The organism is Jannaschia maritima (assembly GCF_030973515.1).
In the GTDB taxonomy this organism is placed as follows: Bacteria; Pseudomonadota; Alphaproteobacteria; order Rhodobacterales; family Rhodobacteraceae; genus Jannaschia; species Jannaschia maritima.
This window is the reverse complement of the sequence record NZ_JARGZA010000015.1, coordinates 1-92221: the sequence shown is the minus strand read 5'-3', so window position 1 is coordinate 92221 and position 92221 is coordinate 1. Positions and strand designations below refer to the sequence as shown.

97 protein-coding genes and 1 pseudogene are annotated in these 92221 nt (G+C 69.9%); 67 read left to right on the top strand and 31 right to left on the bottom strand.

Annotated elements, in window-relative coordinates:
- The 3 genes from P0084_RS14450 to P0084_RS14440 form a co-directional block, all read right to left on the bottom strand.
- A partial coding sequence (locus tag P0084_RS14450) for an amino acid kinase family protein (RefSeq protein WP_459554091.1) occupies window positions 1-418 on the bottom strand: 418 nt, incomplete at its 3' end.
- 81 nt (window positions 419-499) lie between these two features.
- Window positions 500-1669: a DegT/DnrJ/EryC1/StrS family aminotransferase gene (locus P0084_RS14445; RefSeq protein WP_308917574.1), complete on the bottom strand. Its 1170-nt coding sequence runs from the start codon at window positions 1667-1669 to the stop codon at window positions 500-502.
- A gap of 53 nt (window positions 1670-1722) precedes the next feature.
- On the bottom strand, window positions 1723-2373 hold the full coding sequence (locus P0084_RS14440) for an HAD-IA family hydrolase (RefSeq protein WP_308917573.1): 651 nt from the start codon (window positions 2371-2373) through the stop codon (window positions 1723-1725).
- A gap of 102 nt (window positions 2374-2475) precedes the next feature.
- Between P0084_RS14440 and glmU the strand changes: the two genes are divergently transcribed.
- The 5 genes from glmU to P0084_RS14415 all read left to right on the top strand — a co-directional run bounded on the left by glmU (window position 2476) and on the right by P0084_RS14415 (window position 9692).
- Entirely contained in the window at window positions 2476-3825 is a 1350-nt protein-coding gene (gene glmU, locus P0084_RS14435; protein WP_308917572.1) for a bifunctional UDP-N-acetylglucosamine diphosphorylase/glucosamine-1-phosphate N-acetyltransferase GlmU, read from the top strand.
- Complete coding sequence (gene glmS / locus P0084_RS14430) at window positions 3825-5642, top strand: glutamine--fructose-6-phosphate transaminase (isomerizing) (RefSeq protein WP_308917571.1); 1818 nt, start codon at window positions 3825-3827, stop codon at window positions 5640-5642. The genes glmU and glmS overlap by 1 nt, the downstream gene beginning before the upstream one ends.
- A 116-nt stretch (window positions 5643-5758) precedes the next feature.
- Window positions 5759-6934 carry a BaiN/RdsA family NAD(P)/FAD-dependent oxidoreductase gene (locus tag P0084_RS14425; protein ID WP_308917570.1) on the top strand — a complete coding sequence of 392 codons (1176 nt, stop codon included), beginning with the start codon at window positions 5759-5761 and terminating at the stop codon, window positions 6932-6934.
- A gap of 176 nt (window positions 6935-7110) precedes the next feature.
- A complete protein-coding gene (locus P0084_RS14420) occupies window positions 7111-7584 on the top strand; it encodes a cache domain-containing protein (RefSeq protein WP_374213664.1) in 474 nt (157 codons plus the stop codon).
- Complete coding sequence (locus P0084_RS14415; RefSeq protein WP_308917568.1) at window positions 7584-9692, top strand: methyl-accepting chemotaxis protein; 2109 nt, start codon at window positions 7584-7586, stop codon at window positions 9690-9692. The genes P0084_RS14420 and P0084_RS14415 overlap by 1 nt, the downstream gene beginning before the upstream one ends.
- Window positions 9693-9951: 259 nt before the next feature.
- Here P0084_RS14415 and P0084_RS14410 read toward each other — a convergent pair whose 3' ends face one another.
- On the bottom strand, window positions 9952-10461 hold the full coding sequence (locus P0084_RS14410) for a hypothetical protein (protein ID WP_308917567.1): 510 nt from the start codon (window positions 10459-10461) through the stop codon (window positions 9952-9954).
- A gap of 222 nt (window positions 10462-10683) precedes the next feature.
- On the opposite strand from P0084_RS14410, the gene P0084_RS14405 reads away from it, so the two are divergent.
- The 13 genes from P0084_RS14405 to P0084_RS14345 all read left to right on the top strand — a co-directional run bounded on the left by P0084_RS14405 (window position 10684) and on the right by P0084_RS14345 (window position 20985).
- Window positions 10684-11847, top strand: coding sequence for an acyl-CoA dehydrogenase family protein (locus P0084_RS14405; RefSeq protein ID WP_308917566.1), 1164 nt, complete (start codon window positions 10684-10686; stop codon window positions 11845-11847).
- Window positions 11848-11910: 63 nt separating this feature from the next.
- The gene (locus P0084_RS14400) at window positions 11911-12204 is read left to right on the top strand and encodes an AbrB/MazE/SpoVT family DNA-binding domain-containing protein (protein ID WP_308917565.1); all 294 of its coding nucleotides are present in this window, start codon (window positions 11911-11913) and stop codon (window positions 12202-12204) included.
- Complete coding sequence (locus tag P0084_RS14395) at window positions 12201-12581, top strand: type II toxin-antitoxin system VapC family toxin (protein ID WP_308917564.1); 381 nt, start codon at window positions 12201-12203, stop codon at window positions 12579-12581. The genes P0084_RS14400 and P0084_RS14395 overlap by 4 nt, the downstream gene beginning before the upstream one ends.
- The gene (locus tag P0084_RS14390; protein WP_308917563.1) at window positions 12582-13034 is read left to right on the top strand and encodes a DUF1622 domain-containing protein; all 453 of its coding nucleotides are present in this window, start codon (window positions 12582-12584) and stop codon (window positions 13032-13034) included. It abuts the gene before it with no gap.
- Between the two features lie 15 nt (window positions 13035-13049).
- Window positions 13050-13754, top strand: coding sequence for a flavodoxin family protein (locus P0084_RS14385; RefSeq protein ID WP_308917562.1), 705 nt, complete (start codon window positions 13050-13052; stop codon window positions 13752-13754).
- Complete coding sequence (locus P0084_RS14380) at window positions 13751-14221, top strand: lysozyme inhibitor LprI family protein (RefSeq protein ID WP_308917561.1); 471 nt, start codon at window positions 13751-13753, stop codon at window positions 14219-14221. The genes P0084_RS14385 and P0084_RS14380 overlap by 4 nt, the downstream gene beginning before the upstream one ends.
- Window positions 14149-15834, top strand: coding sequence for a carboxyl transferase domain-containing protein (locus tag P0084_RS14375; RefSeq protein WP_374213663.1), 1686 nt, complete (start codon window positions 14149-14151; stop codon window positions 15832-15834). The genes P0084_RS14380 and P0084_RS14375 overlap by 73 nt, the downstream gene beginning before the upstream one ends.
- 202 nt (window positions 15835-16036) lie before the next feature.
- The gene (locus tag P0084_RS14370) at window positions 16037-16441 is read left to right on the top strand and encodes a thermonuclease family protein (RefSeq protein ID WP_308917559.1); all 405 of its coding nucleotides are present in this window, start codon (window positions 16037-16039) and stop codon (window positions 16439-16441) included.
- A gap of 54 nt (window positions 16442-16495) precedes the next feature.
- Window positions 16496-16921, top strand: a complete 426-nt coding sequence (locus tag P0084_RS14365) for an ASCH domain-containing protein (protein WP_308917558.1) — start codon at window positions 16496-16498, stop codon at window positions 16919-16921.
- A 2-nt stretch (window positions 16922-16923) separates the two neighbouring features.
- Window positions 16924-18861, top strand: coding sequence for an ATP-binding protein (locus P0084_RS14360; protein WP_308917557.1), 1938 nt, complete (start codon window positions 16924-16926; stop codon window positions 18859-18861).
- Window positions 18858-19715 carry a hydroxymethylglutaryl-CoA lyase gene (locus P0084_RS14355; RefSeq protein ID WP_308917556.1) on the top strand — a complete coding sequence of 286 codons (858 nt, stop codon included), beginning with the start codon at window positions 18858-18860 and terminating at the stop codon, window positions 19713-19715. The genes P0084_RS14360 and P0084_RS14355 overlap by 4 nt, the downstream gene beginning before the upstream one ends.
- Window positions 19712-20221 (top strand): DUF6653 family protein, encoded by a 510-nt coding sequence (locus P0084_RS14350; RefSeq protein ID WP_308917555.1) that lies wholly within the window; start codon window positions 19712-19714, stop codon window positions 20219-20221. The genes P0084_RS14355 and P0084_RS14350 overlap by 4 nt, the downstream gene beginning before the upstream one ends.
- Window positions 20218-20985, top strand: coding sequence for a crotonase/enoyl-CoA hydratase family protein (locus P0084_RS14345; protein WP_308917554.1), 768 nt, complete (start codon window positions 20218-20220; stop codon window positions 20983-20985). Before P0084_RS14350 ends, P0084_RS14345 begins: the two co-directional genes overlap by 4 nt.
- Before the next feature lie 90 nt (window positions 20986-21075).
- On the opposite strand, the gene P0084_RS14340 is transcribed toward P0084_RS14345, so the two are convergent.
- Complete coding sequence (locus P0084_RS14340; RefSeq protein ID WP_308917553.1) at window positions 21076-21723, bottom strand: TetR/AcrR family transcriptional regulator; 648 nt, start codon at window positions 21721-21723, stop codon at window positions 21076-21078.
- A 180-nt stretch (window positions 21724-21903) separates the two neighbouring features.
- On the opposite strand from P0084_RS14340, the gene P0084_RS14335 reads away from it, so the two are divergent.
- From P0084_RS14335 to P0084_RS14265, 15 genes are all read left to right on the top strand, one after another.
- Complete coding sequence (locus tag P0084_RS14335) at window positions 21904-23022, top strand: lytic murein transglycosylase (protein ID WP_308917552.1); 1119 nt, start codon at window positions 21904-21906, stop codon at window positions 23020-23022.
- 6 nt (window positions 23023-23028) lie between these two features.
- Window positions 23029-23385, top strand: a complete 357-nt coding sequence (locus P0084_RS14330) for a DUF1353 domain-containing protein (RefSeq protein ID WP_308917551.1) — start codon at window positions 23029-23031, stop codon at window positions 23383-23385.
- 75 nt (window positions 23386-23460) lie between these two features.
- Window positions 23461-23826: an NADH-quinone oxidoreductase subunit A gene (locus tag P0084_RS14325; protein WP_308917550.1), complete on the top strand. Its 366-nt coding sequence runs from the start codon at window positions 23461-23463 to the stop codon at window positions 23824-23826.
- A 227-nt stretch (window positions 23827-24053) separates the two neighbouring features.
- A complete protein-coding gene (locus P0084_RS14320; RefSeq protein WP_308917549.1) occupies window positions 24054-24587 on the top strand; it encodes a NuoB/complex I 20 kDa subunit family protein in 534 nt (177 codons plus the stop codon).
- A 13-nt stretch (window positions 24588-24600) separates the two neighbouring features.
- The gene (locus P0084_RS14315) at window positions 24601-25236 is read left to right on the top strand and encodes an NADH-quinone oxidoreductase subunit C (RefSeq protein ID WP_308917548.1); all 636 of its coding nucleotides are present in this window, start codon (window positions 24601-24603) and stop codon (window positions 25234-25236) included.
- Entirely contained in the window at window positions 25236-25490 is a 255-nt protein-coding gene (locus P0084_RS14310) for a hypothetical protein (RefSeq protein WP_308917547.1), read from the top strand. Before P0084_RS14315 ends, P0084_RS14310 begins: the two co-directional genes overlap by 1 nt.
- Window position 25491: 1 nt before the next feature.
- Complete coding sequence (locus P0084_RS14305; protein ID WP_308917546.1) at window positions 25492-26724, top strand: NADH-quinone oxidoreductase subunit D; 1233 nt, start codon at window positions 25492-25494, stop codon at window positions 26722-26724.
- A 409-nt stretch (window positions 26725-27133) separates the two neighbouring features.
- The gene (gene nuoE, locus P0084_RS14300; RefSeq protein WP_308917545.1) at window positions 27134-28192 is read left to right on the top strand and encodes an NADH-quinone oxidoreductase subunit NuoE; all 1059 of its coding nucleotides are present in this window, start codon (window positions 27134-27136) and stop codon (window positions 28190-28192) included.
- A gap of 136 nt (window positions 28193-28328) precedes the next feature.
- Window positions 28329-29513 carry a hypothetical protein gene (locus tag P0084_RS14295; RefSeq protein WP_308917544.1) on the top strand — a complete coding sequence of 395 codons (1185 nt, stop codon included), beginning with the start codon at window positions 28329-28331 and terminating at the stop codon, window positions 29511-29513.
- 81 nt (window positions 29514-29594) lie between these two features.
- Window positions 29595-29822, top strand: a complete 228-nt coding sequence (locus P0084_RS14290) for a DUF5337 family protein (protein ID WP_308917543.1) — start codon at window positions 29595-29597, stop codon at window positions 29820-29822.
- Entirely contained in the window at window positions 29822-31120 is a 1299-nt protein-coding gene (nuoF, locus tag P0084_RS14285) for an NADH-quinone oxidoreductase subunit NuoF (protein ID WP_308917542.1), read from the top strand. Before P0084_RS14290 ends, nuoF begins: the two co-directional genes overlap by 1 nt.
- Window positions 31121-31182: 62 nt before the next feature.
- Window positions 31183-31647, top strand: a complete 465-nt coding sequence (locus P0084_RS14280) for a TM2 domain-containing protein (RefSeq protein WP_308917541.1) — start codon at window positions 31183-31185, stop codon at window positions 31645-31647.
- A 146-nt stretch (window positions 31648-31793) separates the two neighbouring features.
- Window positions 31794-32204, top strand: coding sequence for an MAPEG family protein (locus P0084_RS14275; RefSeq protein ID WP_374213666.1), 411 nt, complete (start codon window positions 31794-31796; stop codon window positions 32202-32204).
- A 70-nt stretch (window positions 32205-32274) separates the two neighbouring features.
- Window positions 32275-32658 (top strand): hypothetical protein, encoded by a 384-nt coding sequence (locus P0084_RS14270; protein ID WP_308917540.1) that lies wholly within the window; start codon window positions 32275-32277, stop codon window positions 32656-32658.
- A gap of 102 nt (window positions 32659-32760) precedes the next feature.
- Window positions 32761-33153, top strand: a complete 393-nt coding sequence (locus tag P0084_RS14265; protein WP_308917539.1) for a DUF5333 domain-containing protein — start codon at window positions 32761-32763, stop codon at window positions 33151-33153.
- A gap of 41 nt (window positions 33154-33194) precedes the next feature.
- Here the strand turns inward: P0084_RS14265 and P0084_RS14260 are convergent, their stop codons facing one another.
- Window positions 33195-33914: a hypothetical protein gene (locus P0084_RS14260; protein ID WP_308917538.1), complete on the bottom strand. Its 720-nt coding sequence runs from the start codon at window positions 33912-33914 to the stop codon at window positions 33195-33197.
- Window positions 33915-34137: 223 nt separating this feature from the next.
- On the opposite strand from P0084_RS14260, the gene nuoG reads away from it, so the two are divergent.
- From nuoG to P0084_RS14180, 16 genes are all read left to right on the top strand, one after another.
- Window positions 34138-36162, top strand: a complete 2025-nt coding sequence (gene nuoG / locus P0084_RS14255; protein ID WP_308917537.1) for an NADH-quinone oxidoreductase subunit NuoG — start codon at window positions 34138-34140, stop codon at window positions 36160-36162.
- A 147-nt stretch (window positions 36163-36309) separates the two neighbouring features.
- Window positions 36310-37347 (top strand): NADH-quinone oxidoreductase subunit NuoH, encoded by a 1038-nt coding sequence (gene nuoH / locus P0084_RS14250; protein ID WP_308917536.1) that lies wholly within the window; start codon window positions 36310-36312, stop codon window positions 37345-37347.
- The gene (locus P0084_RS14245) at window positions 37344-37556 is read left to right on the top strand and encodes a hypothetical protein (protein ID WP_308917535.1); all 213 of its coding nucleotides are present in this window, start codon (window positions 37344-37346) and stop codon (window positions 37554-37556) included. The genes nuoH and P0084_RS14245 overlap by 4 nt, the downstream gene beginning before the upstream one ends.
- Entirely contained in the window at window positions 37553-38059 is a 507-nt protein-coding gene (gene nuoI, locus P0084_RS14240; RefSeq protein WP_308917534.1) for an NADH-quinone oxidoreductase subunit NuoI, read from the top strand. The genes P0084_RS14245 and nuoI overlap by 4 nt, the downstream gene beginning before the upstream one ends.
- Window positions 38056-38280 carry a hypothetical protein gene (locus P0084_RS14235; protein WP_308917533.1) on the top strand — a complete coding sequence of 75 codons (225 nt, stop codon included), beginning with the start codon at window positions 38056-38058 and terminating at the stop codon, window positions 38278-38280. Before nuoI ends, P0084_RS14235 begins: the two co-directional genes overlap by 4 nt.
- Window positions 38277-38675, top strand: coding sequence for a carboxymuconolactone decarboxylase family protein (locus P0084_RS14230; RefSeq protein WP_308917532.1), 399 nt, complete (start codon window positions 38277-38279; stop codon window positions 38673-38675). The genes P0084_RS14235 and P0084_RS14230 overlap by 4 nt, the downstream gene beginning before the upstream one ends.
- The gene (locus P0084_RS14225; protein WP_308917531.1) at window positions 38672-39286 is read left to right on the top strand and encodes an NADH-quinone oxidoreductase subunit J; all 615 of its coding nucleotides are present in this window, start codon (window positions 38672-38674) and stop codon (window positions 39284-39286) included. Before P0084_RS14230 ends, P0084_RS14225 begins: the two co-directional genes overlap by 4 nt.
- Window positions 39283-39741, top strand: a complete 459-nt coding sequence (locus tag P0084_RS14220; protein WP_308917530.1) for a hypothetical protein — start codon at window positions 39283-39285, stop codon at window positions 39739-39741. The genes P0084_RS14225 and P0084_RS14220 overlap by 4 nt, the downstream gene beginning before the upstream one ends.
- 72 nt (window positions 39742-39813) lie before the next feature.
- Window positions 39814-40119, top strand: coding sequence for an NADH-quinone oxidoreductase subunit NuoK (gene nuoK, locus P0084_RS14215; protein ID WP_308917529.1), 306 nt, complete (start codon window positions 39814-39816; stop codon window positions 40117-40119).
- A gap of 6 nt (window positions 40120-40125) precedes the next feature.
- Complete coding sequence (nuoL, locus tag P0084_RS14210; protein WP_308917528.1) at window positions 40126-42213, top strand: NADH-quinone oxidoreductase subunit L; 2088 nt, start codon at window positions 40126-40128, stop codon at window positions 42211-42213.
- Between the two features lie 4 nt (window positions 42214-42217).
- A complete protein-coding gene (locus P0084_RS14205; RefSeq protein WP_308917527.1) occupies window positions 42218-43765 on the top strand; it encodes an NADH-quinone oxidoreductase subunit M in 1548 nt (515 codons plus the stop codon).
- A 10-nt stretch (window positions 43766-43775) separates the two neighbouring features.
- Window positions 43776-45212 carry an NADH-quinone oxidoreductase subunit NuoN gene (gene nuoN / locus P0084_RS14200; RefSeq protein ID WP_308917526.1) on the top strand — a complete coding sequence of 479 codons (1437 nt, stop codon included), beginning with the start codon at window positions 43776-43778 and terminating at the stop codon, window positions 45210-45212.
- On the top strand, window positions 45209-45928 hold the full coding sequence (locus P0084_RS14195) for a biotin--[acetyl-CoA-carboxylase] ligase (protein WP_308917525.1): 720 nt from the start codon (window positions 45209-45211) through the stop codon (window positions 45926-45928). Before nuoN ends, P0084_RS14195 begins: the two co-directional genes overlap by 4 nt.
- Window positions 45919-46695, top strand: coding sequence for a type III pantothenate kinase (locus P0084_RS14190; RefSeq protein WP_308917524.1), 777 nt, complete (start codon window positions 45919-45921; stop codon window positions 46693-46695). The genes P0084_RS14195 and P0084_RS14190 overlap by 10 nt, the downstream gene beginning before the upstream one ends.
- Complete coding sequence (locus P0084_RS14185; RefSeq protein WP_308917523.1) at window positions 46692-48365, top strand: ribonuclease J; 1674 nt, start codon at window positions 46692-46694, stop codon at window positions 48363-48365. Before P0084_RS14190 ends, P0084_RS14185 begins: the two co-directional genes overlap by 4 nt.
- Window positions 48366-48371: 6 nt before the next feature.
- Window positions 48372-48728: a hypothetical protein gene (locus tag P0084_RS14180; RefSeq protein WP_308917522.1), complete on the top strand. Its 357-nt coding sequence runs from the start codon at window positions 48372-48374 to the stop codon at window positions 48726-48728.
- Between the two features lie 1030 nt (window positions 48729-49758).
- On the opposite strand, the gene P0084_RS14175 is transcribed toward P0084_RS14180, so the two are convergent.
- The 4 genes from P0084_RS14175 to P0084_RS14160 form a co-directional block, all read right to left on the bottom strand.
- On the bottom strand, window positions 49759-51237 hold the full coding sequence (locus P0084_RS14175) for a DEAD/DEAH box helicase (RefSeq protein ID WP_308917521.1): 1479 nt from the start codon (window positions 51235-51237) through the stop codon (window positions 49759-49761).
- A gap of 121 nt (window positions 51238-51358) precedes the next feature.
- The gene (locus P0084_RS14170) at window positions 51359-51940 is read right to left on the bottom strand and encodes a hypothetical protein (RefSeq protein ID WP_308917520.1); all 582 of its coding nucleotides are present in this window, start codon (window positions 51938-51940) and stop codon (window positions 51359-51361) included.
- Between the two features lie 46 nt (window positions 51941-51986).
- Window positions 51987-52424 carry a hypothetical protein gene (locus P0084_RS14165; protein ID WP_308917519.1) on the bottom strand — a complete coding sequence of 146 codons (438 nt, stop codon included), beginning with the start codon at window positions 52422-52424 and terminating at the stop codon, window positions 51987-51989.
- 117 nt (window positions 52425-52541) lie between these two features.
- Complete coding sequence (locus tag P0084_RS14160) at window positions 52542-54152, bottom strand: peptide chain release factor 3 (RefSeq protein WP_308917518.1); 1611 nt, start codon at window positions 54150-54152, stop codon at window positions 52542-52544.
- A gap of 691 nt (window positions 54153-54843) precedes the next feature.
- On the opposite strand from P0084_RS14160, the gene P0084_RS14155 reads away from it, so the two are divergent.
- The 3 genes from P0084_RS14155 to xrtE all read left to right on the top strand — a co-directional run bounded on the left by P0084_RS14155 (window position 54844) and on the right by xrtE (window position 62388).
- On the top strand, window positions 54844-60378 hold the full coding sequence (locus P0084_RS14155; RefSeq protein WP_308917517.1) for an SdrD B-like domain-containing protein: 5535 nt from the start codon (window positions 54844-54846) through the stop codon (window positions 60376-60378).
- A 115-nt stretch (window positions 60379-60493) separates the two neighbouring features.
- The gene (locus P0084_RS14150; protein WP_308917516.1) at window positions 60494-60670 is read left to right on the top strand and encodes a hypothetical protein; all 177 of its coding nucleotides are present in this window, start codon (window positions 60494-60496) and stop codon (window positions 60668-60670) included.
- Between the two features lie 143 nt (window positions 60671-60813).
- A complete protein-coding gene (gene xrtE / locus P0084_RS14145; RefSeq protein ID WP_308917515.1) occupies window positions 60814-62388 on the top strand; it encodes an exosortase E/protease, VPEID-CTERM system in 1575 nt (524 codons plus the stop codon).
- Window positions 62389-62398: 10 nt separating this feature from the next.
- Here the strand turns inward: xrtE and P0084_RS14140 are convergent, their stop codons facing one another.
- Window positions 62399-63109 (bottom strand): tRNA1(Val) (adenine(37)-N6)-methyltransferase, encoded by a 711-nt coding sequence (locus P0084_RS14140; protein ID WP_308917514.1) that lies wholly within the window; start codon window positions 63107-63109, stop codon window positions 62399-62401.
- Window positions 63106-63321, bottom strand: coding sequence for a putative signal transducing protein (locus tag P0084_RS14135; RefSeq protein ID WP_308917513.1), 216 nt, complete (start codon window positions 63319-63321; stop codon window positions 63106-63108). The genes P0084_RS14140 and P0084_RS14135 overlap by 4 nt, the downstream gene beginning before the upstream one ends.
- Before the next feature lie 39 nt (window positions 63322-63360).
- On the opposite strand from P0084_RS14135, the gene P0084_RS14130 reads away from it, so the two are divergent.
- Complete coding sequence (locus P0084_RS14130; RefSeq protein ID WP_374213665.1) at window positions 63361-64374, top strand: polyprenyl synthetase family protein; 1014 nt, start codon at window positions 63361-63363, stop codon at window positions 64372-64374.
- 329 nt (window positions 64375-64703) lie between these two features.
- Here the strand turns inward: P0084_RS14130 and P0084_RS14125 are convergent, their stop codons facing one another.
- The 3 genes from P0084_RS14125 to P0084_RS14115 form a co-directional block, all read right to left on the bottom strand.
- Window positions 64704-65513: a 4-(cytidine 5'-diphospho)-2-C-methyl-D-erythritol kinase gene (locus tag P0084_RS14125; protein WP_308917512.1), complete on the bottom strand. Its 810-nt coding sequence runs from the start codon at window positions 65511-65513 to the stop codon at window positions 64704-64706.
- Window positions 65497-67194: a tetratricopeptide repeat protein gene (locus P0084_RS14120; RefSeq protein ID WP_308917511.1), complete on the bottom strand. Its 1698-nt coding sequence runs from the start codon at window positions 67192-67194 to the stop codon at window positions 65497-65499. The genes P0084_RS14125 and P0084_RS14120 overlap by 17 nt, the downstream gene beginning before the upstream one ends.
- Before the next feature lie 74 nt (window positions 67195-67268).
- Window positions 67269-68927, bottom strand: a complete 1659-nt coding sequence (locus P0084_RS14115; RefSeq protein WP_308917510.1) for an electron transfer flavoprotein-ubiquinone oxidoreductase — start codon at window positions 68925-68927, stop codon at window positions 67269-67271.
- Between the two features lie 267 nt (window positions 68928-69194).
- Here P0084_RS14115 and P0084_RS14110 point away from each other — a divergent pair, with 267 nt between their 5' ends.
- The 6 genes from P0084_RS14110 (at window position 69195) to P0084_RS14085 (ending at window position 74747) form a co-directional block, all read left to right on the top strand.
- Window positions 69195-70136 carry an ABC transporter permease gene (locus tag P0084_RS14110; RefSeq protein WP_308917509.1) on the top strand — a complete coding sequence of 314 codons (942 nt, stop codon included), beginning with the start codon at window positions 69195-69197 and terminating at the stop codon, window positions 70134-70136.
- Window positions 70133-70948, top strand: coding sequence for an ABC transporter permease (locus P0084_RS14105; RefSeq protein WP_308917508.1), 816 nt, complete (start codon window positions 70133-70135; stop codon window positions 70946-70948). The genes P0084_RS14110 and P0084_RS14105 overlap by 4 nt, the downstream gene beginning before the upstream one ends.
- Window positions 70945-72492: an ABC transporter ATP-binding protein gene (locus P0084_RS14100; RefSeq protein ID WP_308917507.1), complete on the top strand. Its 1548-nt coding sequence runs from the start codon at window positions 70945-70947 to the stop codon at window positions 72490-72492. Before P0084_RS14105 ends, P0084_RS14100 begins: the two co-directional genes overlap by 4 nt.
- Window positions 72489-72986 carry a hypothetical protein gene (locus P0084_RS14095; protein WP_308917506.1) on the top strand — a complete coding sequence of 166 codons (498 nt, stop codon included), beginning with the start codon at window positions 72489-72491 and terminating at the stop codon, window positions 72984-72986. Before P0084_RS14100 ends, P0084_RS14095 begins: the two co-directional genes overlap by 4 nt.
- Window positions 72983-74440: an aldehyde dehydrogenase family protein gene (locus P0084_RS14090; RefSeq protein ID WP_308917505.1), complete on the top strand. Its 1458-nt coding sequence runs from the start codon at window positions 72983-72985 to the stop codon at window positions 74438-74440. The genes P0084_RS14095 and P0084_RS14090 overlap by 4 nt, the downstream gene beginning before the upstream one ends.
- An 82-nt stretch (window positions 74441-74522) precedes the next feature.
- On the top strand, window positions 74523-74747 hold the full coding sequence (locus P0084_RS14085) for a YdcH family protein (RefSeq protein ID WP_374213661.1): 225 nt from the start codon (window positions 74523-74525) through the stop codon (window positions 74745-74747).
- Window positions 74748-74777: 30 nt separating this feature from the next.
- On the opposite strand, the gene gcvA is transcribed toward P0084_RS14085, so the two are convergent.
- Window positions 74778-75731, bottom strand: a complete 954-nt coding sequence (gene gcvA, locus P0084_RS14080) for a transcriptional regulator GcvA (protein ID WP_308917504.1) — start codon at window positions 75729-75731, stop codon at window positions 74778-74780.
- 273 nt (window positions 75732-76004) lie between these two features.
- Between gcvA and P0084_RS14075 the strand changes: the two genes are divergently transcribed.
- Both P0084_RS14075 and P0084_RS14070 read left to right on the top strand, forming a co-directional pair.
- Window positions 76005-76286 (top strand): hypothetical protein, encoded by a 282-nt coding sequence (locus P0084_RS14075; protein WP_308917503.1) that lies wholly within the window; start codon window positions 76005-76007, stop codon window positions 76284-76286.
- A 34-nt stretch (window positions 76287-76320) separates the two neighbouring features.
- Window positions 76321-76620: a hypothetical protein gene (locus P0084_RS14070; protein WP_308917502.1), complete on the top strand. Its 300-nt coding sequence runs from the start codon at window positions 76321-76323 to the stop codon at window positions 76618-76620.
- 2 nt (window positions 76621-76622) lie between these two features.
- On the opposite strand, the gene phbB is transcribed toward P0084_RS14070, so the two are convergent.
- From phbB to P0084_RS14055, 3 genes are all read right to left on the bottom strand, one after another.
- Complete coding sequence (gene phbB, locus P0084_RS14065; RefSeq protein ID WP_308917501.1) at window positions 76623-77345, bottom strand: acetoacetyl-CoA reductase; 723 nt, start codon at window positions 77343-77345, stop codon at window positions 76623-76625.
- Window positions 77346-77368: 23 nt separating this feature from the next.
- Window positions 77369-78211, bottom strand: coding sequence for a patatin-like phospholipase family protein (locus tag P0084_RS14060; protein ID WP_308917500.1), 843 nt, complete (start codon window positions 78209-78211; stop codon window positions 77369-77371).
- A 358-nt stretch (window positions 78212-78569) separates the two neighbouring features.
- Window positions 78570-79745 carry an acetyl-CoA C-acetyltransferase gene (locus tag P0084_RS14055; protein ID WP_308917499.1) on the bottom strand — a complete coding sequence of 392 codons (1176 nt, stop codon included), beginning with the start codon at window positions 79743-79745 and terminating at the stop codon, window positions 78570-78572.
- A gap of 120 nt (window positions 79746-79865) precedes the next feature.
- On the opposite strand from P0084_RS14055, the gene P0084_RS14050 reads away from it, so the two are divergent.
- Window positions 79866-80447: a DNA-3-methyladenine glycosylase I gene (locus P0084_RS14050; RefSeq protein ID WP_308917498.1), complete on the top strand. Its 582-nt coding sequence runs from the start codon at window positions 79866-79868 to the stop codon at window positions 80445-80447.
- A gap of 26 nt (window positions 80448-80473) precedes the next feature.
- On the opposite strand, the gene P0084_RS14045 is transcribed toward P0084_RS14050, so the two are convergent.
- The 3 genes from P0084_RS14045 to P0084_RS14035 all read right to left on the bottom strand — a co-directional run bounded on the left by P0084_RS14045 (window position 80474) and on the right by P0084_RS14035 (window position 83071).
- The gene (locus tag P0084_RS14045) at window positions 80474-80902 is read right to left on the bottom strand and encodes a VOC family protein (RefSeq protein ID WP_308917497.1); all 429 of its coding nucleotides are present in this window, start codon (window positions 80900-80902) and stop codon (window positions 80474-80476) included.
- 80 nt (window positions 80903-80982) lie between these two features.
- Entirely contained in the window at window positions 80983-82473 is a 1491-nt protein-coding gene (locus P0084_RS14040; RefSeq protein ID WP_308917496.1) for a peroxidase family protein, read from the bottom strand.
- A 145-nt stretch (window positions 82474-82618) separates the two neighbouring features.
- Window positions 82619-83071 carry an Lrp/AsnC family transcriptional regulator gene (locus tag P0084_RS14035; RefSeq protein WP_308917495.1) on the bottom strand — a complete coding sequence of 151 codons (453 nt, stop codon included), beginning with the start codon at window positions 83069-83071 and terminating at the stop codon, window positions 82619-82621.
- Window positions 83072-83145: 74 nt separating this feature from the next.
- Between P0084_RS14035 and P0084_RS14030 the strand changes: the two genes are divergently transcribed.
- Entirely contained in the window at window positions 83146-83742 is a 597-nt protein-coding gene (locus P0084_RS14030) for a LysE family translocator (protein WP_308917494.1), read from the top strand.
- A gap of 4 nt (window positions 83743-83746) precedes the next feature.
- Here the strand turns inward: P0084_RS14030 and P0084_RS14025 are convergent, their stop codons facing one another.
- The 5 genes from P0084_RS14025 to P0084_RS14005 form a co-directional block, all read right to left on the bottom strand.
- On the bottom strand, window positions 83747-84115 hold the full coding sequence (locus tag P0084_RS14025) for a hypothetical protein (protein ID WP_308917493.1): 369 nt from the start codon (window positions 84113-84115) through the stop codon (window positions 83747-83749).
- Entirely contained in the window at window positions 84112-84342 is a 231-nt protein-coding gene (locus P0084_RS14020; RefSeq protein WP_308917492.1) for a hypothetical protein, read from the bottom strand. The genes P0084_RS14025 and P0084_RS14020 overlap by 4 nt, the downstream gene beginning before the upstream one ends.
- 63 nt (window positions 84343-84405) lie before the next feature.
- Entirely contained in the window at window positions 84406-85590 is a 1185-nt protein-coding gene (locus tag P0084_RS14015) for a MalY/PatB family protein (protein ID WP_308917491.1), read from the bottom strand.
- A 48-nt stretch (window positions 85591-85638) separates the two neighbouring features.
- Window positions 85639-85830 carry a helix-turn-helix transcriptional regulator gene (locus P0084_RS14010; protein ID WP_308917490.1) on the bottom strand — a complete coding sequence of 64 codons (192 nt, stop codon included), beginning with the start codon at window positions 85828-85830 and terminating at the stop codon, window positions 85639-85641.
- A gap of 5 nt (window positions 85831-85835) precedes the next feature.
- Window positions 85836-86246, bottom strand: a complete 411-nt coding sequence (locus P0084_RS14005; RefSeq protein ID WP_308917489.1) for a hypothetical protein — start codon at window positions 86244-86246, stop codon at window positions 85836-85838.
- Between the two features lie 123 nt (window positions 86247-86369).
- Between P0084_RS14005 and def (P0084_RS14000) the strand changes: the two genes are divergently transcribed.
- Genes def (P0084_RS14000) through fmt form a run of 3 tightly spaced genes read left to right on the top strand, consistent with a single transcriptional unit; the run spans window position 86370 to window position 88293 of the window.
- Window positions 86370-86894, top strand: coding sequence for a peptide deformylase (def, locus tag P0084_RS14000; RefSeq protein WP_308917488.1), 525 nt, complete (start codon window positions 86370-86372; stop codon window positions 86892-86894).
- A 14-nt stretch (window positions 86895-86908) separates the two neighbouring features.
- A complete protein-coding gene (def, locus tag P0084_RS13995) occupies window positions 86909-87394 on the top strand; it encodes a peptide deformylase (RefSeq protein WP_308917487.1) in 486 nt (161 codons plus the stop codon).
- On the top strand, window positions 87385-88293 hold the full coding sequence (fmt, locus tag P0084_RS13990; RefSeq protein ID WP_308917486.1) for a methionyl-tRNA formyltransferase: 909 nt from the start codon (window positions 87385-87387) through the stop codon (window positions 88291-88293). Before def (P0084_RS13995) ends, fmt begins: the two co-directional genes overlap by 10 nt.
- Window positions 88294-88318: 25 nt before the next feature.
- On the opposite strand, the gene P0084_RS13985 is transcribed toward fmt, so the two are convergent.
- The 4 genes from P0084_RS13985 to P0084_RS13970 are packed head-to-tail and all read right to left on the bottom strand — an operon-like array spanning window position 88319 to window position 91717.
- A complete protein-coding gene (locus P0084_RS13985; protein WP_308917485.1) occupies window positions 88319-89431 on the bottom strand; it encodes a hypothetical protein in 1113 nt (370 codons plus the stop codon).
- Complete coding sequence (locus P0084_RS13980; protein WP_308917484.1) at window positions 89428-89826, bottom strand: phage holin family protein; 399 nt, start codon at window positions 89824-89826, stop codon at window positions 89428-89430. Before P0084_RS13980 ends, P0084_RS13985 begins: the two co-directional genes overlap by 4 nt.
- Entirely contained in the window at window positions 89826-90500 is a 675-nt protein-coding gene (locus P0084_RS13975) for a hypothetical protein (protein ID WP_308917483.1), read from the bottom strand. Before P0084_RS13975 ends, P0084_RS13980 begins: the two co-directional genes overlap by 1 nt.
- A gap of 38 nt (window positions 90501-90538) precedes the next feature.
- Entirely contained in the window at window positions 90539-91717 is a 1179-nt protein-coding gene (locus P0084_RS13970; protein WP_308917482.1) for a hypothetical protein, read from the bottom strand.
- Window positions 91718-91887: 170 nt separating this feature from the next.
- Here P0084_RS13970 and P0084_RS13965 point away from each other — a divergent pair.
- Window positions 91888-92221, top strand: a pseudogene (locus tag P0084_RS13965) (hypothetical protein); the annotation flags it as partial.

The following is a 92221-nucleotide window of genomic DNA, read 5'->3' as shown; positions in this document are numbered from 1 at the left end:
TGCCCTGGAAGCCCGCGACCACGGCGACCGTCATGCCGGCGGCGAACCTAGCATCCAGGTTTGCCGTCGGGATCTCCCCGATCCGGGCCGATCCGTGGGCGGAGGACGTCCTCAAGGGCACCTGCCCGCCCTGCCAGGACCGGGCGTCGATCCCGTTCTCCTGCAGGACCAGGGCGAGGAGGCCCGCGGTTACGTTCTCGCCCGAGCTGACGACGGCGTCGTATTCGCGGGCGTCGTGCATGGGGCCCGTCTCGTTCACCCATCCGACCAGCTCGTTGGTCTTGCCGGCCATCGCAGAGACGACGACGATCACCTCGTGGCCGTTCGCGACCTCCCGGCCCACGCGCTTCGCCACCCGCCGGATGCGGTCCATGTTGGCGACCGACGTGCCGCCGAACTTCATGACCAGACGCGACATGCCGGCCCCTTCCCTCGATCGGTCGCGGCCATAGGGGAGGGGGGGCGGAAGGGCAAGGCGCGGCTCGGACGGCGCTCGGCGTCAGGTCAGGTGGCGGCGCGCTTCCTCCGCCACGATGCGCCCGACGACGGCGCAGTCGTCCCGGTCGAAGGTCAACGGGATGCGCATGTCGAGCAGGCGGGCCAGAACCGCGTCCGTCCGGGGAAGATCCTGGGCCGCGACATAGCCCCAATGCCTGTGCGTGCTGGTGAAGCCGGTCGCAGCCGCCCCGCCGAACCACTTCCATTCGACGCCGCGGTCCCCGCAGGCGCCGACGAAGCCCGCGACGTCCCCGTGTGGATCGGCCAGCACCTGGATCGACGACCCGACGAACCGCTCTTTCGGGGGGCGGGGCACGACGGACAGGCCGGGGGCCCGCGCGAAGGCGCCTTCCAGCGCGGCATAGAGCGCGTTCCACCGAGCCACCTGGCCGGACAGGGCCCCGATCTGCGGTCGCAGGATGGCGGCCCGCACCTCGTCCATGCGGCCCGATACGTTGGGCACCGTTGCGGCATGGCGGTCGAAGACGGCCTGCGCGGGCGCGGTGCCATTGCGGGCGTGGAGCATGTAGCTGCCCGACAGGAGGACCATGCGCGCGGCCAGGTCGGGGTCGTCCGTGACGATCAGCCCCCCCTCGCCGGAATTAACGTGCTTGTAGGTCTGCGTGCTGAAGCAGCCCACCGCGCCCCACCGCCCGGACGGCGTGCCGTTCCAGGCCGCGCCCATCGTGTGGGCGCAATCCTCGATCACCGTGACGCCAGCCGCGTCGCAGACGGCCATCAGCCGATCCATGTCGCACAGGTGCCCGCGCATGTGCGACAGCAGCAGCACGCGGGCCCGTCCCGCCTTGGCGGACAGATCGTCCAGGTCGATGGTCAGATCCTCGCCGACCTCGATCAGCACGGGCGTCGCGCCGATGGCTGCGATGGCGCCGGGCACGGGCGCCAGGGTCCAGCCGTTCGTCAGGACGGGATCGTCCGGCCCCACCCCCAGCGCGCGCATCGCGCAACCCAAGGCATAGCCGCCCGACGCGACGGCAATGCAGTGCGCCGCCCCGATCCGGGCGGCGAACTCGACCTCCAGGGCCGCGACCTCCGACGGGTCGGCGCCATAGCGGTGCAGGCGGCCGGACCGCATCACCGCGACGGCGGCGGCGATGGCGTCCTCCGGGATGGGCTCCTGCTGCGTGAAGGATCGGGTGAAGCGTTCCATCGCCCGAATGGTCACCGTCCCCCGCCCGCGCGCAAGGGGATATCGCGGGCGGGTCAGCCGATCAGGCGGGCCACCGTCTCGTCGAACCCCTCGTAGTCCCGCAGCCAGGCATCCCCGCCCAGCGCCGCGACAGGTGCGCCGAAGTCCATCAACACCACGGGGATGCCCATGGCCCGCGCGGTGTCGCGGTCCGTGACCGTGTCGCCGATCAGCACCGTGCGCGCGGGATCGCCGCCGGCGCGGGCGACGGCCTCCCGCAAGGGGGCGGGGTCGGGCTTGCGCACGGGCAACGTGTCGGCACCGACGATGCTGTCGAAGGCGTCCACGGCGTCCAGGGCCGTCATCAGCGCCATGGCCAAGCCTTCGGGTTTGTTGGTGCAAATGCCCACCGCATGACCCGTGTCGCGCAAGCGGTCCACGGCCTCCCGCGCGCCGGGAAAGAAGGTCGTATGCGTGCAGACCGCCAGCCCATATGCGTCGAGGAGGGGTCCGTAGCCGGCGTCCACCTCCCCCTCGTCCACGGCGCCCAGGCGCCCCAGGCCCAGGCGCAGCATGGCCCGTCCGCCGCGGAGCGCGGTGTCGCGGTCCTCCGGCGAGGCGGGGTCGAGCGCCACGTCGCGATCCAGGTGGCGGAAGGCCGCGTTGGCCGCGGCGATCAGGTCGGCGGAGGTGTCGCAGAGCGTCCCGTCCAGATCGAAGATCACGCAAGGTTTCAGGATCGTGCTCCCCCCGGGGGCGCCGACTTGCGGCGCGACCCGGGGCAGGTAGAACGGCGCCGGTCCGAGGGAAACCGGAAAGCGCCGTCCATGCCCATAGCCCTGATCGTCCTGGCCGCCGGCCAGGGCAGCCGGATGAGGTCAGACATGGCCAAGGTTCTGCACCGGGTGGCGCACGCGCCCCTGCTGGCCCACGCGCTCCGCGCGGGCGCGTCGCTGGCGCCCGAGCGCACAATCGTCGTCACCGGCCACGGGGCCGACGCGGTGGAGGAGGCGCTCGCCGACATCGACCGGGACGCCGTCACCATGCGCCAGTCCGAGCAGGCGGGGACGGCACATGCGGTGGCGCAGGCCCGTCCCGCGCTGGAAGGGTTCGAGGGGGACGCGATCGTTCTGTATGGCGACACGCCGTTCATCCGATCCGAAACGCTGGCGGCGATGGTCGCGGCCCGCCGGGAAGGGGCGAACGTGGTGGTCCTGGGTTTCCACGCCGCCGAGCCGGGCCGCTATGGTCGCTTGGTCGCCGATGGCGATCGGTTGGAGCGGATCGTCGAATGGAAGGACGCCACGGAGGCGGAGCGCGCGATCACGCTGTGCAACTCCGGCGTCGTGGCCGCGGATGCGGGAACGCTGTTCGCGCTGATCGACCAGGTGGGACGCGACAACGCGGCGGGGGAATACTATCTGACCGACATCGTGGCGCTGGCTCGCGCGGCCCGTCTGTCGGCCCGTGTCGTGACCTGCCCGGAGGCCGAGACGATGGGCGTGAACACCCGCGCCGACCTGGCCGCCGCGGAGGCCGCGTTCCAGGCCCGCGCCCGGGCGCGGGCCCTGGAGGACGGGGTCACGATGACCGCGCCGGACACCGTGTTCCTGGCCCACGACACGGTGCTGGGCCGGGACGTGACGGTCGAGCCGCACGTCGTGTTCGGCCCCGGCGTCACCGTCGAGACGGGCGCTACGATCAGGGCGTTCAGCCACCTAGAGGGATGCCATGTCGGCGGGGATTGCACGATCGGCCCCTATGCCCGCCTGCGGCCCGGGACGGAGCTGGACCGGGGCGTGAAGGTCGGCAACTTCGTCGAGGTGAAGGCCGCGCGCGTGGCCGAAGGGGCCAAGCTGAACCACCTGTCCTATGTAGGCGACGCGGTGGTGGGCGCGCGGGCGAACGTGGGCGCGGGCACGATCACGTGCAACTACGACGGGGTGTTCAAGCACGTGACCCGCATCGGGGCGGACGCCTTCATCGGGTCGAACACGGCGCTCGTGGCCCCCGTCGTGGTGGGGAACGGGGCCATGACGGGATCGGGCAGCGTGGTCACGCAGGACGTGCCGGACGGCGCGCTGGCGCTGGGCCGGGCGAAGCAGGTCAACAAAGACGGGTTCGCCACGCGGCTGATGGCCAAGCTGCGGACGGCCAAGGCGCGGAGGGCGAACTGATGTGCGGGATCATCGGGATACTCGGGGATCACCAGGCGGCGCCCATCATGGTGGACGCGCTGAAGCGGCTGGAATACCGCGGCTACGACAGCGCGGGCATCGCGACCGTCCAGGACGGCACGCTGGACCGACGCCGCGCGGTGGGCAAGCTGGCCAACCTGGCCGACCTGCTGGTCACCGACCCCCTGGCGGGACGGGCGGGGATCGGCCACACGCGCTGGGCCACCCACGGCGCGCCCACGGTCGCAAACGCCCATCCGCACCGCGCGGGTCGCGTCGCCGTCGTGCACAACGGCATCATCGAGAACTTCGCCGCGCTACGGCGTGAACTTTCCGTCGGTGGCGACGGCGACTGGGAGTCGCAGACGGACACCGAGACGATCGTTCGTCTGTGCGAGCATCACCTGAGTCAAGGAAAATCCCCGCAGGACGCCGCGTTCGCGACCATCGACCGGTTGGAGGGGGCCTATGCCCTGTGCTTCCTGTTCGACGGCGAGGACGATCTGCTGGTCTGCGCGCGTGCCGGCAGCCCCCTGGCGATCGGGCATGGCGAGGGCGAGATGTTCGTCGGATCCGACGCCATCGCGCTGGGGCCCCTGACCGACCGCATGACGTATCTGGAGGAGGGCGACCGCGCCGTCGTGACCCGCGCGGGCGCACGGATCTGGGACGGGAGGGGGCGCCAGACCAGCCGCGACGTACAGCGCATCCCCTTGGATTCGCAGCGGATCGAGAAGGGCGGCCACCGCCATTACATGGCCAAGGAGATCCACGAGCAGCCGCAGACGATATCGGACGTGCTGGACGCGTATCTCGACGGCGACCGGGTCGCGCCGCCCGAGGCGGTGGACTTCGCGGCCCTGTCACGGCTGACCATCGTGGCCTGCGGGACGGCCCATATCGCGGGCACGGTGGCGAAGTACTGGTTCGAGCAGTTGGCCCGCTTGCCCGTCGAATGCGACATCGCCAGCGAGTACCGCTACCGCGATCCGGTGATCGCGGCGGACGGGGCGGTGATGGTCGTGTCCCAGTCGGGCGAAACGGCCGACACCCTGGCCGCGATGCGCCATGCCACGGGAAAGGCTGCCAGAATCCTGTCCGTGGTGAACGTGCCCACGTCGTCCATCGCGCGCGAATGCGATGTGGCGTTTCCCATCCATGCGGGGGTGGAGGTGGGCGTGGCGTCCACGAAGGCGTTCGTGAACCAGTTGACGGTGCTGTTGTGCCTGGCCGTCCTGGCGGCGCGGCAGCGGGGCGCCATCGACGCGGCGCGGGAAGCGGAAATCGTGGGCGATATCCGCCGCTTGCCCGGCCTGGTGTCGCAATCTCTGGCCGTGGAGGAGGCGTGCGCCGACCTGTCCGGGTGGCTGGCGGAGGCGTCGGACATCCTGTTCCTGGGGCGGGGGGCGATGTATCCGCTGGCCCAGGAAGGGGCGCTGAAGCTGAAGGAAATCAGCTACATCCACGCGGAGGCCTATGCGTCGGGCGAGTTGAAGCACGGACCGATCGCGTTGGTCGACAAGACCGTGCCGATCGTCGTCCTGGCCCCCCACGACGCGCTGTTCGAAAAGTCGATCAGCAACATGCAGGAGGTCATGGCGCGCGAGGGCCAAGTCCTTCTGGTGACGGACAAATCCGGCGCGGAGGCCGGGGGGGGCGGGGTCCGGGCGACCCTGACGATGCCCGCCTGCCCGCCCCTGCTGGCGCCGATCCTGTACGCGGTTCCGGCCCAGCTGCTGGCGTACCACACGGCCGTCCACAAGGGCACGGACGTGGATCAACCTCGAAATTTAGCGAAGTCCGTGACGGTCGAATAGGGCGTGCACCCCCCGTACACCCCCCGTACACCCCCCGTGCATACGGATCGGCGCATGGGCACCGCGCGTTGCGCGCCTGTTGACCCGAACGGGCGTTCCATGCGCGGGGGCCGATCGTGACGGCCGTCACCCACGACGTCATCGTCCTGGGCGCGGGCGGCGCGGGGCTGATGGCGGCGTTCATCGCGGGGCAGCGGGGCGCCCGGGTGGTCGTGATCGACCACGCGCCGAAGGCGGGCAAGAAGATCCTGATCTCGGGCGGGGGGCGGTGCAACTTCACCAACACCGGCTGCGAGCCCGCCCGCTTCCTGTCGGAGAACCCGCACTTCGCGAAGTCGGCCCTGTCGCGGTACACGCAATGGGACTTCCTGGCTCTGGTCGAACGGCACGGTATCGCCTGGCACGAGAAGACGTTGGGGCAGCTGTTCTGCGACGGGTCGGCCCGGCAGATCGTGGCGATGCTGCTGGACGAATGCGCCGCCGGCGGGGTGGAGGTCCGGCTGAGCACGCCCATCGGCGAGGTCGGGCACGGCGACGGGGCGTTCCGGGCGGGGGGATGCGTCGCGCCCGCGCTGATCGTGGCGACGGGGGGACCGTCGATCCCCAAGATGGGGGCCACGGGCGTGGCCTATGACGTCGCGCGGCGGTTCGGGCTGGGGGTGGTGCCGCCCCGGCCCGCCCTGGTGCCCCTGACCCTGGGGGCGGAGGACGCGGCGTTCCGCGCGATCCCCGGCACGGCCTGCCCATCGGTCGCCAGCGCGGGCGGCGTGGCCTTCGCGGAGGCCGCTTTGTTCACGCACAAGGGCCTGTCGGGCCCCGCGGTGCTGCAGGCGTCGTCGTACTGGGCGCCGGGGGAGGCGGTCGTGCTGGACCTGCTGCCCGGCCGGGGGGACGCGCTGCTGGATGCCAAGCGGCGCCTGCCCCGCGCGCAGGTCCGCGCCGCCCTGGCGGAGGTGTTGCCCAACCGCCTGGCCGACCTGATGGCCCCGCGCCTGGGCCTGTCCCGCCCCCTGGGCGACACGTCCGACGCCGACCTGCGCCGCGCGACGGACGCGCTGCGGACGGTGACGTTCCATCCGTCGGGGACCGAGGGCTATGCCAAGGCGGAGGTGACGGCGGGCGGCGTGGACACCGCCGCCCTGTCGTCGAAGACGATGGAGGCGCGCGGCGTGCCGGGCCTGTTCTTCGCGGGCGAGGCGGTGGACGTGACCGGCTGGCTGGGCGGGTACAACTTCCAATGGGCCTGGTCGTCGGGGGTCGCGGCGGGGGAGGCGGCGGCGCGGATGGGGTGAGGGGGGGCGATGGTTTGCAGGGGGTTTATGGCCGATCAGGACGACGCATGCGGATCGTTTGGCGGCCCGAGACGGCGCTGCGCTGAAGTGCCGTTGGAAGCGTCCCGTGGGACTCACGAACCGTAAAGGATCTCCCCCTATCGCTGTCCCATGACGATCAGGAAGGAGTTCTCCAGATGCAACGTCGATCCATGCTAATCGGAACGGCCGCCTCGGCGGCCACCCTGTTCGGCGTCATGCCGGCCATGGCCGTGAATGAGCGGGGTACGCGAGACGAGGCCGTGGCGATGGTCGACCGTGCCCTCGCTCAATGTCGGGCGGATGGTCTCGATGCGTTGATCGCGTCCGTCAACGCGCAGGACCCGCGCTACGTCGATCGCGACCTCTATGTCTTCGTCAACACGCAAAAGGGAATATCCGTGGGACACGCGGCCAATCCTGCCGTGGTCGGCAACAGCCTGTGGGAGGCGAAGGACCCCGACGGCCTGCTGCTCGTCCAGAAGATCGTCGCCGACGTCGCGTCCGGGTCGCCGGTCTGGGTGGACTACAAATGGCCCGATCCGATCACCGGCAGAGTGCGCCAGAAGTCGAGCTATTGCGTGCTTATCGACCGGGACCACCATCTCGGCGTGGGCATCTATACCGACTGATGTCTGTCGGTGCCGACGCAAGCCACAGCACCGTCGCACAGGTAGCCCGGCAGGCCAAAGAGCGTATGTTCGCCCCGATGCGCGCGATGTCCCTCGTCGGCAAGGGCTTGGTGATCGTGATCGGCTCGGTGGTCAGCTTAGCTGCCGTGATCGCAACCGCGACTTGGTCGTTGATGTCCGCCGACGAGGGATTGGAGGCGCTCGCGGAGGGCTACGGTGGCCGGATCGAGCGCATCAGCGCGTTCAGCGCCGCCGTGCAGCGGGCGCATATCGAGCTCCTCCGGGTCGTCGCTTGGACCGCCGGCGGGGTCGAGGGATCGGCAATGGATGCTCAGTTCGAGCGCGCGATGGAAGCGCTGGACGAGGTGGAATCCGACATGCAGTCCGGTCTCGGATCGCGCGCCCTTCTCGCGGCCGACCCCGCGCTCGCGGAAGCGGTCGAAACCTATCTTTCGGCGGCGCGCTCCACGGTCGACCTATCGCAGGCCAGTCCGCTCATGGCCGGAATGACGGCAAACCAAGCCGATCAACACTTCGTCGAATTGGCAAGTGTCAAGAACGGCTTCATCGCGAGGGAGCGGATGGCACTGCTCGCACTCGTAGCGAACACACGGGGCACGTCGCGACGCACGATCGTACTGTTTGGCGTCATCGGGGCTTTGGGCGTCGTCGTCACGTTGAGTCTGACGACGTCAACCATGATGTCGATCTCGCGCCCCATCGGCTCGATCACGGGGGCGATGCGACGGCTTGCCCGCGACGACCTGGACGCCGAGATCGAAGGGATCGATCATCGCAACGAGGTCGGCGCGATGGCACGGGCGCTGACCGTGTTCCGCGACGCGATGCGCGACGCCGAGGCATTGCGTCGATCCGAGGAGGAGAGCCACGAAGCGCAAGCCGCCCTGGAATGGGAACGAACGCAGGCGCGGCTTGCCTCGGCCGCGGAGGAAGCCGAGCGCGAGCGGCAGAAGCGCGAGGAAATCGCGCTACGCGCCCGGCACCATTCCGTCCTTATCGATGCGGTGGCAGCGGCCGCGGAACGGGCGCGGCACGGTGACTTCTCCTCTCGGATCGACGCGGCCGTACTCGATGGAGAGGGCCGGACCATCGCGGAAGCGGTCAACGCGCTCCAAGGGACATTCGAAGGCAGCCTATCCGAGACGCGCAATGTCCTGCACGCTCTATCGAACGGCATCCTCACAGCGCGGATGTCCGGCATGTTCGAGGGGGCCTTCGCCGACCTCCAGCGCGACACGGACGGACTGGCCGGCAAGCTTCAGTCCACGCTCGGCGAAGTCCAATCCATCGTCGGAGACATCTCTGCGGAGACGGGGGATATCGTCGGCGCGGCGCAAGCGCTGTCGGAGCGAACGGAGGAAACGGCTCGAAGCATCGAGACCGGCGGGGCGACGGTGGCGCAGCTCAAGGACGCGGCCGATCTGGGGTCCGATACGGCCAGACAAGTCGCTGCGGTCGTTCACTCCGCCGTCGAGCGGACCAAGCAGACGGACGGCATCGTCCACGAGACCATCGACTCGATCCGCCGAATGGAGGCCATGTCACGGAGCGTGGCCGATGCCGTGTCGGTGATCCGCGACATCGCGTTCCAAACCAACCTGCTTTCGCTCAACGCAGGCATAGAGGCAGCGCGCGCGGGCGAGAGCGGACGCGGTTTCGCGGTAGTCGCGGCCGAGGTCCGCTCGCTTGCCGCACGCGTCGCCGAGGCCGCTGGCGAAATCGAGACCCTTATCGAGCGGAGTGGCGCGGAGATGCGCAGCGGCGTAGCGCTGGCCGACAGAACCGGTGACGCGCTCGAACAGATGATGGGCGAGATCGAAAGCATCCTGTCGATCGTCGAGGCGGCTCAGGAAGGTTCCGCGGCGCAGGCCGACGGGATCGCGCGTTTCGCCGAACTCATCGCTTCCCTCGAGACCGCCACTCGTGGAGACGCAACGCAACAGCAGAACGTGTCGGACGCTGCGAACTCGATCGCGGAAGCCCTCGAACGGCTTCAAGCCCGCATCGACGTCTTCCAAACAGGCGATGGATGGGATGGGCGCCAAACCGGAGTTCTTACGGTTCCCTCGTTCATGCGAACCGCGTGACCGGTAACCGCGTCGATGGCTTCGAGGGGGAGGAATATGGCGCAGGCCATCGGAACAGCGCGAACGGACCCGTGATGGACGCGTGTTCCCCGTGTCGCCCGTTTCGCGGGGGTCATCGAGGGATTGCGGGGCGTCCTCCGATTCCGGGTCGAACCCCCACGGGACGGCGCCATCGAACGCGGATGCCCGTTCTCCGTCCCGGATCGGCGGTCGGGCCGCCTACGCGCGGTCTTCGGTTATGCCGCCGGCCCTCCGGCCGTCACACCCATCCGCCCATCAGCGGGAACGGGTCGTCGTCGCCGTCGTCCGCCCGTCCGAAGGCGTGGTCCCGGTCGCCCGGGGACAGGGCCCGATGCAGACCGCCAGGGCAGTACCGGTCGGGCACCGCGTAGCCCAGCGCGTGGGCGCAGATCTCGGAGCAGAACCAGCGGCGTTCGGCGTGCGTGCCGATGCGGATCCAGGGCAGCAGGCCCGCCGCCTCGTAGTCGTAGGGGCATCCCAGTTCGCGCCGCGCGCGGTCCCAGGCGTCGGCCCGCGCCCAGGGCACGGTAACGAAGTCCCACTTGCCGGGGTCGAACGTGATCGGCTTGATGCGCACGCCCCGGTCGCGGGCCGACGCCGACAGGCACAGCGCGGTGTTGCCGTCGCGGGGGGTGCGGTCGGCCTCCACCAGCTCGACGTGGCTGTAGCGCGACCGGGTGGCCAGGCGGATCGCCAGGTCGAGCCAGGTGCCGCGGGCCTTGTAGAAGGCGAGGTGGAGTTCCGGCATGTCGCATCCCCCGTTCGATCGCATCGTCCCCGTCCGTGTCGCGCGGGCCGGGCCGGAGGCCAAGTGGGGGAAACCTTACCTTGGGTGAGGGGCCGGGTGTCCGCCGGCGGGCGCGGTTCCGTCCGGCCCGGTCGTCCCGCCGCGCCACGGGCGGCTGGGAATGCGGCGCGATCGCCTCTAGCCTGCGGATCGATGTTCCCCGATCGCGAAGGGTCCCCCGCCATGTTCACCCGATCCATGCCCCTCGACCTGGACGACGACGCGCTTGCGGTGCGCGATGCGGCCCATCGCTGGGCGCAGGAGCGGGTCGCGCCCCTGGCCGCCGCGATCGACCGGGACGGCGCGTTTCCCCGCGTGTTGTGGACCGAAATGGCCGCGCTGGGCTTCCTGGGGATCACGGTGGAGGGCGATTGGGGCGGATCGGGCCTGGGCTATCTGCATCACGTCCTGGTGGTGGAGGAATTGGCCCGCGCCAGCCCGTCGGTGGCGCTGTCCTATGGCGCGCATTCCAACCTGTGCGTGAACCAGATCCGGTTGAACGGGACGCGCGACCAGAAGGACCGGTTCCTGCCCGCCCTGGTGCGGGGCGTGCATGTCGGCGCCCTGGCCATGTCGGAGGCGGGGGCGGGGTCCGACGTCGTGTCCATGACCCTGCGTGCGACCCGGGCGGACGGGGGGTGGCGGCTGGACGGGGCGAAGTACTGGATCACCAACGGCCCCGATGCCGACGTTCTGGTCGTGTACGCCAAGACGGATCCGGGCGCGGGGGCGAAGGGCATCACCGCCTTCGTGGTCGAGCGCGGGATGGAGGGCTTCGCCGCCGGCCCGCCCCTGGACAAGCTGGGGATGCGGGGGTCGCGGACGGCGGAGCTGACCTTCGACGGCGTGCGCGTCCCGGACGCGAACGTCCTGGGCGCGGTGGACGGGGGCGTGCGCGTGCTGATGTCGGGCCTGGACTACGAACGCGTGGTCCTGGCGGGCATCGGCACGGGCATCATGGCCGCCTGCCTGGACGCGGTGGTGCCCTATGCCGCCGAACGGCGGCAGTTCGGGCAGCGGATCGGGGACTTCCAGCTGATGCAGGGCAAGCTGGCGGACATGTACACGGCCCTGGGCAGCGCGCGGGCCTATGTCCATGCCGCGGCGAAGGCCTGCGACGCGGGGCGGATCACCCGCGCGGACGCGGCAGCCTGCGTCCTCTATGCCTCCGAGCAGGCGATGGCGCAGGCGCATCAGGCCGTGCAGGCGATGGGGGGCGCGGGCTTCCTGGCGGATGCCCCGGTCGCCCGGCTGTTCCGCGACGCCAAGCTGATGGAGATCGGCGCCGGCACGTCGGAGATCCGGCGCATGCTGATCGGGCGGGAGATGCTGGCGGGGATGGGATGAATTGACGGATCCACACGAACCTGACAGACGATCGGCTCGTATGGCGACATGGAGCGCGCTGGGATGAGGTGTGGTTTTCGGCAGGCGGTCTTCGAGTTGGACGGGGCGCGGCGCGGTGCGACCGTCAAGGTCGGTGCCGACGGGCGGATCCTGATCCCGGCTTCGATCCGCAAGGCGGTCGGCCTGAAGGCCGGGGGTATGGCGAACCTGCGGATGGACGGCGACCGGTTGGTGATCGAGGATCCGTCGGCCCCCATCCGACGCATCCGGGCGGCCTTCGCCGCGATCGACGTGGACGGCGGATCGTTGACCGACGATTTCCTGAAGGGGCGTCGGGCGATGTGGGGCGACGATTGACGGTCGTCCTCGACACGTCCGCCGTCATCGCGTTCAGTCGGAACGAACCCGGCGCGGACGAGGTCGATGCCGTGATCGCGGAGGCGGTGATCTCGACCGTGAACATGGCGGAGCTCGTCACGAAGCTGGTCCATTTCGGTTACGACGACGGGGCGGCGAGCCGTTTGCTGGGCGACTATCCGTTCGCCGTCCATCCGTTCGATGCCGACCAGGCGAGGATCGCGGGCCTCTTCCATCGGCATACGCGGCCGCACGGCCTGTCCCTGGGCGACCGGTCCTGCCTGGCGCTGGCGAAGCGTCTGGACGCCACGGTCCTTACCGCGGACCGCGCCTGGGCTAGCTTGGACCTGGGCGTCCGGATCGAGGTGATACGCTGAATGGAACACGACACGCACGACGAGGGTGGCGAGAGCGCCGCGACGGGCTTCCTGGACTATGCCCGGGAGGGCGGCGTCCTTTACGGCGAGTTCCACTGGCTGATCGAGGTGCTGGAATGGATCGCGGCGGCCATCGACATCCTGGGCGTCCTGATCCTGGTGCTGGGCGGCGTGCGCTTCGTGGTGGGCTTCGTGCGGGCGGAGCTGTCCTTCGGAAACAGCCTGAAGCGCGTGCGCGGCATCAACACCGAACGGGTGGAGCTGGGACGCTATATCCTTGCGGGGCTGGAGCTTCTGATCGTGTCGGACATCATCCACACGGCGCTGTCGCTGGCGATGGCGGATCTGGTGTTCCTGGGATTGCTGGTGGTCATCCGCTCGCTGGTGTCGTTCTTCCTGGACCGCGAGCTGGCCGAGGTGAAGGCGGAGTTGCGCGAGGACGTGGACCGCTGACGCGGGGGGATCGCGATGGACCTGCATCAGAAGGCCGCCGCCACGTCCGGCGGGGACGCGCCCGATCATGGCGGCCTGCGGGCGGTCTTCGTCAACGCGTCGCTGAAGCGGGACTGGAACGACAGCCGGACCGCCCTGCTGCTGGGCCGGGTGGCCGCACCGATGGAGCGCGCGGGCGTGGCGGTCGACCGGATCCACATGCGCGACCATTGGATCGCCTATGGCGTCGAGCCCGACATGGCGGCGCACGAGCGGGTGCGCGACGACTGGCCGGGCGTGTGGACCCGGATCCGCGACGCCGACATCCTGATCGTCGGCACGCCGTCGCGGCTGGGCGGGGCGAGCAGCCTGTGCCACCAGCTGATCGAGCGGCTGCACGGCATGTCCGGCCTTTCGAACGACCGCGGACAGCCGGTGTTCCACGGCAAGGTCGGCGGGGTCGTGGTGACGGGCCACGAGGACGGCGCGACGCACGCGGCGGCGACGGTCGGCCATGCGCTGTCGTGCCTTGGCTTCACGATCCCGCCGCGGTTCGGTCCCGGTCGGATCGGGGAGGAGGCGGCCGGGTCGATCGACGGCGACGCGGCCGTCCTGGCCCGGGACGCGATGCACCTGGCCCGGGTGCTGCGGGGCGGGTTCCCCGACCACGGCAACGACCGCCGCGCCGGGCAGGGGGAGGGTCGCGACCCGTCGCCGCCGGATCCGGGGCATCGGCCATGAGGCTGGCGGCCCTGCTGATCGTGGTGGCGACGACGACCGCCACGGCGCAGGACCTGCGATACGATCCGGGCGTGACGCTCGGGTGCCTGGCGGGCACCACCGTGTCGGAACGATGCGTCGGCGCGGCCGCGCGGGCCTGCATGGACGAGACGTCGGGCGGGCGCACGACCGTCGGGATGGGCGGATGCCTAGACGCCGAGCGGCGCTTCTGGGACGACAGGTTGAACGCCGCCTACGGCCCCTTGCGGGCGGCGCACCGGGCGGGGGGCGAGGGACCGCGTGCGGACGCCCTGCGTGACATGCAGCGCGCCTGGATCGCGTATCGGGACGCGGCCTGCACCTATGAGCGGATGGGGTGGCTGGGCGGCACGGGCGGGGACCCCGCGACGGCGGAATGCCTGATGGAGGCGACCGCGCGGCAGGCCCTGGTTCTGGAACGTTGGTTGCGGGCGGAGCGGGCGCGGTGATCCTGTCCACGGCGCTCGACCCCGCGTCCGAGGAGGCGCGCGCGAACCGCGCCGCGCACGAGGTGGCGCTGGCGGAGGTGCGGGCGGCGGCGGACGCTGCGGTGGCAGGCGGCGGCGACGCGGCACGCGGCCGCCACGTCGCGCGTGGCAAGATGCTGCCGCGGGATCGTGTGGCGGGCGTGCTGGACCCCGGATCGTCCTTCCTGGAGGTGGGGCTCTTCGCGGGCCATGGCCTCCATGACGGGGCGTGCCCCTGCGGCGGCGTGATCGCGGGCGTGGGTTGGGTCCACGGGCGGCCGGTGATGGTGGTGTGCAACGACGCGACGGTGAAGGGCGGCACCTATTATCCCATCACGGTCAAGAAGCACCTGCGCGCGCAGGAGATCGCGGCGGAGAACCGACTGCCTTGCGTGTATCTGGTGGACAGCGGCGGGGCGAACCTGCCGCAGCAGGACCAGGTCTTCCCCGACCGCGACCATTTCGGGCGCATCTTCCTCAACCAGGCCCGCATGTCGGCGGACGGGATCGCGCAGATCGCCGTCGTGATGGGCTCGTGTACCGCGGGCGGGGCCTATGTGCCCGCGATGGCGGACGTGTCGATCATCGTCCGGGACCAGGGCACGATCTTCCTGGCGGGTCCGCCGCTCGTGCACGCCGCGACCGGCGAGGAGGTGACGGCCGAGGATCTCGGCGGCGGCGACGTCCACACCCGCATCTCGGGCGTGGCGGACCAACTGGCGGACGACGACGCCCATGCGCTGGCGTTGGCTCGGCAGGCGGTGGCGTCGCTGGGTGGCATCGACCGGCAGTCGAGCGAGTTCCCGGAGGATACGGCGACGTGGGACGAGCCGATCCACGACCCGGAAACCCTGCTCGACGTGGTGCCCCCGTCGCCAGCGACCCCCTACGACGTGCGGGAGGTCATTGCCCGGCTCGTGGACGGCAGCCGGTTCGACGAGTTCAAGCCCCGTTTCGGGGAAACGCTGGTCACGGGCTTCGCGCGGATCTGCGGCATCGCGGTCGGCATCGTCGCGAACGACGGGGTGATCTTCTCGGACGCGGCGCAGAAGGGTGCCCACTTCGTGCAGCTGTGCTCGCAGCGGCGCATCCCCTTGGTCTTCCTGCAGAACGTCACCGGCTTCATGGTGGGCCGCGAGGCGGAGCACGGCGGCATCGCCCGCCACGGCGCCAAGCTGGTCAACGCCGTCGCCTGCACCGCCGTGCCCAAGGTGACGCTGATCATCGGCGGCAGCTTCGGAGCGGGCAACTACGGCATGGCGGGCCGGGCCTATGGCCCGCGCTTCCTGTGGACATGGCCCAATTCCCGCATCGGCGTGATGGGCCCCGCGCAGGCCGCGGACGTCCTGGCGACCGTCAGGCGCCAAGCGATGGATCGTGCCGGAACGCCGTGGTCGGCGGAGGACGAGGCCGCCTTCCGCCGCCCGACGGAGGAGGCGCTGAAGGCGCAGTCCCACCCCCTCTATGCGTCCGCGCGCCTTTGGGACGACGGCATCATCGACCCGCGGCAGTCGCGCCAGGTGCTGGTCCTGTCGCTGCGGATCGCCTTGAACGCGCCGGTCGAGGAGACGCGGTTCGGGGTGTTCCGGATGTAGCCCAACGCCCGCCGCAATCGGATGCTTCCATGAAGGGATGAGACGGCGATTGAAGCAGGGTGGCGACGCGGCCACCCCGGTCTGGAAGATGGGGGACCCCCCCGATCCCCGCGGGCGGCCACCCGTCACGGCGATCGGTCCGAGGCCCGCGCGGCGGCATGGAGCCCGGCGAACCCGGCGCGGATGGCTTCGACGGTTCGTGATGGTTCTGGTCCTGGTGCTGATCGCGCCTTTCGTGGTCATCCCGGTGAACGGCGTGGCGAAGTGGGACGGCGGATGCATCGTCCTGGGCGTGGTGGATGGGGACACGATCCGCATGAACTGCCCCCGGTCGGACATCTCACGCGGCCGGATCCTGGGATACGACGCGCCCGAGGGGTGGGGCGGCTGCTTCGCCGAGCGCTGGGGTTCGGTGAAGGCGATGGCCGTCCTGCATTGGGCCCTGCTGCGCGCGGGTCGGATCGAGGCCACGACCCACGGACTGGATCGGTACGGCCGCGTCCTCGTCCGGGTGTCGCTCGACGGGGCCGACCTGTCCGACCGGATGACCGATGCCGGGGTGGCGCGCCCGTATGGCGGGGGGCGGCGGCAGGGGTGGTGCGGCTGACGAGGGGCGGCATCCGCGCTTGTCGCCGGGCCGCGCGGTGATAGGCTTCGTTCCGTGTCCGACGTCCCCCCGCACCCCGCGCTCGCCCCCGTCCTCGCCCGTCATCCCGGCGCGACCCCGTTCCGCTTCGGCGACGGGCCGACGCTGTGCGATGCGCTGACCGACCTTGTGCTGTCCGGCGTCAAGACGGCCACCTGCGGGGCGCTGCGCGACTATCCCCCCGGCGATCCGGACCGGCCCGTCGTGGGTCGGCGCGACGTGGCGTGCCGCTGGGACGGGACCCCTGCCGCTGTGATCGAGACGATCGCGGTGACGGAACTGCCGTTCGATGCCGTCCCGGAGGCCTTCGCCCTGGCCGAGGGGGAGGGGACCTTCGACGAGTGGCGGGCCGGGCATGTCGCCTTCTTCACCCGCAACGGTGGGTGGTCGCCCGACATGATCCTGCTGTGCGAACGCTTCCGCCTGGTCGAGCGGATCTGACGATGTTCCGTACCGTCCTGATCGCCAATCGGGGCGAGATCGCGTGTCGGGTCATCCGCACCTGCCGCCGCATGGGGATCGCCACGGTGGCCGTGTATTCCGACGCGGACGCGGACGCCCCCCACGTGGCCCTGGCCGACAGGGCGGTCCGCCTGGGGGGGGCTGCGCCTGCCGACAGCTATCTGCGCGGGGACGCCATCGTGGACGCGATGCGGGCCACTGGCGCGCAGGCGGTGCATCCGGGATACGGCTTCCTGTCGGAGAACGCGGAGTTCGCCGACGCCGTGGCGGCGGCGGGGCTGGTTTTCGTGGGCCCGTCGGCACGGGCGATGCGGATCATGGGCCGCAAGGACGCCGCCAAGGCCGCGATGCGCGAGGCCGGCGTGCCCGTCGTGCCGGGCCACGAAGGCGCGGACCAGTCGGACGCGGCCCTCGCGGATGCGGCGGCGGCGGTCGGCTATCCGGTGCTGATCAAGGCCGTGGCGGGTGGTGGCGGCAAGGGGATGCGCGCGGTGCACGCGCCGGGCGACTTCGCCGACGCGCTGGGCGCGGCGCGGGCGGAGGCGCGGGGCGCGTTCGGCGACGACCGCGTCCTGATCGAGCGGTTAATCGACCGCCCCCGCCACGTGGAGGTGCAGGTCTTCGGCGACGGCACGCGCGCGGTCCACCTGTTCGAGCGGGACTGCTCGCTCCAGCGCCGCCACCAGAAGGTGCTGGAGGAGGCGCCCGCCCCCGGCATGAGCCCCGCCCTGCGCGATGCCATGGGCGCGGCGGCCGTCCGCGCCGCGGAGGCCATCGGTTACGGCGGCGCGGGCACGGTCGAGTTCGTGGCCGACGCCACGGACGGCTTGCGGGCGGATCGGTTCTTCTTTCTGGAGATGAACACCCGCCTGCAGGTGGAGCATCCGGTGACGGAGGCCGTGACCGGCATCGACCTGGTCGAGTGGCAGCTGCGCGTGGCGGCGGGCGAACCCCTGTGGGTGGAGCAGGACGACCTGTCGCTGGACGGCCACGCGGTCGAGGTTCGACTTTACGCGGAGGATCCGGCGAACGGCTTCCTGCCCGCGACGGGGCAGCTGACCCATCTGTCGTTCCCCCCGACCGTGCGGGTGGATGCGGGCGTGGCGGCGGGGGACCCGATCGGCCCAGACTACGATCCGATGATCGCCAAGGTGATCGCCCATGCGCCGACGCGCGCCGCCGCGCTGGCCAAGGTGGACCACGCGCTGTCGAACGCCCGCGTGGCGGGGACGGCGACCAACCTGTCCTTCCTGCGCCGCCTGGTCCGCGACCCGGACGTCGTCGCGGGCGACGTCGATACCGGCCTGATCGCGCGCAAAGGGGCCGCCCTGACCGATCGCCCCGTGCCGTGCACGCGGTCGCGGTCGCTGGCCGCGCTGGCCGCGCTGGGCCTGGCCGACGGGGACGGGGGGCCCTGGCAGGGCTTCGCCCTGTGGGCGCCGTTGGCCTGGGTCCAGCCCCTCGTCTGGCAGGGGGAGGGGTTCGAGGTCCGGGTCGCCGTGCTGGGGCCGGGTCGGTTCCGCGCCACGCTGGGCGACGCCGTGCACGAGATCGTCCGTGATGGGGCGCGATGGCGCATCGACGGGGACTCCGTCGCCGCGGACGCCGTCCGGGACGGGGACGCGGTCCACGTGTTCTGGGGCAACGTGTACGGCTTCGCCGTGGCGGACCCCCTGGCGCCGGCGGAGGCGGAGGCACCGGGCGCGGACGTGGTGACGGCGCCCATGCCCGGTCTGCTGCGCGAGGTGCGGGTGGCGGTCGGTGACGCGGTGGCGGCGGGCGACCGCCTGGCGGTCCTGGAGGCGATGAAGATGGAGCACGCCCTGCGCGCGCCCCGCGACGGCACGGTGGCGGAGGTCCTGGCCGCTGCGGGGACGCCCGTGGCGGCGGGGGCGGCGCTGATCCGGCTGGCCGGATGAGCGGGCGCGTCGAGATCGTGGAGGTCGGCCCCCGCGACGGCCTGCAGGCGGAGCGGCGGATCGTCCCCACGGCCGAGAAGGTCGGGCTGGTCGACGCGCTGTCGGGCTGCGGCTTCGCGCGGGTGGAGGTCACGTCCTTCGTGTCCGCGGCCTGGGTGCCGCAACTGGCGGACGGGGCGGCGGTGATGGGCGCGATCCGCCGCAGGCCGGGCGTGCGCTATGCCGCGCTGGTGCCCAACGCGCGCGGCTATGCAGCCGCGCGGGCGGCGGGGGTGGACGAGGTCGCGATCTTCGCCAGCGTGTCGGACGGGTTCAGCCGGGCGAACCTGAACGCGCCGGTGGCGGACGTGATGGATCGTCTGCAACCGGTTGCAAGCCGGGCGGCGGCCGATGGCGTGCCGGTACGGGGATACCTGTCCTGCGTGGTCGAATGTCCCTTCGACGGCGCGGTCGCCCCGGAGGCGGTGGCCCGCCTGGCGGAACGGTTCGTCGCGATGGGATGTCACGAGGTCAGCCTGGGCGACACGATCGGCCGCGCCACCCCGGAGGGGGTCGATGCGATGCTGGCGGCCGTCTGCGGGGCGGTGGCGCCGGACCGGCTGGCGGGGCACTTCCACGACACCGCGGGGGGCGCTCTGGCGAACGTCGACGTGGCGCTGGACCACGGGCTGCGGGTCTTCGACGCCGCGGTCGGGGGGCTGGGCGGCTGTCCGTATGCGCCCGGGGCCGCGGGCAACGTCGCCACGGAGGCGGTGCTGGCCCATCTGCGCGACGCGGGGTTCGAGACGGGGCTGGACGCCGATGCCGTGGCGGCGTGTGCTGCGATGGCGCGACGGATGCGGGGGAACGGATGATGGACGTCTGGCGGGGCGCGGAGCGGTTGATGGGGATGGACGACGCGGCCTGGGCACGCCATGCGAGCCCGGCCTCCGTGTGGTCGCGGTTCACGGTCCTGCCCTTGCTGGCCCTGGCCGTGTACAGCCGGGTCTGGTTCGGGGCATGGGCCCTGGTGCCGATCGGGTTGGCGCTGGCGTGGACCTGGGCGAACCCGCGCCTGTTCGCGGCGCCTCCGCGCCTGGATGCCTGGCCCACGCGGGCGGTGCTGGGGGAACGGGTGTTCCTGGTGCATCGCGACCGCATTTCGGCCCATCACCGTCGGGCCGCCGTCCTGCTGACATGGGCCAGCCTGCCGGGCGCCGCGGTGCTGGGCTGGGGCCTGTGGGCGCTTTGGCCCGCCTGGACCGCGTTCGGCGTGGTCCTGACCGTGCTGCCGAAGGCGTGGTTCTGCAACCGCATGGCATGGCTTCACGACGACTGGATCGCGGCGGGCGGCGCGGTGCCCGGTCGGGGGGCGGCATGACCGTCCGGGTGGAGCGCGACGGCCGCGGCGTGGCGACCGTGTGGCTGGACCGGCCCGACATGCGCAACGCCCTGACGGCGGCGATGATGGATGACCTGTCCGCCTTCGCCGCCGACCCGCAGGCCCGGGTGGCCGTCCTGCGCGGGTCGGGGCCGATGTTCTGCGCGGGCGGCGACCTGCGCTGGATGCTGGACCAGATGGACGCGGATCCCGCCACCCGCACGCGGGAGGCGTGGCGGTTGGCCGACATGCTGCGCGCGCTGAACGAGATGCCGGTCCCGTTGATCGGCGCGGTGCAGGGCGGCGCGTTCGGCGGGGGCGTGGGCCTGGCTTGCCTGTGCGACGTGGTGGTGGCCACCGAAGACGCCCGCTTCGGCCTGACGGAAACGCGGCTGGGTCTGATCCCCGCGACCATCGCCCCCTATGTCGTGGCGCGGATGGGGGAGGGCGCGGCGCGCCGCGTGCTGATGTCGTCCCGCCGTTTCGACGCCGGGGAGGCCCGGACGCTCGGCCTGGTCGCGCGGGTGGTGCCGGCGGCCGAGCTGGACGCGGCGGTCGAGGCCGAGATCGCGCCCTATCTCGACTGCGCGCCGGGGGCGGTCGCGGCCGCGAAGGCGCTGGTCCGCCGGTCGGGGCCGCGCATCGACCGCGCGACCGTCGAGGCGGGCGTCGCGGCGCTGACGGAGCGCTGGGCGGATCCGGAGGCGCGGGAAGGGATCTCCGCCTTCCTGGAGAAACGTCGCCCGGACTGGTCGCCGGAATGAGCGGACCGCGCCGGCGCGGTCCGTTCCCCCGGCCGAGGAAACGGACCCGATCCGTCCCGGCGCCGCGCCACGCCCGCATGGCGGCGGGGGTCACGCCCGGGCCGGACGCGCGTCGTGGGCCTGCGGCTGGAGTTCCCATATTCCGCCTGCCGCCGGGGCGTCGGCCGTCGCCAAATGGGACGCGATGATGCGATCCAGCGCGTCGCGCGCGACCTCGCGGTGGCGTTCGGACAGCCCCAGCGTGCGGACGAGCTTCCAGTGCCCGTACATCGTCGCCACGAACACATAGGCGATCTCGTCGCACCGGTCGGCGCCGAGGGACGGATGCTCCCGCGCGACGGCGTCCGAGACGAAGCGGCCGAGCGCCACGCTCTGACGGCGCAGGGCCTCCCGCACGGGGGCGGATTCGGCGGCCCGCGACATCAGCGCGTCGTACACCCGTTCGTCGGCGGGCTTCGGCACCGCGCCCACGAGGTCGAAGTGGAAGTCGAGGATCAGGTCCAGACGGCTGCGGTCGCCCGTCGGCAGGGCGAGGCACGAACGGATGGCGTCCTTGTACTCGGCCTCCAGCCGGGCGCAGACGGCCAGCATCAGCGTGTCGTGGTCCTTGAAGTGATAGCGCACCAACTGCCGCGACGTGCCCGCCATCTGGGCGATGCGGTCGAACGACATGTTGGGAAGCCCGTGGCGCAGCAGGGCGGCGAACGCCCCTTCGACGATCTGATCACGTGTAGACAACTCTTTACCCATAACAAAAACGGCCCTTTAACAAACACTTGGGCCCCCGGCGATACAAACTAACGGCAAACTTTCGCCGCGCAAGAGACGAGTTCGAGTAGAAAGAGGAACGAATTGTTTTCAATTCGAACGGGAACGGTCCATCAACCGATTCGAATGGGACGGGAAAGGGTTGCCGCGATGTTGGACCGGCGTGGATTCTGCGTGTCGTTGCTGGTGCTTGGCGGTTGCGCCGCCACCCCGGGCGGCGTGCCCGCCGCGGCGGCGCCGACCTTCCGCCCGGTGCCCGATGCAGGCTGGGATGCCTGGGTCGCCGCCTTCCGCGGACGAGCCGCCGCGGAGGGAATCGGGGCGGGAACGCTCGAATCAGCGTTCCGCGGGGCGGGCTTCCTGCCCGGCGTGATCGAGCGCGACCGCAACCAGGCCGAGTTCCGCCGCGGGTTCGAGGATTACCTCCAACTGGTCGCCTCCGAGGCGCGGGTGGCGGAAGGCCGCGCCGCCTTCGCCCGGCAGAGCGGGACGCTGCGGGCGATCGAGGGGCGGTACGGCGTGCCCGCCCCGATCGTGGCCGCGATCTGGGGCATCGAGAGCCGGTACGGCGCGCGGCGAGGGACCGTGCCGGTCGTGTCGTCCACCTCCACGCTGGCCTACGAAGGACGGCGGGGCCGGTTCTTCGAGGCGCAGCTGCTGGCCGCCCTGCGCATCCTGCAGAGGGGCGACGTGACGCCGGAGCGGATGGTCGGCAGCTGGGCGGGTGCCATGGGGCACACCCAGTTCATCCCCACGTCGTTCCAGTCCTTCGCGGTCGACTTCACCGGCGACGGGCGCCGCGACATCTGGTCCGACGATCCGACCGACGCCCTGGCCTCCACCGCGGCGTACCTGTCGCGATCCGGCTGGCGGCGCGGCGAGGCCTGGGGGCGCGAGGTCGCGCCGGGGACGGGCGGACGCACGCTTCGCCCCGATGCGGGTGGCCCGGTCTTCGCCGTGGGGCGCAACTTCGACGTGATCAAGCGGTACAACAACTCCGACAACTATGCGCTGGCGGTGGGGTACCTGTCGGACCGCATCGCGGGGGGCGGGCCACTGCGCGCCGCCTTCGGACCCGACGCGAACGGCTTGACGCTGGAGGATCGGATCGCGTTGCAGCGCGGGTTGAGCGCGGCGGGGTTCGACGCGGGCACGCCCGACGGCGTGTTCGGCGACCGCAGCCGCGCGGCCCTGGCGCGGTGGCAGGCCGCGACCGGACGTACGGCGGACGGCGTGCCCTCCCCCGCGGCGGTGGCGGCCCTGCGCTGAGCGTCCGTGTCGCGATTCACCGAACTGGCGGACTGGTACGAGCCCGTTCCGGGGCCCGGCGCGCTGTTCCGCACGACCGCCGCCCTGCCGTGGGAGGTCGGGCGCGTGGGATCCGGCCTGTGGGTCACGGTGCCGCCCGGCTACGTGTTCGACGTGTCCATTCCGCGCTGGGCGGGTCTGGTCTTCGACCGCCACGACCCCCGGTACCTGAAGGCCGCCGCCCTGCACGACTGGACGCTGGAGGCCGGGTGGAACCGCGTCGCCGCCGCCGGGCTGTTCGGGTCGGCCCTGAAGGCGGACGGGGTGGGCCTGCTGCGCCGCGTCGTGATGGTCGTGGCAGTGATCCTGTGGCGTTTCGACTGACGCCCCCGGGGCCCGTTGACCGCCCGCGCGGGGCGACCTAGACCCGTCCCCGGACCGCGACACCGGAGGCGACCCATGGACGAGATGCTGCGCGAGTACCTGCCCATCCTGGTCTTCCTGGGCGTGGCGGTGGGCCTGGGATTGGTGCTGATATTGGCGGCCGTGATCCTGGCGGTACGCAATCCCGACCCCGAGAAGGTGTCGGCCTACGAATGCGGGTTCAACGCCTTCGACGATGCCCGCATGAAGTTCGACGTCCGGTTCTATCTCGTGGCCATCCTGTTTATCATCTTCGACCTGGAGATCGCGATGCTGTTCCCCTGGGCGGTCAGCTTCGCGGGCCTGTCGGATGCGGCCTTCTGGTCGATGATGGTCTTCCTGGCCGTGCTGACGGTGGGCTTCGCCTATGAATGGAGGAAGGGCGCGCTCGACTGGGAGTGAGCGCACCCGCGGCTCCCTGGTGGCGCCGGGGCCGAAGGACGCCCGCGATGGTTGGATCGGGACGCGACGGCCCGTCCCCGCGTGCGCTGCGGTCGCATCGCAAACCGTCCCGGGACGACCTATCTGTCCTGTAGCAGGGGTGCGTTGACCCCGTATTTGGGGCGGGCTAGACCGCCCCCGCGCCCGCCGGACCAGACGCCGCGGCCGCCATCCGAAGGAGACGTCGCATGGGTTTGCAGACCGGGCTGAACACCGCGGACGCCGACAAGGAACACGCCACCCAGCTTCTGAACCGGGAGTTGACGGACAAGGGCTTCCTTCTGACGTCGACAGAGGACATCATCAACTGGGCGCGCACCGGCTCGCTGCACTGGATGACGTTCGGCCTGGCCTGCTGCGCGGTCGAGATGATGCACACCGCGATGCCGCGCTACGACGCCGAGCGCTTCGGCATGGCCCCGCGCGCGAGCCCGCGCCAATCGGACTTGATGATCGTGGCGGGAACGCTGACCAACAAGATGGCGCCCGCGCTGCGCAAGGTCTATGACCAGATGCCCGAACCGCGCTATGTGCTGTCCATGGGGTCCTGCGCGAACGGCGGCGGCTACTACCATTACAGCTACAGCGTGGTGCGGGGCTGCGACCGCATCGTGCCGGTGGACCTGTACGTCCCCGGCTGCCCGCCCACGGCGGAGGCGCTGCTCTATGGGTTGTTGCAGCTGCAGCGCAAGATCCGCCGCACCGGCACCCTGGTCCGCTGAGGGAGGCTTGGCCATGGCACTCGTCGTCACCCCGCACTTCGCCCCCGCCGACGCGCTGGAGGAGTTGCAGGCCCATGTCGAGCTGAAGCATCCCGACCTGGTGTCCGGCTCGTCCATCGACCGGGGCGAGCTGTCGCTCGACGCCGTGGCGTCGGACGTCCCCGCGCTGGTGGAGTTCCTGCGCACCGACGAGACGTGCAACTTCACGTCGCTCGTGGACATCACGGCGGTCGACCATCCCGGGGACGCCAAGCGGTTCGTCGTGGTGTACCATTTCCTGTCGATGCACCGGAACCAGCGCATCCGGCTGCGCGTGCGCGTCCGCCCCGACGAGATGGTGCCATCGATCACCGACATCCACCCGTCCGCCAACTGGTTCGAGCGGGAGGTGTTCGACATGTTCGGCATCCTGTTCAGCGGCCACCCCGACCTGCGGCGGATCCTGACCGATTACGGCTTCCGCGGCCATCCGCTGCGCAAGGACTTCCCGACGACGGGCTACACCGAATGCCGCTACGACGAGGTGCAGAAGCGCGTCGTTTACGAACCCGTCAGCCTGACCCACGAGTACCGGCAGTTCGACTTCATGTCCCCCTGGGAGGGCGCGGAATACGTGCTGCCGGGCGACGAGAAGGGGGAGAAGGGGTGATGGCGGTCGCCGATGGAGAAGAGAACGAGATCCGGTTCAGGAATCTTTTGGTCGATACGCAGCTAAAGGTCCTGCAACTCGACGAGATCGAGGCGCGCATCGCCAGGCGGGTCGACGAGAACAGACAATTCAAGGCGGATATCGACCTGAAGGAACGTCAGGCGCGGACCGAGTTCCTCAAGGTGGCGATCGCCCTGCTCGCCGCCGGAGCCGTAATCGGCGGCGTGATCGTTCGACTTTGGACAGGAGCATGACATGATGGACGGCGACCTGGACCCGCGCGGCTTCTCCGACGCCCAGACGGGCGAGCAGAAGATCCGTAATTTCAACCTCAACTTCGGCCCCCAGCACCCGGCGGCGCACGGTGTGCTGCGCCTGGTGCTGGAGCTGGACGGCGAGATCGTGGAGCGCTGCGACCCGCATATCGGCCTGCTGCATCGCGGGACCGAGAAGCTGATGGAGAGCCGGACCTACCTGCAGAACCTGCCGTACCTGGACCGGCTGGACTACGTGGCGCCGTTCAACCAGGAACACGCCTGGTGCCTGGCGATCGAGAAGCTGACCGGCGTGCAGGTGCCCCGCCGCGCCAGCCTGATCCGCGTCCTGTACTGTGAGATCGGGCGCATCCTGTCGCACCTGCTGAACGTCACCACGCAGGCTATGGACGTCGGCGCCCTGACCCCGCCGCTCTGGGGGTTCGAGGAGCGCGAGAAGCTGATGGTCTTCTGCGAGCGCGCGTCGGGCGGACGGATGCACATGGCCTATAACCGGCCGGGCGGGGTGCATCAGGACCTGCCCGCGGGTCTGTTGGACGACATCGAGGCGTGGACCGAGACGTTCCCCGCCGTTCTGGCCGACATCGATGGCCTGATCACCGCGAACCGCATCTTCAAGCAGCGCAACGTCGACATCTGCGTCGTCAGCCAGCAGGAGGTGTTGGACTGGGGCATGTCGGGCGTGATGGCCCGCGGGTCGGGCATGGCCTGGGACCTGCGGCGCGCCCAGCCCTACGAGCTCTACGACGAGTTCGAGTTCCTGATCCCGACGGGGACGAACGGCGACTGCTACGACCGCTACCTCGTGCGGATGGAGGAGATGCGCCAATCGCTGCGGATCATGAGGCAGGCCATCGCCAAGCTGCGCGAACCGGAAGGGCAGGGCGACATCCTGGCCCGCGGCAAGCTGACCCCGCCCAAGCGCGGCGACATGAAGACGTCGATGGAGAGCCTGATCCACCACTTCAAGCTCTACACCGAAGGGTTCCACGTGCCCGAGGGCGAGGTCTATGCCGCCGTGGAGGCGCCGAAGGGCGAGTTCGGGGTGTACATGGTCAGCGACGGGTCCAACAAACCCTATCGCGCCAAGCTGCGCGCGCCGGGGTATCTGCACCTGCAGGCGATGGATCACCTATCGAAGGGGCATCAGCTGGCGGACGTGGCGGCGATCATCGGGACGCTGGACGTCGTGTTCGGGGAGATCGACCGTTGATAGGAAGCCTAGTTGCGGCTCTTAGCTTGATGGTTGCGTTATCCCCTGTCGGTCACGCTAACGAGGTGAATGGCGACTATCAGGTACTGCTAAACTGTCTGCGTGTGGCGGACTATCAGTTCGAGTCCGGAAACGCTTCGATTCGTGGACGATTCCCCGATCTATCTAGCCGGGATGTTCTTTCTGTTGAGGAAGAGTTTTTCGATGACCTCAGGGTTTTTGAGATCGTAGCAGGGCGTAATGCACGTAGTAGTTTCGAAGCGTTCCGGGCGACAATTGCTAAAGCTGACGTAGACGCAAGCGAGTGTGCTGCGGATACAGCCTGCGATCGAGGCGTAATTCTCCGCTTACCACTAGACCTCGCCACAGTTCATGAAGCCGCTTACGGCAGGGATTATAAGGGTTAGTCATGCTCCGCCGCCTCGCCGCCCAACAGCCCGACAGCTTCGCCTTCACGCCCGCCAACCAGGCCTGGGCGGAGGCGCAGATGACGAAGTACCCCGAAGGCCGCCAGGCCAGCGCGATCATCCCGCTGCTGTGGCGCGCGCAGGAGCAGGAGGGCTGGCTGACCCGTCCCGCGATCGAGCACGTCGCCGACATGCTGGGGCTGGCCTATATCCGCGCGCTGGAGGTCGCGACCTTCTACTTCATGTTCCAACTCCAGCCCGTCGGGACGGCGGCGCACATCCAGATCTGCGGCACCACGTCGTGCATGATCTGCGGGGCCGAGGATCTGGTCGCGGTCTGCCGCGAGAAGATCGCGCCGAAGCCGCATCAGGTCAGCGACGACGGTCTGCTGTCGTGGGAAGAGGTGGAATGCCTGGGCGCCTGCGCGAACGCGCCGATGGCCCAGATCGGCAAGGACTATTACGAGGATCTGTCCATCGAACGGTTCACGGTGCTGATCGACCAGCTTCGCGGGGGCGAGGTGCCCACGCCCGGTCCGCAGAACGGGCGCTGGGCGTCGGAGCCCCTGGGCGGTCTGACCTCGCTCGACGGCGACGAGCCCTCGGAGGAGGCGAATGCCTCCATCGCCCTGGCCACGGCGCTGGGCGATACCGTCAAGCGCATCGACGGGACGGAGGTGCCGTTGCGCACGCCGTGGCACGGTCCCGCCGACGCCGACCCGGACACGGAGGTCGCGTCGCGCGACCAGATGATGCATCCCGACGGTCCCGACGGGCGACAGGGCGGGCGCATCCCGGGCGACAGCGAACCCGACCGGGACCGTGGCGACAGTTCGGATGGCTATGCCAATGTGGACGGCTCGGACGGCAAGGCGAAGGCCCGGCCCGACATCGACGCCGTCGCGCCCGACCCCGCGGGCAAGCCCGGCGAAGGGCTGGGCGAGGGCGCGCGCCCCGCGGTCACGGGAACGACCGACGACGACGGGGAGCCGGCGGGCACCAAGACGGCTGCCGAATCGACGTCGACCCCGGACGACTCCACCGGGTCCGCCAAGGGCTGAGGCCTGTCCGTCCCCTGCGGGGACGTGACGCAGCGTTCCGATGTGCTAGGTTCAGGGCGGGGTCGGGGCCGCGCGTCCCCCCCATCCGTCTGACTGGGGCCGTCGCACGACCGGCCCGACCGCGTGGGAGAGCGTCATGAAGGAAGAGATCCGTCCGATCGGCACGTTGGAGAGCACTGCGATCACCTTCGGGGTCGCCTGCCTGGCCGGGGCCGCCACGTTCGTGATGCTGCTGGGCCTCGGGGGGTGGAGCTTCCTGCAGGCCGCCTTCGGAGCGATCGTGGTCGTCGTGGTCCTGGGCCTGGTCCTGGTCACCACGATCGGGCGTCCCGCAGCGCCGCCGACGACCGCGCGGGGCGGCGTGCAGGCCCCGACCGAGGACCGCGCCCGCGCCACGCAGGCCGGTCAGCCGGGCGAGGCCGCCGCGCCCAGCCCCGAAGCCGCGACCCGGACCCAAGCCCCGTCGCCCCACCGGTCGGAGATTCCGTTCTCGATGATATCGGACGTGCAGAAGGCCGACCCCTCCGACCTGCGCGCGCCGCGGCAGAAGCTGGCCGGTCAGCCGGTGCAGGCCGCGCAGGCCACGCGGGTCCCGTCGCCCGCGCCGGTCAACGCGGACGATCCCGGCGTCGCCCGCCCCGTCGGCGCGACGACCGATCCGACCCCGCAGGCCCAGCCCAGCCCACTCGACGGCAAGGTCGTGTCGCCGGAGCCGCTGGTCGGCCACCCGCAGGAGATCGACCGCAACCAGGCCGCCCCGACGGGCGGGACCGCCCCGACCCCGAGCGCGACGAAGAAGGCGCAGTCCTACAACGAGGTCGAGGGCGCGGGCGACGCGCCGCAGGACGGCGGCAGCGCCCAGCGCGTCGCCAGCGCGCCGTCCGCTTCGGTGGGTGAACCGACCATCTCCGGCAGGGAGGGCGCCGCGCCGGCGGGTGAGGTGGACGACCGCGCGGTCACGCAGGTCGACCCCCTCCTGAAGGATGACCGCGATCGCCTGGACGAGGCGATGCATCCCGTCGCCGACGGGCCGCAGGCCGAGCCGGCGCGTCTGGACGCGCCACGGGACGGCAAGCCCGACGACCTGAAGCAGATCAAGGGAGTCGGCCCCAAGCTGGAGACGATGCTGAACGACATGGGCTTCTATCACCTCGACCAGATCGCCGCCTGGTCGGAGGAGGAGGTCCGCTGGGTCGATTCCAACCTAGAAGGGTTCAGGGGCCGCGTCAGCCGCGACGAGTGGGTCGAGCAGGCCCGGACGCTGGCGGGCGGCGAAACGACCGAGTTCTCGCGCAAGGTGGAGGACGGCGGCGTCTATTGATGCCCGCCCGGTGAACCGGGGCGCGCCTGCGACCGCGGGCGCGCTTGACGGCCCCCCGCCCGGCGGGCCAACAGGGCCGGGATGACTGGCCCGCAGCAGCGCAGCGCAGACGTCGCCAGACGGCAGCGCAGGATCGCCACCCTGATCCTGGGCACCTTCGTCACGTGGGCGGTGGTGCAATTCGCCGCGGCGCGGTTGGACTGGCCGCTGCGTTGGGTCGGACTGATCGACCTGATCGCCCTGGCCGTTCTGGGATATGCGTGCTGGCAGGCCGTGCGCCTGTGGCGCGACCGCAAGGAGACGTCGTGATGCTGAAGGACGAAGACCGCATCTTCACCAACATCTATGGGATGCAGGATCGCAGCTTGGCGGGCGCCAAGGCGCGGGGCCATTGGGACGGCACCGCGGACCTGATCGGCCTCGGCCGGGACGGCATCGTGCAGGTCATGAAGGACAGCGGCCTGCGCGGTCGTGGCGGCGCGGGTTTCCCGACGGGCCTGAAGTGGTCGTTCATGCCCAAGGAGTCCGATGGCCGCCCGGCCTATCTGGTCATCAACGCGGACGAATCGGAGCCCGGCACCTGCAAGGACCGGGAGATCATGCGCCACGATCCCCACACGCTGATCGAAGGCGCGCTGATCGCCTCCTTCGCGATGGGCGCGCATAGCTGCTACATCTACATCCGCGGCGAATACATCCGCGAGAAGGAGGCGCTGCAGGCCGCCATCGACGAATGCTACGACGCGGGGCTCTTGGGCCGCGACGCGGCCGGATCCGGCTGGGACTTCGACCTCTATCTACACCACGGCGCGGGCGCCTATATCTGCGGTGAGGAGACGGCCCTGATCGAGTCGCTGGAAGGCAAGAAGGGCATGCCGCGCATGAAGCCGCCCTTCCCGGCGGGCGCGGGCCTCTATGGCTGTCCCACGACGGTCAACAACGTCGAATCCATCGCCGTCGTCCCCACGGTCCTGCGCCGGGGCGCCGAATGGTTCGCGGGCTTTGGGCGGCCGAACAACGCGGGCACCAAGCTGTTCGCCATCTCGGGTCACGTGAACCGCCCCTGCGTGGTCGAGGAGGCCATGTCGATTCCGTTCGAGGAATTGATCGACCGTCATTGCGGTGGCATCCGGGGCGGGTGGGACAACCTGAAGGCCATCATCCCGGGCGGGTCGTCCGTGCCGATGCTGCCGGCCGCCACCGCGAAGGAGGCGATCATGGATTTCGACTGGCTGCGCGAGCAGAAGTCGGGCCTGGGCACGGCCGCGGTGATCGTGATGGACCAGTCCACCGACGTCATAAAGGCGATCTGGCGGCTGTCCGCGTTCTACAAGCACGAATCCTGTGGGCAATGCACGCCCTGCCGGGAAGGCACGGGCTGGATGATGCGGGTCATGGACCGTTTGGTGAAGGGCGAGGCGGAGGTCGAGGAGATCGACATGCTGCTCGACGTCACCAAGCAGGTCGAAGGCCACACGATCTGCGCCCTGGGCGACGCAGCGGCCTGGCCGATCCAAGGCCTGGTCCGGCATTTTCGCGACGAGATCGAGGATCGGATCAAGGCCAAGCGGACGGGCCGCGTCACGGCCGCGGTCGCCGCGGAGTGACCGTCGCGCATCCAGTCCCCGCATCTGAAGGGATGGCAACCGGGCGAGCGGGGTGACGTGCGATGCGCGGCGAGATACTGAGCTTCGACAGGGACGGCGCGGGACGCGGCGTCATCAGCGGCGACGACGGCGAACGCTATACGTTCGGACCGGCGGACCTGCCCGATGGCGCGGACATCGCGCGACCGGGCACGCAGGTCGATTTCGTCGCCCACGACGGGCGGGCGCGGGACATCTATGCCCGGTCGCAAGCCGGATCCGCGATCGGGGGCTGGAACGACAAGAACAAGCTCGTCGCCGCGCTGCTAGCCTTCTTCCTGGGCGGTCTGGGCATCCACAAGTTCTATCTCGGGAAGACGACGGCCGGGGTCGTCATGCTCGCCGGCTCCACGCTGGGGTTCCTCCTGCTATTCATTCCGTCCGCCATCGTAGGCTTCATCGCCTTCGTGGAAGCGGTGATCTATTTGGTGAAGTCCGACGAGCGCTTCGATCGGGATTACGTGCAGGGGGACAAAGCATGGTTCTGAAAGGCACGGGTTTGAGTATTTTGATTGCATTTGGCATTCTTGGTACGGCGGTAGCAGCCCAGAACGCAGGGGAGGGGTCGGTTTTTCACCCAATGGACCAGTTTGAAGTTCGTCGTCTAACCGAGACTGAACGTGCAGTACTTACGATCCGCTCGATCTCCAACGCATACTCCCATGCCCTCGCATCGCTAGCCGGCTGGGCGATCCTGATGACTATCCTCGGGGCCTTGTCCGTCATTGGAAAACCCCGCGCGCGGACCAGTTCGGGCATGCCGCAGCGGGACTATTCCGACCCGTACTATCGCCGCGACCGCGCGTTCCGGAACGCGATCGAGACGACGGGACCGTTCGTCGCGGCCCTGCTCGCGGCTGTTCTGACGGGAACCGCTCCCTTCTGGGTCAACCTGTTCGCGTCCGTCTTCCTTGTCGCGCGCATCGCCACCGCGGCGGTCCATATCGGGACCGAGATACAGCCCCTGCGGTCCGCGTTCTGGTCCGTCGGCACCCTGTGCATCCTGGTGCTGGCCTTGATGGGTCTGTGGGGTGCGCTGACCTGATGGGGCAGCCACTTCCCGCCGGGGGTGGCACCGGGTATGGACGGGCCGACCACTTGTGAAGGACCCCGCCATGATCCTGCGACTTCCGCTCGCCCTCACGCTGCTGCTGTCCCTGTCGGCCTGCGGGTTCTCCGGCATCGGATCGGGGGATTCGCGCCCCTTCGGCGGCAACGGCTTGCGGGGCCAATCGGTGGAGGTCGGCGGCGTGCGGTTCCGCTCCCGCCTTGCCTCGACCGGACCCGACCGGCGCGGCTTCGTCGTGACCACGCGCGGTGCGGCGCGATCGGTCGTCGGTGCGCTGGAAGCCGGACGCGTCCGGGCCCATGGGCACTGCCTGTCGCGCTTCGGCGGGACGGACGTGGCCTGGTCCGTCTCGCCCGACCGTCCGGTGGAACAGGTCCGCCTGGAGGAGGGCGGCACCGTCACCCTTGCGGGCACGTGCATCGCGCGCTGACCTTGCGGTCCTGCAACGCGATGTGATGCCGCCCGCTATTGCATGACGCCGGTGGCGGCGCGACCTGTGTCCGGGCGTCGGAGGGCAGGAGGGGTATCGATCTTGCGGAGCTTGGGACTGATCGGGGCGTTGGCGTACTTGCCCGCCGTGGCATCCGCCGACCTTGCGGACGAGCGGGGCATCACGGAGGGGCTGATCACGGTCGGCATCGCCTACGAGATCGCGGAGGTTTGCCCCGACATCGACGGGCGTAGGTTCCGTGGCCTGCGCTACCTTCTGGCGCTCCGGTCGGCCGCCGAGGATATGGGTTACTCCGCGGCCGAGATCGACGCGTTCGTCGACGACGACGCCGAGAAAGACAGGCTGGAGGCGATCGCCCGTCGTCGGCTGCAGGCGAAGGGCGCAAGGCCGGGCGATCCCGGGTCCCATTGTCGTGTCGGCATGGCCGAAGTCGCGAGCGGATCGCAGATCGGCCGTCTCCTGCGGCCACGGTGATCGGTGGGGCGATGGGGAGGTGGTCCCCCCCATCGCAGGTCTCAGACGGCCGCCGCCGTCTTGCAACGGCGCGTCACGACGCCCATCGCCGCCAAGCCCAGCAACAGGGCGGGCAACGCGGCCGGCAGCGGGACTGGTGCCACGTCCATGACCTCGGATGCGGAGATGGAGAAGTTTCCGATCGTGTAGTTCGAGTTCTGGAACCCCGAGAAGAGGCTGGCCGACCCGGTTTCGGGAATGCCGCGGAAGGACAGGCCCTGCAGCAGCGACAAGGTCACCGGGCTGCCGTTCGACTGCGCGCCGACGGTTCCGTTCGCGTCCAGCTTGACGGACCGGATGATGTCCGGGACCGCGAACCCGTTCAGGAAGCTGAAGAACGAGCCGCCCGCCAGCAGGCCGAAGCCACCCCCCGTGCTGCCTTGGAACAGACCCACGTTCTGCATGACGTCAAAGGTACCGTTGGTGGACGCCACGGACGCCCCGGTGATCGTGACCGTCGTCGTCTCCGCGGATGCGAACGAGCGATCGAACGTCGCCCCGTCGGCGAAGGTCGCGTCGATCGCGAAGCGCGCCCCGTCGAGGCCGACGGGATCGCTGGGGAACGTGTTGGGTTGGACTTGTCCGCGGCCGACGTCGAACGCGACGTTCAGGTTCAGCGGTGCGGCCTGGGCCCCGGACAGGAGGCCGACCGTCGCCGCGGTCGCAATCGCGGCGATAGGGCCGATCGTGCGACGGGGGTTGGAATGCTTGGATCGTGTCATGTCGAATGTTCCCACGTGATACAGGAATTGCGTTTGCCTTGACCAAGACACGTGCCGCGCCCGGCGAAGTTTCAGGCGATCGATATCTCCTTCCTGCGGTCAAGCGACGCTGGGGGATTTCCGCCCGACGTCTGGCATCGCGGGGACGGTCGTCCTATCCTTGCGGGAACCGAAGCGCGCCGGACGCGCCTTCACCGTGACACTACCTGCGAAGGGCACCACCATGAGCGACGACCTGCGCAAGATCGTGATCGACGGGGCCGAGATCGAAGTCCCGCCCGCCATGACGCTGATCCAGGCCTGCGAGGCGGCGGGTATCGAGATCCCGCGCTTCTGCTACCACGAACGCCTATCGATCGCGGGCAACTGCCGGATGTGCCTGGTCGAGGTCGTGGGCGGCCCGCCCAAGCCGGCCGCGTCCTGCGCCATGCAGGTCCGCGACCTGCGCCCCGGCAAGGACGGCGAGCCGCCGCAGGTCCGCACGAACAGTCCCATGGTGAAGAAGGCGCGCGAAGGGGTGATGGAGTTCCTGCTCATCAACCACCCGCTCGACTGCCCGATCTGCGATCAGGGCGGGGAATGCGACCTGCAGGACCAGGCGATGGCCTATGGCGTCGACTTCTCGCGCTATCGCGAGCCCAAGCGCGCGGCGGTGGATCTGGACCTGGGACCGCTGGTCGAAACCCATATGACGCGCTGCATATCGTGCACCCGCTGCGTCCGCTTCACCACGGAGGTCGCGGGCATCACCCAGATGGGCCAGACTGGCCGTGGCGAGGACAGCGAGATCACGTCCTATCTGGGCGAGACGCTGAAGTCGAACCTGCAGGGCAACATCATCGACCTGTGCCCCGTCGGTGCCCTGGTGTCGAAGCCCTATGCCTTCACCGCCCGCCCGTGGGAGCTGTCCCCGACGGAGACGGTGGGCGTCATGGACGCCTTGGGCGCCAGCATCCGGGTGGACACGAAGGGGCGGGAGGTCATGCGCATCCTGCCCCGCAACCACGACGGCACGAACGAGGAATGGCTCGACGACAAGACCCGCTTCGTTTGGGACGGCCTGCGCCGGCAGCGGCTCGACCGGCCCTATATCCGCAAGGGTGGCAAGCTGACCCCCGCGACGTGGCCGGAGGCGCTGGACGCCGCCGCTTCCGCGTTGAAGGGCGCATCCAGGCCGGCCGGCCTGGTCGGCGATCTCGTCCCGACGGAGGCCGCGTACGCGTTGAAGGGCCTGATGGCGTCCCTGGGCGGCGTGGTCGAATGCCGGACCGACGGGGCCAAGCTGCCCGCGGGCGACAGGGCCGGCTATGTCGGCACCGCCGCCGTGGAGGACATCGACGGGGCCGACACGATCCTCCTGATCGGCACGGATCCGTCGGTCGAGGCGCCCGTGCTGAACGCACGCATCCGCAAGGCCTGGCTGCGCGGCGCGCGCATTGCGCGGATCGGCGCCCCCGCCGCGTTGTCCTACGATCCGGTCGATCTGGGCACCGGGCGGGACGCGCTGTCGAAGCTGGCGGCGGAGGATCATTCGGACATACGGGACGGGCGCGGCCTCGTCATCGTGGGGCAGGGCGCCCTGACCGGGGACGACGGCGCCGACGTGCTGGCCGTGGTCCGGCACATGGCCGAGCGGGCCGGGTCCGATGTGCTGGTCCTGCATACGGCGGCGGCCCGGGTGGGCGCCATGGACGTGGACGCCACCTGCGAGGGCGGCATCGACGCCGCGTTGTCGGGCGACGTGATCTACAACCTCGGCGCGGACGAACTCGACGTGCCCGCGGGCGCCTTCGTCATCTATCAGGGCAGCCACGGGGACCGGGGCGCGCACCGCGCCGACGTGATCCTGCCCGCCGCCGCCTGGACGGAGGAGCAGGGCCTGTTCGTCAACACCGAAGGGCGCCCGCAACTGGCCCTGCGCGCGGGCTTCGCCCCCGGCGAGGCCAAGGAGAACTGGGCCATCCTGCGCGCCCTGTCGGCGGAGGTCGGACGCACGCTGCCCTTCGACAGCCTGGCCGCGCTGCGCCGCGCGATGGTGGCCGACCATCCCGTGCTGGGCGCCGTGGACGAGGTCGCGGTCAACGAGGCGGCCGCTTCGGGCGCCGCGCCGACGCTGTCGAGCGGGGACTTCGCCGTGGCGGTGCGCGACTTCTACCTGTCGAACCCCGTCGCCCGGGCATCGCAGCTGATGGCGGAGCTGTCGCAGCTGGCGGCCGGACGCGACATGGCGGCGATCGCCGCCGAATGACCGGTGGCGCGGGGGCGACAGTCCGGTTCCCGCGCGACATCGGCAGGGCTGGCATCCTGGTGCGGGATGCTGTTTAGACGCTGACGCGGGCCAGACCCCGCCGGACGGTCCCGCGGGGCCGCCACCGACCGCCGAGAAGGAACAGGAATGGCCGAATTCCTCGCCAGCCCAGCGGGCATCGCGCTGACGATCCTCGTGCAATGCCTGGCCGTCGTGGCCTTCGTGATGATCAGCCTGCTGTTCCTGGTCTATGGGGACCGCAAGGTCTGGGCCGCCGTCCAGATGCGCAGGGGTCCCAACGTCGTCGGGGTCTTCGGCCTGGCGCAGACGGTGGCCGACGCGCTGAAATACGTCGTCAAGGAGGTCGTGATCCCCGCGGGCGCCGACCGCACCGTGTTCCTGATGGCGCCGCTGGTCAGCTTCGTGCTGGCGCTCATCGCCTGGGCCGTGATCCCGTTCAGCGACACGTGGGTCCTGTCGGACATCAACGTGGCCATCCTCTACGTCTTCGCCGTGTCCTCGTTGGAGGTGTACGGCGTCATCATGGGCGGCTGGGCGTCGAACTCGAAGTATCCGTTCCTAGGTAGCTTGCGGTCGGCCGCGCAGATGATCTCCTACGAGGTCTCGATCGGGCTGATCATCATCGGCGTGATCCTGTCCACGGGGTCCCTGAACTTCGGGGACATCGTGCGCGCGCAGGACGGGCCCTGGGGCTTCTTCTCGTGGTACTGGCTGGCGCATTTCCCGATGGTGTTCCTGTTCTTCATCTCCGCGCTCGCGGAAACGAACCGCGCCCCCTTCGACCTGCCGGAGGCCGAGTCGGAGCTGGTCGCGGGCTATCAGGTCGAATACTCGTCCACGCCGTTCCTTCTGTTCATGGCGGGCGAGTACATCGCGATCTTCCTGATGTGCGCGCTGATGAGCCTGCTGTTCTTCGGCGGCTGGCTGTCGCCCGTGCCGTTCCTGCCCGACGGGCCGTTCTGGATGGTCCTGAAGATGGCGTTCTTCTTCTTCATGTTCGCCATGGTGAAGGCCATCGTGCCCCGCTACCGCTACGACCAGCTGATGCGGATCGGCTGGAAGGTGTTCCTGCCCCTGTCGCTGGCGTGGGTCGTGATCGTGGCCTTCCTGGCCAAGTTCCAGGTCGCAGGCGCCTTCTGGGCGCGGTGGGAGGTGTTGTTGTGAACGAGAACGTCGAAACCATGGTTTTGGAGCACCTTCGTTTGATCCGCACGGACATCGCGCGTGTTGAGCAGACGCTGACCGAAAAGGTCGACGATCTCGATGCAAAGGTCGACGGGGTGGCTGGGACGATCATCGGCCTGGGTCACTATATTCACGCGATCGATCATCGGGTTGAGCAAATAGAAGAGAAGATCGGAGGCGATGCATGACCACCACCGACACCTCGATCGACTGGAAGCAGGCCGTGAAGTACGCCCTGATGACCGACATCTGGGCGGGCTTCCGTCTGGGCTTCAAGTACTTCTTCGCCCCCAAGGCGACGGTGAACTACCCGCACGAGAAGGGGCCGCTGTCGCCCCGCTTCCGCGGCGAGCACGCCTTGCGCCGCTATCCGAATGGGGAGGAACGCTGCATCGCGTGCAAGCTGTGCGAGGCGATCTGCCCCGCGCAGGCCATCGTCATCGACGCGGAGCCGCGCGACGACGGCAGCCGCCGCACGACGCGCTACGACATCGACATGACGAAGTGCATCTATTGCGGATTCTGCCAGGAGGCCTGCCCCGTCGACGCCATCGTCGAAGGCCCCAACTTCGAGTTCGCCACTGAAACCCGGGAGGAGCTGTTCTACGACAAGGAGAAGCTCCTGCGGAACGGCGAGCGGTGGGAGGCCATGCTGGCCAAGAACATCGAGCTGGACGCGCCGTATCGATGAACGAGAACGTCGAGAATCTCATTCTAGCGCGGCTCGATCAGATGCGGGAGGAGAACCGTTCACTACGATCCGAGATCGTGACGGGCTTCCAACAGGTTCGCGATGATCTTGACGATTTGGAAACCCGGATAAACGGTCTGACGATCATACTCACCAATCTGGGTGGAAATATCTACGATATCGACGAGCGTCTTCGACGTTTGGAGGGCGGAGTGGAATGACCGACCCCACCAACCCCTTCGCCGCCTGGACCAAGCAGATGCAGGAAATGGCCAAGGCTATGAACCCGGCGCTGGAGCAGTTCACCCCCCAGGGGTTCGAGAAGCTCTGGCCCACCATGCCGGGCGAGGTCGTGGAACGGTTCGCCGGCAAGGGCATGAGCCCCGACGGGTTGGACGCCAAGACCAAGATGCTGTTGACGCTGGCCGGGCTGACCGTATTGGGCGCGCAGGCCGACGCGCAGATCCGCTTGACCGTGCGCCAGGCCGCGGCCCAGGGCGCGACCAAGCAGGAGATCGCCGAGACGATCGGCCTGATGGGCCTGTTCGGCGGCCTGCCCGCGATGAACAAGGCCATGACGCTCGCCACCGAAGCGCTGGAGGAGACGCCCGAATGACCGCCGCCGACTTCGCCTTCTACCTGTTCGCCATCGTCACCGTGACGGGCGGGCTGTTCACGGTCGTGTCCCGCAACCCCGTTCATTCGGTGCTGTGGCTGATCCTGACGTTCCTTTCGACGGCGGGCCTGTTCGTCCTGATCGGGGCGGAGTTCGTCGCGATGCTGCTCGTCATCGTCTATGTCGGCGCGGTCGCGGTGCTGTTCCTGTTCGTGGTGATGATGCTGGACGTCGACTTCGCCGAGTTGAAGGCCGAGATGGCGAAGTACGTCCCCCTCGCGGGTCTGATCGGCGTCGTGCTCCTGATGCAGCTGGCCATCGCGTTCGGCGTCTGGGAAAGCGCGGAGGGCATCGTCGTGGCCGAGGGGCTGAACACCCTGGTGCCCCTGGCGGAACAGAACACCGTGGCCATCGGCCTGATCCTCTATGACGACTATTTCCTGGCCTTCCAGCTGTCGGGCCTGATCCTGCTGGTCGCGATGATCGGCGCCATCGCGCTGACCCTGCGCCACCGCAAGGACGTCAAGCGCCAGAACGCGCTGCAGCAGATGTGGCGCGATCCGGCGGTGGCGATGAAGGTGCAGGACGTGAAGTCGGGGCAGGGCCTGTGATCCTGCGGGCCGGCCTGATCGCCCTGGCGACCGCGGCACCCGTCGCGGCACTCGAACTGGCGGACTGCCACCGGGTCACGAACCCGTCCCACGGGGGCGAGGCGGCGCATCGCGACCTGTCGGGGGGCTGGGTGTCCTGGATCGAGTGGTGGAGCCAGGAGGGCGTGTTCACCGACCTCCACGTCGCCGATTGCGATGGCCACGACCAGCTGACCGCCCGCCTGCGGGAGGAGAACATCGGCGACCGTGCCTTCGATCGTCGCAGGGCCGCGTCGAGGGTCTTCGAAGGTTATGTCGGACGGGCGCCGGCCTTCTACGACATGGACGACCTGGCGGATGCGTTGGCGCGAAGCGCGCGCGACGTCCGCGTGGCCTCCATGACGGCGGAGGTGTGCGCCTGCGCCGCCGCCTATCCGAATGCGCGCGGGGGGCTGGACCCTTTCGCGCTGGGATGATTGGAGCGGGCGCGGAACGACGCGCCCGGAACGACACCGCAACGGGCCAGCCGAGCGCCCGGGGGGACGACGATGGTCGGATTGGAACATTATCTGACGGTGGCGGCCGCGCTGTTCGTCATCGGCATCTTCGGCATCTTCCTGAACCGGAAGAACGTCATCGTCATCCTGATGTCGATCGAGCTGATGCTGCTGGCCGTCAACATCAACTTCGTCGCGTTCTCCGGCTTTCTGGGGGACGTGACGGGACAGGTCTTCACGCTGTTCGTGCTGACCGTCGCCGCCGCTGAGGCCGCGATCGGCCTGGCGATCCTGGTCTGCTTCTTCCGCAACCGGGGCACCATCGACGTCGAAGACGTCAACGTGATGAAGGGCTGACCCGCAATGCTGACCACGATCCTGTTTGCGCCCCTGGTCGGCGCGCTGGTCTGCGGCCTCATGTGGAAGTTCATCGGCGAGAAGGCGGCGATGGTCTTCGCCACCGCGTTGCTGTTCCTGTCCTGCCTGCTGTCGTGGATCGTGTTCCTGACGCACGATCCCTACGTGACGGAACAGGTGCAGCTGCTGCGCTGGATCGAATCCGGCTCGCTGCTGACGGAATGGTCGATCCGGCTGGACCGCCTGACCAGCACCATGCTGATCGTGGTCACGACCGTGTCGGCGCTCGTGCACCTGTATTCCTTCGGCTACATGGACCACGACCCCCAATGGCGCGAGGACGAGGTCTACAAGCCGCGCTTCTTCGCGTACCTGTCGTTCTTCACCTTCGCGATGCTGATGCTGGTGACGGCGGACAACCTCCTGCAGTTGTTCTTCGGTTGGGAAGGCGTCGGCGTGGCGTCCTATCTCCTGATCGGGTTCTACTATCGCAAGCCGTCCGCGGGGGCCGCGGCGATGAAGGCGTTCATCGTCAACCGCGTGGGCGACTTCGGTTTCCTCCTGGGCATCTTCGCGCTGTTCTTCCTGGTGGACAGCATCCAGTTCCGCGACATCTTCGCCGCCGCGCCCGACATCGCGGCCACGCAGTTGGAGTTCATGGGCGGCACGTTCAACGCGGCCGAACTGGTGGCGGTGCTGCTGTTCATCGGCGCCATGGGCAAGTCCGCGCAGTTGGGCCTGCACACGTGGCTGCCCGACGCGATGGAGGGGCCGACCCCCGTCTCCGCGCTGATCCACGCGGCGACCATGGTGACGGCGGGCGTCTTCCTCGTATGCCGCATGTCGCCGGTGATGGAGTTCGCGCCGAACGCGATGGCCTTCGTGGTGCTGATAGGCGCGGCCACCGCCTTCGTCGCGGCGACGATCGGATTGGTGCAGAACGACATCAAGCGCGTCATCGCCTATTCGACGATGTCGCAGCTGGGCTACATGTTCGTGGCCGCGGGCCTGGGCGCCTATTCGGTGGCGATGTTCCACCTGTTCACGCATGCCTTCTTCAAGGCGATGCTGTTCCTGGGCGCGGGGTCGGTGATCCACGCGATGCACCACGAACAGGACATGCGGAACTACGGTGGCCTGCGGAAGAAGATCCCGCTGACCTTCTGGGCCATGATGATCGGCACGCTGGCCATCACCGGCGTCGGCATCCCGCTGCTGTATCTGGGCTTCCCCGTGGGCTTCGCGGGCTTCGTGTCGAAGGACGCCGTGATCGAGGTCGCCTATGCCGGCACCGCGGGCGGGTTCGCCTTCTGGGCCCTGGTCGTGGCCGCAACGCTCACCAGCTTCTATAGCTGGCGGCTGATGTTCCTGACCTTCTACGGCACGCCGCGCGGCAACATGCACGCGCACGACCATGCGCACGAAAGCCCGCGGGTCATGACCGTGCCGCTCGGCGTCCTGGCGGTCGGATCCGTCCTGGCGGGGATGGTCTGGTACGGCGGGTTCTTCAAGTCGCAGGAAAGCGTGGACGACTTCTTCGGCAACGTCCCCGTAGCGGAACACGCACTGATCGATCGCGACCTGCCCGGCGCGGCGCATGCCGCGGGCGAAGGCGAAGCGCACGACCGTCCCGTGCAGGTCCCGGGCCGGGGCGCCATCTACATCGGGCCGGAGAACCACATCATCCACGAAGCCCACGAGGTCCCGGTCTGGGTCAAGCTGTCGCCCTTCGTCGCGATGCTGCTGGGTCTGGGGACGGCGTGGCTCTTCTACATCCGCAACCCCGCGCTGCCGCGGCAATGGGCGGCGAACCTGTCGCCGCTGCATCGCTTCCTTCTGAACAAGTGGTACTTCGACGAGATCTACCAGTTCCTCTGGGTTAATCCGGCCCGCTTCCTGGGCCGTCTGTTCTGGCGGCGCGGCGATGGCGACGTGATCGACGGGTCGATCAACGGCGTGGCGATGGGCATCGTGCCGTTCTTCACCCGCGCGCTGAACCGCGCGCAGTCGGGATACATCTTCACCTACGCGTTCACGATGGTGCTGGGCATCGTCGCCCTGATCACGTGGATGACCTTCGCGCAGGCGAACTGACGACATGGACAACCTCCTTTCCATCATCACCTTCATCCCGCTGATCGCCGCCACGATCCTGGCGCTGTTCCTGCGCGGCGACGACGAGGCCGCGCAGCGCAACGCCAAGTGGCTGGCGCTCGCCGCGACGGGCTTCACGTTCCTCGTGTCGCTGTTCCTCCTGTCGGGCTTCGACCCGCAGGACACGGGCTTCCAGTTCGTCGAGGAGCGCGAGTGGCTGCTGGGCCTGAACTACAAGATGGGCGTGGACGGCATCAGCATCCTCTTCGTCATGCTGACCACGTTCCTCATGCCCCTGGTGGTGGCGTCCTGCTGGACGGTCACGACGCGGGTGAAGGACTACATGGTCGCGCTCCTGGTGCTGGAGACGTTGATGATCGGCGTGTTCTGCGCGCTCGATCTGATCCTGTTCTACCTGTTCTTCGAGGCCGGGCTGATCCCGATGTTCCTGATCATCGGGATCTGGGGGGGCGCGAACCGGATCTATGCCGCGTTCAAGTTCTTCCTCTACACGCTGCTGGGCTCGGTCCTGATGCTGGTGGCGATGGTGGCGATGTACGTCGACGCGGGCACCACCGACATTCCCACGCTTCTGGCCCACGACTTCCCGTTCGCCACGCTGACCGTGCTGGGCGTCTCGATCCCGGGCGGGTTCCAGACCCTGCTGTGGCTGGCCTTCTTCGCGTCCTTCGCCGTGAAGATGCCGATGTGGCCCGTCCACACCTGGCTGCCCGACGCGCACGTCCAGGCGCCCACCGCCGGGTCCGTGGTGCTGGCGGCCATCCTGCTGAAGATGGGGGGCTACGGCTTCCTGCGCTTCAGCCTTCCGATGTTCCCCGCCGGCAGCGAGCTTCTGGGCCCCCTGGTCCTGTGGCTGTCGGTCATCGCCATCATCTACACCTCGCTCGTGGCGATGGTGCAGAGCGACATGAAGAAGCTGATCGCCTATTCCTCCGTGGCCCATATGGGCTTCGTGACCATGGGCATCTTCGCGGCGAACCAGCAGGGCGTGGACGGGGCCATCTTCCAGATGATCAGCCACGGCTTCATCTCCGGCGCGCTGTTCCTGTGCGTGGGCGTCATCTACGACCGCATGCACACGCGCGAGATCGACGCCTATGGCGGGCTGGTGAACCGGATGCCCGCCTACGCCGCCGTGTTCATGCTGTTCACGCTGGCCAACGTGGGCCTGCCCGGCACGTCGGGCTTCGTGGGCGAGTTCCTGACCCTGATGGGCGTGTTCCAGGTCAACACCCTGGTGGGCGTCCTGGCCTGCACCGGGGTCATCCTGTCGGCGGGCTACGCGCTCTGGCTGTACCGTCGCGTCGTGTTCGGCGACCTCATCAAGGAGAGCCTGCGCTCGATCAAGGACATGACCGCGCGCGAGAAGGCGATCTTCGCGCCGCTGATCTTCTTCACGATCCTGTTGGGCGTCTATCCGTCGCTGGTGACGGACATCATCGGGCCGTCCGTGGCGAACCTCGTCGACGGCTATGCCGTCGCCACCGCCGACATCGAGTTCGGGCCCACGCTGGCCGACGCCGCGCATTGAAGGGTGTGACATGACCTCCGCCGACCTGGAAATCATCCTGCCCGAGATCGTCCTGGCGCTCTATGCGATGGGGGCGCTGCTGATCGGCGTGTACACGCGCCAGGACGGGATGGCGCGGACGCTGACGATGCTGACCGCGCTGGTCATGGTCGCGGTCGCGTTCTGGGTCGGCGTGTCGCCCGATGCGGGGCTGGGCGTGTCGAACATGATCGTGAAGGACGGGTTCTCGCGCTTCGCGCAGGTCACCATCCTGCTGTCGGCGGCCACCGTCCTCGTGCTGTCGACCGACTGGATGGAACGCTACGGCCTCCTGCGGTTCGAGTATCCTCTGATCGTCACCCTGGCCGTGATCGGCATGATGATCATGGTGTCCAGCGGCAACCTCCTGACGCTCTACATGGGGTTGGAACTTCAGTCCCTGGCCATGTACGTCCTCGCCGCCCTGCGCCGCGACAGCGTGCGGTCCACGGAGGCGGGGCTCAAGTACTTCGTCCTGGGCGCGCTGTCGTCGGGTCTGCTGCTCTACGGGATCTCGCTGACCTACGGCTATGCCGGCTCGACGGAGTTCGGGGCCATCATCCTCGTCGCGCTGGCCGGCGATCTGTCGCTGGGCCTGCTGTTCGGCCTCGTGTTCATCCTGGCGGGCCTGGCCTTCAAGATCTCCGCCGCGCCGTTCCACATGTGGACCCCCGACGTGTACGAAGGCGCGCCGACGCCCATCACCACGCTGATGGCCACCGCCCCCAAGGTGGCCGCCATGGCGATGTTCGCGCGCGTCACCCACGACGCCTTCGGTCAGGCCGTGAACGACTGGCAGCAGATCGTCGCCGTCCTGTCGGTCGTGTCGATGTTCCTGGGATCGATCGCCGCCATCGGACAGCGCGACATCAAGCGGCTGATGGCGTATTCCTCCATCGCGCATATGGGCTTCGCGCTGATGGGCCTGACCGCGGGCACGGTGGCGGGCGTGCAGGCGATGCTGCTCTACATGGCGATCTACGTCGTGATGAACCTCGGCGTCTTCGCCTTCGTGTTGTCCATGACCCGCGACGGGCGGGAGGCCACGGACATCGCCAGCCTGAACAAGCTGTCCGCCCGCCGGCCCGGCCAGGCCCTGGCGCTGCTGGTCCTGATGTTCAGCCTGGCGGGCATCCCGCCCTTCATCGGCTTCTTCGCCAAGCTCTACGTCCTGCAGGCCGCCGTGGGCGCGGGCCTGGTGTGGCTGGCGGTGCTGGGCGTCGTGGCGACCGTGATCGGGGCGTTCTACTACATCCGCATCGTGTACCTGATGTATTTCGGCGAGGCGGACGCGCCGCTGGACGACGGCATGGCGCCCGCGCAGGGGATCGTGCTGGCGGGCTGCGCCATCATCATGGTCGTGGGCGTCGTTAACCTCTTCGGCCTGGAGGGCGTCGCCGCCGCCGCCGCCGCGACCCTCATCCGGTGAGCTGGCCCCCGGCGGTCGCGCGGGTCCACCTGCCCCGCGTCGACTCGACATCGGCGGAAGCCACGCGCCGCGACCCGCCCGTCTGGGTCCTCGCCGACGCGCAGGACGCCGCGCGGGGCCGCCGGGGACGGGCGTGGTCCACCCAGCCCGGCAACTTCGCGGTCAGCCTGGCCTATCGCCCGCCCGGCACGACCGCCGACTTCGCGCGGCGCAGCTTCGTCGCCAGCCTGGCGCTGGCGGACGCGTTGGACGGGTTCGGCGTGACGGGGGTCGCGCTGAAATGGCCCAACGACGTGCTGGTGGACGGCGCGAAGGTCGCCGGCATCCTCTTGGAGGTGCCGCGGCCCGGCCTCCTGGTGGTGGGCATCGGCGTCAACCTCGCCGCCGCCCCCGAGGCCGCGCCCGACGCGACGGCGCCGCCCGGCCACCTGGACGGCATCGCCGTGCCGTCCGCCTTCCTGGACCGCCTGGCCCCGGCCTATGCCGCGTGGGACGCGCGCCTCGTGGCGCACGGCTTCGACCCCGTCCGCACCGCCTGGCTGGCCCGCGCCGCCCGCCGGGGCCGCCGCATCGTGGCCCGGCTGACCGACCGCACGCTGACCGGCACGTTCGACGGCATCGACGCGGACGGCCACCTGCGGCTGGGACCGCCCGACGGCCCCGCGACCATACCGGCCGCGGACGTGTTCTTCCCCCGGGGCGTGCCATGCTGCTGACCATCGATTGCGGCAACACCAACACCGTGTTCGCCATCTGGGACGGGGCGCGGTTCCTGGCCAACTGGCGCATCGCCACCGACCCGCGCCGGACCGCGGACGAATACTTCACCTGGCTGCGCACGATGATGCAGCTCCAGGCCATCGACGTGGCGGTGACGGGCTGCATCGTGTCGTCTACCGTGCCCCGCGTGGTCTTCAACCTGCGCGTCCTGTGCGACCGCTACTTCGACACCCGCCCTCTGGTCGTCGGCAAGCCCGGCTGCGACCTGCCCGTGCCCCCCCGCGTGGACGCGGGCACGCAGGTCGGCCCCGACCGGCTGGTGAACACGGCGGGCGCCTTCGACCGCCACGGCGGGGATCTGGTCATCGTGGACTTCGGCACCGCCACGACCTTCGACGTGGTGGACGGCGACGGCGCCTATGTCGGCGGCGTCATCGCGCCCGGCGTGAACCTGTCGCTGGAGGCGCTGCACATGGCCGCCGCCGCCCTGCCGCACGTGGACATCACGCGCCCGCAGCGCGTGGTCGGAACCAACACGGTCGCCTGCATGCAGTCCGGCATCTTCTGGGGCTATGTCGGCCTCGTGAAGGAGATCACGGCCCGCATCACCGCCGAGCGCGACCGCCCCATGACCATCGTATCGACCGGGGGGCTGGCCCCGCTGTTCCAGCAATCCGAACGCCTCTTCGACCTGTGGGACGAGGATCTGACGATCCACGGCCTGACGGTCATCCATGCCTTCAACGAAAGCCTTACCGCATGAGCAACGAACGCCTGATCTACCTCCCCCTCGGCGGCGCCGGCGAGATCGGGATGAACGCCTACGTCTACGGCTACGGTCCCGCGGGCAAGGAACGCCTGATCCTCGTGGATCTGGGCATCGCCTTCCCCGACATGGACAGCACGCCCGGCGTGGACGTCATCCTGCCCGACATCGCGTGGCTGCGCGACAACATCGACCGGGTGGAAGCCGTGTTCGTCACCCACGCGCACGAGGATCACGTCGGCGGGGTGGGGCACCTCTACGGCCAGATGGGCAAGCCGGTCCATTGCCGGAAGTTCACCGCCAACATCGCGCGGCGCAAGATGCAGGAACAGGGCCACGACCCGGGCGCCGTCGTGGTCGCCGAACCCTGGCCCGCGCAGGTCGAAGCCGGGCCCTTCACCGTGGGCTTCCTGCCCATCAGCCACTCGATCCCCGAATCCTCCGCCCTGGTGATCGACACGCCGGGCGGGCGCATCGTCCATACGGGCGATTTCAAGATCGACCTGGTGCCCGTTTTGGGCGAGCCCTTCGACGCCGACAGCTTCCGCGAGGTCGCGAAGGGCGGGGTCAAGGCGCTGGTCTGCGACTCGACCAACGTCTTCAACACCCACGAAGGGCGGTCCGAATCCCTGGTCGGCCCCAACATCCGCGAACTGGTGTCGAACGCGAAGGGCATGGTCGTCGCCACCACCTTCGCGTCCAACGTCGCCCGTCTGAAGTCGCTGGCCGATGCGGGCGCCGCGGCTGGACGCTCCATCTGCCTGATGGGCCGCGCGATGCGCCGCATGACCGAAGCCGCACGGGAGGAGGGCATCCTGACGGAGTTCCCCCAGACCGTCAGCCCGGAGGACGCCGCCGACATCCCGCGCGAAAGCCTGATGCTGATCGTCACCGGGTCGCAGGGCGAGCGACGCGCCGCATCGGCGCAGCTGTCCCAGGGCAAGTATTTTGGGATGGAGCTGAAGGAGGGCGACACCTTTCTGTTCTCGTCCAAGACGATCCCGGGCAACGAACGCGACGTGGCACGGATCATGAACAACCTGTCGATGCTGGGCGTGGACGTCGTGACCGACGCCGACGGCCTCTATCACGTGTCCGGCCACGCCAACCGTCCGGACCTGGAAACGATCCACGCCCTGATCGACCCGCAATTCGTCATCCCCATGCATGGCGAGCACCGGCACCTGCGCGAACACGCCAAGGTCGCCGACGGGTTGGGCCGCACGGGCGTCGTGGCCCCCAACGGCACGATGATCGACCTGTCCGGCAACGCGCCCAAGGTCGTGGACCACGTGGAGGCGGGGCGCACCTATCTGGACGGTGCAACCCTGGTCGGGCAGTTCGACGGCGTCGTCCGCGACCGCATCCGCATGGCCCTGAACGGCATGGTCGTCGTGTCGGTCATGGTGGAGGACGACGGCACCGTCCTCGACGACGCCTGGGTCGACCTGCGCGGCCTGCCGGAAAAGGGCCGCTCCGGCGACGCCTTGTCCGACGTCATGGAGAAGGACCTGGCCGACCGCCTGGAACGCGTGGACCGCAAGACGGCGGACGACGACGACGCGCTGGAGAAGCTCGTCAAGCGCGGCATCCAGCAGACCGCCCAGGCCGAGATCGGCAAGCGCCCGGAAGTCACGGTGCTCATCACGCGGCTGGCTGCGGAGTAGGTTGCGATGCTGGGCGGGCTCACCCTGGTGGTCGCGGTGCCCGTCGCGGCTTGGTGGGCGCTGGTCGGCTTGGGCCTCTGGGCCGCGGCGCGGATGTCGCGGCGTGCCGTCTGGTTGCTGACCGGGATCGCCATGGCCTGCCTGCTTGCCGCGGGCGCGACGATCATGATCTCTTGCTACGGCGGTCCGTCGGGTGAGGTCGTTCTTGGCGAGGTTGGGAACACAACTTTCGGCGCGTCCTATGGCCCGTGTGGCGGGCCGGGTCGCGTTGTCCTCCTTCTCCTTGGGTACGTCGCTATTCCCATCGCCGCCATCGGTCAGGCCCTGCTGACTCGGTGGATGCTCGACCGCGCCCCGCGCTAGAGCCGGTCACCGCCGGGCGCATCCGAACGGGTGGGAACCGTCATTGCCGGGCCTGACCCGGCAATCCACCGTCCCGCACACGCGGTCCAATCGAAGGGTGGATCGTCGGGTCGAGCCCCGACGATGACGATCTCCGGGGGGGCACGATTCCGGTCACGCGGCATGCGCCCGAAACGCCGCACGTCCCGAAGGGACGGCGCCCTTCCCCGACCCTCCACGATGGATCGGGGGACCCGTCACGCCGAACGGACAGGTCGACGTTCGGGACCCAACGGGCGATCCTAACGCCCTCCTCCCCCACGGCGGCCGGCCGTGCTGAGGCGGAAACGGTGATGCCCCAGACCACGCGGATGCCCCCAGCGCCCCCTCCCCCCGCCGGGGGGAGGGATGGGGAGGGGGCGAACCCGACCGCTCCAGGAACCACCCCGCCGCCCCGGAACGCCAACACACGACAAGTCCCCGGGTGCGGGGCAGCGCCTCGTCGGCCCCTTGCATGCACGTGGGCGAAGGACCGGTCCCGCAGGGACGGGACGGTCCGGGGGACCGTTCCGAGGTCCGCAGCGCGGGCCGCCCGGGCGGACCGCCGGACCACCCCCCGCACGGAACGGCCCCGCACGGCAAGACCCACGCAACGCGCGGTGCCCTATGTGCCCCCCGGTATGCACGGGGGGTGCACGGGGGGTGTACGGGGGGTGCATGCGACGACCTGCCGCGATCCGGGATGCGTCGCATCCGACGCACCCCCGCAACACCGTTGTTTTCGCTCACGGAATCCCGACAGGTAAAATCCGGCCTATTCGGCCACCCCACCGAACCCCGCTCGGCCCCATACAAGCCCCATGAACAACGCAATCAAAAAACCGCGCCGAACCGCGGCGGCGAACCGATCGATGGCCTATGCCCCGCCAGGCCCTTCGACGATATGCGTCGGCCGACCGATCGGGCACCGCCATGCCTTCCGGGCCTGTCCGACGACACGGTGGCTCGCTTCGTGACGCCTGTCCCGTAAGGGAGGCGCGCGCCCCGGCGGTCAGCCCGCTTCGGACAGCCGATCCTCGAACGACATCTCTATGAAGCTGGGGACGTGATCGCCCAGACCCTTCACGCGCGGACCGTCGTCCCGGCCGCCGCGGCCCCGGTCGTCCCCGCCGCCCCGGCGGGACCGGCGGCCACCGCGCGCGTCGCGTGCCGGCTCGGCGTCCCGCACCTCCGCCTCCGCGTCCGGGGCGTTCGTCTCGGGGGCGGCCTGCTGCGGGTCCTCGGACTTGCGGCTGCGCGACCGGCTGCGCGACGTGCGCTTGGGCTTGTCGTCCTCCGCCGCTTCCTTCTCCTGGGCGTCGTCGCCCCGGCGGCCCGGCGGGGTCCACGGGTTGTCGCCTTCGGGGATGGGCTTGCCGATCAGGCGTTCGATTCCGTCCAGGTACTTCTCGTCCGACGGCACCGCGATGGTATAGGCCACGCCCGTCTTGCCCGCCCGCCCCGTGCGGCCGATGCGATGGACGTAGTCCTCCGAATGGCTGGGAACGTCGAAGTTGAACACGTGGCTGACGTCCGGGATGTCCAGGCCCCGCGCGGCGACGTCGGACGCCACCAGGAAGCGCAGCGACCCGTCGCGGAACGCGTTCAACGTCGCCGTGCGCTGCGACTGGTCCAGGTCCCCGTGGATGGGTGCCGCGTCCAGCCCGTGCTTCTTCATCGACTTGGCGACCACGTCGACCTCGACCTTGCGGTTGCAGAAGACGATGGCGTTCTTGCAGGCTTCGGCGTCGCGCTCGATGATGGCGCGCAGGATCTCGCGCTTGTCCTTCGCCGACATGTCGCGGCGCTTCGGCGTGTGCTTGACCAGGATCTGCGTGATCGTCTCGGACGTCGTGTTCTGACGCTCGACCTCGATCTTCTCGGGGTTGGACAGGAACTTGTTGGTGATCCGCTCGATCTCGGGCGCCATGGTGGCGGAGAAGAACAGGGTCTGCCGCGTGAAGGGCGTCAGCTCGAAGATGCGCTCGATGTCGGGGATGAACCCCATGTCCAGCATGCGGTCGGCTTCGTCCACGACCATGACCTGCACGCCGGTCAGCAACAGCTTGCCCCGCTCGAAATGGTCCAGCAGACGGCCGGGCGTGGCGATCAGAACGTCGACGCCGCGGTCGATCAGCTGCTCCTGCTCCTTGAAGGACACGCCGCCGATCAACAGCGCCTTCGTCAGCTTCGATCCCTGGGCATAGGTGTCGAAATTCTCCGCCACCTGGGCGGCCAGCTCGCGCGTGGGCGCCAGGACCAGGCTGCGCGGCATGCGCGCCCGCGCGCGTCCCTTCGACAGCATGGTGATCATCGGCAGCGTGAAGCTGGCGGTCTTGCCCGTGCCGGTCTGCGCGATGCCCAGGACGTCGCGGCCTTCCAGGGCAGGGGGTATGGCGCCCGCCTGGATCGGGGTGGGGGTGTCGTAGCCCGCGGCCTCCACGGCCTTCAGGACCTTGGGGCCGAGGCCCAGATCGGTGAACTTCGTCATGTGCGTCCATTACTGGGCGGCATCGGGCCGCCTGGGTGATGGGACGCCGGTGTGCTGCGCGTCCCGCGTCGATCGTCGCACCCACCACGTGGGCGTGTCGCCATGTAGAGGTTGGCGATGGCTACGTCAACGCATCGGCGGACGGGTCGGTCCAGGGGGCATAGCCGGCGGCGATCACCGCGACCATGGGACGGGGGGTCAGGACCGTTGCGGGACCCCTGGGGCGCGGGACCGGCGGGGCGTACCCGGCGGGGCCATGGGGGACGGCATCGTCCGGACGCAGCAGAAGGAACGCGGCGTCGTGCCCCCGCAGGAACGTCCCCGCCGGAAGGGCGCCCGCGTCGTCCGTCCGCCACGTGCGCAAGCGCCGGGCGCCGGGAACCGCGCGGGCGGCGTGCAGCGCCGCATCGGCCGCCGCGGGGCCGGGCCAGGCGCCGAAGGCCGCGCTCCAGGCGTCGGCCCACGATCGGTATGCGGCGCGGCGGCATTCCCCGCAGGGACGGTGCCCCGCGGCCAGGGCCACGGCCTCGTCCAGGAAGAACAGCTCGGTGTATCGGCGCGGCGCCATGATGCGCCGCCGCCGGCCCTTGAACGACAGGACGCAGCAGACCCAGGCCCGGTGCGCCCACCGGCGCGACGTCAGGCGGCCCCGGTCGTCGTGCAGCACGCCGCGGTTGCCCAGCATGCCCCCGCGTTCCGCCATGGCGGCGAAGGTTCCGTCCGGCAGGACCCGGTTCGGGCGGGGCAGGTCAGCCCCCGACCGTCACCGCATCCGTCATCACCACCGACTGGAACGTCTGCGGGTCCGTCACGGCGTGCAGCGCACCGCGCAGCGTCACGCGCGATTCCCCCTCCACCGCGGGCAGGGGGTCGGCCATCGCCACCTGGATGGCCAGGCCGTGATCCGACGAGCCGCAGAAGGGGCACATGCCGGCCTCGGGGATCAGCATGAAGTCCGTCGTCTCGGCACCGAAGCCCATGGGAACCAGGAAGCCCGAGATCTCGAAGACGTCCGCGCCGTCCGCGATCTCGGGCGGGAAGCGCTTGAGCACGGCATAGCTGTCGTCGGTCACGACCTCCGTGCGCTCGATGCGCGACAGCAGGTCCCAGGCCGCGTCGGCCTGCCCGTCGGCCGCCGCGGGCAGCGCGAGCCCGGCCGCCAGCGGTGCGAGTGTCAGTCTGTGCATGATCCGTCCCCTGTCCATCCTCCGGCAGGGTTCTGCCGCGAACGGATCGGATGCTCAAGTGGCCGCCGGACCCGGCCGCGCCGCGTGCGGCACGCCGCTCACACGGCGATCCGGGGATCAGGCGACCATCATCTCCTTCGTGGCGCTCAGCGTCACGTTGGGGTGGTCCCGTTCGATCCGGTCGATGTCCCATTGCAGGCGCGTCAGGAAGACCGGATCGCCGTCGTTGTCGTGCGCGATGTGCTGCTTGTTCTTCTGGATCACCGCGTCGACGGCCGCATCCGGTCCCGACAGCCAGCGGGCCGACGTGAACTGCGACGGTTCGAACCGGACGGGCAGGCCGTATTCCATCTCGATCCGGCTGGCCAGGACCTCGAACTGCAGGGCGCCCACCACGCCCACGACGTGACCCGACCCGATCGCCGGCTTGAACACCTTGGCGGCACCCTCCTCGGCGAACTGCATCAGGGCCTTGTCCAAGTGCTTCGCCTTCATCGGGTCGCCCGCGCGGCAGGTCTGCAGCAGTTCGGGCGCGAAGGACGGGATGCCGGTGAAGCGCAAGGCCTCCCCCTCCGTCAAGGCGTCGCCGATCCGCAACTGGCCGTGGTTCGGAATGCCGATGATGTCGCCCGCCCAGCCTTCCTCCGCCAGTTCGCGGTCGGAGGCGAGGAACATGACCGGGTTGGACACGGCCATCGGCTTCTTCGATCGCACATGCGTCAGCTTCATGCCGCGTTCGAAATGGCCGGAGGCGAGGCGGACGAAGGCGACCCGGTCGCGATGCTTCGGATCCATGTTCGCCTGGACCTTGAACACGAAGCCCGAAACCTTCGTCTCCTCCGGCGCGACCTGTCGTGGTTCCGCCCGCTGGGGCTGTGGCGGGGGGCCGTACTCGGCGATGCCCGCCATCAGCTCGCGTACCCCGAAGCTGTTGATGGCGGAACCGAACCAGATCGGCGTCAGCGACCCTTCGAGGAACGCGCCGGCGTCGAACGCGGGCAGCAGCGCGCGCGCCATCTCGACCTCCTCGCGCAGGGTGTCCAGCAGTTCGGCCGGAACGTGGTCGGCCAACGCCGGGTCGTCCAGGCCGGACAGCTTCACCGTTTCGGCCACCCTGTTGCGGTCGGCGCGGTCCATCAACTCCAGGCGGTCGCGGATCAGGTCGTAGCAGCCGAGGAAGTCGCGCCCCCGGCCGATGGGCCAGGAGGCGGGCGTGACGTCGATGGCCAGGTTCTCCTGTATCTCGTCCACGATCTCGAAGACGTCGCGGCTTTCGCGATCCATCTTGTTGCAGAAGGTCAGGATCGGCAGGTCGCGCAGGCGGCACACCTCGAACAACTTCCGGGTCTGCGATTCGACGCCCTTCGCGCCGTCGATGACCATGACGGCGGCATCCACGGCGGTCAGGGTCCGGTACGTGTCCTCCGAGAAGTCGCTGTGCCCGGGCGTATCCACCAGGTTGAAGCGGTAATCGGCGTAATCGAACGACATCGCGGATGCGCTGACCGATATCCCGCGGTCCTTCTCCATCTGCATGAAGTCGGACCGTGTCCGCCGCGCCTCACCCTTCGCGCGGACTTGGCCCGCCATCTGGATCGCGCCGCCGTACAGAAGGAACTTCTCCGTAAGCGTCGTCTTGCCCGCATCCGGGTGCGAGATGATCGCGAAGGTCCGCCGCCGACCGATCTCGGACGGCAGGGCCGATCTGTTGGGGCGGAGGTCGTCCATGACGGGGGCTATACGACCCGGCAACCCGGGCCGCAACGCATGGCCGGAACGTTAACCTGCCCGCCGGGCGGGGCCGCCCGCCCTTCTTGCCTGCGCGCGGTCGTGATCGGACTTCTTCGAATTGCGTGCCCGTAATAGTTTGTCCGAAAACGTATTTCCTATTTGGAAAATTTGGAAACGTCTCATTGCGTTAACTCTGCGGCATGATTTTTCACTTCCGCAAACCTTAATGTCTTGACCGCCGCCGGGTGTTTGAAGCTATTTAGCGTCAACTCGTATGCGACCCGGCGGATGTCGAGGTGTGCGGGGGCGGTCGCCTCGGAGGTTCCGAAACGGCCATTGCGGCGTTCTCCCAGCCCTTTCGGTTGGGCAATTCGAGAGTCGGAACAACCGACCTAATTCGACGATCACGGTTGCGGTCGTCGATCAGAAGGGTGGAACGGAGGGACAGACGCTCGAGGACCGATCGGCGGCGGACGTTTCGTCCCGATACGTCATCGAATTGCGGGTTCTTCGGCCGATGCCGAAGCAAGCTCAATCCAGTCGAACGAATCCATCGCCCCGGGCCAATTCCAAGGCTACGGTCGGTCTCTTTGCGGCCGATCGTTTCGTGGGGCGTCACAATCGCGATCGAAGCCCATAAAGACGGCGGGTTCGATCAGGCGCAGACAAAACGAACGGACGGACGGACATGACCAAGCATTATCAAAGCTTCACCGCGTTTCGCGAAGCCGACCTGACCAACAAGCTCACCGGTTCGAACATCGGTGTCGGCGATACGTTCAAGCTGCCCGGCAAGCCGAGCGTCACATTGTCCGTCTGGGACGACGATTCCAAGCTCAACGGGGACAACCACCGGTCCGGCCGATCCGACGACTGGTCGCAGGATGCTTATATCGACGGGCACAAGGTCGGGCGCGACCACGACATGTACGCCGATCGGTTTCACGTTCTGCACGATTCGGACGGCAATTGCTATTACATGATCGAGATCGAGATCGAGGATCACCTCGCCGGCGGCAAGAGTCTGGATTACTTCACGTTCTATGGGCAGGTTCCGCCTGCCGGTGCGCATCTGACCGTCGCCGCCACCTACGAGGTCGGATCGCACGGCGTTTCCTATGCGCATCTGAACGGTACCCCGATCCCCGCCAACAGCGCGCCGACCTTCGACAACGTTCCCGCCGATGGGGTGATCTGGGTCCACGAGAACGCCACGTTGGTGCGCGACCTGAACTCCAGCGATGTCGACGGCGACCGTCCGATCTACGCCATCACGGGCGGGGCCGACGCGGACAGGTTCACGATCGACCAGCACACCGGCAAGCTGTCGTTCCGCGACGCCCCGGACTTCGAGAACCCGACCGACGAGGGCCACAACAATATCTACGACGTCAAGGTCACGGTGTCCGACGGCAAGGGCGGCACGACCGAGAAGCCGCTGTGGATCAAGGTCAAGGACGTGGACGAGGGCCCCGTCATGATCTGCATCGAGGCGGAGGACATGCACCGGTCCAACTTTAAGGCCGTGCATGGCAGCCAGGCATCCGGCGGGGAGTTGGTGAAGCTGAAGGCCGGGAGCGGCGACCTGAAGACCAAGTTCGACGGGCCCGACGGCACCTATGATCTGACGGTCCACGCCCAGGACGAAAGTGACGGCCAATCGACAATCATGGTCAAGGTGAACGGCCACGTCGTCGGCACCATCGAACTGGATCGGGACGGCGACGGACGGGGCAGCGACAACGGCGGCTTCTCGGACTTCACGTTGCAGGACATCGCCCTGAACAAGGGCGACACGCTGGTCCTGTGGGCTAAGAAGGACGGCGGCGAGTTCGTTCGGATCGACAAGATCACGCTGAAGGAGGACGACGCCCCGCGCGACGACTGCATCACGATCGACTTCAACGACCTCGACCGTGGCACCGTCGTGAACACGCAGTTCGACGGCCTGACGGTCACGGCGGACCGCAACGGGTCCAACGCGCGCAACGACGCGATGATCTTCGACACCGACGATCCGACGGGTGGCGACGACGATCTCGCCTTCGATGGTCGCGGCAACGTCGTCATCATCTCCGAGGACAACGATTCCAGCGATCCCGACGATGCGGGTCAGGGCGGCACGATCACGTTCGACTTCGATGCGCCGTCCGACGTGGTGGACCTCGTCCTCCTCGACATCGAGGAGGCGGGCGGCTCCATCGTGCTGACCTTCGCGGACGGCACCAGCCGCACGGTGGACATCCCCGCGGCGGGCAACAACTCCGCGCAGACGATCGCGCTGAACGGGGCGGACGTCGTCTCGCTGCAGGTGAACCTCATCGGGTCCGGCGCGGTCGACGACCTGTGCTGGGTCCCGGGGGAGGTCCAGCCAGCGTCCGTCGGCGGCACCTACTTCATGGACGCGAACAACAACGACGTGCAGGACGGGGGCGACATGGGCGTCGCCGGTGCGACCGTCATCCTGCTGCAAGACGGGCAGGAGGTCGCGCGCACCACGACGGACGGGCAAGGCGACTATCTGTTCTCGAACGTCGCGCCCGGCACGGGGTACACCGTGTCGTTCCAGGATCCCGACGACGTGGCGGGCAGCGAGGGCAAGACCTTCGTCGATGCCGATGCGGGTGGCGACGACACGATCGACAGCGACGTGACCGACCTACGTGCCGACGGCAGCGGTTGGACCGACGCGTTCGACCTAGCGTCCGGCGAGGACAAGCGCGATGTCGATGGCGGCATCGAGGATGCGGGCACCGCGTCCCTGGCCGGCAAGGTCTTCATGGACAGCAACGGCAACGCGTTCGAGGATGCGGGCGACATGGACGTCGGCGGCGTCACGGTGCGACTGCTGGACGACGCGGGTCAGGTGATCGGCACCACGACCACGGGCGCCGACGGGACCTATGAGTTCACGGGCCTGAAGGCCGACGACTATTCCGTGCAGTTCCCGACGGGGGTGGACGGCAAGGTCCTGGTGGCCAAGGACGTCGGCGGTGACGACACCGTCGACAGCGATGCCGACCAGGGGACCGGACGGACCGACACGATCACGCTGGGCGTCGGTCAGCGGTCGGAGGACAACGACGCGGGCATCGTGGATCCGGGCGATGCCTCCATCTCCGGTCGTTACTTCTGCGACGAGAACGGGAACGACCGCGACGACGCCGAACCCGGCATCGCCGGCGCGCGGGTCTGGCTGCTGGCGCAGCAGGACGGCGGTGGCTTCCAGACGGTCGGCAACACGATCACCGACGGCCAGGGGGAATACAGCTTCGCCGGTCTGGACGCGGGCCGCTACGTCGTGCGGTTCGAGGATCCGGACGACGTGAACGGCGCCGCGGGCAAGGATTTCGTCGCCGCGGACGTGGGCGACGACCTGTCCGACAGCGACGTGACGAATGTCGGCGGGGCCGGCAACGGCAACACCGCTCCGTTCGACTTGGCTATCGGCGAGGCCAAGACCGACGTCGACGCGGGCATCGCGGATCCCGGCACGGCCTCGCTCGCCGGCAAGGTCTTCATGGACAACGACGGCGACGCGCTGGAGGGCGCGGGCGACATGGACGTGCCCGGCGTCACCGTCACGCTGCTGGACGAGGCGGGGATCGTCGTGGCCACGACGCAAACGGGTTCCGACGGCTCCTACGAGTTCACGGGCCTGGATGCCGGTACGTATTCGGTGCGCTTCCCGACGGAGGTGGACGGCAAGGTGCTGGTCGCGAAGGACGCGGGCGACGACACGATCGACAGCGACGCGGATCGGGGCACGGGCACGACCGACCCCATCACGCTGAGCGTCGGCCAGCGGTCCGAGGACAACGACGCGGGCATCGAGGATCCGGGCACGGCCTCCCTGGCCGGCAAGGTGTTCATGGACAACAACGACAACGCCACGGACGACGCCGGCGACATGGGCATCGGCGGCGTGACGGTTTCCCTGCTCGACGCGGCGGGCAACACCGTGCGGACGGCGCAGACCGACTCTGACGGCTCCTACGAGTTCACGGGCCTCGCGGCCGGCGACTATCGCGTCGCGTTCCCCACGGACGTGGACGGCAAGACCCTTGCGGCACAGGATGTCGGCGACGATCGGTTCGACAGCGATGCCGATCGGGGCACGGGCCTGACGGACACGATCAGCCTGGCGATCGGCCAGCGGTCGGAGGACAACGACGCGGGGGTCCGCGACCCCGGCACCGCGTCCCTCGCCGGCAAGGTGTTCATGGACAACGACAAGGACGACCTCGACGGGGCCGGCGACATGGGCATCCGCGGCGTGGAGGTTCAGCTGCTCGACTCGGACGGGGCCATCGTGGCGACCACCCGGACGGACCAGGACGGCGCGTACGAGTTCACCGGACTGGACGCCGGCAGCTATGCCGTGCGCTTCCCGACGGAGGTCGCCGGCAAGGGACTGGTGGCGAAGGACGTGGGCGGCGACGACACGATCGACAGCGACGCGGACCGCGGAACCGGAACGACCGATCCGATCACGTTGGCCATCGGCGAGCGGTCCGAGGACAACGACGCGGGCGTCGCGGATCCCGGAACGGCGGAGGTCGGCGACCTCGTGTTCCTGGACGCCAACGGCAACGGCGTCTTCGACGCCGGCGACACCGGCGTCGGGGGCGTGACCGTCCAACTGCTGGACCAGGATGGCGACGTCGTCGACACCGCGCAGACCGACGGATCGGGGGCCTATCGGTTCACCGGGCTGGATGCGGGGGTCTATTCGGTCCGCTTCGTCGCACCCGACGGGTTGGAGTTCACGACGCAATCCAACGTCGCCGCCGACGCGACGAACGACGACAGCGACGCGGCCTCGGTCGATGGCGAGACGGGCCAGTTCACCCTGTCCATCGGCGAGAGCGAGCAGGACATCGACGCGGGTCTGGTCCGGACCGACACGGGCGATGCCGCCGTGGGCGACACCGTCTTCCTGGACGAAAACCGCGACGGCGTCCGCAATGCGGGCGAGGCGGGGGTCCAGGGCGTCGAAGTCAAGTTGCTCGACTCCGATGGCGGCGTCCTGTCCACGACGACGACGGACGGCAACGGCAAGTACCGCTTCGACTCGCTCGACGCGGGCAGGTACGCGGTCATGTTCGGCACCGCCGCCGGCCTGGGCTTCACCACGCAGAGCGCGGCGGCCCCGGACGCGGCGAACGACGACAGCGACGCCAGCACGGCGGACGCCACGCTGGGCATGACGGACTTCTTCGACCTGTCCATCGGAGAGGAGGAGCTGGACATCGATGCGGGGCTGGTGGCCCTGAACCAGGACCCGGACCTGACCGACGACGAAGCCATGGGCTGCGCCGACGAGGAGATCGTCGCCGACGTCCTCGACAACGACGGCGATCGGGACGGCGACACCCTGACGATCACGGGGGTCGCGGGTCAGGCCATCGCCGAAGGCCAGACGGTCCAGACCAGCGCGGGTACGAACGTCAAGCTCGAGAACGGGAAGTTGGTGATCGACGCGGAGGACGCGTACATCGCGCTCGACATCGGTGAATCGGTCGTCGAGGACATCAGCTATACCGTCAGCGATGGACGCAACGGGACCGCCACGGCGAACCTGGAACTGACGGTGAAGGGGGATGCGAACGATTACGATTCCCTGATCGACAGCTTTCCCAACTTCGTCCAGTTCGAGGTGATGGGCGCCCTGGCGGATCCGGATGCCTTCACGGTCCGGATCGACGCACCATCCGACGAGCGTTTCGACGGCATCTCCATCGAGAACGCGTATTGCCTGGACTTCTACGAGCCGATCCCGCTGAACGACCAGTACCGGGCTGCCGTCACCAGTGCGGAAGGCGCCGAAGGTCGGGGCGTCCTTAACGCCGCCGCGACGGATGCACGATACGTCAGCTCGTTCAACGGCCAGACCGCCAGGGACAATCTGGACTTGGTCAACTGGATCGTCGCACAGGACTTCGAGGGGACCGGGGCCTATTCGGGCTGGGATGTCCAGTTCGCGATCTGGGAACTGACCAGCAACGTCCGCACCGAACGGCAGACCGGCCTGTATACGGAGGCCGACCCGGATCAGGTCGACGAGATCCTCGCATTGGCGGCGGCCAACGAGGGCTATGCTAATGCGGGCGATGGCGGAATTGTAAGCGTCATCTTCGATCCGGACCCGCAAAGGGACGGCGAACTGGAGCAGCCGTTCATCGTCGGCATTCCGTTCGACGACTACGATTGTCTCTGCTGAGGCGGTCAAATATGGACGGGGCCGGGCATTTCGGCCTCGTTCCATCGTGGCACGCTGCCGCGATGTCCCGGGCCGACATTGGCTCACCACCCCTGTTCTCTATAGGAGATCGCAAATGAAGACTTTCAGCATTGCCGCCCTGGCCACCATCGCCGCTTCGGCCGCATCCGCGAATCCGTTCGGCGACGGGACGCCCGTTCCGGAAATCAGCGCCATGGAAGGCACGGCCGCACTGGTCGCAGTGGCCGCCGTCCTTCTGATCGCGTTCGAACGGCGCCGCCGCGCGTCCTGAACCGAGCATCGCCCAGATCGACGGGCCCGCATTCGCGGGCCCGTCGCATTAAGGGGAACTGCCGACCGAACGATTATCGGGTTGTGGGATCAGTGACTTTCATTTCGAAGAATCATTACGATCGACGCGGGCGACCCTTGCCCATGTTGACTGCGATCGGTTTCAGTACCTTGTTCCTGGGGCAGCTGACCACCGTCGCCTTCTTGTACAAACACCTCATTCCATTCGATTGCCGGGCGAATTGGCCCGCATGGGCTTGCAGTGGGGCGAGCATGGCGGTCATCGCGATCTATTGCATCGCCGGTGCTCTCGCGCTGTTCGCGGCCTTCCGGATGGCGTCCGTTCGGGACCTGGTTCAGGATGCGGGATACCGAACGGCGCCGATCCTGTTGAACATGGGCGGCCTTCTCGCCGCGCTGACGCCGATCGCGCTGATCCTGACGGATCCAGACGGATCGTTGCGGGCCAGCTTGCTTCTATGGGGGGCCGGCCTATCGGCGATGACGGCGGGCTTCGTCCTTTCGGTCGCCCCACCCCACCGCCTGATCCCGTTTCTGTCGCGGGAGCGTTGGGACCTCGGGCTGTCCGTCCTGCTCGGCGCGGCGGCCCCGTTCTTGGCGACGATGCTCTATCCTCTCTGGCGCGTGGAGGCCGTCGCGGACGCGACCTTCGACGCCGTGGTCCTTCTCGTCGGCTCCGCGGGATTCGACGTCCATGCCGATGCGACGGTGAAGGGCATCGGGATCGACGGGTTCTACATCAGCGTCGCGCCCGTCTGTTCCGGTGTCGAGGGCATGGCCCTCGTCAGCGTGTTCGTCACGCTGTTCCTGACGCTGTTCCGATCGAACCTGCGGTTCCCCCACGCGCTGATCCTGTTTCCACTGGGCATCGCGGCCTCCGCCCTGTTCAACGTCCTGCGCATCTCGATCCTGTTGATCATCGGGGGGACCTATAGCCCCGAACTGGCCGTCGGCGCCTTCCACAGCCATGCGGGTTGGATGATGTTCACGCTGGTTGCGTTGGGCATCGTCGCGGTGGGCAACGCGATCCCGTGGATCCAGCGGGCATCCGCAGCGGGTGCCGCGGGCGCCGTCGAGACGCGGGCGGTGCCACCACTCCGGCGGGACCCGGTCGTCGCACGCATCCTGCCGCTGGGCGTCTTCATGCTGTCGGCGGTCTTCGCATCCGTCCTCACGGACCAGCCGGCGCTGCTGTATCCGTTGCGGATGCTGGCGGTCGCGGCCGCGTTGGCGCTGTTCTGGCGCATCTATGCCGCGCTCGATTGGCGGGTGGCGCCGGTCTCGGTACTCGCGGGCACGGCCATCGCGATCCTGTGGATCCTGGTCCCCGTCGCCCCCCAGGGCGCGGCCCCCTATGGCGCGCTGACCGGCGTGCTGTTGATCGGTTGGCTGATCGCGCGCGGGATCGGCACGACGATCCTCGTTCCATTGGTCGAGGAACTGTTCTTCCGGGAATACATGGAGCGGCGCCTGCAGCGGCGGGACACGTGGCCCTGGGTGCTCTTGTCGATCGGTGCGACGACCGCATTGTTCGCCGTCCTGCACGGTCGGTGGTGGGAGGCCGCGGTCGCGGGGCTGATCTTCTCGCTGTTGCGACGACATACGGGGCGGATCTCGGACGCGATCGTGGCGCACGCCATCGCGAACGGGCTGATCTTCGCCGTGGCCGCATGGACGGGCCGGTTCGAGTTGATCTGACCGCCGGTCGTCAATCCATCGATAGTGCCGCCGCATGGCGGAGGATGGCCTCCGCCTCGTCCGTCGGGTCACCGTCGCGATGGGTCACCAACGGCGTCAGCAGGCGCAGGGGCGCGCGGCGTCCCTTTCGTCCGCGCACGATCACGCGCCCGGCCGGGACGGCGTCGCCGCCTGCGATGGGGCGGATGCGGATGTCGCCCAACCGGCCGTCCATTGCCCCCAGGACGTCGGCCAGCCGGTCCGCGGCGGCGATCACGGTGACGGTCCCCTTGGGACCGGCCCGACGGCATGCGGCATCGCACCAAGCGCGCAGGTCGCCCACCGCCCCTTCGCGCATGGCGGCGGCGCGGCCCGGATCCACGGGGCGGCTGCCGCCCGCGGCGTAGTAGGGCGGGTTCGTTACGACGTGGTCGAAGCTGCGGGCCCGCAACTCGGGCGGTGGGTCCAGCACGTCGGCCACCTGCACGGCCAGGCCGTTGCGACGCGCCATCGCGGCCGCGGCGGGGTCGCGTTCGATGCCCAGCAGGTCCAGCGCCCCGACCCGGGCCGCGAGGCACAGGGCGACGGCGCCGGTCCCGCATCCCAGGTCCAGCACGCGGTCGCCCGGACGCGCGGGACAGGCGGCGGCCAGCAGCACGGCGTCCGACCCCGACCGGAATCCGCGCCGCGGCTGCCAGACGTGCACGCGACCGCCCAGCAGCGCGTCGCGCGTGGCGGTCATTCGCTGACGGCGATGGCGTTGTCGCGCATGGTGGCCCGTGCCAGGAACAGGTCGCGGGACGCCACCATCAGCCGCCGGGGCAGGATCCCGATGGAGCCTTCCAGGACCGACGTGTTGGCGTCCAGTACGAAGCAGTCTATACCCTCGCCGTCCAGGAGGGCGGTGGCGAAGGCGATGACCGTCGGGTCGTTGGTGCGCAGCAACTCCTTCATCGGATACGGGTTATGGGGGGCACCGCCCCCCTTGTCGAGATGGGGCCGATCGTGACCGACCAGACGCCGCCCAAGGGGCCGCTCGACCGGCTGGCCCTGGCTTGCGCAGCGGACATGGACCGCGTGGCGGACCTGATCCGGACACGCATGGCGTCGCGCAACGCCCCCCGCATCCCGGAGATCACGGCCCATCTGGTGGATGCCGGCGGCAAGCGCGTGCGGCCCATGCTGACCGTCGCGGCGGCGCGGCTGTGTGGCTATGGCGCCGACGGGGGGGACGACCACATCAAGCTGGCCGCCACGGTCGAGTTCATCCACACCGCCACGCTCCTGCACGACGACGTGGTCGACGAGAGCCAGCAGCGCCGGGGGCGGCCCACGGCGAACCTGCTGTGGGACAACCAGTCCAGCGTGCTGGTGGGGGACTACCTGTTCGCGCGGTCGTTCCAGCTGATGGTGCAGACCGGGTCCCTGCGCGTGCTGGACATCCTGTCGGGGGCCGCCGCCACGATCGCGGAGGGGGAGGTGCTGCAGCTGACCGCCGCCCGCAACGTGGCCACCGACGAGGCGACCTATCTGCAGGTCGTGCGCGGCAAGACGGCCGCCCTGTTCGAGGCGGCGGCGCAGGTCGGCGGCGTGGTGGCCCGCGCCCCGGAGGTGCAGGTGGAGGCGCTGGCGGCCTATGGCGACGCGCTGGGGATCAGCTTCCAGATGGTCGACGACTGGCTGGACTATGGCGGCGCGGGCGACGGCATCGGCAAGGATCTGGGCGACGACTTCCGCGAAGGGAAGCTGACGCTGCCCGTGATCCGCGCCATCGCGCGCGGCGACGACGCCGAACGCGCCTTCTGGAAGGACGCGATGGAGCGGGGGCGCGGCGACTTCGCCCAGGCGCAGGCCATCATCGCCCGTCACGGCACCCTGGAGGAGACGCGGCGCGAAGCCCTGACCTGGCGCGACCGCGCCGTCGCGGCGCTGGACCACCTGCCGCGCCATCCGCTGCGCGACATGCTGTCCGACCTGGCCCATTACGTGGTGGCGCGGGCGAGCTGACCCCCGGGGGGCCGCCCCACGGAACGTCGGATCTTCGCTGCGCTGCGGCGAAAGCGTTCTCGTCGGGGTCGCGGTTCGGTCGTTCCGTGAGGATAGTCTGTGCGTGAGCAGAGCGCGGTGCAAGAGCGTCGACGGGCCCATGGGGACAAGGAATCCCGTGGAGGGCAGGCATCCCGATGGCCGCGACGATGGCGCGGCGCGGGTCGATCGGCGGGTGTCTGCGGAGCGTCTGCTTCGCGTCTGCCCCGCGTCGGACGCCTTCCCGATTCGATCTCGCGCGGATGCGGACGCGTGACGGGGGGTGCGGACGCGACGCCAGCCGACGGATCCTAGGGGGCCGAAGGGTTCAGCGTGCAGGCACGCGCCCACCAACCGGGGTAATCCAGCCGGCGCGCGGCGGCCTCGGCGGCGGCCGGATCGGGGAACAGCCCGAAGCAGGTCGCGCCGGAACCGGACATGCGGGACAGGCGCGCCCCGGCTGCCGTCAACGCGGCCAGCACATCGGCGATGACGGACGCCACCCCGGTCGCGGGCGCCTGCAGGTCGTTGCGCATCCCGCCCAGCCAATCGAGCGGGTCGCCCGCGGGCAGCACGTCCGGCATCGGGGGACCATGACCTTCGAGCGCGGCAAAGACGGCGCCCGTGGGCACGGCCACGCCCGGATTCACCAGGACGGCATGGAGCCGAGGCAGCGCGACGGGATCGACGCGCTCGCCCGCGCCGCGCATGCGGGACGGGGCGGCGGCCAGGCAAACGGGCAGGTCCGCGCCCAGGGCCATCAGCGCATCCAGGCCGAGATCGGCGCCCACCGCCCGCAGGGCGGCGGCCGCGTCCGACGACCCGCCGCCCAGGCCGGCGGGGTGGGGCAACCGCTTGTCCAGATCCACCGCGCGGGTCGTGCCCGCGGCGGCCAGCGCGCGACGGATCAGGTTCCGGTCGTCCACCGGCACGCCATTCGCGAAGGGCCCGTCGATCGTCAGCGCATCGCCCGGCGACACGTGGAGCACGTCGCCCAGATCCGCGAACGCGACCAGGGAATCCAGGTCGTGCCGTCCGTCCGCCCGCCGTCCCGTGACGTGCAGCGTCAGGTTGACCTTGGCGGGGGCGAGATGGCGCGTGCCGTCACTCGGTGGCGGCACCGTCGTCCCCGGCTTCGTCCTCCGCGGCTTCCTCCGCCAGGACGACGTCCAGCCCGACGTCCAGCTTGCGCCGGATGCGCGCGACCTCGTCCTCCTCCGGATCGAGGCTGAGGGCGCGGCGCCATTGGAACCGGGCCTCCCGCTCGCGGCCCACGGTCCACAGGACGTCCCCGAAATGGTCGTTGATGATCGGGTCCAGCGGCTCCAACTGGACGGCGCGCTCCATGGGGGCGACCGCCTCCTCGTACCGGCCCAGGCGATACAGGACCCAGCCGAGGGAGTCGGTGATGAACCCGTCGTCTGGCCGTGCCTCCACCGCGCGCTCGATCATGCCGAGCGCCTCGTCCAGGTCGCGCCGCGCCTCCACCAGCGAATAGCCGAGATAGTTCAGGACCAGCGGCTGTTCGGGGTTCAGCTCCAGCGCGCGGCGGAAGTCCGGTTCCGCCTGATCGAACCGTCCCATCCGTTCGCGCGCGATGGCGCGGGCGTAGAACAGGAACCAGTCGCGCGGGCCCGGTTCCTCCAACAGTTCGACCGCCTGGTCGTAGGCGTCCGCCGCCAGGGCGAAGCGGTCCAAACGGCGCAGCGCGTCGCCAAGGGCGGTCCACACCACGATCTCGTCGGGATGGGCGCGGCTGAGGCTGCGAAGCACCTCCACCGCCGCATCCTCGCGGTCGGAGGCCAGCAGGACCTCCGCGCGCTCGATCTCGGCCCCGAAGAACGATGGGTGATCGGCGGGCACGCGGCCCAGCACGGCGTCGGCCAGGTCGTACTGCTCCTGCTCGTCGAACAGGCCGCCAATCAGGACGAGGGCGTCGACATGGTCGGGCCGCAGCGCCGCGGCGGCCTGCGCGTTGACCAGCGTGAAGGTGGGCGACGTCTCGCCCGCCAGGATGGCGGCCAGGGTGAAGTAGGCCTCCGCCAGCCCTTCGCGGGGGGTGGTGATGAAGTCCCAGCCGATCTCCTCGCCCGCCTCCAGGCGGGCCTGCATGTCCCGCAGGACCGGGTTGTTCGCCTGCGCGGCGATCTCCTCCAGCAGTTCCAGCGCGTCGTCCGGGCGATCCAGTTCGGCCAGGATCTGGGCATGCGCCTCCACCGCGCGGACGTTGGCGGGCAGGGGGCCGTGCGTGCGGCCCGCCAGGATGTCGTCGGCAGCGGCGTACTCGCCGGCCAGGGCCAGCGCATAGGCCTGCTGCTGGCGTGCGAAGCTGGCATAGCTGGGCGTCTCGGCCAGGGCGTCGAAGCGTTCGTCCGCTGCGTCGGGATCGCCCTGCGCGACGGCCAGCCAGCCGTCGAGCATCCCGTCCAGGAGCGCGCCGCCGACGCCGTCCCCGTCCAGGAGCAGCGCGCTCGCCCGGTCGTAGCGTTCGTTCAGCAGGGCATCGACCATCCGGATGCCGGTGGCGAAGCGGCTGGGACCGCCGGCCAGGGTCATGCGGTCGGCGAAGGTCACCCCCTCGTCGAACCGGCCCAGGGCGCCATAGACGACCAGCGCGCTTTCCAGGACGTCCGCGGGGACGTTGTCGGCCCGCAGCAGCGTGGCATAGTAGTCGGCGGCCGCGTCGTAGTCGTTGCCGAACCCCGCGATCCGGGCCGCCAGATAGGGGCCGGCGACGTTCTGGGCCGCGGCCGTCACGGGCGTCAGCAGGGTGGCTGCGATCAGCAGGGCGCGCAGGGGCATGTCACGTCGTCCGGTCAGGGGATGTCGGCCCGGACGCTATGGCCCGGGCGGGGGGGATGCAACGCGGGGCGGCGTCACATGTTCGGGTAGTTCGGCCCGTCGCCCCCCTGCGGCGTGGTCCAGACGATGTTCTGGGCCGGGTCCTTGATGTCGCAGGTCTTGCAGTGGACGCAGTTCTGGAAGTTGATGACGAAGCGCGCGTCGTCGCCTTCGCCCACGAATTCGTACACGCCGGCCGGACAGTACCGCGCGGACGGGCCGGCATAGATCTTCAGGTCCACCTCCACCGGCTTGTCCGGGTCGCGCAGCTTCAGATGCGCGGGCTGCGATTCCTCGTGGTTGGTGAAGGAATAGGCCACGTTGGTCAGCCGGTCGAAGGACAGCACGCCGTCGGGCTTGGGGTATTCGATGACCTTGTGGTCCTTCGCCGGTTCGGTCGAGTCCGCGTCCGACTTGCCGTGGGCGTTCGTGAACGGGGACCAGCCGAAGATGTTGTTCATCCACATCGACGCGCCGCCCACCGTCAGGGACGCCGTCAGGCCGTAGTTCGACCAGAGCGGCTTGACGTTGCGCACGGCCTTCAGGTCCTTGCCGATCGGTCCTTCGCGCACCTCGCGGTCGTATTCGGTCAGCGTGTCGCTGCCGCGCCCTTCTTCCAGGGCCGCGTGCGCCGTTTCCGCGGCGGCCTTGCCCGACAGCATGGCGTTGTGGTTGCCCTTGATGCGGGGGACGTTAACCATGCCGGCCGCGCAGCCCAGCAGCACCCCGCCGGGGAACGCGGTCCTGGGCAACGACTGCCAGCCGCCTTCGGTGATGGCCCGCGCGCCGTAGGACACGCGCTTGCCCCCCTCCAGCAGCTCGGCCATCATCGGATGGTGCTTGAATTGCTGGAAGGACAGGTAGGGGTTCACGTAGGGGTTCTTGTAGTTCAGGTGGACGACGAACCCGACATAGACCTGGTTGTCGTTTAGGTGGTACACGAATGACCCCCCGCCCGCGTTGCTGCCCAGGGGCCAGCCCATCGTGTGCAGGACCTTGCCGGGCACGTGCTTGGCGGGGTCGACCTCCCACAGCTCCTTCATGCCGATGCCGTATTTCTGCGGCTCGGCGTCCGCGGCCAAGTCGAAGCGGTCGATCACCTGCTTGGACAGGGACCCGCGCACGCCTTCGCCCAGCATGACGTAGCGGCCGTGCAGCTCCATCCCCGGCTCGTAGCCGGCGCCGATCGAGCCGTCCGCCTCGCGCCCGAACTCGCCCGCGACGACGCCCTTCACGCGGCCCCCGTCGTCGAAGACCAGCTGGGACGCGGCCATGCCGGGGAACACCTCCACCCCCAGTCCCTCCGCCTGCTCGGCCAGCCAGCGGCACACGTTGCCCATCGAGACGACGTAGTTGCCGTGGTTCGACATCAGGGGCGGCATCACGGCGTTGGGCACGCGGACGCGCCCTTCCTCGCCCAGCACGTAGAAGCTGTCGGACGTGACGGGCACGTCGAGGGGGGCGCCGCGGTCGCGCCAGTCGGGGATCAGCGCGTCCAGCCCCACGGGGTCCAGCACCGCGCCCGACAGGATGTGGGCGCCGACCTCCGACCCCTTTTCGAGCACGACGACGGACCGGTCGGCGTCCAGCTGCTTCAGGCGGATCGCGGCGGACAGGCCCGCGGGCCCGGCGCCGACGATCACCACGTCGTATTCCATGGCTTCGCGTTCGATGGCGTCTGCGGCGTCGGTCATCCGGTCCTCTCCCAAAGCAGGGTATCCTCGCGTTCGGGAAGGGGTATGGGCAGCGCCGGGCGGGGAATCAACGGGGACGCAGCGTTGTGTCGCGCCGTCGAGACGGGCAAATGGGGACCCCGGCGGGGAAGGCCGAGGTCCCTGCACTGGTGAAATGCCTTCAAGCGATGGGGTCGTCCTGCGCCCGGCCCGTAACGGGGCGATGACGCTTCGGGCACCGTTCCGTGACCGCTTTCCCCCCGTCGTCGCAGCGTCTAGCGTCGCGCCATGCTGCGCGCGCTGTTCACACGGGCCGTGTCCCTCGCCCTGTCGCTGGGGGTGGCGAGCGTGGTGATCTTCGTCCTGCTGCAGGCCGTGCCGGGGGATCCGGCGGCCTTCATGCTGGGGTTGAACGCGCAACCCGACACCGTGGCCGCCCTGCGCGCCGAACTGGGGTTGGACGGGTCGCTGGCGGACCGCTACCTGGCCTGGGCGGGGGGGATGCTGACGGGGGATCTCGGCACGTCCTATACGTACCGCGTGCCCGTGGCCGACTTGGTGGCGGACCGGATCTGGATCAGCGCTCCGCTGGCGCTCTATGCGCTGGGCCTGTCGGTGGCGGTGGCCCTGCCGGCGGGGCTGCTGGCGGCGTCGGACCGGGGCGGCCCGGCGGATTGGGGCACGATGGCGGCCACGCAGCTGGGCGTGGCGATCCCCAACTTCTGGTTCGCGATGCTGCTGGTCCTGGTCTTCGCGGTGACGTGGCGCCTGATGCCCGCGGGCGGGTTCCCCGGCTGGGACGACCCCCTGGCCGCGATCGTGGCGCTGACCCTGCCCGCGGTGGCGCTGGCCCTGCCGCAGGCGTCGATCCTGGCTCGCGTCCTGCGGTCCGCCCTGATCGACGCGCTGGACCAGGACTACGTCCGCACGGCGCGCGCGAAGGGGCTGTCCCGGCGCGCGACCGTCCTGCGCCATGCCCTGCGCAACGCCCTGATCCCCGTCCTGACCATCCTGGGGCTGCAGTTCAGCTTCCTTCTGGCGGGGGCCATCATCATCGAGAACGTGTTCTACCTGCCGGGGCTGGGACGCCTGATCTTCCAGGGCATCACGCAGCGCGACCTGATCGTGGTCCAGTCGGTGACGATGCTTCTGGTGGCCGCGGTGATCTGCGTCACCTTCCTGGTCGAGCTGGCCTATGTCCTGGCCGATCCCCGGCTGCGGCGCCCATGAGGGCCGCGCTGGGCGCAGGCGCGCTGGTGACCGCCGCCGTCGCCGCGGCCGCGCTGCTGTCGCTGATCTGGACGCCGCACGACGTGACGTCGCTGGACGTGGCCGCACGCATGGCGACGCCCTCGGGGACGCATTGGCTGGGCACCGACCATCTGGGTCGCGACATGGCGTCGATGCTGATGGCGGGCGCGCGGACCTCCATCGCGGTGGCCCTGGTGGCCGTGGGCATCGGCACCCTTCTGGGCGTGCCCCTGGGCCTGTGGGCGGCGGCGCATCGCGGCGGCTGGCTGGACGAGGTCATCATGCGCGGCAACGACCTGATCTTCGCCTTCCCGTCCCTGGTCATCGCGATCCTGATCACCGCCGTGTTCGGCCCCGGCGCGGTGAACGCCATCATCGCCATCGGCATCTTCAACGTGCCCGTCTTCGCCCGCGTGGCCCGGGGCGGGGCGCTGCCCCTGTGGACGCTGGACTACGTCATGGCGGCGCGGGTGGCGGGAAAGGGGGCGTTCCTGATCTCGGCGCAGCACATCCTGCCCAACGTGGCGTCCCTGCTGATCGTGCAGGCCACCATCCAGTTCAGCCTGGGCATCCTGGCGGAGGCGGCGCTGTCCTATGTCGGGCTGGGCGCGCAGCCGCCGGTGCCGTCCTGGGGCCGGATGCTGGCGGACAGCCAGACCATGATCTATTCCGCGCCGCGCCTGGCGATCCTGCCGGGGCTGGCGATCGTCGTGACGGTTCTGGGGCTGAACCTGCTGGGCGACGGGCTGCGGGACTGGCTGGACCCCAGGCTGCGGCGCGCCCGGGCGTGACGGCGGCCTGGTCCCTAGCCGCGCGCGACCTGTCGGTCGCGATCCACGGCACGCCCATCCTGAGGGGCGTGTCCTTCGCCCTGCCCCAGGGGCGCATCCTGGGGCTGGTGGGCGAGTCCGGGTCCGGCAAGTCGATGACGGCGCTGGCCTGCATGGGGCTGCTGCCCCGCGGGGCGGCCGCGACCGGCACGATCACCGCGGGCCCGCGCGACCTGACTGCCCTGTCGGAGCGGGGCTGGCTGGACGTCCGGGGCGCCGAGATCGGGATGATCTTCCAGGAGCCCACCACCGCGCTGAACCCTGTCCACACGATCGGCGCGCAGGTGGCGGAGGGCCTTCGCCTGCGCGGCACCCCGCGGGCGGACGCGAACGCGGTCGCCCGCGACCGCCTGGACCGGGTCGGCCTGTCGCGCGTGCCACTCGACCGCTATCCGCACGAATTGTCGGGCGGACAGCGGCAGCGGGTCTGCATCGCCATGGCCATCGCGCGCCGCCCCCGTCTGCTGATCGCCGACGAACCCACCACCGCGCTGGACGTCACCACGCAGGCCACCATCCTCGACCTGCTGCGCGGCCTCGTCGCGGACGAGGGCATGGCGCTTTTGCTGATCACGCACGACCTGGGCGTGGTCGCGGGCATGGCCGACGACGTGGCGGTCATGAAGGACGGCGCGATCGTGGAGGCCGGTCCGGCGCCGGACGTGTTCCGGACGGCGGCGCATCCCTATACCCGCGACCTTCTGGCCGCGTCCCGCCCCGCGCCCCGCGCCCCGCGCGCGGTGCCCCGGGACGAGCCCGTCCTGACCGCGCGCGACGTCATCCGCCGCTATGGCGCGCTGACGGCGGTGGACGGCGTGGACCTGACGCTGCACCGGGGCGAGAGCCTGGGACTGGTGGGCGAGTCCGGTTGCGGCAAGTCCACCCTGACCCGCGCGCTGCTGGGGCTGGAACCGGTGCAGGGGGGCGCGATCACATTGTGCGGGCGCCCCGGCGGCACCGCGATGACCCGAGCCGACCGCGCCCGGCTGAGCGTCGTGTTCCAGGATCCCTATGGCAGCTTCGACCCCCGTTGGACCGTGGCCCGATTGGTGGCCGAACCCTTCCACCTGACGGGCCGCCCGCGCGACTGGCGCGACCGCGTCGCGGCGTCGCTCGACGCCGTGGGCCTCGAACGGGATGCGATGGACCGTTATCCCCACCAGTTCAGCGGCGGGCAGCGCCAGCGCATCGCCATCGCCCGCGCGCTGGTGACCGAGCCCGACGTGGTGGTCCTGGACGAGGCGGTCAGCGCGCTCGACGTCCGCGTGCGCGCCCGCGTGCTGGCGCTGCTGGACGACCTGCAGGACCGGCTGGGGCTGTCCTATCTGTTCATCAGCCACGACCTGACGGTGGTGCGCGCCATCTGCGACCGCGTTCTGGTCATGCGTGCGGGCCGGATCGTGGAGCGGGGCGGGACGGAGGCCGTCTTCGCCCGCCCGCGACACGACTATACCCGCGCGCTGATCGCCGCCGCCCCGCGCATCCCCGCGGAATGGGTCCCGTGACGCGGATCGCCTGGCTGGGGATCGCGGCCGCCGCCGCCGTGGCGGTCCCGACCGCCGTCGTCCTTCGCGCCGACCGCGACCCGGTGGCGATCCCCGCCCTGGCGCCGGACGTCTTGGCCACGCTCGACGGGCCGATCCGGGTCGCCGACTTGGTGCCGGATGCGCGGGAGGGCCATGTCTGCCACTTCGGACCGTATATGGACGTGACGCTGCTGGGACCGGGCGACCTGCCGTCGCCGGCCCTGTTCGACGCCCTGGCCCCCGTCGCGCCGGTGGACGACGCCACCTTCGTGCTGGCGCTGGTGGGTCCGGACGGGATGCGGCAGAACCGCCTGCGACGGCGCGAGACGCTGGACACCGCGCATGCACACCATGCGTTCGAGGACGATCCGATCTGCGTGCCCGGCACGCGGGCCGTCTTGCGGATCACCGGGCACGAGGGCCGGACCTATCTGCGCCTGACGGATGCGGACGAGGAGGGAGGGGAGCGATGACGAAACCGGCTAATGACAGCGGCGCGCCGTGGTTCGATCCCACGACGATGCTGATCGGGGGAACATGGCGGGCCGCGCGGGCGACGCTGCCGGTGGTGGACCCGTCGACGGGCGACGCGTTCGCGGCGATCGCGAACGGGACGGCGGCGGACGTCGACGCCGCGGTGGCTGCGGCGCGGGCCGCCTTCGACGGCGGCTGGGGCCGGACGCCGGCCGTCGAACGCGGTCGCATCCTGACGCGCCTGGGCCGCCTGGTGGCGGAACGGGTGGACGACCTGGCATGGCTGGAGGCCCGCGACGTCGGCAAGCCCCTGACCCAGGCGCGCGCCGACGCGGTGGCCCTGGCGCGGTACTGCGAGTTCTATGGCGGGGCGGCGGACAAGGTGCTTGGCCAGACGATCCCGTATCTCGACGGATATACCGTGTATGCGCTGCGCCAGCCGCACGGGGTGACGGGACACATCGTTCCCTGGAACTATCCGATGCAGATCATCGGGCGGTCGGTGGGCGCCGCCCTGGCGATGGGCAACGCCTGCGTCCTGAAGCCCGCGGAGGACGCCTGCCTGACGGCCCTGGCCTTCGCGCATCTCGCGGCGGAGGCGGGGCTGCCGGACGGGGTGCTGAACGTCGTCCCCGGGCGGGGCGCCGTCGCGGGGGCGGCGCTGGCGGGGCATCCGGACATCGACCATGTCAGCTTCACCGGGTCGGTCGTCACGGGAACCGCGGTGCAGGCCGCGGCCGCGCGCAACGTCGTGCCGGTGACGTTGGAACTGGGCGGCAAGTCCCCGCAGATCGTGTTCGACGACGCCGACCTGGATCTGGCGCTTCCGTTCCTGGTGGGCGCGGGCATCCAGAACGCGGGCCAGACCTGTTCCGCGGCCTCTCGCATCCTGGTGCAGCGGGGCGTGTTCGACGCGGTGCGGGACGCGATGGCGGATCGCTATCGCGGCCTGCGCGTCGGCCCGGCGCTGGACGACCTGGACGTCGGTCCGCTGGTGTCGGGCAAGCAGAAGTCGATCGTGGAGGGGTTCCTCGGGCGCGCGGGTGCGGCGCGGGTCGTGGCACGGGGCGCGATCGTCACGGACGCAGCGGGGCATTACGTGGCGCCCGTGCTGCTGGCGGACGTGTCACCGGGCGACGAGGTCGCGCAGGCGGAAATCTTCGGACCCGTCCAGGTCCTGTTGCCGTTCGACGACGAGGCAGAGGCGGTGCGCATCGCCAACGGCACCGGATACGGCCTGGTCGCAGGCGTCTGGACGCGCGACGGGGGGCGGCAGATGCGCACGGCGCGCGACCTGCGCGCGGGGCAGGTCTTCATCAACGATTATGGCGCGGGGGGCGGGGTCGAGCTGCCCTTCGGCGGCGTCGGCAAGTCCGGCCATGGACGCGAGAAGGGGTTCGAGGCGCTGTACGGCTTCGGCACCCTGAAGACCGTCGCCGCCCGTCACGGTTGATCCCACGGCGGCGCGATCCGGAGGATGCGACGCACTATGTTCCCCAACGGCATCTTCAAGAGGTGACAGGTGGCATTCCGTCGTGCTGCACTGGACCCGCATCGTGCACGAACCCAACAAGGAGATGTCCATGTCGTTGACCTCGCACCTTCAGGAATTGCGCAAGAAGCACGAACGTCTGTCCCGGCAGGTGGAAGCCGAGCAGCGGAGTCCCGGCGGTGATTCGCTGATCTTGTCGGAACTGAAGAAGCGGAAGCTGGCCATCAAGCAGGAGATCGCGCGGATGGAGCTGCAGGCGACCGCCTGACGACGACCCCACGACGGGACGCCCGGCCCGTCACGGGGCCGGGACGTCCGCCGCGTCGATCAGATCGTGATCCGCGGCGTGGTCCGGCATCGCCGCGACCTGCTCCGCCAACCAGTCGAGGAACGCCCGAACCTCCGGCCGGGCCTGCGCGCCTTCGGGGCAGAGGACGCGGAAATGGGCGTTCGGCACGAGCGCGATGGAGAACGGCGCCACGAGGGCGCCCTGCCGCAGCGCCAGGTCGGCGAGGCTGCCGCGCCCCAGCACCACGCCCGCCCCCGCCTGCGCCGCGTCCATCGCATGGTCCGCCTGGCTGAAATGGGGACCGTGCATCGCGGGCGGCGTCACCCCGTTGGCGCGGAACCAGGCGGGCCAGTCGGCGGGCGGGCGCATCCACGCCGTGTCGTCCTGATGGATCAGGGGCGCGTCCCGCAGGGCGTCGGGGGTCGGATAGTCGCGGGCGAGGGCGGGCGTCATCATCGGGGTGACCCATTCGCGGATGTCCATGGCCTTGTGCAGCTTGGCCTCCTCCGGGCCGGGCAGGCCGAACCGGATGGCCACGTCGATGTCGTCGCGCGCGAAGTCGAGGATGCGCAGGGTCGCCGCGAAGCGAAGCTCGACCTCCGGGTGGTCGCGGGCGAAGGCGAAGAGGCGGGGGGCCAGCCAGCGGGCGGTGATCGCCGGGCCCGCGGTGACCGTCAGCATCCCCGATTCCCGCACGCGGCGGGCGGCGCGCCAGGCTTCGGACAAGGCGGCGAAGGCGTTGGCGGTGCCGGGCGCCAGGGCCTGTCCGGCTTCGGTCAGGGTGATGCGCCGGTTCAGGCGATTGAACAGCGGGGCGCCGTAGTGTTCTTCCAACTGCTTAATCTGAAACGATAAAGCGGCGGGCGTCACGTTCAGTTCCGCCGCGGCGTCGCGGAAGGACATATGCCGTGCCGCGGCGTCGAAGGCGCGGAGGGCGGTGAGGGGTGGGAGGCGGTCGGACAAGTTTTCCTTACCTGAAGGCTGGCTAAGTCTCGTTTGTCGGGCGCCGGTCGAAGGCGCATATCGCCATCGAGCGATACGCAACGCAACCGATACGGAAGGACGAGACGATGTTCGAGACACCGATCACCCGCACCTACGAGGACGCCTATGCCCGGGCCCATGCCGAACGGGCCGCGATGTTCCGCAGCCTGTTCGGTCTGGGGCGTCGCCGTCCCTGACCCTTTGCCACGCCCCGGCCCGGTGCTAGCGTGTGCCGGACCGGAGGAGCCGCCGATGAACGCCCGCATCACCGTGACCCTGACCGACGAACAGGAAGCCGTCGCCCGCCGCGCGATGGAGGAGCACGGCTTCGACACGATGGAGGCTGTTCTCGCACATGGGTTGGACCGATTGCGCTGGGAACAGGCGGATCACGACGAGAACCCCATCGATCCGGAATTTGTGACGATGCTCCGAGAGCGGATGAACGGACCGTTCATCAGCGAGGACGAGTTCTGGGAACGGTACCGCCAAGGCCGTCAGCTATTGAGGCGGGAACGTGGACTAGAGACTTGAGCTTTCGAAGGATGCCAGTGACGATCTCCTCGACTTGGACCGGTATATCTACTCGGTCTACCGGAACCTCGGCCATTCCATAGACGAGGCGGATAGCCTTGCCGCGCGACGGGGAGAGAAGACCGGGGATGCGTTTCGCCGCCTCCTCAGCGTGCCCTTCATTGGGTCCGTCACCGGTATCGACGGCATGCGTTGCGTGCAGATGGACGACATCGCCTTGTATTTTCGTCCGGAGCCGGACCGCGGTGTGATCGAAATTCTCGGCATCTTCCATCCGTCGTCCGACCACCGCGCCCGGATGGCCCGCCGCCGGGGCGGCGGGCCGGAGGGGTAGGGTCAGGCGAGGTACTGGCCGCCATTCGCGCTGAGGGTGGAGCCGGTGATGAAGCCCGCGTCGTCGCGGGTCAGGAAGGCCACGCAGCGCGCGATCTCGTCGGCTTCGCCCAATCGGCCGACGGGGATGGCGCCGACGATCTGATCCATGACCTTCTCGGGGATCGTGCTCATCATGTCGGTGTTGATGTAGCCCGGCGCCACCACGTTGACGGTGATGTTCGCGCGCGCCCCTTCCTGGGCCAGCGCCTTGGAGAAGCCGATGTCGCCGGCCTTCGTCGCGGCATAGTTGGCCTGGGCGAACTGCCCCTTCTGCCCGTTGATCGAGCTGATCGTGACGATGCGGCCGAACTTGCGCTCGCGCATGCCGCCCCAGACGTTGTGGGTCATGTTGAAGACGCCGGTCAGGTTCGTGTCGACGACCTCGTGCCAGTGCTGCGGCGTCATCTTGTGGAACGGCGCGTCGCGGGTGATGCCCGCGTTGTTCACCAGGATGTCGACGGGGCCGAGATCGGATTCCACCCGGGCCACGCCGTCCTTGCAGGCGTCGTAGTCTGCGACGTTCCACTTGTAGGTCGCGATCCCCGTCTCGTCGGTGAACTGCTTCGCCCGCTCGTCGTTGCCCGCATAGGTCGCCGCGACCTGCGCGCCCTGTTCCTGCAGCGCCTTCGAGATGGCGGCGCCGATGCCCCGCGACCCCCCCGTTACCAATGCGATCCGTGCCATGTCCCGGTCTCCTCCCGTTGGGTTCATCTGTCTTCCAGCCAGGCCTCGCCGTCGCGGCGGCCCTGGTCCCAGGCTTCGCGCAGAAGCGTGGGGTCCGTGAAGTCCAGCTTGCCGCCGGACAGGACGTCGTCCGAGGGCTGGACGTAGTCGATGCGCCCGCCCTCGTCGTCGGGCAGGGTCCTGAACCGCTTGGTCAGCAGCACGAGCGTGCGGCCCCGGTCGGGTTCGGGGCGGGGGGCCTTGTCGACCATGCCGCCGTCGTAGATCGGCTCGTCGTCCCAGGTGTCGGGGCGGAAGGCGGGGGGCACGGTCGCGGCCATGCGGATCAGGTCGGGCAGGGTGCCGTCGCGGGCGGCCCGGCGGGCGTCAATCAGCCTGCGGGTCATGCCGGCGGCCGCGGACAGGCGAGGGTGCGGCGTGGGCGCGACGACCTGTTCCGCCTGGTATATCAGGCCGGCGGCGCCTGCCTGCAGGGCGTCGGGGGCGGGTGCGTCCGTGGGCGTCGCCACGGAGATCTGGAAGGCGGGCCCGTCCGCGATGCGATCCTGCGCGGGGCCGTCGATCACGTCGTCCACGATGGCCTTGTACACGCGCTGATGCGGCGTGCGGCCGTGGTCGTCGTCCGCGTCGTCCCAGGTGACGTTGGCGTCGTTGCGGTGCAGGGCACGGCCGAAGCGTTCGAACAGCCACGCCTCGCGGTCGGCCAGCCAGGCGGCGGCGGATAGGGCGCCGCCGGACACGCCGGTGACGCGGCGGGGGTCGAACCGGGCCGCGGATTCGACCGCCGACATCCATCCGCCGTGCCAGAAGCAGCGCAGTCCGCCGCCCGAAAAGACGATCTGGTCGAAGTGCGGGATACGAGGCATTCGACTCATCATCCGGTCAAGTATTTCTTGTGCGAGGGGGGATGCACCCCCCGTACACCCCCCGTGCACCCCCCGTGCATACGGTTCGGCGCATCGGCACCGCGCGTTGCGCCGGGGTTGCGTCGCAGCGGCGTTCCGTGCGGGGGGTGGTCCGGCGGGACGGGGACCGGTCCTTCGCCCCCGTGCGTACGCCTCGGCATACGGACCGATCGGGGCGTGCGCGGTTCGACGGGCCGGGCGGTTCCGTGCCCCCGGCGGGGATCCACCGGGCGAACGGTCGACCCCGCCGCCCCCACCGGACCGGAACATTGGGCATGAATGCCCACCCCACGGAATACGCGATCCGGACGGTCCAGGATCAGGGCCGCTCCACGCAAAGGGCCACGCCCATGCCGCCGCCGATGCACAGGGTCGCCAGACCCTTCTTGGCATCGCGGCGCTTCATTTCGAACAACAGCGTGTTGAGGACGCGGGCGCCCGACGCGCCGATGGGGTGACCGATGGCGATGGCGCCGCCGTTGACGTTCACGATGGACGGGTCCCAGCCCATGTCCTTGTTCACGGCGCAGGCCTGCGCGGCGAAGGCCTCGTTGGCTTCCACCAAGTCCAAATCGTCCACCTTCCAGCCCGCCTTCTCGAGCGCCTTGCGCGACGCGTGGATGGGGCCCACGCCCATGATCGACGGATCGAGGCCCGCGGTGGCGTAGGACGCGATGCGGGCCAGGGGCTCGATCCCCCGGCGCTCGGCCTCGTCCGCCGACATCAGGAGGGTGGCGGCGGCGCCGTCGTTCAGGCCGGACGCGTTGGCCGCGGTGACGGAGCCGTCCTTCGCGAAGGCGGGGCGCAGCTTCTGCATGGCGTCGATCGTGGCGCCGTGGCGGATGTACTCGTCCTGGTCCACGACAATGTCGCCCTTCCGGCCCTTCACGGTGTAGGCCACGATCTCGTCGGCGAACTTACCCGCCTTCTGCGCGGCTTCGGCCTTGTTCTGGCTGCCCACCGCGAACTCGTCCTGCTGGTCCCGGCTGATCTGCCATTGCTCGGCCACGTTCTCGGCGGTCTGGCCCATGTGGTAGTCGTTGAACGCGTCCCACAGGCCGTCCTTGATCATCGTGTCCACGAGCTTCAGGTCGCCCATCTTCTGACCGGCGCGGATGGCCTGGGCGTGGGGGGCGAGCGACATGGATTCCTGCCCGCCCGCGACGACGATGCCCGCATCGCCCAGCTGGATGTGCTGGGCGCCCAGCGCGACCGCGCGCAGGCCCGAGCCGCAGACCTGGTTGATGCCCCAGGCGGCGGATTCCTTCGGCAGGCCGGCGTTGATGTGGGCCTGGCGGGCGGGGTTCTGGCCCTGGCCGGCGGTCAGGACCTGGCCCAGGATCGTTTCCGACACCTCCGCGGCATCGACGCCTGCACGGGACACCACCTCGCGGATGACGGCGGCGCCCAGGTCGTGGGCGGGGACGCCCGCGAAGGCACCCAGGAAGCTGCCCACGGGGGTCCGGGCGGCCGAGGCGATCACGACGTTGGTCATTGGGTGGTCCTTCCGGTCATTGTTCGCGCGCCTGTTAACGAATGTGGGGCGTGGTTGCAAAGCGCGCGCGGGCGGTGAACGTTCCGCGACGACGGAAAGGACGGGATCGCGGAGGACGCCATGGAACGGTGCGGATGGGTGGGCGACGACGCGCTGTACCAGGCGTATCACGATACCGAATGGGGGGTGCCGGAACGGGACGGCCGCGCCCTGTGGGAGAAGCTGGTTCTGGACGGGTTCCAGGCGGGGCTGTCCTGGATCACCATCCTGCGCAAGCGCGAGGGGTTCCGCGCGGCCTTCGCCGGGTTCGACCCGGACGCGATCGCCGGATGGGGCGGGGCGGAGGTGGACCGGCTGGTCGCGGACGCGCGGATCGTGCGGCACCGGGGCAAGATCGAGGCCACGATCGGCAACGCGCGGGCGTACCGCGCGATGGGCGGGGCGGAGGCGTTCGCGGGCTTCTGCTGGGGCCACGTGGGCGGCGTGCCGTTGCAGCCCGCGCCCGCGACGCTGGCGGACGTGCCCGCGCAGACGGCCCTGTCGCGGCAGGTGTCGAAGGAGCTGAAGGCGCTGGGGTTCAAGTTCTGCGGGCCGACCATCGTGTACGCCTGGATGCAGGCCTGCGGGCTGGTGAACGACCACGTCGTGACCTGCCATCGGCACGGGGCGGTGCGGGAAATGGGGGAGGCGATGCGGGCGTAGGGGGCCTGGCCGTCCTTCGGCGGCTCCTAATCCCCTGCCGGGCCACGGTACTCCGTCGGGCCCTTCAGCTCGATCCGGTTGCCCCAGGGGTCGCGGAGGTAGACGGAGCGCCCGAAGCCCCGGGCGCCGGTCTGGCGGAACGTGCGTTCGACCGCGACGCCGTGGGCGTCCAGATGGGCCAGCAGGACATCGAGGTCGAAGGGGCCCACCGCCAGGCCCAGGTGGTCGACGTTGGTGCCCCCGGCGCCGTCGGCGGCGGGGCGGGCGCGGGGGTCGTCGCGGTCCCACAGGCCGATCAGGATCGTGCCGAACCACAGATGCTCCATCCCGATGTCGTGGTATCGGAACCCCGGCTCGCAGCCCAGCACGTCGCGGTACCAGGCCACCGCGCGGGGCAGGTCGCGGACCCACAGGACGACGTGGTCCAGGCCGAGGGGGCGGAAGGGCGGCGGCATCGGGGGGAGAACCCGCGCCACCGCCCCCGCGTTCCCCGCCGCCGGGGAGGGCGGCGGCGGGGGTCCGGTGCGCGCCCGCGTCAGCCGCAGCGCAGGTGTTCGGGGTCGCGGACGTGGCCCGCGTTGGCGCGGACATAGGCCACGATGCCGCCCATGCAGGTCGGGTGCCCGCCGAAGCCCGACCAGGGCGTGAAGCCGGGCAGGTGGACGACCGAGTTCGGGTCGCGGCGCAGGAGGTTGGCGAACACGGTCGCCACCACCGCGCCGCCCGCGCCGGTCAGGCGGCCCCCGCCGTGGGTCTCCGCCTCCTGGAGGGCATAGAACCACAGCGGCGTCTTGGTGATGCCCCGGCTTCGAAGCGCGTCGGGGACGTCGACGGGATCCGCGCCGAACGCGGCCGCCACGCTCTGGCCCGAGGCGAGTTGATAGGTGTAGCGGTCGCGGACCATGTTGCGCAGCGCCAGGTTCGCAGAGCGTTCGAGCGACAGATCCTCGTCGATGTCGGCCAGGTGGACCGGGTTCTCGACGAAGGGCAGCGCGAACAGGGGCTGGCCCAGCTTGGGCGCGACGGGGCGGGCCCGTTGGGCGGGGCTGCCGCCGGCCAGCGAGAAGAACCGGTCCATGTCCAGGTTGGCCGCGATCGGGCGCGGGCCGAAGCCGCGCATGTCGAACAGGCCGCGGGGCGCGCCGCCCGCCGTCATCTGGTACGTGGCCTGCGTCGTGGCGTGCCCGAAGCGATAGCACGCGCCCGAGAACTCGACCGGCATGGCGGGGGCGTGGGGGGCGATGCGGTCGTCCCAGATCGCGGCCTGGAGGCAGTGGGGCTGCACGAAGGCGGGCAGCAGCTCGTTCCACACGATCCACTGGTAGTGCAGGCGGATGAAGCGGCGCACCTCCTCGAACGAGGTCAGCTGCGGCTTCACGTGGTCGTGCCAGACATGCGCCGCGATGCCGTGGCGGGCGCAGTCGCACACGTCGGCCGCGACGTCCGCGCTGTCGGACAGCTTGGACATCAGGATGTTGTGCAGCTTGATGAACAGGCCCTGGACCTGCGAGACGACGATGTTCTCGTCGTTGCGGTGGTCGCCGATCAGGGCCTTGCCCGCGCAGGTCCGCGCCAGGTCGTCGTGGTTGTCGTCGCGCCCGAACAGAAGGAAGTGGTCCTGCCCGTGCGCCGCGTCGCCATAAAGGAGGCCCGACGCTTCGGGCCCCGCGCCATAGACGCAGTCGAGGTCGAGGCCCGGCGTGCGGACGTTGGCGATGGTGGCCGGATCGATGCGCGTGCCCAGGGCGGAGGTCGCGTCGAGCGTGACGTCGTGGTCCACGAACTGCCCCAGGAAGGTCATGCCCGCATCGGCGGGCCCGTCGGCGTTCGTATCCGCGAGCATCGTCCCGGCCAGCTCGTCCAGGGCGTCGATCACGCCGGCATGGTCGATGTTCGCCACCTCCACCGGGTTGGCGGGGAACATGCGGCCCAGCACCTGCGGCGCGGGCCGTGCGGGACCCTGGCCCCGGAGGCAGGCCTTCATCAATTGGTCGAAGCGGGTCAGTCCATGGGCCGTGGCGGTCATGGGGCAACTCCTTTCTGGAATGGTGCGTCGGCGCGGCGGGGAACGGTGCCGCGACGTGACGCTGTCATACGGAAAGGGGGCGTTCGGCGCAGGTGGGGGAAACCGCACTGCGGAAAACCTTACCTTGGGGCAATTCCCGTCGCGGTCAGGCGCGGTCGTCTTTGGGGCTGCCCATGACGACATAGGTCTGGAGCGACCGGACCTGGGGCAGGACGCCCAGGACCTCCGTGTGGAAGTGCTTGTAGGCGGCGAGGTCGGCGGCCTCCACCCGCAGGAGGTATTCGACGGTGCCGGTGATGTTGTGGCATTCGCGGACCTGGGGGGCCCCGGCCACGCCGCGTTCGAACCCTTCCTGCCCGGCCTTCGTGTGGTCGTTCAGGCCGACGGCGACATAGGCCGTGAAACCCGTCCCCCGGGCCGCGGGCGACAGCACAGCACGGTAGCCCTGGATCGCGCCCGACCGTTCGAGCGCCTGCACGCGGCGCAAGGTGGCCGAGGGCGACAGGCCCACGCGCCCGGCGAGCGCCTGGTTCGAGATTCGCGCGTCGGATTGCAGCACGCGCAAGATCCGGGTGTCGATCGGGTCGATATGGTCCATGGATTGCGAGGATCGCGCCCCTGCCGCGCAGAACGCAAGGACATTTCGCGCGGGCGGTGCGATGTCTTGCGGCCATGAGCATCGACATCCTGCTGGCCCTGGTGGGCTTCGCGTTCGTCACCTCGATCACGCCGGGGCCCAACAACCTGATGCTGCTGGCGTCGGGCGCGAACTTCGGCCTGCGCCGCACGGTGCCGCACATGCTTGGCGTGGGGCTGGGCTTCGGGTTCATGATCGTGTGCGTGGGGCTGGGGCTGGCCGGCCTGTTCGAGGTCTGGCCCGCCGCGCGGCTGGTCCTGGCGGTCCTGTCGGTCGGCTATCTGCTGTGGCTGGCGTGGCGGATCGCCAATGCCGGCGCGCCGAGGGGGACGGACGTGGACGCCCGGCCCATGACCTTCGCGCAGGCGGCGGCGTTCCAATGGGTCAACCCCAAGGCCTGGACCATGGCCCTGTCGGCGGTGACGCTGTATTCCACGGGCTCGGTCCCCTCGGTCGTCGCGGTGGCGGGGGTGTTCACCGCCGTGAACCTGCCGTCCGTGTCGTCCTGGACGGTGCTGGGCGTGCAGATGAAGCGGTTCCTGACGTCGCCCGCGCGGCTGCGGGCGTTCAACTGGACGATGGCGGGGTTGCTGGTGGCGACGTTGTGGCCGACGGTGGCGGGGTTGGTTTGAGGGACTATTCCGCCGCCGTCCGGGTGCCGGGGCCGGTTGAGTGTCCGTCGTGAACGAAGCGCACCCGGTTCACGTCGTCGGGCCAATCGCCCGTGTCGTTCCACATCTCGATATCGGTCAATCGGCCGTTCGTGACGTGCAGGTTGAACCGAAGCACCGCGTCTTGTCCGTCGATCAATCCGATGACGTCCCCGCCCAGACGCTGCGCGCCGCTGCCGTCGGCTCGGCCGGGATCGTGTAGGTCGACCAGGAATCCTACGCCCGTCTCGTCTCGCCCAGTCACGGAGAGGCGGTCGATCCGTCGTCCATGTGGTGACCTGCTGGCCTGTAGGACGGCGTCGAGAACGCGGGTCTCGAAGTCGGTCAAGGTCATGGATCGGACACCTTCCTTCGGCTCGCGTTGATCGATGTCAGGCGGCCGTCCCTGACGAGGCCGCCGATGGTGTACACGTCGATACCGTCGACGTTCAGCAACGTTTCGTCAACGTGTCCGCGTGAGGTCCGGTTCAGACGTCCTTCGTCCAAGGCAGCCTGTGCGGCGGACAGGACGGCCCGATAGGCGTTGGCTTGCGACCCGAACCGTTCGATCAACGGCTCCATGCGGTGCTTTGGATGGAAGACGTGCCGCAGCCGGTTTGGATCCACGCGACGTTTTCCGATACCCTATTGCAAATCCCCGAACGCCCGCGCCAGCCGCTCCACCGCCGCCTCCACGTTCGCGCGCGGCGTGGCGATGTTGAAGCGCAGGAAGTCGTCGCCGCCCTTGCCGAAGGTGGGGCCGTGGTTGACGGCGATGCGGGCGTCGGCTTCGACGCGGCGCGTGAACTCCTCCCGCGACATGCCGGTGCCGGAGAAGTCCACCCAGGACAGGTAGGTCGCCTCCAGCGGGACCGATCGCAGGCCTGGGATGGCGTTCACGGCGTCGTCGAAGACGCGGCGGTTACCGTCGAGATACGCCATCAGCGCGTCCACCCATTCCGCGCCCTCGGGGGAATAGGCGGCTTGCGTCATGAAGAGGCCGAAGCTGTTGGGGCTGTGGCCGAGCGCCAGCATCCGGGTGGCGAAGGCGTCGCGCAGGGCGGGATCCTGCACGATGACGTTGCCGGTATGCGCGCCCGCGATGTTGAACGTTTTGGTGGGCGCGGTCATCATCACCAGGCCGTCGTCCATCACGTGGGACATCGGGATGTGGGTCTGGCCGGGATAGACGAGGTCGTGGTGGATCTCGTCGGACACCAGGATCAGGCCGTGGCGCTTGGCCAGGGCGGCGAAGCCGTCCAGTTCGGCCCGCGTCCAGACCCGGCCGTTGGGGTTGTGCGGGCTGCACAGGATGGCCATGCGGGCGCCTTCGCGTTCGATGGTGGCGTCCCAGGCGTCGAAGTCGGGGGCGTAGCGCGTGCCGTCATAGGCCAGCTCGCATTCCACGACGCGGCGGCCATTGGCGCGGATGACCTTGGCGAAGGCGTGATAGACGGGGGTGAACAGGACCACGCCGTCGCCCGGTTCGGTCCACGTATCCACGCACAGCGCGGTGCCGTTGACCAGCCCGTGCGTGGTGAAGATCTCGTCACGCTCCACGTCCCAGCCGTGGCGTTCGCGCATCCACCAGCGGATCGCGTCGCGGTAGGGGCCGTCGTTCCCGAAGTAGCCGATGACTCCGTGGTCCACCATGCCCGTCACGGCGTCCAGCACGGCCTGGGGCGGGCGGAAGTCCATATCGGCCACCCACATCGCGAGGCCGTCGTCCTTGGGCACGCCGTAGATCGGCTCCATCATGTCCCACTTCATGCAGTGGGTGTCCCGGCGGTCGATCACCGGGTCGAAGCGGGTGTCGGTGTCCTTGGGCATGGTCCCTCCGTTCGGCTGGAAGGGGGATGCGACGCGGACGGCATGGCGTCAATCCGGCAGTTGGAACAGGACCTCCACCGGGGTGCCCAGCACGCGGGCGAAGCGCAGGGCCAGTTCGGTCGACGGCACGAAGACGCCGTTCTCGACGGTGTTGACCGTCTTGCGGCTGACGCCCACGGCCTCCGCCAGGGCGGCCTGGGTCAGGCCGAGGCGTTCACGGTGGGCGCGAAGGTGGACCACCAGCCTCACCGTCCGCGCCGGGCCTCCGCCAGGAGGAAGTGCGCGAACGGGGCGGCGGCCATCAGCATCGCGGCGCCCATGAAGGCCGGGCCGGGCGGGATCCGCCCCAGCGCGATCAGGTTGCCGAGGACGACCGTTGCGCCGATGCCGACCCAGTACCCGAAGGCGGTCGCCCGAAGCCACGCCCGGTCCGCCCCCTCGTCGTAGGCCGCGTCCACCGCGCGGCGGGGCGCGAAGGCGGAGACGGCGAACAGGATGGCGGCCACGGCGAGGCCCAGCACCGCATAGACGGGCGAGGGGACGGGCGGGATGCTCTGCGTGGCGAGGGTCCAGACCGCGGTGGTCAGGAAGGTCAGGCCGAGCGCGGCGTAGCAGGCGGTGCGGATCGTCTCGATGCGGGCGACGGTCAGGGGCACGACGGGATCCTCCGGATCGGATGATGTAACCTGTGGGTGACTTATCGCGCGTCGGAAGTAACGTCAAGGTTACATCGAAACGACGATTGCCCCCGCCCCGTGCGGACCCTATCTGCGTGTGCGATGAAGCGCCCGATCCTGTTGCATCCCGACCCCCGTCTGAAGAAGGTGGCCACCCCGGTGGACGACCTGTCCGACGAGTTGCGCGCCCTGGCCGACGACATGCTGGAAACGATGTACGACGCGCCCGGGATCGGGTTGGCCGCGCCGCAGGTGGGCGTGGGGCAGCGGCTGATCGTGCTCGACTGCGTCAAGGAGGAGGGCGCCGCGCCGCAGCCCACGATCATGTTCAACCCCGAGGTGCTGGCGTCGAGCGACGATCGCAGCACCTACGAGGAAGGGTGCCTTTCGATCCCCGAGCACTTCGCCGACGTGGAGCGTCCGGCGGAGGTCACCGTCCGCTGGATCGACCGCGACGGGCGCGAGGTGACGCGGGACATGGACGGTCTGTGGGCGACCTGCGTGCAGCACGAGGTGGACCATTTGGACGGGCGGTTGTTCATCGACTACCTGACGCCGCTGAAGCGGCAGCTGATCACGCGCAAGATGCAGAAGCTGAAGCGCGAGCGCGCGCGGGGGACCGATTGATGCACCCCGCCGGGGTGACGCCTGATCCGTTCCTGCGCTGGCCGCATCCCGTGCTGAGGACCGCCGCCGCGCCGGTGGGCGCGGTGACGGACGAGCACCGGCGCATCTGGGACCGGATGCTGGACGCGATGTACGCGATGCCGGGCGTGGGGCTGGCCGCACCGCAGATCGGCGTGCCGCTGCGGCTGGCGGTGGTCGATGCGGGGCAGGGGCCGATCCGGCTGGCCGACCCGGAGGTGGTGTCCGCGTCCGCGGTGCTGCGCGCCCACGAGGAGGCGTCGCCCAACCTGCCGGGCGTATCGGCCGTGGTGAAGCGGCCCCGCGCGGTGACCGTGCGGTTCCTGGACGTCGCGGGCGCACGGGTGGAACGGAACTTCGTGATGTTGGAGGCGACCAGCGTGCAGCATCAGATCGACCATCTGGACGGGGGCATGTTCTTCGACCGCCTGTCGCGCACCAAGCGGGACATGCTGCTGCGGAAGGCCGCGAAATGCGCGTGATCTTCATGGGGACGCCCGACTTCGCGGTGCCCGTCCTGCGGGCGGTGGCGGGCGCGCACGAGGTCGTGTGCGCCTATACCCAGCCGCCGCGTCCGGCGGGGCGGGGGAAGCGGGACCGCCCGTCGCCCGTGGAGGTGGCGGCCGAAGGGCTGGGCATCCCCGTGCGGTCGCCCGCGTCGCTGAAGGGGTCGGAGATCCAGGCCGGGTTGGCGCGCCTGGACGCCGACGTTGCGGTGGTCGTCGCCTATGGCCTGCTGCTGCCTACCCCCGTGCTGGACGCGCCGCGGCAGGGATGCCTGAACGTCCACGCCTCGCTGTTGCCGCGCTGGCGGGGCGCCGCGCCGATCCACCGCGCGGTGATGGCCGGCGACGGGGAAACGGGCGTGTGCGTCATGCGCATGGAGGCGGGGCTGGACACCGGCCCGGTCCTGCTGCGCCGCGCGGTGCCCATCGGCCCCACGGACACGACGGGCGACCTGCATGACCGTCTGTCGGCCCTGGGGGCGGGGGCGATGGTGGAGGTGCTGGACCGGCTGCCGGACGTGGTGGCGGACCCGCAGCCGGAGGACGGCGTGACCTATGCCGCCAAGATCGACAAGGCGGAGGCGGCGGTGGACTGGTCGCGCCCGGCCGCGGCGGTGGCACGGCAGGTCAACGGCTTGTCGCCGTTTCCGGGCGCCTTCGTCTTGCGGGACGGCGCGCGGCTGAAGCTGCTGCGCGCGCGGGCGGTGGACGGGACCGGTGCGGCGGGAACGGTGCTGGGGGAGGGCGGGCTGGTCGTCGCCGCCGGCGACGGCGCGGTGGAGGTCCTGGAAGTGCAGCCCGCCGGCAGAGGGCCCATGCCGGCGGCGGTCTGGCGCCGGGGCGCGCGGCTGGGGGACGGGGACGCCCTGACCTGAGGCCGGAACGCCCCCGCGCGGCGGGTCACTTCTTGGCGTCGGACCCACCTGCGGCGTCCTTGCCGCCCTTGGCGGAGCCGCCGCCCCTCGTGGCGCCGTCGCCCTTCGTTTCCCCGCCGTCGTCCTTCCCAGACCCGTCGCCCTTCCCGGACCCGTCGCCCTTCGCGGCACGATCGTCCTTCGTCTGGCCCTTTTCTTTGCCGGAGGCGTCGTCCGCGGCGGCCTTCGTGGCTTTGCCCTCGGGATCGACCGCGTCCTTCACGGCCTCGCCCACAGCATCCGCGCGGTCGATGACCTGCTCCGTCGCCTCGCGCGCGGCCTTCTGGGCGGCGGCCTCGACCCAGCGCGCGGTTTCCTGACGGGCGGTGTCGACCCCTTCCGTGACCAGAAGGGCCGCCCGCTCGCGCGCCGCTTCCAGGATGGCTTCGCGCCGTTCGGACACGAACTCCCGTTCCGCCCGGCTGCGCGGCAGCACGGCGGCCAGGGCCGCGCCCGCGGCCAGGCCGATCAGCGCGGCGGTGGTCGGGGAATCCGACGCCGCGTCCACGCCGCGCCGCGCCGCGTCGGAGGCCCGCCGTCCCGCGAGGGCCGCCCGCCGGGACACGTCGTCCGCGGCGGTCGACGCCCGGTGGCGGATGCGGTCGGTCGCGGCGGAGGTCCGGACCGCCGCCCGGTGGCCCCGTGCGCGCGCCTCGGCGGCGCCCTTCTCCACGTCCGCCTCGGCGGTGCCGACCAGGGCGCCCACGCCCTCGGACACGGAGCGCGCGGCCGCGCCCACCGTGTCGGCGGTGCGTCGCGCGGCGTCGCCCACGGCGTCCGACGCCGCCTCGGCCGAGCGGGCGACCGCGCCGCCCGCCTCCGCCACCGCGTCGGAGGCGCGGCGGATCGGCTGGGCCTGGGACACGCGTTCGATGGCGCGGGCCGTGGGACGGCGGCCCCCGAACATCATCCAGGCCAGCGATGCGCCGATGATCGCGGCGGGCACCGGGTTTTCCCGCGCGGAGCGGGCGAGGTGCTCGACGAGGGACTCGTCCTCCAGGATGTCGTCGTCGTGGACCTCGACCACCACGGCATCCACCTCCACCTGGGAGGGGACGCCCCTGGGATCGTCGTGCCACTCGGTGCGCTGTTCGGTCATTTCATCCGCTCCCGGACCATGTCGCGGTCCCGTTCGAGTTCCCGGACCGTGCGCTGCGGCACGGCGTTCCGCTTGATTTCCTTCAGTCCCGCGAAGGCGAGGCCCCCGGCGAGGGCGGCACCGAGCAGGGTGCTCAGCAGGGCCGCCGCCCAGGCGGGCAGCCCCAGCGCCGCCAGCACCGCCATGATCGTCACCAGAACCATCACGGCGACGGCCAGGGCCACCACCGCGGCGCCCGCCAGCAGCGCGGCCCCGCGGCCCGCCGCCCGGACGTTGCCGCGCAGTTCCGCGCGAAGGAGGTCCAACTCCGCCCGTGCCAGCGCGACCGCGTCGCCGAGGGCGTCGCGCGCCGCGTGCCCCAGCGACGTCGCGGCGGGATGGTCGCGTCCGTCCATCACGAGGGCTTGGCCTGCGAGGCGCCCGCGTCGCCGCCGGCGGAGGTCGCGCCACCGGTCCGCGTGGAGGCCGTTCCGTCCGCCTCGGGCTCCCCCTCGTCGTCCTCGCCGAAACCCGGGGCCTCGGGCGCCACGCCCCCGGGATCGCCCGACGCGTTGCCCGCATCCTCGAACGCCGCGGCGGGAACGGCATCGCGCCGGACACCGTCGTCGTGATCGTACTCGTCGTACTCATCGTAGTCGTCGTGACCGTCGTACCCGTCGTCGTAGGCGTCGGACGCCGGCGCGGTGACCAGGCGGATGGCGGCGAAGCCGACCAGGGCGGCCAGGCCCGCGACGGCCAGCGGCTGGCGCCGGGCGAAGCGGCGGGCCGAGTCCGTCAACTCCCCGATGCCGCGGTCGTGGACGTCGTAGGCCACGGCGCTGAGCCGGTCGGCGCCCGCGTGGACGTAGTCGGCGACGACGCCCAGCTCGCCATCCAGGGCGTCGGCGGCATCGTGGACGGCGTCCGCCACGCGCGAGATCCGTTCGGCGGCCGCGCGCTTGCGCTCTTCCGCCGCGTCCTCGATCTGCGCGCGGGCCTCCGCGGTCAGTTCGCGGGCGGAGGAGCGGACGGAATCGACCGCGTCGGAGGCGGCCTGGCGGCTCGTCCGCTTGTGTCTGGTATCGGCCATGGATGCGATCCTCGATTCTGGGGGTGGTCCCCGTGATGTCAGTTCCCGTCGTCCGCCTTGCGGGCGGGACGCGCGCGCGTGGTCTTGCGGCCCGTGGACTTGGCGCGGGTCCGGCGGGGCGCCTTTGCCGCGCCGTCGGACTTGGCGGACGCGGCGCCGGCTGCCTTGGCGGGACGACGACCCGCCGCCGACGACCCGCCGCCGCGCGCGTCCGACGTCGCCGCCGGTCCCGGCGCGGCGCCTGGTCCCGTGTCGGCGTGGGACGTTCGGGGCAGGGCGGTGGTCGGGGGCGGGCCCATCGCCTTCTTGGGCTGGCTGGGCGTCTCCACCTTCTTGGGCGGTCCCCCGGCGATGGAACGACGCAGCATCTTCCGCGCACCCGGGCGCCGGCCGTTCGTCGGCGCATCGGCGCCCGGAACGGTGGCGGGGCCTTCCGTCAGCCGCCGTCCCGCGGCGCGGGCGGCGCCGGCGGCGCGGTCGGTTGCGGCCCCCGCCGTGCGGCGCACCCCAGGGGACAGCGCGAGCGCCCCGATCCCCAGCGCGAGGCCCAGCAGGCCCACCGCGACGGGGTTGTCGTTGGCCATGCGGGCTGCGCGGTTCAGCGTCCCGTCGCGGCGCGCGGGGCGCCGCCTCCGGCGGAGCGCGGCGGCCGGATAGGTGGCGGGCGGTGCGGTCAGAGGGCGCGGTCGCGGGGCGACGTCCCGCATGGCGGGCGGGGGAGCGTCCACCGACGGTTCGGGGGCCGGAGGGGGCAGGCGGCGCGAGGGGGTGGCGGTGCTGCGGGCGCTGTGGAACCGGGCACGGGGGCGTTCGGGCGCATCCGGGCGGTCCTCGCGCGCGAGGAGGGCCGCGCCGCCACCGGCCAGCAGGAGGGATGGCGGCAGCTTGCGCAACAGGCGCCAGGCCGGCAGCGCCACCCCGGCGGCCATCATCGCGGCGGCTACCGGGTTGCGTCGCGCGCGGGCGATCACCGCATCGCGGAAGTCTTCCGCCCGGGCCTCGGCCATGCGGCGCGCGCCTTCGGGCGAGGCGACGGCGCGCACGCGGTCCACGGTGGCGTCGACCCGCCCCAGAAGCCGGTCCAGGCTGCCCGCCAGCGTGGCGCGGCGCGCGGCCACGACCTCGCGCGCGGCGTCCGGATCGTCCGGGCGGACGGCGGGGGCGGGGGTCCGGTGGACGGCCGGGTCCGCGGTCGCGGTGGGGTGCGGCTGGTCCATGGGCGTGCCTCCGGCGTGTGACGCGAAATGTGCGAGCGTGGTCAACGCCCTGTCGCACATCAAAGCGTGGCGCGACCATTGGTTCCCCGTCGCGGCCATGACGCCGCCCCCGCGGTCCCTGGACGCCGAGGGCCATCCCCCTTACCTGTCGGGCGAGCACGGGGGACGCCATGAACACGACGACGAAGCCGCCTCTGACGATCCACATGGCCGCGCCGCGGGGCTTCTGCGCGGGCGTGGACCGGGCGATCAAGATCGTCGAGATGGCGATCGAGAAGTGGGGCGCACCGGTCTACGTGCGACACGAGATCGTCCACAACCGCTACGTCGTGGACGGTCTGCGCGAGAAGGGCGCCGTGTTCGTGGAGGAGCTGGACGAGTGCCCCCCCGACCGACCGGTCATCTTCTCCCCGCACGGCGTGCCCAAGGCGGTCCCGGGCGAGGCCCCGGCGCGCGAGATCGCCCCCACCCTGGCCGAGAACCTCAAGCTGTTCGCGCGCGTCC

Coding starts and splice junctions, on each gene's coding strand:
- P0084_RS14445 (WP_308917574.1), bottom strand. CDS start 1,669: ATGGAACGCTTCACCCGATCCTTCACGCAGCAGGAGCCCATCCCGGAG.
- glmU (WP_308917572.1), top strand. CDS start 2,476: ATGCCCATAGCCCTGATCGTCCTGGCCGCCGGCCAGGGCAGCCGGATG.
- glmS (WP_308917571.1), top strand. CDS start 3,825: ATGTGCGGGATCATCGGGATACTCGGGGATCACCAGGCGGCGCCCATC.
- P0084_RS14420 (WP_374213664.1), top strand. CDS start 7,111: ATGCAACGTCGATCCATGCTAATCGGAACGGCCGCCTCGGCGGCCACC.
- P0084_RS14415 (WP_308917568.1), top strand. CDS start 7,584: ATGTCTGTCGGTGCCGACGCAAGCCACAGCACCGTCGCACAGGTAGCC.
- P0084_RS14410 (WP_308917567.1), bottom strand. CDS start 10,461: ATGCCGGAACTCCACCTCGCCTTCTACAAGGCCCGCGGCACCTGGCTC.
- P0084_RS14405 (WP_308917566.1), top strand. CDS start 10,684: ATGTTCACCCGATCCATGCCCCTCGACCTGGACGACGACGCGCTTGCG.
- P0084_RS14400 (WP_308917565.1), top strand. CDS start 11,911: ATGAGGTGTGGTTTTCGGCAGGCGGTCTTCGAGTTGGACGGGGCGCGG.
- P0084_RS14390 (WP_308917563.1), top strand. CDS start 12,582: ATGGAACACGACACGCACGACGAGGGTGGCGAGAGCGCCGCGACGGGC.
- P0084_RS14385 (WP_308917562.1), top strand. CDS start 13,050: ATGGACCTGCATCAGAAGGCCGCCGCCACGTCCGGCGGGGACGCGCCC.
- P0084_RS14380 (WP_308917561.1), top strand. CDS start 13,751: ATGAGGCTGGCGGCCCTGCTGATCGTGGTGGCGACGACGACCGCCACG.
- P0084_RS14375 (WP_374213663.1), top strand. CDS start 14,149: ATGCCTGATGGAGGCGACCGCGCGGCAGGCCCTGGTTCTGGAACGTTG.
- P0084_RS14370 (WP_308917559.1), top strand. CDS start 16,037: ATGGTTCTGGTCCTGGTGCTGATCGCGCCTTTCGTGGTCATCCCGGTG.
- P0084_RS14360 (WP_308917557.1), top strand. CDS start 16,924: ATGTTCCGTACCGTCCTGATCGCCAATCGGGGCGAGATCGCGTGTCGG.
- P0084_RS14355 (WP_308917556.1), top strand. CDS start 18,858: ATGAGCGGGCGCGTCGAGATCGTGGAGGTCGGCCCCCGCGACGGCCTG.
- P0084_RS14350 (WP_308917555.1), top strand. CDS start 19,712: ATGATGGACGTCTGGCGGGGCGCGGAGCGGTTGATGGGGATGGACGAC.
- P0084_RS14345 (WP_308917554.1), top strand. CDS start 20,218: ATGACCGTCCGGGTGGAGCGCGACGGCCGCGGCGTGGCGACCGTGTGG.
- P0084_RS14335 (WP_308917552.1), top strand. CDS start 21,904: ATGTTGGACCGGCGTGGATTCTGCGTGTCGTTGCTGGTGCTTGGCGGT.
- P0084_RS14325 (WP_308917550.1), top strand. CDS start 23,461: ATGGACGAGATGCTGCGCGAGTACCTGCCCATCCTGGTCTTCCTGGGC.
- P0084_RS14320 (WP_308917549.1), top strand. CDS start 24,054: ATGGGTTTGCAGACCGGGCTGAACACCGCGGACGCCGACAAGGAACAC.
- P0084_RS14315 (WP_308917548.1), top strand. CDS start 24,601: ATGGCACTCGTCGTCACCCCGCACTTCGCCCCCGCCGACGCGCTGGAG.
- P0084_RS14310 (WP_308917547.1), top strand. CDS start 25,236: ATGGCGGTCGCCGATGGAGAAGAGAACGAGATCCGGTTCAGGAATCTT.
- P0084_RS14305 (WP_308917546.1), top strand. CDS start 25,492: ATGATGGACGGCGACCTGGACCCGCGCGGCTTCTCCGACGCCCAGACG.
- nuoE (WP_308917545.1), top strand. CDS start 27,134: ATGCTCCGCCGCCTCGCCGCCCAACAGCCCGACAGCTTCGCCTTCACG.
- P0084_RS14295 (WP_308917544.1), top strand. CDS start 28,329: ATGAAGGAAGAGATCCGTCCGATCGGCACGTTGGAGAGCACTGCGATC.
- P0084_RS14290 (WP_308917543.1), top strand. CDS start 29,595: ATGACTGGCCCGCAGCAGCGCAGCGCAGACGTCGCCAGACGGCAGCGC.
- nuoF (WP_308917542.1), top strand. CDS start 29,822: ATGCTGAAGGACGAAGACCGCATCTTCACCAACATCTATGGGATGCAG.
- P0084_RS14280 (WP_308917541.1), top strand. CDS start 31,183: ATGCGCGGCGAGATACTGAGCTTCGACAGGGACGGCGCGGGACGCGGC.
- P0084_RS14270 (WP_308917540.1), top strand. CDS start 32,275: ATGATCCTGCGACTTCCGCTCGCCCTCACGCTGCTGCTGTCCCTGTCG.
- P0084_RS14260 (WP_308917538.1), bottom strand. CDS start 33,914: ATGACACGATCCAAGCATTCCAACCCCCGTCGCACGATCGGCCCTATC.
- nuoG (WP_308917537.1), top strand. CDS start 34,138: ATGAGCGACGACCTGCGCAAGATCGTGATCGACGGGGCCGAGATCGAA.
- nuoH (WP_308917536.1), top strand. CDS start 36,310: ATGGCCGAATTCCTCGCCAGCCCAGCGGGCATCGCGCTGACGATCCTC.
- nuoI (WP_308917534.1), top strand. CDS start 37,553: ATGACCACCACCGACACCTCGATCGACTGGAAGCAGGCCGTGAAGTAC.
- P0084_RS14235 (WP_308917533.1), top strand. CDS start 38,056: ATGAACGAGAACGTCGAGAATCTCATTCTAGCGCGGCTCGATCAGATG.
- P0084_RS14230 (WP_308917532.1), top strand. CDS start 38,277: ATGACCGACCCCACCAACCCCTTCGCCGCCTGGACCAAGCAGATGCAG.
- P0084_RS14225 (WP_308917531.1), top strand. CDS start 38,672: ATGACCGCCGCCGACTTCGCCTTCTACCTGTTCGCCATCGTCACCGTG.
- nuoK (WP_308917529.1), top strand. CDS start 39,814: ATGGTCGGATTGGAACATTATCTGACGGTGGCGGCCGCGCTGTTCGTC.
- nuoL (WP_308917528.1), top strand. CDS start 40,126: ATGCTGACCACGATCCTGTTTGCGCCCCTGGTCGGCGCGCTGGTCTGC.
- P0084_RS14205 (WP_308917527.1), top strand. CDS start 42,218: ATGGACAACCTCCTTTCCATCATCACCTTCATCCCGCTGATCGCCGCC.
- nuoN (WP_308917526.1), top strand. CDS start 43,776: ATGACCTCCGCCGACCTGGAAATCATCCTGCCCGAGATCGTCCTGGCG.
- P0084_RS14190 (WP_308917524.1), top strand. CDS start 45,919: ATGCTGCTGACCATCGATTGCGGCAACACCAACACCGTGTTCGCCATC.
- P0084_RS14185 (WP_308917523.1), top strand. CDS start 46,692: ATGAGCAACGAACGCCTGATCTACCTCCCCCTCGGCGGCGCCGGCGAG.
- P0084_RS14180 (WP_308917522.1), top strand. CDS start 48,372: ATGCTGGGCGGGCTCACCCTGGTGGTCGCGGTGCCCGTCGCGGCTTGG.
- P0084_RS14175 (WP_308917521.1), bottom strand. CDS start 51,237: ATGACGAAGTTCACCGATCTGGGCCTCGGCCCCAAGGTCCTGAAGGCC.
- P0084_RS14170 (WP_308917520.1), bottom strand. CDS start 51,940: ATGGCGGAACGCGGGGGCATGCTGGGCAACCGCGGCGTGCTGCACGAC.
- P0084_RS14165 (WP_308917519.1), bottom strand. CDS start 52,424: ATGCACAGACTGACACTCGCACCGCTGGCGGCCGGGCTCGCGCTGCCC.
- P0084_RS14160 (WP_308917518.1), bottom strand. CDS start 54,152: ATGGACGACCTCCGCCCCAACAGATCGGCCCTGCCGTCCGAGATCGGT.
- P0084_RS14155 (WP_308917517.1), top strand. CDS start 54,844: ATGACCAAGCATTATCAAAGCTTCACCGCGTTTCGCGAAGCCGACCTG.
- P0084_RS14150 (WP_308917516.1), top strand. CDS start 60,494: ATGAAGACTTTCAGCATTGCCGCCCTGGCCACCATCGCCGCTTCGGCC.
- xrtE (WP_308917515.1), top strand. CDS start 60,814: ATGTTGACTGCGATCGGTTTCAGTACCTTGTTCCTGGGGCAGCTGACC.
- P0084_RS14140 (WP_308917514.1), bottom strand. CDS start 63,109: ATGACCGCCACGCGCGACGCGCTGCTGGGCGGTCGCGTGCACGTCTGG.
- P0084_RS14135 (WP_308917513.1), bottom strand. CDS start 63,321: ATGAAGGAGTTGCTGCGCACCAACGACCCGACGGTCATCGCCTTCGCC.
- P0084_RS14130 (WP_374213665.1), top strand. CDS start 63,361: ATGGGGCCGATCGTGACCGACCAGACGCCGCCCAAGGGGCCGCTCGAC.
- P0084_RS14120 (WP_308917511.1), bottom strand. CDS start 67,194: ATGCCCCTGCGCGCCCTGCTGATCGCAGCCACCCTGCTGACGCCCGTG.
- P0084_RS14115 (WP_308917510.1), bottom strand. CDS start 68,927: ATGACCGACGCCGCAGACGCCATCGAACGCGAAGCCATGGAATACGAC.
- P0084_RS14110 (WP_308917509.1), top strand. CDS start 69,195: ATGCTGCGCGCGCTGTTCACACGGGCCGTGTCCCTCGCCCTGTCGCTG.
- P0084_RS14105 (WP_308917508.1), top strand. CDS start 70,133: ATGAGGGCCGCGCTGGGCGCAGGCGCGCTGGTGACCGCCGCCGTCGCC.
- P0084_RS14090 (WP_308917505.1), top strand. CDS start 72,983: ATGACGAAACCGGCTAATGACAGCGGCGCGCCGTGGTTCGATCCCACG.
- P0084_RS14075 (WP_308917503.1), top strand. CDS start 76,005: ATGAACGCCCGCATCACCGTGACCCTGACCGACGAACAGGAAGCCGTC.
- phbB (WP_308917501.1), bottom strand. CDS start 77,345: ATGGCACGGATCGCATTGGTAACGGGGGGGTCGCGGGGCATCGGCGCC.
- P0084_RS14060 (WP_308917500.1), bottom strand. CDS start 78,211: ATGCCTCGTATCCCGCACTTCGACCAGATCGTCTTTTCGGGCGGCGGA.
- P0084_RS14055 (WP_308917499.1), bottom strand. CDS start 79,745: ATGACCAACGTCGTGATCGCCTCGGCCGCCCGGACCCCCGTGGGCAGC.
- P0084_RS14050 (WP_308917498.1), top strand. CDS start 79,866: ATGGAACGGTGCGGATGGGTGGGCGACGACGCGCTGTACCAGGCGTAT.
- P0084_RS14045 (WP_308917497.1), bottom strand. CDS start 80,902: ATGCCGCCGCCCTTCCGCCCCCTCGGCCTGGACCACGTCGTCCTGTGG.
- P0084_RS14040 (WP_308917496.1), bottom strand. CDS start 82,473: ATGACCGCCACGGCCCATGGACTGACCCGCTTCGACCAATTGATGAAG.
- P0084_RS14035 (WP_308917495.1), bottom strand. CDS start 83,071: ATGGACCATATCGACCCGATCGACACCCGGATCTTGCGCGTGCTGCAA.
- P0084_RS14030 (WP_308917494.1), top strand. CDS start 83,146: ATGAGCATCGACATCCTGCTGGCCCTGGTGGGCTTCGCGTTCGTCACC.
- P0084_RS14025 (WP_308917493.1), bottom strand. CDS start 84,115: ATGACCTTGACCGACTTCGAGACCCGCGTTCTCGACGCCGTCCTACAG.
- P0084_RS14020 (WP_308917492.1), bottom strand. CDS start 84,342: ATGGAGCCGTTGATCGAACGGTTCGGGTCGCAAGCCAACGCCTATCGG.
- P0084_RS14015 (WP_308917491.1), bottom strand. CDS start 85,590: ATGCCCAAGGACACCGACACCCGCTTCGACCCGGTGATCGACCGCCGG.
- def (WP_308917488.1), top strand. CDS start 86,370: ATGAAGCGCCCGATCCTGTTGCATCCCGACCCCCGTCTGAAGAAGGTG.
- fmt (WP_308917486.1), top strand. CDS start 87,385: ATGCGCGTGATCTTCATGGGGACGCCCGACTTCGCGGTGCCCGTCCTG.
- P0084_RS13985 (WP_308917485.1), bottom strand. CDS start 89,431: ATGACCGAACAGCGCACCGAGTGGCACGACGATCCCAGGGGCGTCCCC.
- P0084_RS13980 (WP_308917484.1), bottom strand. CDS start 89,826: ATGGACGGACGCGACCATCCCGCCGCGACGTCGCTGGGGCACGCGGCG.
- P0084_RS13975 (WP_308917483.1), bottom strand. CDS start 90,500: ATGGCCGATACCAGACACAAGCGGACGAGCCGCCAGGCCGCCTCCGAC.
- P0084_RS13970 (WP_308917482.1), bottom strand. CDS start 91,717: ATGGACCAGCCGCACCCCACCGCGACCGCGGACCCGGCCGTCCACCGG.